This is a genomic window from Brevibacillus nigriterrae, assembly GCF_049846925.1.
Lineage (GTDB): Bacteria > Bacillota > Bacilli > Brevibacillales > Brevibacillaceae > Brevibacillus_H.
Genome location: NZ_JBNCMT010000009.1, coordinates 55,336 through 165,699, shown reverse-complemented (window position 1 = coordinate 165,699; position 110,364 = coordinate 55,336). Strand labels below are relative to the sequence as shown.

Genomic DNA, 110,364 nt, shown 5'->3' with positions numbered 1-110,364 from the left:
CCAGACTGAATGATAACGAGAAAAACATCGAGACGTTTTGCATGTAAAACGGTATACTAGAAGTTATCACTAAAAATTATTTTAACGTTTCAAAATTATCACTCAATTACATAAAGGGGGAGATCCTTATTATACGGAACAAGACTTTTATCCTCTTGATGATAGGAGAAATCATTTCAGGCGCAGGAGCCTGGATTGGTTTAATTGCTAATTTACAATTCATGCAAGAACTGGTCCCCTCTGACTTTTTCAAAAGCTTGATCTTGATGAGTGGACTGTTCGTCAGTGTCTTACTCGCCCCGAAAGCGGGAGTAATCATTGATCGCACCGACAAGAAACATGTCATCTTTTTGGCTAGCCTTTTTCGCTGCATTAGCCCGATTTGCATGTTTCCCGCTATTGCTTACGATTCGATTGCCTGGATGGTTGTCTCGATGATTTTTGTACAAACGGCTGCCGGCTTTTACTTCCCTGCCTTGCAAGCTTCCATTCCTGCGGTGGTACGGCCGGATGAACTTCTGAAAGCGAACGGAATATACTTAAATATCTCCACACTTGCCCGAATCGGCGGTACTGCAGTGGGTGGCGTTTTGCTAACTATGATGAGTTTGACAACCTTGTATAGCCTTACTCTGATCTCTTATGCCATTTTGGCGTGTATTTCGTTAGCGACTAACATTCCGTCCGCCCACCAACAAGGAACCAAGGAACGGCCCAAGATTCGTTTTATGGAGGTTTTCTCCATCATTCGCCAGGAGCCAAGCGTTTTAGTCAGCATGGCGAACATGGGTGTCATTACACTTTTCCTTGGTGGAATCAACCTGTTAATTATGAAGTTCAGCCAAATCCAGCAAGATCCGGGGCTGATGGGGTGGATTTATGCGGTAGAGGGATCAAGTATTCTGATCGCCGGATTACTTGCTAAGCGTTGGATTGGCGGGCGAAATCTGGTAACTTCATCAACTTTGCTCGTACTGGTATTTGCAGTAAGCCTGTACGGTATGTCATATGCAGAAAGCAAACTGATTGTCTTGTCTTCCTTTGGCTTATTTGGCTTTACAGTCGGCTTTTTCTTTCCTATGATCACTACCATCTTCCAAAAAAGATTGGCACCAGATGCCCAAGGCCGTTTCTTTTCCTTTAAGGGGATGATGGATCGGGTGCTGTTCCAGATTGCCCTCTTGATGACAGGTGCTTGTTTGGACTTAATCGGAGCTACCTGGTATATGACAGTGCTTGGATTCATAACGTTAATCACGGGGATTGTCTCTTACTTTTACGTCAGAAAAAAATCGATTGATGTGCGACAATACCAGGAGTCAACTGCTTCTCTTAGCGCCTAATAGGCTCGTCTCAATCGCTCCCTTCTGAAAAATACAACGGTAAATCATGCTGTATGCGATTTATTTCACATTTTCTCACGTCGAATCATGTATAATGATATCGTTACGTTTCAGAGAGACAAGTTCGTTTGTATGCAAGGGGAAAGGAGTAGAAAGCATGTTGGAGTTATTTTCACCTTCTGTGTTGGGGACGATTGCCGGGATATTTATGTTTGTAACAGTGATCATCGTCCGTTTGCGAGCAACCAAAAAACCGGTATCAGCCATGAAAATCATCGCTCCCCCCTTATTCATGTCAACAGGCTTTGCGATGTTTCACTTTCCTGAGGTAGTCACATCGATTTCGTATGACCTCGTTGCATTTTGTATGGGTACCTTATTCTCCATTCCACTGATTCTGACCTCGAAGTTCGAAATCGTGAACAACGAGATTTACTTGCGCCGATCAAAGGCTTTCGTTGGCATCCTGCTCACGCTGTTTGCCATTCGATTGCTCGTTAAAATATATGTTGGTGATGTTTTTACTCCGTTACAGACAGCAGGATTATTCTTCGTTCTCGCTTTCGGTATGATTGTTCCTTGGCGAGTAGCGATGTTTATCACCTATCGTCAAAAGTTGAAATTCAAGCGGTTTTAACGAACATAAAGTCAAAGCTCCCCTTCCTGTCATGGAAAGGGAGCTTTTTATTATCTACTCTTGATAAAAAGTTCGTGGAGATTGACGCCAGGAGGTGAGCAGCCTCTCCTGTTCTGCTGTAATTATTCCTGCTTCGGTTGAAGCTTGTAACAGAGCGCTGTAGTTAGAAATGGTTGTAAATGGAATGCCCGCATCAATAAAGAGTTGTTCGGCATCTGGGAACTGATAGGAGAAGATGGCAACTACTCCCAATACCTCTCCGCCTTCTGCCTGAACGGCTTGTGCGGCTTTCAAAGAGCTGCCTCCAGTCGAGATCAAATCCTCGATCACCACAACCTTTTGCCCTTGCAACAGCTTGCCTTCGATCTGATTTTGACGGCCATGCCCTTTTGCCTTGTCTCTCACATAAATCATCGGCAGGTTCATTCGTTCTGCTACCCATGCTGCATGAGGGATTCCTGCTGTTGCGGTACCTGCAATCACCTCTGCATCTGCAAATTGCTCTTTGATCACTCGCACGAACTGATCGGCAATGAGACTGCGAACTTGCGGATAGGACATGGTGATGCGGTTATCACAATAAATAGGAGACTTGATCCCGGACGTCCATGTGAAAGGCTGATCTGGTCTAAGGTGTACTGCTTCGATTTCCAAAAGCTTTGCGGCGACTTGCTTTGCTGCCTGTGAATTCTCTGTAATGGTCACGTTTTGCTCCCCCTTCATCTACAAATCCGTCTTTACTTTTGATGGCAATGGATTGCCTCGATCATTTGCTGCCAAGCTGTTTGTGGTTCTGGATGTGCAGTAATGGCTCTACCAATCACGATGTAGTCACTTCCCAAAGCAAATGCTTGCTCAGGGGTAGTAATCCGTGTCTGGTCATCCGAAACAGAGCCTTTTGGCCGTATCCCCGGTGTAACCGTGATGAACTCTTCTCCGATCACCTGTTTGACAACGGGAACTTCTATTGGGGATGAGACGATCCCATCCAATCCGGCTTTTTTCGCCAATGACGCATAAGAGAGCACGGTTTCCTGCAAAACTCCCGGTATTCTAATCTGGTCATTCATCATCTGCTCGCTGGTACTTGTCAGCATCGTTACCCCGATCAGGAGAGGGCGAGGAGCACCAGACCGTGCCCCTTGCTCTAGACCTTCTTTTGCTGCTTCCATCATCTTGATTCCACCTGCGACATGCACATTCACCATATCAGCCCCGACCTGAGCCAAACTCCGCATGGCCCCTTTTGCTGTATTCGGAATGTCATGCACTTTGAGATCGACAAAGACCTGGAAGCCTTTTTCTTTCAGTGCTTCAACCACTTTGGGGCCTTCGGCATAAAACAGCTCCATGCCCACTTTTACATATTGTACGTGCCCTGCTAAGTCATCCAGGCAACGGTCTACTTCCTGTTTATTCGCAAAGTCCAGTGCGAGAATAATGCGGTTTTGAACATTCATCGTCTCTACCCTCCGATCGGTTTTAGTAGGCGCTCACCATGACCTGACCAAAGCGTTGCTCAGGCATGGCTTCGGTAGAGAACGTGATAGTCTCCAGAACGTGTAACAGTGCTTTGGCAGTGTCAAGAGAGGTCAGACATACCGCTCCGTTTTCCACCGCTTCCCGGCGAATTCGGAAACCGTCTCTCGCAGGTGTCTTGCCTTTCGTGAGTGTGTTAAGGACGATGTTTACTTTTCCTGTACGAATTTCATCCAAGAGGTTCGGCGTTCCTTCGGCAAGCTTTTGGACGGTACGAACAGGCAGTCCTTCTTTTTCAAGGTAGGATGCTGTTCCTTGTGTCGCCACAACCTTAAATCCGATAGCATAGAATCTGCGTACAATATCCAGTGCCTCTTCCTTGTCCTTGTCCGCTACAGTGACGAGAATCGAGCCGTGTGTCGGAATGTTCATTCCTGCAGCAACCAAGCCTTTGTACAACGCTTTGGCAAGTGTACGCTCACGTCCCATGACTTCACCCGTGGATTTCATTTCTGGACCGAGAGTGATGTCTACACGACGTAATTTGGCGAAGGAGAAGACTGGAACCTTCACCGATACCATCTCTTCTTCCGGGTGCAGCCCCGTCTCGAATCCTTGATCGACAATGCTGTGTCCCAGTATGGCTTTTGTAGCAATATTGGCCATCGGGATACCTGTCACCTTGGAGAGGAATGGAACCGTACGAGAAGAGCGCGGGTTCACCTCGATGACATACGGACGATTTTTGTAAATAACGAACTGGATATTGAGAAGCCCCTTGATTTGCAGTGCTCGGGCTAGCTTGGTGGTCATCTCGATCAGTTCATCTTTGATTTCATCAGATAGTGATTGTGGCGGATAGACAGCGATGGAGTCCCCTGAGTGTACTCCGGCCCGCTCGATATGCTCCATGATCCCTGGGATCAAGACATTTTCACCATCGCAAATCGCATCTACTTCTGCCTCTACCCCTAACATGTAACGGTCAATCAGTACAGGATGCTCTGGATTGACTTTTACCGCTTGCTCCATATAAGAAAGCAATTCTTCCTGGTTGTACACGATCTCCATTGCTCGACCACCCAAGACGTAGGATGGGCGAACCAGCACCGGGAACCCAAGACTGTCAGCCGCTCCTACCGCTTCAGCCACTGATGTAACTGTTTTTCCTGGCGGTTGTGCCAGATCGAGCTTGCGAATCAGTGCTTCGAATTTCTCCCGATTCTCCGCTGCATCAATGTTCTCCAAGCTTGTTCCGAGAATTTTGACGCCACGTGCAGCCAATTTGTCTGCCAGATTAATCGCTGTCTGTCCACCGAATTGAACGATGACGCCCTCTGGCTTTTCCTTATCGATTATGTTCATCACATCTTCAATGTAGAGCGGCTCGAAATAGAGTCGATCCGATGTGTTGAAGTCGGTAGAGACTGTCTCCGGATTGTTGTTGATGATAACCGCTTCGTATCCAGCCTCTTTGATCGCCCATACTGCATGAACGGTTGCATAGTCGAATTCGATCCCTTGACCAATACGGATTGGACCAGAGCCTAACACGATAATCCGTTTCTTGCCCGTCTCAATACGCTCATCTTCCTGCTCATAAGTTGAGTAATAGTATGGCGTTTGCGCTTCGAACTCAGCCGCGCACGTATCAACCATTTTGTAGACCGGAGCAAGGTTGTTGCGCTCTCGCATACTGCGAATCTCTTCTTCTTTGCGCCCTGTCAATTCAGCAATTTTGCGGTCGGTAAAGCCCATTCGCTTGGCTGTGTACACATTTTCGTCTGTTGGGCCAAATTCACTCAACACATTTTCGAACTGTACGATGTTTTCCAATTTGTCGAGGAAGAAGTAGTCAATCTGTGTCAGGGCATGAATGCTCTCTACGCTCATCCCGCGACGCATTGCTTCTGCGATGGTGAATAGACGCTCATCATCGGCTATTTTCAACCGCTCAGGCAAGACATCACTTGGCAATTGGGCTGCTTCTTTTGATTCCAGGTGGTATGTGCCGATTTCTAGCGAGCGCACTGCTTTCAAGATCGATTCCTCGAACGTGCGTCCAATGGCCATGACTTCACCAGTTGCCTTCATTTGCGTACCGAGCCTGCGGTTTGCTGATTCAAATTTATCGAATGGCCAACGTGGAATTTTGCTGACCACATAATCAAGTGTTGGCTCGAAGCAAGCGAAAGTTTGACCAGTTACCGGGTTTTTCAGCTCATCGAGTGTGTAGCCAATCGCAATCTTGGCAGCCATTTTTGCAATCGGATAACCGGTCGCCTTGGATGCAAGTGCAGAAGAACGGCTTACACGTGGATTTACTTCGATTACATAGTATTGGAAGCTGTGTGGGTCAAGCGCATATTGTACGTTGCAGCCACCCTCAATCCCTAAGGCACGGATGATGTTAAGCGCCGACGAGCGGAGCATTTGGTATTCTCTATCGGATAATGTCTGGCTTGGTGCCACAACGATACTGTCTCCTGTGTGGACGCCAACCGGATCGATGTTTTCCATGTTACATACGACGATGCAGTTATCGTTGGCATCACGCATGACTTCATATTCTACTTCTTTCATACCAGCAATGCTTTTTTCAATCAGACATTGAGTGATCGGCGAGTATTTCAGACCACTTGCAACAATTTCACGCAAGCTTTCTTCATCATCACAGATTCCGCCACCCGTTCCGCCTAATGTATAGGCTGGACGAACGATGATTGGATAGCCAATTTGGTTAGCGAAGTCAACTGCCTCTTCCACCGTTGTTACGATCACTGATTCAGGTACTGGTTCACCGAGTTGGTTCATCAGGTCACGAAACAGATCGCGGTCTTCGGCTTGCTTGATCGAGGAAAGTTTCGTTCCCAACAGCTTTACATTTTCCTGTTCCAACACACCTGCTTCTGCAAGCGCAACTGCCATATTCAAACCTGTTTGCCCACCGAGTGTAGGAAGCAATCCATCTGGTTTTTCCTGACGGATCACCTGTGCGACGAATTCCGGGGTGATTGGTTCGATGTATACTTTGTCTGCCATGTTGGTATCGGTCATGATGGTTGCCGGATTGGAGTTGATGAGCACAACTTCCATTCCTTCTTCTTTCAATGCCTGGCATGCCTGTGTTCCTGCGTAGTCAAACTCAGCCGCTTGCCCGATTACGATCGGTCCTGAACCAATTACGAGAATTTTTTTGAGATTATCTAGTTTTGGCATACTGTTTCTCCTCCTTGGCTTGTTCAATCATTTGGATGAACTGATCAAACAGGTAACTTGAATCGTATGGGCCTGGTGCTGCTTCTGGGTGATACTGTACGGAAAAAGCCTGTTTTGCTTGATCTCGCAACCCTTCAATCGTACCGTCATTCAAGGCGATATGCGTGACTTCCAAATTGGTGCCTGCTACAGAATCTTCTGTCACGGCGTAACCATGGTTTTGGGAGGTGATATAGGTGCGATTCGTGTGCAATTCTTTTACTGGATGATTTCCGCCACGATGGCCGAACTTGAGCTTTTCGGTGTCTGCTCCCGATGCGAGGGCAAAGAGCTGATGTCCCAGACAGATACCGAACAGTGGGTATTCTCCCAAGATGTCCTTGATCATTTGGATCGCTTGCGGTACGTCTTTTGGGTCACCTGGTCCGTTGGAGAGCAGGATACCGTCTGGTTGGATACGACGGATTTCAGCAGCCGTTACATTGTAAGGCACGACTACCACGTCACAGCCTTTTTTGGTCAACTCTCGCAGAATACCGTGCTTGGAGCCGAAATCAACCAGAACCACTCGGTGACCAGAGCCAGGGCAACTGAACACGCTTTTGGTTGATACCCGGTCAACCTGATCTCGCATCAGTGAAGATGCTTGCAGGGAAGCGACTAACTCTTCTGTCGGCGTGTTGCTCGTTGTAATTAGGCCACGCAACGTACCGAAGTGACGGATTTTTCTCGTTAACATGCGAGTGTCTACTCCGGCAATCCCCGGAATTTCGTATGCTTTGAGCAGTTGATCCAGTGTCTGGGTATTGCGCCAGTTGCTCGGTTTGTCGCAGTGTTCACGCACAACAAAGCCGTGGATGAACGGTCGGACTGCTTCGAAATCGTCACGATTCACTCCGTAATTGCCAATCAAAGGATAGGTCATCGTTACGATTTGGCCGCAGTAGGATGGATCGGAAAGCACTTCCTGATATCCTGTAAGTCCTGTATTGAAAACCACTTCACCTAATGATTCTGTTGCCGCTCCAAATGAAGTGCCGATGCATTCTGTTCCGTCTTCTAGAATCAATCTTGCTCGCATGTTGTCTCCTCCTCCAGTTTTTTACGCTTCGTGATATACGATTCTTCCATCCACGATGGTAAGGATTGGCCATCCTTTGCAGCCCCAACCAGTGAAAGGAGTGTTTTTTCCTTTGCTTGCAAAAGTGGCAGGATCGATTGGTTTCTCCTCTTCGAGGTCGATCACCACGAGATCCGCATATTCGCCTGCTGCTAATTTTCCGTAAGGCAAGTCAAAAATTTCTGCAGGCTTTACGGTCAGCTTCTCTATCAATTGGGCAAGGGTAAGCTCTTCGGTTAAAACCAAGTGGGTGTACAACAGGGGAAACGCTGTTTCCAGACCGACAATCCCGAATGGTGCACGATCTAAGCCCTTAGCCTTTTCTTCTTCTGTATGCGGTGCATGATCAGTTGCAATAATGTCAATCGTTCCGTCTTTCAATCCGGCAATTAGTGCTGCCCGGTCTTCCTTGGAACGCAGTGGAGGATTCATTTTCCAACTCGTGTCAAGGTTCTCAGGGATATCCTCATCGCACAGGAGCAGGTGATGAGGTGTCACTTCAGCCGTTACGTTCACTCCCGCTCGCTTTCCATCACGAACCAGTCGAACCGATTCTTTGGCGCTGATGTGGCAGACATGGTAGTGAACACCCGTCTGTTCTGCCAGCAAAATGTCTCGGCCAACATGGATCGATTCTGACTCGGACGGAATCCCTGGCAATCCGTGACGCTTGGCTGTTACCCCATCGTGAAGGGCGCTGCCTGCAGGAATCAGTGAATCATCCTCACAGTGAGCAACTACGGAGAGATTCAGTTCTTTTGCTTTTTGCATGGCTTCTTTCATCATTTGGCTCGACTGTACGCCTACACCATCGTCTGTTACGGCTACAATGCCCGCTTCTTTTAACGCAGCAAAGTCTGTCAGCTCCTGACCCAATTCCCGAACCGTGATTGCTCCATACGGAAGGACTCTGGCAAGATGAGCCTGATTGGCCTTGTCGAGTATGTAGTGCACGGTTTCTACACTATCAATGACTGGGCGTGTATTCGGCATGCAGGCAACGGTCGTAAAGCCGCCTTTCACCGCTGCCATTGCGCCTGTTTCAATGGTTTCTTTTCCTTCGAACCCTGGTTCTCTCAAGTGTACATGCATATCGATGAATCCAGCCGAGACAAATTTGTCAGTAATGTCAACGACTTGATGATTGGTTTCATCAATTTCCAGCTTTTCAGCGATTTGTTCAATCCGATGTTTGTCTATGAGTATATCTCGAGTGACGAGTTTTCCTGTTTGATCTAAGAGTTTACCGTTTCTAAGGATGATCCCCATACTGCATTACCTCCGTTCAATACATTTTCTAGTACGGCCATGCGTGCTGCGACTCCATTGGCTACCTGTTTGAAGATAAGCGATCGTTCGCACTCAACCAAATCGGTATGAATCTCAACCCCTCTGTTTACGGGGGCAGGGTGCATGATGACTGCACTTGGTTTCATCGCACGTTCTCTTTCCAGTGTGAGTCCAAATGCCTGATGATACTCTTCCTTTGAAGAAAAGATGTTCTCTTGGTGACGCTCCAGTTGGACACGCAGCATCATCACGACATCGGCTGTGCGTACTGCTTCATCCAATGACTCGATTCGAACACCTGCAGGCAGTTCACTTGGCTGAAGCATCATGGATGGTGGTCCAGCAAAAACCAGTTGTGCTCCCAACTTAGGTAGGGCGTGTAGGTGAGAACCTGCTACTCGGCTGTGGCGAATATCACCCACAATCGCTACTTTCAGTCCGGCGATTGAACCGAAGCGTTGTTTCATCGTAAGCAGGTCAAGCAAGCATTGGGTAGGGTGTTCGTTCGTTCCATCACCTGCATTGATAATCGAGAGCCCCACCTGTCTGGAGAGCTGCTCCAGGAGGTTGTTTTCACTGGTGCGGATGACTGCGGCTTCGACGCCCATTGACTGCAGTGTCATCAAGGTGTCATACATGGATTCACCTTTCGTTGTGGATGAACTCTCTGCACTAAAGTTCAGTACGTGTGCACCCAGGCGTTTCTCCGCTACTTCAAAGGAGAAGCGAGTGCGCGTGCTCGGCTCGAAGAACAGGTTGGCGACAAAGCGTCCCGATAATGCTTGTGACTGAGCTTTCGGATTGGAAGCCCAGAAAGCTGCTCTCTCCAATAATGATTCCAATTGTGATTGGGTCATATTTTTGATTCCTGTTAGATGAACGTTTTTACTCACTGTACCCACCGTCCCGTTTCAAAATACCCACCCGACTGAAGCGATAGCTGACGTCTGGCGAGGGCCCCAACTTCCGAAAAAAAAGCTTCTTACCAAATGATGCCCCAGGAGGCGGCAGGTAAGAAGCTTCAGCATTCATGCGAAGTTTATAAGTACAGCGTGAAATGGCCTGCACTCCTTACCAGCCTCTCTGTGCCGATTTAAAGGATAGCGATTGGTCGTTACGCAATTTGACTTTCTTTATTTGCCTCTCCCATTGCGGACTCTTTGCCAGGAAGAACAGCGTGCAAGATGATTCCGAGGAATGTGGAGAATGCGATATTGTCGATTGTCAGGTTCGTCAAGAAGGATTGCCAGAAGGTTGCGCCCTCGAAGCTGATTTTGTAGCCGCCGATACCAGTTACCAGAATGGCAGCAGCGATAATCATGTTGCGCTTGTTGGAGAAATCCACTTTGTTTTCTACGTACATACGTAAACCTTGAGCAGCGATGATTCCGAACAGGATGATGGACACGCCGCCAAGAACGGCTGTCGGGATTGTCATCAGAAGTGCACTTACTTTACCTACGAAGGAGAAGATAATTGCGAATACTGCGGCAAGACCGATGACAAAGCAGCTATACACACGAGTGATGGCCAGAACCCCGATGTTTTCACCATACGTCGTTGCAGGAGGACCACCCAGGATTGCTCCGAGTGAAGTTGCAACCCCGTCCCCAAGCACACTGCGGTGTAAGCCAGGATCTTTCATCAAGTCACGATCCATTACTTTACCGGTTACAAGCAAGTGACCCAAGTGTTCTGCCAGTGTAACGAATGCTACTGGTGCGATAATCAATGCTGGCAACCAGGCACTAGGATCGGCCATTGCTGCGGAAACTTCATTAAATTTCAGTGCAGGTGCGGAAATCCAAGATGCTGCTGATACTTTCCCTAAGTCAATCAAGTCAGGGTGACGAACCAGTGTGTAGAGATAACCTGTCACAATACCAATCAAGATCGGAATGATCGAGAAGAATCCACGTAGTACTACTGCTGCAATTACCGTTACGATCATGGTGACAAGCGAGATTTCAATGGAAGTGAGAGAGATGACAGATTTTCCTTCTACAGTTGCCTTTGTAGCCATGTCAACCGCTACACCAGCCAAGCTCAAACCGATTACGACAATGACTGATGCGATTACGACTGGAGGCAGTACTTTATTCAGCCAGTTCACTCCGCTGCGGCTGATGATGAACGCTACCAAGATATAGACAAGACCGGAAAGCATACAACCGAGCAGCGCAGTTCCCATTCCGTAGTTCGCTGATACGGTGATGATTGGTCCGATAAAGGCGAAGGATGAACCGAGATAGTTAGGAATTTTCCCTTTAGTGATAAGCAAGAAAAGCAAGGTTCCAATCCCGCTGGAGAGAAGCGCTGCAGATGGCTCCAATCCTGTCAGAATCGGTACAAGCACAGTAGCACCGAACATGGCGAACAAGTGCTGAATGCTTAGTGGTATCCATTTCGTGATTCCTGGAAATTCATAAACGTCGATGAAGTTTTTGTTGTTCATTCTTTTTCCCCTGCTTTCTTCTATTTCACTACTATTTCTCTCTCCCGCTTCAACTGATTCTCTTTTTATGTGGAGCGAGGCATTTTTGGGCATTAAAAAACCTCTTTGTGAGTGGACAAAGAGGCAGGCTCAGGGCCGGGTATGTGTTTGCACGCAGGCAAAACAAGACATACGTCCGCTGAGTTGCACTCCCCTTCCCAATCTCACAGGATTAGTTTTAAAGAGGACTATTCAGTTTCTTCTTTATGGATCGTGACGCAATCATGTCCGTCTACTTCCTGTAATTGGACAGCGACGATTTCACTGCGTGACGTCGGTACATTTTTTCCCACATAATCAGGGCGGATCGGCAGTTCACGATGACCCCGGTCGACCAAAACGGCTAACTGAATCATTTTGGGACGTCCCTGATCGATGATCGCATCAAGTGCCGCTCGAACCGTTCTACCCGTGAACAGCACATCGTCGACCAAAATGATCGTCTTGCCGGTAATCTCTCCTGGAAGCTTTGCCCCCTGGAACACAGCATCTTCGGCCTTGTGCGTGAGATCGTCACGGTAGAAGGTGATATCCAGCTCGCCTACTTGTACCCGCGCGTTTTCGATCTGCTCGATTCGCTGCACGATCTTTTCTGCGAGAAACACACCGCGTGTTTTGATTCCCACGATGATGCAATCCTCAACACCCTTGTTTCGTTCAATGATCTCGTGTGCGATCCGAGTCAGGGCACGGCGTATTGCAGCTTCGTCCATAATGATACTTTTATCAGTCACCGTACAACCTCCTTTGCCGACCACTGAAAAAATAAAAGCTTCTTGTCCACTGACAAGAAGCATGAGATCGTGAGGTATGAGAGGATATACGCATCCCCTACCCGTTCATATAGATCCGATGTCCTTGCCAGCCTCTCTGGACTGGATTTAAAGGTTTCGCATTTGCTATAAGCATTATGCCATGTCGAATCATGGCTGTCAATCTATTGTTGACGTAAATAAGCGATCATATTTTGCATATCTTGCGGCAGCGGTGCTTCGAACTCCAGATGTTCCCCTGTTCGTGGATGATCAAAGCCCAGTGTTTTGGCATGAAGGGCCTGTCCATCCATTTCCAGGGTATCTTTTGGTCCATATTTCGGATCGGAAGCAAGCGGGTACCCGATATACTTCATGTGGACACGGATCTGATGTGTCCGTCCTGTCTCCAGCTTCAGTTCAACAAGCGTATATTCTTTGAAACGCTCCAGAACAAGGAAGTGGGTTATGGCTGGTTTGCTGTTTTCAAATACCACAGCCATCTGCTGGCGGTTTTTCGGGTCACGTCCAATCGGTGCGTCAATCGTGCCCATCTCATGTGGAATGACACCGTGAACAATCGCTACGTACTTCCGGTTAACCGTATGATTTTTCAGTTGTTCGGCCAATCCGACATGTGCCTTGTCGTTCTTGGCTACCATTAATAAACCGGACGTGTCCTTGTCAATCCGGTGCACAATGCCTGGTCGCATCACACCGTTAATGCCTGACAAATCCTTGCAGTGCGCCAAAAGACCGTTTACTAATGTACCGCCATAGTGTCCTGGCGCTGGATGAACAACCAATCCTCGCTGTTTGTTAACGACCACCACGTCTTCGTCTTCGAAGACGATCTCAAGGTCCATCGGCTCGGGTTGAATATTCATTTCCTTCAACGGAGGGATACGCAGGGTGATCTCGTCATCCACTGCTACTTTGTAGTTGTTCTTGCTTGGCTCACCGTTGACTGTGATCCGTCCCTCTTTCACCCAGGCCTGAACCTGTGAACGAGACCATTCCTCATTTTGTACCGTGATAAATTTATCAATTCGTTCGCCTTTATCTCCTGGCTCTACTGTCCAGTCGTATCGTTCAAATACATCGATATCGTTCATGGTTTACTCCTAGTCGTTAATTATCCTACTGTGATTGTGGTCGTAATAGGTGTATATCATACATACTCACTAGCTGTAAATCCTGCATGGAGCTATTCTGCCTTGCGACGAGACTCCAATAGCAAATCGAGAATCAACAGGCCGACACCTACAGTAATCGCTGCGTCTGCTACGTTAAAGATCGGAAAATTAATCAAGGTGAAGTCAAGGAAATCAACGACTTTGCCTGTGCTCACCCGATCAATGAAATTCCCTACTGCTCCCCCCAGAACCAACGACAATGCCAATGACACTCGGGGTTGGCTTGTTCCAATTCGCTTCAAAGAAACAATGATTCCAACAATTACTGCGATTGTGATGACTATAAACAAAACCCGTTGATTTTGTAAGATTCCAAATGCAGCTCCCATATTGCGATGGGATGTAAGATGAAACACATCAGTAATCAATGGTATCGATTGTCCCAGCTCCATTTTGGTGACAACCAGATATTTGGTAAGTTGATCAATGATAACGGCTACTAATGCAATAATGTAGTAGAGCAATGGGGAATCCTCCTCTATGTACGACACACGAAATTGTACCACATGAGCTGTTTCTCAATCAAACAATCGCTTCATTTTGCGGAACAGTCGATACCCTCTCCGAACCGAATCCAACATCCAGAGCGGTACCTTCCACCCGCGTTCTTTAATAAACGGCTGGTAAACTTTGTAGTAGGCTTTACGCAAATCGTGCCACTTCTTATCGTACTCATCCTTGTAATAGTCAGATACGTCGATCAGATAGCCTCTCCCCTGATACATCAAGACGTTTTTCCCATGAACGTCATGCGGAAACAACCCCTTGGCTCTCGCCACACGGAGGGCTTCTTCCACATCCTCAATCACTTGCGGTGGTATTGGAATGCCGTATCTGACACAGTCAAACAAGGAAATACCACGAATCCGCTTCAAGACAAGGTAATTCTCCCCATATTGATAGCAGACAGGAAAATAACGGGTTGTCCCCAGTTTTTTATACACTTCAATTTCCTTTTCGACACCTGGACGACTCGGTGCGTACAGCTTCACTACGTGCTCAGGATAATCCGGATGACCGAACACACCTGCATAGTTCCCTGTCCCCACCAGCTCCCAGGGCCGGGGTGTATGAGTAACAACCACGGGATCATCATCCGATGGACTGTGTAATTTCACTTCTTGTAAAAAAGCTTGCAATACTTGCTGATCCATTTTTTTCACGCTACCATCCGCTCACTTATTCCATTTTCTTGAAAGACCGTCTCTATTGTAACAAATGTACGAGGATTGGGGAAAGTTTCAATCATCTTGTAACATTTTCAGGAAATCTTGCGTCTTGATGGATATATCAGACTCGTGGAGGTTTACACAATGAAAAGATTCCTGTTTGGCGGTTTTATTGCTCTTTTTATAGCCTCTTTCTTTATCGCTCCCTCTGTAGATGTTTCATATGCAGCTGTAAAAAAACCAAGTTATCAGGTCATTTCTACAGATGGCGACTTCACTGTCATTAAGCAGCAAAACAAATACGGCGCTCTCTACAAAAAGAAACCGTGGCTGCCTCTTGTCTACGACAAAATCGTCGTCGGTTGGGAACCAGATAATCAATTTTATATTATCGCCCAAAAAGGGAAGGCAAAGCAGCTGTTTTTCAAACCGAAACAAAACGGTCCCTATAAAGTTACAGAGACAGGAAACGGCAACATCGAGATCGTCAGAGGCATGACCATGAATAGCTATCATCCTTATATTGTCATCAACGATTATGAAAAAAAGAAAGTCACGCTTCTGCAATTATATACAAACAAAACCATGTTTTCCTTGCCCAATTCCAATCTGGTTTTCCAGCCAGGAAACATGAATGAATATGAAGTTTTCACTTTTTACAACTACGCAGTAAAGACGTATTCCGTTAAAAAGACGACCGATTTTGCTTCATTGGCAGAGTCATTGCAATTGCCGTTCATTCCTGCATCTACCCGACTCGTGAAGGCATACAATGACCACGATGGTACAAAATCAGGGAAACGATACCTTGAATTCTCAAACGGCACCAATCGATTGTACTATGATACCGTTCAGAAAAAAATGATCTCGATCCCGGGCACCGTGGAAGATACGACCATTTTTGCGGATGAAGGAAAAGAACGACTCGTTGTCTCTTTTAGAGATAAAAACAAGCAGGGAAAATTATTTGTAGACGGAAGCACAACCCCTTATGACTTATTTCCCGATCGTGGGATGATGGTCAATGCAACTGATTCCCGTTTTTTCGGTACCAATTCAGCTGGCAAATACGGTGCGATCGACATTGCAACGGGTCAGGTTGTCCTGCCTTTTGAATACCAACCCCTCGCTCAGAGCAGCGAAGGGCCGTTTATCAACAGCAGCAAGCAACTGCTATTTGTTCCATTCCCTTATTCTCGCTACATGTTATATGATGAACTTCTCCAAAGCTTGTACGATAACTATGAATATCATTATAAGGTTCGGAACGGCCAGGATTATTGGATCGTCGACAGAGACGGCAAGCAACTTGTGAAGACAAACAAAGAAGCAGCCCTTGTCTCTCCATTGAAAGTGGATGGTTTAGGTCGCTCGACTTCCGCCAGATTCGGTGTGAAGGACGCAGGAAAAGTCACGTATTATTACCATGATATTTATAAAACGAAAACGGTCAGGGTTTACTCCAAGGAAGAACTGCAGTTTAATACATTGAACGTATATCTCACCAATGTGTACCGGGAGTATACACAGTATGACGATTTGTATTACTTCACTGAAAATAACAAACTGTACCTCTCCAACAAGGATAGACAAAAGTTGAATCAACAAGCGTACACTGAGTTTTATCCGGATTATTTTTTTTCATCCGATTATGTCATTGCAATTATTGAGCGAAACAAAACATTTGATCTGTACACAAAGGATGGAAGAAAGATCAATACAGTAGGACCTCTCGAGTATTTTGTCTACCGGGATATCAAATCGGATTATCATTCTCCGTATGATACAAGTCAAATCGAAGCGAAGCGGATCGTCGTTAAATCAGGCGGCAAGCTGTATGAGATCAAAAATGATCAGATGATTCCATTTGTGAAGTAAGGGAAGAAAAGCTTATTCTCAGATGACAAAAAGCCCGACGTTTGAAGTCGGGCTTTCCTGTTATGCTTGAATTACCTCTACACACTAACCTCCGTAAACCAATCCCTTATCGCTTCCTCCAGCTTCTCCAGCGCAGTTGCATTGGTCGCTTCACAATAAATGCGCAGTAGCGGTTCTGTTCCTGAAGGGCGAATGAGTACCCAATGTCCGTCTTCCAACAGTAGCTTTACTCCGTCCAGACGTTGGACATAGCGAACCCGGTATTGTCCGACCTCATGTAGCGGATTGGCGAGCAAGCGTTGGGCAAGACGCTCTTTTCCACCCAACCTGATGTCAATGCGAGTGGCAAAAAACTCACCAAATTCCTGATGCAAATCAGCCAGAATCTGATCGATCGGCTTTCCTTCCCAGGCGCACATTTCAGCGAGCAAGAGGTTAATCAAAATACCGTCCTTTTCAGGGATGTGGTTGAGAATGCTTGCTCCTCCGCTTTCTTCCCCGCCGATCAGTACCGGACTTTCCAGCATCTCAGCACCAATATATTTGAAACCGACTGGCGTCTCCACCAATTCAAGCTCGTAATTAGAAGCAATGCGGTCAAGCAGATGAGTAGTAGCAACGGTGCGAACGACCCGACCAGACAATCCTCGGTTTTTCACCAGATGTCGGGTCAACAAGGCCAGTACCTGATTGGGCGGAATGTACTGACCGAAGCGATCAATTACCCCAAACCGATCAGCATCTCCGTCATTGGCTAGCCCCAGATCAGCTTTTTGTTTCACTACCTCTTCCTTTAGCTCATCTAAATGCTTGTCATTCGGTTCTGGTAACCCACCACCAAAAAGCGGGTCTTCTTCCTCATGGATACTGACAACCTCCAAGCCCGCTTCCTGCAACAACGAGCTCATATATCCCAACCCTGCTCCGTACATGGGATCGGTCACGATTTTTAGCTCGGAAGCCTTCAGCTTGTCGAAGTGAATCATCCTGCGAATATGTGCCTCATAGTGAGGCCGTAAGTAAATGTACTGCATGAGCTTGCGGATGGACGCCTCTTCCAGACTCATTCTGTGAACTTGTCCTGACTGCTGAATACTGTCAATCAGTTGTTCCAGCCGCTGTGTTATCTCTGGTGTCGCTGGCCCCGAGTATTCCGGGATATACTTGATCCCGTTGTATTCGGGAGGGTTGTGACTCGCCGTAATCATCACGGCGCCGCTCGCAGCGAAATGCTTCACGCCAAAGGCAAGCACAGGAGTAGGGGTTGCTTCATTCACAAGCAATACACGGATGCGATTCGCAGTCAGGACACTTACCACTTCCAGGGCAAATGACCGTCCCATAAATCGGGTATCGTGACCGACAATCACTCCCTGTTCCTGCATGTTGTTTTCTATCGTGTAATCAGCGATTGCTTGTGCTACCGTACGCACATTCTCCATTGTGAATTGATCTGCGAGAATCGCACGCCATCCGTCTGTTCCAAAGGCAATTTTGTTCATTTGCTCCCTCCCATTTCGCTCAAAAGGTGCCTGTATTTCTCCATGTATTTCACGACGGTTAGCACCAGTGTGGAATGTGACCAGGTCAGTGGGGCAACCGATACAGGGCCTCCTGTAAACGGATCGATTTGTTCTGATAACACACCGCTTTCCATGGTATACCGCTCGACCCATTCCAGCTTCTCAAGAGGCTCTTCTAGGTCTGCAAGTGACTTGGCCATGGCTATTTCCCACTCAGCCATCCACAAGGTGCAGATAATCCATGGATTTCCTGGAATCTTGGCAATATCCAATGATTTACGAAAATAGGTATCTCCCTGATAACGGGCGAATCCGCCAATCGCCGTCTGAACCTGCAGGCTTTTTTTGACGACTTCCATTGTCCGTACCACACGAGGATCATCTGCTGGAAGCACGTTGAAAGAGAAAAGGCTGAACAGGCTACTTTCCACTGTGTAGTCTTTGCGAATCTGTCCACCTGGTTCGAGATAGATTCCTCGCAAAAAACGGCCCGTTGCTTCATCATACAAATGTTGCAGGATGGCTTCTTTCACTCGATCAGCCGCTTCTTGGTAACGATGGTACCTTGTCTCATCACCAAACAGTTTTGCGAAGTTGGCACTTGCTTGAAGCCCAGCATAGACAGAAGCGGAGGTAAATGTGAATATCCCTCGCCGCTCTTCCCATAAATCGTAGCTGGGTAATGGCAAATGCAGCTGTGGGTGGATATACGTATGCAAAAACTTCGCAGCAGGCCGGATCAAGGAAGCATACAACGATTGGCAGAACTCAATCTGCTTTGATTTCTGATAATGTTCCCACAAGGCAAACAAGACGAGGGCTGTCTCATCCTCCTGAATCGGCAATTGCACCTCACCTGCCTGAATGAACGGGTGCCAACTGGAACCAAGTGATCCGTCTGGATTATATTTATGCAATAAATAGCCTTCACGCCCAATCACCCGACCGCAATACTCATAAAAGTTTGTGACCGATTCACCGTACCCCGCCTGACACATCGCATATGCGATAAGTGCTCCATCCCTAGGCCACATGTAGCTGTAGTGATCTCGATTGTATTGCAAAATATCGGAGTCATTCGCTGCCAGGATCGCTCCATGCTGGTCAATTTGCGTCCGTACGATCAAAAGACTCTTTTTGTATAGCTGAATAATCTTGGGTGGCAAATTTGCATAATCCTGTCCATTTTTGTTTACCCACCCCTGCCAATAGACGTGAACTCTGTTCAACAGCCGATCTGGATCACTGTCCAGTACATAAGAATTCAGTTCTTTTACAGATGAGTAGGAGTCACCTACACACAACCAGTAGTGCAGCGTCTTGGATTGATTGGGTTCCAATTTCAGGCGAAAGGATACGGTACTGTCCACAGAGCCTTGCGCAATCGGGTTTCCTTCCAGTACACCATCCTCTGCATCACGCCAGGTTCCTTCCGCATGATTGAATCGTTTGATCCCTACGCTGTACTGAAAGATCCCTTCTTGATCGGTCTTTCCGTTCGCCATCAAATACACATTGCGTTTATAGTGATAAACCGTGTGAAGAAGGGGATCGTAGGCGGCCGTGTCACCAACCTCCGTTTCATTCAAGCTAACATCCAGATGAAAAAACAGACGAACCTCCCGGGTTTGGGGCAGCAAATTATGTACGACGATTCGCTTTAGATAGATCGTCTCTCGCTGGTGAACCGCATCCGAGATGGCAAGTTTGATCCCCATCTGCGAATGAGTGGCTGTAATGTCCGTTACCAATGATTCATGTTGAAAACCCAGCTTTCGCTCCCAGTGGTTTTCATCCAGCCAACTAAACTGGTTATCTACCCACACACCCAGTTTATTGTAGTGGCCGCCAATATGATTTAACTGACCAACGTAAGGATAGTAGAGATCACGCATGTGCAATTTCTCATCGAAGTTAATCAGCATCTTACCATTCCCGATAACCAAAGGTCTGGGCATTGGTGGCACCCCCTCATCCTACCGGTTTTCCTGCATCTGCTGGTATTCATAGATACGCTTGGCAAAGGAGGTAGCGAGCAATGAAGCATTCTGTTGGCTCGTGCCTTGTGAAATAATCGCTACTTCTGCCTCTTCTGAGTCAGGAAGGATCAAAACCCACCCCTCCTTCTCGTACACTTTGATGCCATCGACTAGTTCTACCTGCTCTCCCTTCACGTCTTCCATCATCCGACGCATGACTTTTCCTTTGAAGTGAAGCGGGCACGAAACTGTTTTTCGTTCCATATAGCACGCTGGCAGCGGCTCGACTAGCTGACTTAAGCATTTCTCTTCTTTTGCCATCCATTCGAGAATCTTGACCAGACTGTAGATCGCATCGAAGAATGGTTGGAACTTGGCATCAATCGCAACCTCCATCATCGCCCGAGGTGACACCTTGGTTCGTACAATCTCTACATTGGAGATTCGGGCAATATGCTCTACCTCTTCAGGCGCACTGACAGGAAGTCCGATGCGAGAGATCGATTTATGTTGAAAGCAGGCAATTAGCTGCAATGCAAGCAATTTTTCGGTTGCCAGTCGTTCTCCTGTCTCAGTGAACAGATAAAAGTGCTCTCCGTTTTTATCAAGTTGAAATCCTAGGTCAGCTTGATGATTGAGAACACCTTCCTGAATCGTACGGAAAGTAACATCAACGCCAATGGACGCAAGAAACGGAGTAAGGAAAGTAACGAGATAACGTTGTTCGGAATCTACCAATACCTTGATTCTGCGTCTCCTGATGACATCCGTATCAATCTCATGGGAAAGCGCCTGCAAATAGGCCACCTCGACACCGTGTTCAATTTGCAGATTGCCTAATTGATCGGTAAGGGAACGAGCGTATGTCTCTTGCCAGTAAGCGGTATTGATCCGCTTCTGAAAGTCCCTGGATACAGGAATTCCGTTATGATCAAAAAATTCGATCAGCATTATTTTTTCATTGGCTTTCTCCTGCATGGAGAGGTGGATTCCCCCGTGGCAGTTGAAGCTTTTTACTCCGTACCTAGTCACAGGTGTGATGGCCACCCCGAAATCAATGGTGTCAACGCCTGAAGAGCACAAGCTGGTCAAGAGGCTGTGTTTTAACAACTGCGAGAACGGGTGTGAGCAGGCCGATACGGCAATTTTGCTGCCTTGCTTGAGCAGATAGGCATACGCTGAGGCTAGTCTGCTGACAAATTCCGGAGTAATGTCCAGATTCGCAACGCCCTTGATTCCCCGATGGCCAAATAAACACTTGGTCAATTTGTTGCCGTAAATCAGTGAGGTGGTAACCGTTGCGCCTTGTTCAATATCTTTTTGCGGCCATATTTTCACTCTTGGTCGCACGTGTGCCTTGGCACCGATTCGGCATTGATCCCCGATCAGTGTTCCATCGCTCACTACTGCGCTCTCGTACACACTCACATTCCGACCGATTGTTGTACCCGTCAGCTCTGCACGATTCGCAATATATACATTTTCCCAAAGAATGGTCTGAGACAGCTTTGCCCCTCCGGATAGCAAACCATTCGTACCGATCACCGAATACGCCCCAATGGAGGCACCCATTTGCAGATAGGTTTTTTCACCGATGTAGGCAGGTCCTTCGATCCGCACAGACGTGTCAATACGTACGCCCTGCTCCAAGTAGATGCGTGGAGCGATTTCCTGTGCCTTGATTTTGACCTGCACCTTGCTATCCAGCATGTCAAACTGGGTCTTGCGATACACTTCCAGTGAGCCGATATCACTCCAGTACCCATTCGCCACTACCCCGTACATCGGTTGCTTCGCTTGCAACAATTGGGGAAAAACGTCTTTGCTAAAATCAAACTCTCTCTCTTGAGGGATATACGAGAGAATTTCAGGTTCGAGTATATAAATTCCCGTGTTCACGGTATCGCTAAATACTTCCGACCAGCTTGGCTTTTCGAGAAAACGATTGATTTTGCCGTCCTCTTCAGTCATCACCATGCCAAACTCAAGCGGATCGTCCACTTTGGTCAATAGTAAGGTGGCAAGTGCTTGTTTCCGCTCATGATAGGCGATCACTTCTGACAAATCAAAGTCGGTAAGCGCATCCCCGCTGATGACAATGAACCGCTCATCCAGAAAGTCACCGCAATTTTTAATACTTCCTGCCGTCCCAAGCGGCGTGGTTTCTTCAAAATACGTAAGTGAAACACCGAAGTCTGATCCATCGCCGAAATAGCTTTTAATCACTTCTGGCAAATACTGTACAGTTACTGCGATCTCAGTTATTCCATGAGCTACCAATAAATCGATGATATATTCCATGCAAGGTCGATTTAACAACGGAACCATCGGCTTGGGTGTGTGAGAGGTCAATGGAAGTAATCGGGTTCCTTTGCCGCCAGCCATGATTACAGCCTTCATTGCATTTCCTCCTTAGGTTGTTGAGAGCGCCGCTGCCTCTGGTAATAAGAGGTGATACGTACCTAGCGTCTCTCTTGCGATGTTTTCCCAGTTGTAAGTCGTGACAACACTTTGATAGGATCGCTCTGCCATTTTTCGTCTTTCCGTGGGGTGGGCTAACAGCCAATTCATCTGTGTAACGAGAGATTGAACATCCCCTGGGTACATTTTGACCCCATTCACTCCATGCGAAATAATTTCAGCAAGTCCTCCTGTGTCGGCAACCAATAAAGGAGTTCTGTAAATGGACGCTTCCAGTGCGACAATCCCGAAAGGCTCATATAAACTGGGAAAAACCGCAGCATCCGCCAGCTGAAAAATGGCGTTCCGGGTGGGATCGTCGATGAAACCTGCAAATAACACTTTTTCTTTTATTCCTGATTGTTCAGCCTGACGCATCAATTCATCCAGCATCGGACCTTTTCCCGCTATAACAAATTTGGCTTCCGGATGCTCTCGCAAAATAAATGGAGCTGCTTCGAGCAAGAGATGCACTCCTTTTTCCCGAACGAGCCTTCCGACGTAAAATATGATTTTTTCCTCTGGCAATGCGATTCTTTGGCGAATGTCTATCAGCGTTTGTTCATCTGTTTCTTCAATGGCGAGGCTGACTCCGTTTGGAATGACAGAGACGTTGTCAGTCTGTACCCCCAAATGCTGAACCATTTGATCTGCCATGTAATGACTGCACGCAATCAGGTGGTCTGAATGACTGGTAAGTGTCTGCTCGATCTGATGAATATTCGCTTGCAGCTCTGTATGAATCCCTGCGTTTCTCCCGTGCTCCATGGCGTGAATCGTGGTGATCAAGGGCTTGTTTAAACTGCTTTTGAGCTCATTTGCAGCAAAGGCAACAAGCCAGTCGTGAGCATGAATAAGATCAATTTCCAAGCCGTTATTCATCAGCCTCTCCACTTCATCGACCATCACCAGATTCAGTTGAAAAACCCAATCCATAAAATCCGATTGGTTGGGGGGACAGTACGTTCGAACACGATACACGGTAACACCATTAATACGCTCACGAGCCGATTCGCCTTCGACATGACTGGTAATGACATGAACCTCCACGTTTTGCTCTGTCAGATGGTTCGACAACTCATAGACAGCACGTGACAGGCCACCTACTGTATTCGGCGGATATTCCCAACTGAGCATCAACACACGCATACGGGGATGGCTTGGATCATTGGCATTGCCTGCTGCTGTCTGATTTTGCGATACGCTCAATCTATGCAAGGACTTAGGCAGATAGTACTGCGGATTCAACTGTTGGAAAATTGGGAAATTTGTTTCCCGATCACGTAGCCAAAACTCATCGATTTCACCTAGCTGCAACTGTTCTGATAACTCCATAAAGCTCACTAGATGGTCATGGGTTCGGCGGATAGCATAGTCAACCATTGATTGGTTATCCATCATAAATGCCCAATCACTGCTCTGGGCAAGCATCAATTCTCTCGCCATTTGTTGGAGTACCCGGTTTTCGAGGTGAGTCGGGGTCTGAAACCTTGTCGTGCATTCAATCATCCTGCGTTCAGCCTGATGAAGGTGGCGATAGATCCAGTCGTTCTTCTCATTGAGCCAAACCTCACTGTAGCCATTGCGCCCCCAACTGCACATCGGCAGCCTCGCATAGTCATTTTGTTTGTACCGAGTCAAATATTCGGATGGGGTAATCATGGTAATGAAGTTGGAATCACATGAAATCTTGCGAATGAGAAAATCAAGAAATTGTGTGCCTTCATACCACCAATGCCCATACAACTCAGCATCATAAGGCGCAACAAATAAGGGAGGACGATCGAGTGTTGATTGGGTACGCTGTACCTGTTTTTCACGTTCTCCTAGAAAATGACCAGCATGAGTGGCTGCTTTTTCGGTAGCAGCATCTGGATTGTACAACTCCTTTGTACCATCCTTGCCAGTTACCCGGTGGTATTTGATCCCTGTCTGGATTCGCACCCCACTTGGGTGGATATAGGGTGTAACGTACTTCTCATCCAAATCAAAACCAATATCCCGATAATACTCACGATAGTCGTAGTCACCCGGGTAGCCAATGCAGGAACTCCACACCTGCTCCGATGATTCCGGATCACGTGCAAATGCAGCAACTCCGTATTCTGTCATCAATGGGGCAAATAAATCTCGCTCTGGCTTCGGTGTGGCATGCCTGACTCCGTGACTGTCGATAAAGAAATACGTAATGCCTGCTTCTCGCAGCAATCTGTCGACACCAGGTGTATACCCGCACTCAGGCAGCCAAATCCCTTTTGGGTGAAAGCCGACAATTTTCTCAAAGGTCTGAATTCCTGTCATGATTTGCGCACGAATCGATTCTTCCGTCTCCATCAGCGGCAAAAAGGCATGAGTTGCCGCACTTGTTATCAATTCAAGCTTTCCTGACTGAACAAACTGCAAAAAAGCCGGTATGAGGTTGTAGTTGTATTTGTTGCAATAGGCGGCGATTTCCCGCAGTCGTTCGATATACATCCTGGCGATTTTGTTTTCGGCCGGGTGATTGGCTGTACGCTTGCCTTCTTTCACTGCTAATTCAAGCCGATTGGCGAGAAACCGCCTGGCTCTCTCCTGAATGAGTGGATCAACGAGCATAGAGAGTAACGTAGGTGAAAGAGAGAATGTCATCCGAAAATCGATGTTATCCTGCATCAATTTCTCCCACACAAGCAGCAATGGAACATAAGACTCTACCATCGCTTCGTATACCCAGCGCTCTTCCAGATAATCATCTCGCTCTGCGTGCCTCACATACGGCAAGTGTGCATGCAAGACGAGACTTAGATAGCCTTGATTCATGTGGCACCTCGCTTATTTGGAGTAAACCGAATAGGTTGAGAAATTCTCAAGCCAGACGGATTGACTGGTATCGGCAGCAGGGGAGACGATCGGGTCACCCCAAGGCGCCATTTCATTACGTGGTGTCGCTATTGGTTCTGAACGCAGAATAGGGCAGAAACGATCTTCATGGAACAAGCCAAAGTCGGCCATATACGTTCTTCCCGGCTTCACATGCTGGATGTACCAGCTCGATACTTCATCATTGACGATGACATCTCGATAGTCATTTGAATTACCACCATTAAAGTAGCGATCAGTTACATCGTACAACCGTATCCCTCTGCGAATGAAACGGTAATCAGTTTGCAGGTAATTGGCTACCATTCTCATGCGCGGCCACGTAATTTCCCAATAGGCTAGCAAGACGGTCGGTCCCTGTGGCATTAATTTGATGACATTCTCACCATAAAAGGAAGGGAGCTTCCATGTTGTATTTCTTCTATTCAACTGCCCCTGTTCAACAGGCAGGGCAACTTCTTCAGTAGAAATCAAATGGGGCTGGCGCTTGCTCTTTTGCAATTGGTACTTCACTTGTCCGATCGTAAGTCCACATTGATCTGCTATTTCCGCAATTGACATCGCTTTTGCTCGAAGTTCTAGAATTCGCTCAATCACAAGTAGCGCTCCTTCCTGCCAACATCCAAAGTTTGGTAATGCCTTGTTTACAAGAAAAAAGTATAACGTAGTGACGAAACGAAGGCTGTCGAACTCTGGGCGCACACTATTTCTTCTTTTGTCGAACCCAGCTTGCTTTATTTTGTTTTTTAGGCAAAAAAAAACAAGCCTTTCAGCTTGTTTTTAAATCGATGGATGAATCCATTACAGCCAGCCCCTCCGCAATTTCCCCATGATTTGATTCTTCCAGATGGTTAGCATTTGAACACCTTAGGTTTAACCCCTCCTCATTCATGCTAACATTCATCCGATTCCTCAAATCAAACAAAAGGTCGATTGTGAAACTGAATCCCTACTAATTCTGAACCCCTAACCGTTCACCTTTTAGGTCCCCACGCAGGGCATTTTCTTTATCACCGAGTGAATCATCTCCACATGGGGATAAATGAAAAGGAGGCTGGTTAATTGAACTAGCTTACCGCATGACCTCCGGAGAGACCGACAGTAATGGCTTCATCCCTGTTTTGTTTTTATTTTCTTTCCTGTCTTTATTATAAACCCTAGGTTCAAAAAATGTGGTGAATAGATTGTGAATAAATGAAAACACGACCGCCCACCTACTCATCTGGGGGCGATCGTCACATTGTCATCATTGATGCTCTTTATGATTCAACACTCAACTCACCCGTATCCGGATTCTTCAAAATCAGACGGGCTTCCGTTGGTGTTCCATCTGGCAGTGTCAGCTTCATTTTGCCTGTCTTGCCCTTCTCAACCAATGCCTTTATTTGCGTATTCGTCAGAATTCTGCCGAAGTTCTCTTTCCAGATGACAAACTTGCAGCCTTCTTTGTAATGCGAACACCCATAACCCTTGCGTCCCATAAAAATGGAACCCCCACATCCAGAGCGTGGGCAGTTGGTGATGATGCTAGGTGTAGAAGAAGCCGTTTCAGTGGTTGCTGCCGTTTGACCGCGTGCCGATTGGACTTGTCCTGCAGATCGGGTCCGTTTCTTGGCAGCTCCTGTCTGGGCGGGTTTCTCACTTTCGAACGATGTCTTGGCCGCTCGAGACTGTACCCGTACTTTGTCAACAATCATCGTGGCGAACTTTTTCACATTTTCCATGAATTGTCCGTCAGAAGCAGTTCCTCGGGAAATTTCATTCAAGCGGCGTTCCCAATGTCCCGTCATTTCCGGTGAGGTGAGCAGCTCTACACCCGCTCCCCGGATCAACTCAATGACGGTACGCCCTTTTTGCGTGATCAGGATTTTCTTGCCCTGCATAATGATGTAGTCCACTTTTTTCAGCCGCTCAATGGTTGCAGCACGTGTTGCTGGAGTGCCAAGTCCCGAGTCTTTCATCGCATCCCGCAGCTCTTCATCTTCAATCTGCTTGCCCGCACTTTCCATCGCTTTTAAAAGTGTGCCTTCAGTAAAATGCTTGGGTGGCTGCGTGTCTTTTTCCTTGATTTTGGCATCCTGGCAAAGCACCTCGATGTCGGGCAGAATCGAGAAAGGTTCATTTACTTCCACTTCTTCTTCCTCGTCCTCTTCCTTCTCTTTGCCTTTGGCCCCTTTGGGCTTGTCCTTCTTCTGATCGGCATAAATAACCTTCCAGCCCAGACTGAGCAGTTCTTTCACCGTCGTTTTGAACATTTCGTTCTCTACTTCCGTCATGACCGTATGCACCTTGTATTCTGCCGCCGGATAAAATTGCGAAAGAAACCGGCGCACGATCAGGTCGTACAGCTTCTGCTCATCAGGAGTCAGCCCTGATGCCTTGCGATTGGTGGGCAGGATGGCATGGTGATCCTCTACCTTGGCGGGATTGCAAATAAACTTATTCCCTTTATGAACCAGGTTGCGATTGGCGCCCTTTACCAAATCATCGTATGATGTCCCTTGCAAGGCAGACAGCGTCCTGTGCATCTCTGGAATGTTTTGCTCCGTTACATAGTTGGAATTGGTTCTGGGGTAGGAAATGACTTTGTGTTTCTCATAGAGAGCCTGCGCTACATCCAGTGTTTTTTTGGCAGAGAAAGCATATTTCCCGTTGGCCTCACGCTGCAACAGCGTCAGATCGTACAGCTTGTTCGGATACTCTTTGGTTTCCTTTACTTCATAAGAAGCGATTCGTGCTGGTTTGCCCTTTACCTTGGCTGCTAACGCCTCTACCTTCGCTACATCAGTGATACGCTCTCCTTGCCACATGCCTTTGTAGGCAACCTCGTTTTGCGTGAAATGGCCTTCCAATTCAAAATACTTCAAAGACGAGAAAGCTTCGATCTGCTTCTGCCGATCATAAATAAGCGCAAGGACCGGTGTCTGTACTCTGCCTACAGAAATGAGTACATTGTGTTTGGTTGTAAACGCCCTGGAGCCGTTCATCCCGATCAGCCAATCCGCTTCACTGCGCGACCTTGCTGCTTTCGTCAAATTCTCGTATTCTGCCCCGTCTTTCAGCTCGGCAAAGCCTTTTCGGATCGTTTCCGGGGTCAAGTCGGAAATCCAAAGTCGTTTGACGGGATGGGGCAATTTCAGATGGCGTTGAATCAGCGAGAAGATGTGTTGTCCTTCTCGCCCGGCATCGCAGGAGTTGACGAGCAGATTGCAGCGTTTGGCCAACTCGGCGATCACTTTCAACTGATCGATGGTCTTTCGATTCGGAACCAGTTTGAATTGCACGGGAATAATCGGAAGATCGTTTATGTTCCACTTCTTGTATTTCTCATCATATGCATCTGGTTCAGCCAGTTCAATTAAATGCCCGATCGCCCAGGTAATAATGTATTGTTCACCTTCCAAATACGTGCGGTGATTTTTGGCTTTGGGATCGATTGCGGCAGCTATGTTTCTTCCCATATCTGGTTTTTCCGCAATAATGAGTGTCTTCAAAAGGGTATCGCTCCTTCATTTACTACGGATACATCGTCGCTAGTCTATTTTACCGATACTTTCGAGAAAAAGGAATCCTTCCTGTTCTGGTACTTTTTTTGGACAAACTGGAGACTCTATTCGTGAGGTGATCCGAGTGGAGTTTGTTTCAACACAATTTATTCTAGCCCTCCTGAGCATTATTGTGATCGATTTGGTCCTGGCCGGAGATAATGCCATTGTGATCGGGATGGCAGCCCGAACGTTGCCGAATCATTTGCAAACCAAGGCGATTGTTTACGGTACAGTTGCTGCCGTTTTGATTCGCATCGGACTTACGTTAACAGTGAGCTGGCTGTTACAAATCCCCTTTCTGCTTGCGATGGGAGGATTGGTGCTCATCTGGATTTCCTATGGTCTTTTGGTCGATCAAGGACAACAGCATGAGGTCAAAACAGGCGAAAACATCGTTGATGCCATCAAAACGATTATTATTGCAGACGTCGTCATGAGTCTTGATAACGTGATAGCAATTGCTGGAGCTGCTCATGGTTCTTTTGTGCTCGTTGTTCTGGGGTTATTGATCAGTGTACCGATTATGGTGTGGGGCAGTACAATCATTCTCGGCCTGATGGAGCGATTCCCTCTGATCATTTACGCAGGAGCAGCCGTTTTGGCATGGACTGCGGCCAGGATGATTACGGAAGAACCATTTTTCGAACGCTTCTTCCAATCCCCAGCCATCCATTATGGTTTTATGGCAGCCGTTGTTATTGGAGTTCTTGCAGTGGGCTTCCTCCGAAACCGATTCTCCACCACCAGACATTCTTGACTGCACGGATCACATTCCAAAAGGAAGGAATTCTTCGCTCTTTATGGAATAATTCTAATATAAGATTGGATAGAAAAAGAAATGGGGAAACACTGTGGAAAAAGTTCAGGTGTTGATTGTCGGCGCTGGTATGGGAGGCGTCTCGGCAGCGATTTGGTGCAAACGTCTGGGACTTCACGCAGTCTTGCTTGAACGAGAGAGTCATATAGGTGGACAACTGAAACAAATACAGAATGAAATCTGGGACTTCCCTCCTTATACGTTTGCCAATGGTATGGAACTGCTCACAGAGTTAGAAAAAAACAGCAGGACAGCAACTTTAGATATCCGATTACAGGAAACTGTCATCAATGTTGATGTGGACAATCATGTTGTGACGACCGACAAACGAGCGTATCAAACTGATTTTTTGATCATCGCTACCGGTATAAAACCAAATACATTGCCTGTACTAGAGAATTCCGCACTGGTCCTGCCGCCCTGGTTTTCGACTACTTCACAAGGAGAGTACCTGCAGGGGAAAAAAGTTCTGATTATCGGTGGCGGAGATCGAGCGGTTGAGAGCGGTTATAACCTGTCTGCCTTTGCCAGCCATGTCTGGTTGGCAGTAAGGGGAAGTCAGCTACGGGCTCGACCTGAATGGGCATTGCGGCTGCAAAACTGTTCGAATGTAACGATTCTTTATCAAACGCAACTGGTTCGAACGGAAGAAAATACAAGTCCTACTGGAGTCTGGCTTGTCACCGGTGATCAGAAAGAACCTTGCTTCATGGAAATTGATTGTATTCTGCCCAGAATTGGCAGTATCGGAAACAACGACCTTCATTTCTTGCGATGTGATTTGGATGGGTTCCTGCGTGTCGATGAAAATCAATTAACCAACGTCGATTGGATATACGGAATTGGCGATGTGACAAATGGTTCCGCATTTGCCAGCCTGGCTTTGGCTGCTGGTCAGGCTATGAAAGCGGCTAAGCATATTTCTTTACGTTTGAAGGAGATTACCTGATGTATCACTTTACCGATTATTCTGGCTTGCCTGTGACGCTTACCTTTGATCCAAAGATCTATATCGAGCGCCTGGCAAGGCATGTGCTCGTTTTTGCTTTTTGGAACGACAAGCTTTTGTTTACGCTCCACACCAAACGGGGAATTGAGCTGCCTGGAGGCAAAGTAGAGGCAGGAGAATCAAGTATTGTTGCTGCGATCAGAGAAACGTACGAGGAGACCGGATGTATTCTTAGCGCTATCGAAAAAGTGGGACAATACACGGTGAATCATACAATCGTCAAAGATATTTTCATCGCCAAAGTGGAGCGTCAGACAAACTATTCACTGGAGGGCACTGTTGGCGGGCTGGTTCTTTTCGACGAACTGCCGCTGGACATCAAGGCAGATGAACGTTTTAGTCCCTTTCTCAAAGACGATGTCTATCCCCTCACACTCCAGCATCTCAGAAGCCATCCATTCTGCCCGATACCTCATTCTCAACAACTGTAATGCAACAAGGCTTGGACGCATTTGCTCCAAGCCTTACGTTTTTTCCTTTTGTCTTCTGCGAAACAAAATAGCAGGTCGAGGCGGATGGTATCCCAACATGCCCTTCTTGTTGTCATTTTCTTTTCGCTCATCTGCAATATTTCGTATTTCTCCCAGCACATTTCCAGCACGCATATCCTCCAGCAACTGTTCAAACGCAGCCATATTTTTCTTTTTCTCATCATCATCTGTTTCATTTTGCTCGTCAGCAGTTGCATTTTCTTTCCCTTTTGCCTCCTGACCCTGTTGATCTTCCTGTGCCTGCTTCTGATTATTAGTCGGTTTGACAAAGAAAAAGGCAATAATCGCAAAAACGAGAGCCAGTCCTGTGATGGAGTAAAACATGACGTCAGTGGAAAACTCCAACAACCACGTGAAAACAGGCGGGCCAATAGCAACCCCAATAAAGCGGACACCATTGTATAAAGAGGTAATCATCCCTCGCTCCGACTTCTTTACCGCACCGATAATCATGCTGTTGAGACATGGTAAGATGAGCCCTGTCCCCACACTGCCGATTACGAGGACTCCAATTAGCCAGTATATGCCTTTGACGAAGCTTGCGATCAAATACGATGTTGAAAGCAGCAGCATCCCTATGACGATAAGGGCACGCATCAACTTTAAATTCTTCTTAATCGCTGCCCCTGTAATATAAGCTGTTGTACTCATGGCCAGAAGCGGAATTGCAAGAAAACCGCCCTTGAGTACGCCATCAATTTTATACTTCTCTTCTAGGAGGTCAGAAAGATAAAAAAGTACGCCGAACAAAGTAAACAGACAGATGCTCCCGATAAAAAAGGCAGGGACAAGCCATTTGCCATTTTTCTTGAACACCATCTTGATTGATTGCACGTATTGCTTTACTGGCATTGGTTCTTTTTTTTGCTTCTTTTCCTTCACCAGGAACAGAAAGATTACCAGTACAACACCGCAAAGGATCGGGAACGCAAGAAAAACCATATACCAGGCAATAATCGCAAGCAATGACCCGATAATGGGACTAAGCACTTTCCCTAAGCCATTGGATGTTTCCAACAACCCTAATGCTCGGCTCTCCGAAGCTCCATTAAACAAATCTCCTACCAAAGCCATGGCAATAGGAGCCGTTCCGGCAGCCCCGATCCCTTGCAGTACTCGTCCAGTAATAATGAGTGTGTATGGATCGTCAAACCACAAGGCAGCAAGTCCTGCAATCAAGCCACCAATACCATACAGACTAAGCGCAATCGTAATAACCACTTTTCGGTTAAATCGATCCGAAAAGTAGCCTGCGAACGGAATCACGATGCCAGCAGCAATTGAAAAGGCAGTTATGAGGAAACTCGTTTGAAAAGCTGTTAAATCCATTTTGTTCTTCATGGTGGTAAGAACAGGAATTAACATAGAATTACCCAGCACCATTACCAGTGGAACACCTGCTAAGCCAATTAGATTTTTCGTGTCTTGAGCCATGTCCACTCCTCGTTCCTTAAATGTATGTGCTCCCATCCCATAAATAATGGTCGATTCGCTCCTGATCCAGTTCCAGCCCTAGTCCAATGCCGGTTGGAACTTTCACATCTCCTTTTTCCGGGCGAATGGACGCAATGCTCGTAAACGGATTATCCATGACATCCCACTCCAGAGGCTCAATATCATCCGATGACATTTTGCTCCACGGTGGCGAACAGGCAAGTGCCAACATCGCATAGATCCGTGACAAGGCACCATCAAACGCATGTGGAGAAGTACGTATCCCAAAATTTCTTCCCAATTGCATCGTATCCCGAAATCCGTCTATGCCATCTTCGTGCATCGTATCTGGTGTGATAATGTCTACTGCTCCCTCCCGTAAAAGAGGCAAAAATTTGCTGGATGAGAGCAGGTTCTCCCCGCCTGCGATAGGGATTGTGGAGAATGATCGCAACTGTTGATAATCGCCTGTACGATCTACTGGCATTGGTTCTTCAAACCACAGAATATTATTCCACTTGCTCAAAAAGTCACACCAAATACGAGAAGTCGCCAAATCATAGCTCTGATTCGCATCTACGGCGATTTTCGCTGTTGAACCCACCAGTTCTTGAATTAATTCGACGTGTTCCTGGTCTTCTTGAATCGAACGGCCGCCAATTTTTATCTTGATCATCTGATAGCCTTCTTGAAGCGTTTTGCCGACATGCGAAAGGGAGTGATTCATTTGCCAATTTTCTTCATCAGCATAGGATTGAAAAGAGGCATACAACGGAATCGTCTGGTGGAAAGCCCCTCCCCATAAATCGCAGATGGAGAGATTGGCCTTTTTTGCTACAATTTCTGTCAAGGCCATACTCACTCCCGTTGCACCCCGTTGATGCCATTTACTGATGACACGTACCAGTTTGTGATGATCGGTCGCTTTCTTATTTAACAGGTAGGGAATAATCCGTTCCTGAAACCCTTTGTGCAGGGTCGGAAGCCAGTCGATACATTCTCCCCATCCGATATAGCCAGAACGTGTTGTAATTTTGATCAGGTAAATGACACGATATTTCTTGAATCCATTTGCATCACCATAAGGCTTTGTGACTTTATAGAGGCAGGGAAACGTCTCTACTCTGTCGATATACATTTAGTCTCTCCTCTCAAAGCTGATCATCACATGATGTCATCACGGCCTTCCCGATCCGCCCGATCTTCCAGGTAATCGTCGTAATCAAGGAAGTTGCCCTTACCTTCTTGCTTTCGCATATATTCTTCGTACGTACCGCTGCGCATGAATTTCACGCTTTCAGGACCGTGATAGCCGTGGATGTCGGTGTAGCCAATCTGTTCTACTTCTTCAACAAACCCTTCGTTTTCATCAGATTCAATATACATTTCCTTGTAATCCGTCTTATCATTGTCCACAAAGGAAAAGGGTGTGCTGGATGTTCCCCATGCCTCAACGATTTGCCATGCATCTTCACCATCAAAGAAATTGGCATCTTCCCGTTCATCCAGTGATGTTCGTCCGAATGGCGGCTTCAAAAATTCTTCTTCAATCGGGCGCTGTTCGCTAACAAACGGTTGCGGTGCTTCTTCTTTAATTGTTGCTGCCCACGGCAATGCCTCCAGTCGCTCCTCTGGTATGGGTTTACCGGTCACTGTGCATATGCCGTATGTACCATTTTCCATTCTCTCCAGCGCCTGATCAATTTCTCTTAGCTGTTCACGATCCAACAGATAAAGGGAAAGATCTTTTTCTCGCTCAAACATCTCGGTTCCCACATCGGCCGGATGGTTGTCGTACATGGAAAATTCATTTATTGATTCAGACATGGAATGCTGTAAATCATACTCGTCATTATGTTGAATTCGTTCTTCTATATCACGTTTTTCTTCCAATAAACGTTCTTTTAGACGGGCGAGCTTCGCATTGTCCACAATAGCACCATCCTTTATGTCAGATTGGTTTTTGTAGTATGCCTCAAATGCAAAAGAAAAGTACAAAAAAGAAAAAATCCGATTATCCTCAAAAAGGGAAATCGAATTTTCGTAAGGTTTAGTTATTGATTTGTTCTTGAATTAGTGCTACATCTGCTTCCAATACTTCAACACGTATGGTTGTCTTGTTTTGACGCTTTTCCAGACGTTCTAATCGAAACAATACCTGTTCTATTGAAGAGAGTCTTTCCTCGATGTTGTCAAATCGTGCATTGGTCTGATAAGAAAATTTATCAACCCTTTCAGACAACGTATCAACTCTGTCAGTTAGAGAAACAACTGTGTTAGCTACCGTATCGACAGTGCTGGTTAACGTATGGACTGTGTTAGCTATCGTATCAACTGTGTCAGACAGCTTCGATACTTTTACATTCGTGGCACCAACAATCCCAATCAAATCCGTCAACATGTTTTGCATTTGATTCAGTTTTTCATCTGACACACGCAGAGCCCCCTTTACCACAGGCAATTCATTACATTCAGTATATCATTTCATAGAGGTGCATGTCATTTGCCTGCCATTGGATTATTGTCCCAGAACCCAAAAAGACACCTTCGCTCCATAGAACGAAAGTGCCTCTTTTCTTGATTATGAATTTAATGCATCAGCATAATGTGTTTCGACGATATCGTGGCAACGCTCACACAGTTGCGGGTGTTCTGGATGGTTTCCAACATCCTGTTTTACCACACGGCAACGTTCGCATTTGACCCCTTCTGCTGGCAGGACAGTTACAGCGATACTTTCGAACTTCATCGCTTTTTCATCAGCAGGTGTACCCGGCTGTTTCACCTCTACTGCTGCAACGATAAACAGGTCTGCCAAGTCTTCCATCGCCGTAAGAGCAGCGTAGCTTTGCTCGTTCGGGAAGAGAACAAGTGCTGCATCCACAGAGTTACCAAACACCTTGTTGCGGCGAGCTTCTTCCATTGCTTTCAACACTTCATCACGTACAGCAAGGAAGCCATCCCACTTGCTTTCGAGCTCGTTGCCTACGTTCAAGTATTGTTCATTAGCATCTGGCATATCAGTAAGCTGTACGCTTAGCTCAGATACGCCTGGAATGAAGCGCCATACCTCATCAGCCGTATGAGAAAGAATTGGCGACAGCAAACGCACAAGATCGAGCAAGGTGTCATACATAACCGTTTGTGCTGCACGGCGTTTCAAGCTGTTTGGCGCCTCTACATACAGACGATCCTTGCAAATATCAAGGTAGAAGGCGGACAAATCGATCGTGCAGAAGTTATGGATGGTATGGAATACCGTATGGAACTGATAGTCGTCATACGCCTTGCGCACTCGGCTAACTACCTGTGCTTCCTTGGCAAGAACATAGCGATCCAGTTCGCTCAATTGTTCATATGCTACACGGTCTTTTGCTGGATCGAAACCATCCAGGTTACCGAGCAAGAAACGGAATGTATTGCGGATTTTGCGATATACTTCTGCAATTTGCGTAAGAATGGCATCGGAAATCCGTACGTCGGACTGATAGTCTACAGAAGCTACCCACAGACGGAGGATATCGGCACCCAGTTTATCGGTAACCTCTTGTGGAACAACGACGTTACCCAAGGATTTAGACATTTTGCGGCCTTCCCCGTCAAGCGCAAATCCGTGACTGAGCACGCCTTTGTACGGTGCAGTACCGTTAACCGCAACTCCTGTAGAGAGTGATGAGTTGAACCAGCCACGATATTGGTCTGATCCTTCCAAATACAAATCAGCAGGCCATGGAAGTCCACGCTCACGCAGCACGGCCTCATGACTGGAACCGGAGTCAAACCATACGTCCATGATGTCTGTTTCTTTGCGGAATTCTTTGGTACCACAAGATGGGCACGTGAGTCCTGCAGGAATGAGCTCATTTGCTTCACGAGCAAACCAGACTTTGGAGCCTTCTTTTCTGAACAGATCCGCTACATGGTCAATTGTTTGGTCGTTGATGATCGGTTCGTTGCACGATTTGCAGTAGAAGATCGGGATTGGCACACCCCATACACGTTGTCGGGAGATACACCAGTCACCACGGTCAGCTACCATGTTAGCCAAACGGGTTTCTCCCCATGCAGGAATCCATTTCACTTCTTTAATGGCATCCAGAAGCTGCTGGCGGAATCCATCGATGGAAGCAAACCATTGCTCTGTCGCACGGTAAATGACCGGTTTTTTGGTACGCCAGTCATGCGGGTAGGAGTGAGTGATGAAGCCGAGTTTTAACAATGCTCCAACCTCTTGCAGTTTTTCCGTCACTACCTTGTTGGCATCTTCATAGAACAAGCCTTCAAAACCAGGCGCTTCGCTCGTCATTTTACCTTCGTGGTCTACTGGGCAGAGCACGCCAATTCCATATTTCATCCCGACGTTAAAGTCATCTTCCCCGTGTCCAGGTGCGGTGTGAACACAACCAGTACCTGCATCGAGAGTTACATGCTCACCCATCAGGATTGGCGATTCACGGTCGTAGATTGGATGCTTCGCTACAACGCCTTCCAAATCGGAGCCCTTGAATGTAGCAACAACCTCAACCTGTTCCCAACCGATCTCTTTGGATGCTGCTTCAACGAGCCCAGAAGCGAGGACGAATTTGCGATCGTTTGCTTTCACTACGCTGTATTCAAGTTCAGGATGGAGACAGATCGCCAAATTCGCAGGAATGGTCCATGGAGTAGTCGTCCAGATGACAACACCCGTATCGGTATCCAGCTTGCCTTTGCCGTCTTTCACTGGGAAAGCAACATAAATGGAAGCAGAACGTTTATCCTTGTACTCGATCTCAGCATCCGCCAATGCAGTCTCAGAAGACGGAGACCAGTACACAGAGCGCAATCCTTTGTAGATGTAGCCCTTTTTCGCCATCTCGCCGAATACCTTGATCTGACGAGCTTCATATTCTGGAAGCAGTGTTACGTAAGGATTCTCCCAATCTCCACGCACACCCAGACGCTTGAATTGCGCACGCTGCTTGTCGATGTACGACCATGCATACTCTTCACAACGTGCTCGGAAATCGTTTACTTCGATACTGCGGCGATCCAATCCCTGTGCATTGATAATCGCTTGCTCAATCGGCAACCCATGCGTATCCCAACCTGGAATGTACGGGGCATCGAATCCAGCCATTGATTTATAACGAACGATCATATCTTTCAGGATTTTGTTCAAAGCATGGCCGATGTGGATATCTCCATTTGCATATGGAGGTCCGTCATGTAAAACAAAAGTAGGACGTCCCTTGGTGCGTTCCTGAACTTTTGCATAGATATCATGCTCTTCCCACCATGCTTGCACCTCCGGCTCCCGGGTCGGCAAGTTTCCACGCATAGGAAATTCTGTTTTTGGTAAATTCAATGATTTGCTGTAATCGACGCTCATCTTGTTCACTCCGCCTTTCATAAAATAAAAAAAGTCTTCAACGTCCCCGAAAAAGGGACGAGAAAGACTTCCCGTGGTACCACCCAATTGAACGATTTTCACGCCTAAAAATCGCCCACTCTTTCATTCGTAACGTGAATGACACGCTCACTTACTGCTAACACAAAACGGTATATGACCGTAAAAAAGTGCGGTTTCCTGTGTCAGGTTCGGTTTATTGAACTCCCGGGTGATTTTCCGTGCAGTGTGCTGACCGGTTCCCACCTTCTCCCGGCTCTCTTGACAGACTGGCTAGCACGTACTCTTCCCGTTCATCGTCTTTTTTTGTATAAGGTAGTTCAAAAAGTCCGGTAAACATAGCGTTCGAATTTCTGCGTTGCGTCGCCCCTCCGCTGCTCACGTAGACTCACCTACGCTCCGCTGCTCGGTTCTTCCGCGCCTTGAACTTCGAGGCTCTGTTTGTGCCCTCTCATCGGGGCATTGAAACATCCTCTCTTTTTGAACAGTTTTGTATAAAAATATTGGATGTTATTATAACTCCATTCTTTACCTATCGTCAACCGTTTATTCGCTCAAATCAGCATGGGATGATACTTTTTCCAAATCTTCCCAGTCACCATTTTCAAGCATTTCCAGTTGCGCTTCAAGCAAGGTGCGGAAACGCATGCGATAAACAGAAGCACGTTTCTTCAGCTCTTCAATCTCAATCGCTACTTTGCGAGATTTGGCTAGTGCTTCGTTCACAATTCGATCCGCATTTTTTTCTGCCTCTTTAATGATCAGTTGTGCTTCTTTACGAGCATTGGATTTGACTTCCTCTGCTGTTTCCTGAGCCACGAGAATGGACTTGCTCAAATTCTCTTCCAAACTCTTGTAATGATCTACCCGTTCATTTTGAAGCGTAAGACGTTCTTCGAGTTCCTTTTTCTCTTTGATTAACAGCTCGAAGTCTTTGATAATTTGGTCAAGAAATTCATTTACCTCATCTACGTTATATCCGCGAAAGCCTGTACTGAATTCCTTATTATGTATGTCCAATGGCGTTAACGGCACGAGAACACCCCACTTTTAGCAAAGAGTCATTTTTCCTTGTATTTCGACAGTATCTTCTGATTTCCTGCAAAAAAGAATGAAAAACTTGGATTACGTCACCAAACCGACAGTTACACGCAATCTTCCACTTCTTGTGGGCCCGCTAGTCTCTAAAATTTTGCAGCGCCCCTGACCTCCAACAGAGATGACATCGCCCGTCTGTACCATATGAGACGGGTCATCTACTACTTTCCAATTCACTTTGGTTTTCCCCGCTCGAATCGGAATCAATGCTTTATTCCTCGACAAATGATAGATTTCGCCGATCACTGCATCCAGCCGAAGCGATGGAACGGTGATTTGCTTTTCGACCAGGTTCTGCTCGGAAAAACGGATCTTGCTCCACTCTACTTCTTCCAGATAAACAGGAATTCGGTGAATTTGGGTAATCTGCAACCGGGCAAAATCAAAAATCTCCCTTGCCAGGATCAGTTGGCACCCCTGTTCGTCGAGAATAATATCGCCAAACTTCTCCCGTTTCACGCCAATCCCCAGCACTGCGCCAAGGATATCGCGATGTTCCAGCTTGATAAAACGCTGATCTCCTTTGATCTCGACCAACACAAGCTGGTAATCTTCCTGAACCGGCTCGATATACGGCGGATGAATCAACACCCTTTTTCGTTCTGCCCCGATATATCCACCGTCAGCATGGATTAACACATCATCTACTTGTGAAGACAAACTCTGCATGATCGATAATTGCCTGGGGTCCATAAAATCAGTCAGGCGCGAGGACATCTTTCGCTCCACCAGCGAAAGCATCTCAAGCGCCCGTTCCACAAAAGGAAGCTCTTCTTTACGAAAATGATCAAATAGGCTCATACCAATCGCCCTATAAAAGCATATCGATTAATGATCGAAGCCCAAGTTCTGCAAAAAACAAGGCAAACAAAGCGACGATTGGGGAAATATCAATGATTCCTAACGACGGGACAAACCGTCTGAATGGAGCCAGATAAGGTTCGACCAACCGCTCCAGCAATGCACCTATTGAAGTTTCACGCATTTGCGGAACCCAAGACATCAAAATGTAAGCGATAATCATATATCGATAAATCGTAAACGCATATTGAATAATTGTATCTATGTAATAGCCCATGCATTCACCTCATGTCTTGTTGGCAGTCAACTACTCTTCTACAACACTCGAAATCGTACCCTGAATGTCAACGTGATCCGGTGTGCAAACAAAGATATGATCACCAACTTTTTGAATATCTCCATTTAAAGCATAAACGGTACCGCTTAAGAAATCGACAATGCGTTTCGCCTGTTCTTTGTCTACACGTTGCAAGTTGATTACAACTGGACGGCGCTGGCGTAAATTGTCGGCAATATCCTGGGCATCGCTATAATGACGAGGCTCAAACAACATCAAACGAATCCCCGATTGTTCCCGAGCAGCATGCAGACTTACCACATTATTCACTTTGGCTGATTGCTTTTTCGGTTGGAAATCATCTTCCTCATGTTGTTCTTCAATCGTTTCCTCGTAATACTCATCGTTATCGTCCAGTCCGAAAAAGCCCATGATCTTATTCATAACTCCCATTTCAACAAACCCCCTTACACCAGACATTTCTCTCATTCCCGGTACCTATTCCGGGCGAACAAGGACGGAACCAAGCCGTACAAACGTAGCTCCTTCTTCTATCGCAACTTCAAAGTCACCAGACATCCCCATAGAAAGCTCTTCGACTGTTACATTTGGCAGTTGAAGCGCTTGCAGACGTTCTTGCCACTCCTTTAACCCGCGAAAAACGGGTCGAGCCTCTTCCGGATTATCGACAGCAGGAGCCATTGTCATTAATCCTGTGATCCTTATATGTTTCATATTACTGGTTTCTTGTACAAAAGCCAAGACATCATTGGGATTAAGTCCAAATTTTGTATCTTCTCCTGAGATGTTGATCTGTAAAAAGCAGTTCACTTGAATCCCCAGTGCTTCTGCCCTTTTATTGATTTCCTGTGCAAGCGAAAGTCTGTCAAGAGAATGGATGTAGGCAAAACGTCCTACCACATCTTTTACCTTATTTGTCTGAAGATGTCCGATAAAATGCCAAACACCTTCTCCGCCGAACACCTCGTATTTGGGAAGGGCATCCTGTACCTTATTCTCACCAATGTGAGTAACGCCCGCTCGCAATATTTCACCGATGGCATCCGTATCTACATACTTGGTGACTGCTACAATTTTAACTTCTTCTGAATTGCGTCCAGCACGCTTACAGGCCGCTTCAATTTTTTGTTGAATTTCCACTAAACGATGTTGAACTACTTGGGTAGTTACCAACCGACTCAAACTACTCCCTCCCCTGACGTTTCCATCCGATAAATGAAGCCATACGTCCAGTATTTCCTGCTTCCTTGCGATGAGAAAAAAACAGGTCTGTACGGCAATTGGTACACCATGACGTTCGAACGATATGTTGCGGCAATATTCCCGCATTCTCCATAATCCTTTGATTACTAGCGGGTAAATCCAGCATATATCGATCGGAATTTTTTGAAGGTACGACACATTCTTCCCATGAAGGAACATTCTCTCGTACCTGTTTCATTACGTGCTCGTCGACCTCATAACAGCAACCCTGAATCGACGGGCCGATGGCAGTTAATATGTCTTCTGCCTTGCTACCAAACTTCGACTCGAATGTATGGATCATTTCCTTGGCAATATTACCTACTGTTCCCTTCCAGCCAGCATGTGCCAAACCGATTACACGATGAATGGGGTCGATAAAAAACAATGGCACACAATCGGCATAAAAGGAGGTCAGTAAAATGTCAGATTGATTGGTAAAAATCCCATCCGTACAAGGTATGGAATCTTCCTGCTTCTCTCTGCCAGCACCACAGTTTTCTCTCGTAATCTGATAAACCTGCTTACCATGCACCTGATCTGCCGACGTCCACACGTCAAACTCAAATCCCAGTCGATTGCTAAGCTGGCGTCTATTTTTAACGACAACATCTGGATCATCACCAACATGCAGCCCCATATTATTCGATGAAAATGGACTACTGCCAAACCCACTTGTCCGAAGAGTGAAACCGACGACAAGATCGGGGTAACGCTCTTCCCATTCACGCAGGTGCAGTGCATCAGTAGTCTCTGAACGAACAAAAGCCTCCACGTTTACCCCTTCTTCCTTCTTATCCCTTGTGTTGCCCAAAATTCACCATTTCCTTACCATCTTAACGGCTTCCCGGTTGAATCGCAACCAAAAGCAAAAAAGAGACACGGCATTAACGTGTCTCCATCCATCATTCATTCTCGTATGGTGGTTTACTTTCTATGCGGATCGGCTCATCCACTCGAACAAGAACCACATCCTTCCCAATTTTCACGATATTGCGCCAGGGGATGACATAATCATTCCCGGCACTCAAAAATCCAAAGAACTTGCCTGGCCCAGGTATGACGATCGCTTCGATCTTACCATGACGAAGGTCAATCTCCAAATCCGTTATTTGACCCAACCGTTTCCCATCCAAAATATTAACAACTTCCTTTGTCTGAAAGTCGGAAATTTTTACCACTATCTTTCACCTACTTTCGCCATTATTTTATTTATATGTGCAAGCTGAGCGAATTTTGAAATGTATTTGCTTATTTAAATTTTTTTTTATAAAATTCAATTATTCAATTTTTTACCATTTGTGATTGATTGGGAATTTTTTGAGGAGGGTTATTCGTGTTTGTGCATGATGTTGACTTGGCACGCTTGGAATTACGAGATACCATACGCAAACACATGGCTCGTAATGGGTTAAACCAATCTGAAACTGCTCAGCGAATCTCGGTTGGGCGTACGGGATTTACCAAAGCCATAAATGGAAACCATTTGTTTACCGTTGAAACCCTAGATAAGCTGATGGAAGTATTGGGCTTGGAAGAAGGGTCGTTATACCCATTATTTTATGGGGAATGTGTTGAACAACGGACAAAGACCTCAAGTACCATTTTCATTATGGACAAGTTCGAAAAATACTTACGTCGATGTCTGGAAACAGGACAAATATCACTAGCCCTCGAGCTGCTAAATATGTTGCTGGAATACGATCCAAAAAAGCTGGATTTTGTGTTTCAAGTAGCGGAATCAATTTTCCAACAGGCAGAAAAAAAATACGGATCACTTCCTACTTATAAAGAAAGTGAGTATCAACAGGCACTTGCCTTGTTTGATTTTTATTCACAAAATGAAACGGATTTCCATTCGGACAAGCTTGCGATCAGTTATTTTCGGATTTATTATATGCAACGCTTTAATCTCTCTGTCTCGTTTGAAAAGTTAAGCATACTGTTGACTGTCATCGATCGCTTGCCCATTCGAGAAAAAATCAAAGCTTATGATCGAGTAATGACCTACTACTATATCTCCAGCGACTGGGTTAAAACAGCCCATTACGCTGTGGAGCTGGAAAAGTTGGCCAAAGGGGTTGACGAAGATACATACGGTTACTGCCTGATGATAAAAAGCTTCGCCAAGAAAGAACTGGGGCATTATGAGGAAGCAATGCAGTTAACCGCTATGTATTCTTCTATCCCCGGTTTTGAGAATCTGGCATATGGGAACGGATTAATGATCCGTATTGAAAAGGGTGATCTGGAGCATGTGGATGCTTACCTCGACTGGCTGGATACGATGACTCATATCGAATCCGGGTTGTCCATTGTGCTCAGAAAACTATTACATAACTCAAATTTTTCAAAAGCAAAATTGGTAGTTGAAAGATTTTATGGTAAAATCAGGTTAGAATATGGCGTTATTCTCTATGATAAATTTGGTATGAGACTTCAATATTCATTTGCCTTGCTTCATATCGGATTACAAGAGTATACAAAAGGCATTGAGTATCTGCTGCTCGCTGCAAAAAAGGCTTTGCATCTCAATCTGTTTCAAGAGATAGGAACCATGCTTTACACCTACGAGCAGGTAAGGCAGTTTGCGACTCCTGAACAACAGAATACCTATCTTGAGATATTAATTAACTGGAAAGAAGGGAAGTAAATGAAGAAGTTTCTGTTAGTCGCATTAATTCTGACGGTACTCTCAATCCCAACTCTTGCATCGGCTGACAACGGTGGTAGGCCAATCGCTCCAGGAAATGGAACAGGCTATACTATATTAGATAACGGTGGTAGGCCATAACTCCTATGTAATCGAATGTGAATTTTTTGTGACACGGGCTTCAATCTCTCAGCCAAACTCCCCAGTTTAGCTAGGATTGAAGCCTTTTCATGCTTCTTTTGACCTATGTGCACAAAAAGTGATGAAATAATCTCTTTTTAAAAAACTGCTCACCATATATTACCATCTATTTAAAATAGTAAAGCTTTGATGAAATGAGTGAAGAACATTGGCTAATGCAAAAGCAAGCACCCCCTTATTTGAAACAATAAATCTGGTAGAACAAATCGAGCAAATACGCAATCAGCTAGTGCGTCTTGCGGGAGAAAAGGGAAGTCTGACCCATCCTAGTGTCGTACTGTTGAGTCAAGAGCTTGATTACTATATTTTGCAAAGCCAATTGGAAAAACAAAAGAAAATGGGGCGATCCCCTTATCGGACCCCCCACTCATAATTTACGTTTGGACATGCTTTTGCATATGCGCAATGGCTGCTTTCTCGAGCCTGGAAACCTGTGCTTGCGATATGCCAATCTCTTCAGCTACCTCCATTTGTGTTTTCCCTTCGTAAAACCTCATCGACAGAATCATTTTTTCACGATCACCGAGTCTTTGCATTCCCTCGCGAAGTGCTATTTCCTCTACCCATAGGGCATCTTTGTTCTTCTCATCGCTTATTTGATCCATTACATAAATCGGATCTCCACCGTCCTGGTAGATTGGCTCGAACAAGGACACAGGGTCTTGAATGGCATCAAGGGCAAAAACAACATCTTCCTTTGGTACATTCAACTCTGATGAAATTTCCACGATGGTCGGTTCTCTCGAATGCTTGTTTGTGAGGTTATCCCGAACCTGCAATGCTTTGTAAGCAATATCCCGCAGTGACCGAGATACACGGATCGGATTGTTGTCCCGCAGATAACGTCGGATTTCACCAATGATCATCGGCACCGCATACGTTGAGAACTTTACGTTTTGACTGAGGTCGAAATTATCGATTGCCTTCATCAAACCGATACAACCAACCTGGAACAAATCATCTACGTATTCTCCACGATTATTAAATCGCTGGATCACGCTCAACACTAGTCTGAGGTTACCGTTCACCAGTTTCTCTCTGGCTGAGTGCTCGCCACTTTGTAATCGTTCGAATAGGTCCCTCATTTCCTTGTTAGTCAACACGGGAAGCTTGGAGGTATCTACTCCACAGATTTCAACTTTGTTGCGTGTCACGCTTGTTCCCTCCTCGGAGCGAAGAAAGTTCCTATCCCGGTGTCGTAAGGACAACCACTTTCTGGAACGGTTAGGAACAGTATCCCCTTGGAAATGGAAATTATGCGTCACACCATTTTGTTAAATTCTTTCCGCAATCGTTTAATAATTCGCTTTTCCAGACGAGAAATATAGGATTGGGAGATTCCCAATAAATCAGCTACATCCTTTTGTGTCTTCTCTTCTTCCCCTGCCAAACCGAAGCGCAGTTCCATAATTGTGCGCTCTCGATCAGACAGTTTATCCAGTGCTTTTTTTAGCAGCTTGCGATCAACCTGATCCTCAATGTTCTTGTAAATCGTATCATTTTCTGTCCCCAATACATCGGAGAGAAGAAGCTCATTACCATCCCAATCGATATTAAGCGGTTCATCAAACGACACTTCCGATCGGATTTTATTGTTACGGCGCAAGTACATGAGTATCTCGTTTTCAATACAGCGTGAAGCGTACGTAGCAAGTTTAATATTTTTATCCGGGTCAAACGTGTTAACTGCTTTGATCAAACCGATTGTGCCAATACTGACCAAATCTTCAATGTTAATCCCCGTGTTTTCGAATTTACGCGCAATGTAAACCACCAGGCGTAAATTGCGTTCAATCAACATGCTGCGGACGGCTCCATCACCAGAAGGAAGGCGTGCAAGCAAAATTTCTTCTTCTTCGCGTGTAAGTGGCGGCGGTAGTGCTTCGCTTCCACCAATGTAGTAGATTTCTTCTGCTCGAGCTCCGATTAACAACAGCAGGCGATACCACAGCAATTGTACATGTAGACGGATTTTTACGAACATGCTAACCCTCCTGTTCTCTTGTAATGGTTTGTTCAACTTGCTGAATCAACGCAGGATGAACAATTGCTTGATATTGTTTTGTGCTTGACAGCGGAAGGGAATTAAGACCAACCAGCACCCGATTTGTCTCAAATCGCTTCCCCTTCTCCTGAACCATGACCTGCTCTGGCTTGAAGGCAACCATGAAATCCATACCTCTGGAAACACTTCGGTAAGGTACCAGACGCAATAAGGTGTGCCATTCATCAGGGAGCGATTGCAGCAGATCATCCAAGCCATCCAGATTACTAGCATCATTCGCTATATGAGCTAGTAACGCAGGAGGCAAGAGGTGGGCTAACAATTGACTCTCCACCACCATGACGGGGATTCTAGTGACAGGTTCGTGCAACTGATTTCCCGTATCAACCAGACCACGACAGATGACACTTTCACCTTTCAGTTTGATCACAACATCAACCAAAAAGGCTTCTACTCTTCGTGGTTCCTGGATTGCTTCGTAACTTTTTTTGCTTAAAAAGCAAATCACAATGAACCCGGCAATAACGACCAAAAAGGTAGGCTTGGTACCAACGCCAAATCCATCATTATGAGTGACCAAGATTCCATTTACAATCTCACTTTGGGAGGAAAGCAGGTACTCTAGCCCGAATACTCCCCCACCAAATACAAAGGCGATGAAATAAAAAATACATAAATGTTGAATGAATGTGAATAAACGGGATACTCCGAAAGCGATGAGCAACATCAGTATGGAAAAAACCAATTTCACTCCCCATTGATAGAGTCCCGCAAAAGAAGGGAAAAAGAAGAAAACAATGTAGGTAGACCCAAAAAAAGAGGCAAGTAGCAATCTCCACCAAACGATACGCTCCTTGCGAAAATACGCAGTGAACCACAACAATAAGGTATCAATCGCAAAATTCAGGAGTAGAATGATATCGAGATACACTACCATACTGAATTCACCCCCGTCTGGCAAAAACAGTATATCTCAATGTTTATTCCAAAGTCTGTCAGTTCTTGACAGCTTTTTTTACTTTTTTTGTAGAAATAATTTTATGCAAAAAGAGCCTTCTTGCGCCAATAATCTGGTAGCATAAGATGGCTCTTTCTATTCCTTTTATCCTAGTATTAATCTCCCGTTTACTTTCTCTCAGTGCCATCTTTTTCGTTCGGTATACATCTCGATAAACCATCTGTGTAATACTGCCATGCTCATCTCTCAGAAATTCAATCGGCGTTTTCTTCCCGTATAATTTGAATCGTTTGCGGGTGTTCCCCCTCTACTACATAGGTTCCTGTGTACAGCTCAAGCTCCTGAGTATTCAGCGTACGCAGTTCAATCTGCTCAATCGGGGCGATCGACTCTCCTAACACAAGGGAAGCGAGATCTGTAGAAATCTGCTCAACTGGTGTAATAGCAAGATTACTTAAAACAATCACAACGAGATCCTCGTCGATATAGCGGACAAAGTTGTTTACAAATCCACGACAATCTCCCAGGTGGCCAATGCGCTTTCTCATTTTGCCTGCAATGCTCACTTCTATGATATGCCAGCCGTACCCCCGTAAATCGGCATATAAGGAGTAAACATACGCTCCAGCCCTTCTTTGCTCACCAACTTGTCTGTATATAAGGCTCGATACCATTTATACAAATCCTCCACCACTTTGATGTACTCACCGAACGGTTGACCGGATAGCTGCTCAATGATATACGACAACAGGATATATCCGGAATTGGTGTAGCTCCATCGCGCTCATCAGGAGAAAAATCCAGCGGTTTATCCTTGAATAAAGCGATCGTCTATTTAATAATATAAAAGCCCTGTATCCCGTGGATACAAGGCTTTTCACATGATATTTTCACTCAGAACTACTTTTTATTTCTGCGACGGTTACGCAAGAATGCAGGAATATCCAGATTGTCCAAGCTGCTCATGGACAGGATTTTTTCCTCTTCTTCTTCACGTTGGCGAGTAGAGCCTGCTTGTGAAGTTGGTTGCGATGGGCGAGTAGTTGCTGCCTGTGGTTGAGGACGACGTGCAGCACTTGCCTGTTGGTTCTGTTCGAATCCGGTAGCAATAACAGTTACGATGATCTCATTTTTCAGTTCTTCGTTAATTACCGCACCGAAGATCATATTCACATCAATATCAGCAGCGGAAGAAACAATGTCTGCCGCTTCATTTACTTCATAAAGGCTCAGGTTGCTTCCACCTGTGATATTCATCAGGACACCACGAGCACCATCAATGGAAGTCTCCAGCAATGGTGAGGAGATTGCACGTCGAGCTGCTTCAGCAGCACGGTTTTCACCGCTGCCGATACCAATACCCATTAACGCAGATCCACGTTCAGTCATAATTGTTTTGACGTCCGCAAAGTCCAAGTTGATCAAACCAGGTACAGCGATCAAATCAGAGATCCCTTGCACACCTTGTCCGAGTACGTTATCCGCTGTGCGGAATGCTTCGAGCATCGGCGTGTTTTTATCAACGATTTCCAACAAACGGTCATTCGGAATCACAATCAATGTATCAACCTTTTCTTTCAAGGCAGCAATACCTGCATCTGCTTGCAGTGAACGCTTGCGTCCCTCGAAAGAAAATGGACGAGTTACCACACCAACGGTCAAAGCTCCCAATTCTTTTGCAATTTCTGCAATTACAGGAGCTGCACCAGTACCCGTACCGCCACCCATACCGGCTGTTACGAATACCATATCAGAACCACGCAATGCATTTTCAATCAGTTCGCGGCTTTCTTCAGCAGCTTTTTTTCCTACATCAGGATTCGCTCCTGCACCAAGACCGCGCGTTAATTTTTCTCCAATTTGCAATTTAATATCTGCTTGTGATAATTGGAGCGCCTGTGCATCGGTATTGACAGTGATGAATTCAACGCCTTTCACACCACCAGCGATCATGCGGTTAACTGCGTTGCTTCCTCCGCCGCCACAACCAATTACTTTTATTTGAGCCAATTGTTCCAAATCTAGGTCAAATTCCAACATACTGAAAGTTCCTCCTCACTGGATCATACGAAAAGCTTCCCCTTGAAGCCGTGTCTTAGTTGTTACCCTTTGAACCGGAAGCTCTGTGGCTGACAAAAGGTCCGACTGAATTTGAGAAGCGAAAAACAAGAATAAAAAATTAGATAAATTCACTAAACCAATTTTTCACTTTTTCAATTAAACCTGAATCTTTCTGTCTACTTGCCCCGGTCTTTTGCAGTGGTCGGCTGCTAGAAACGTTGCGTTCTGCTTTCCGTTCGGAATGGGAGGCAGCATATTGTATTAATCCTACTCCCCCTGTATATGCAGGGTCACGCACTCCGATGTAATCAGGAATAGCGATTCTCACTGGAGTCTGGAATTCTTCCTTGGCCAACTCGAGCATGCCAGGCATGGAAACTGTTCCACCTGTAAGCACATAACCACCTGTAATATCATCCTGATAACCTAATCGATACACTTCATCTTCAACCAAATTGAAGATCTCAGCAGCTCGAGGTTCAATGATATTCGCAAGATCCACTTGAGTGAACTGTTTCTCTACATCACTGCCGATTCTCGAAACTTTGAACTTGTCTTCCTCAGAAGCTTCGTCTATCAATGCGCATCCGTGCTTGATTTTTACCTTTTCAGCCACATCCGTGTGTGTTCGAAGTCCCAGCGTAATGTCGCTTGTAATGTGGTCTCCGCCTACTCCAATTACAGATGTTGCAGCAAGCTGTCCTTGCTGGAAAACTGCAATTGATGTCGATCCGGCACCAATGTCAACGAGCACGACACCAAGATTTTTATCGTCTTTGGACAAAGCGACACGGCTTGCTGCCAATGGCTGCAAGAAAATGCCCGCAATTCGCAAATTAGCCTTTTCTACACAACGAACGATATTATGTATCACGGTTTTCGAACCGGTTACAATCGTTCCTTCCATTTCCAATCTGACGCCAATCATTCCACGTGGGTCCTTAATGCTTCTCAGACCATCTACAACGAATTCTTTCGGGACAACTTCAATGATTTCACGATCTGGAGGAATGGCAACTACCTTCGCTGCTTGAATGACACGACGAATATCTTCTTCTCTAATCTCACGGTCCTCACTGGAAACAGCTACGACCCCCTGAGTTTCATATAGCTCAATGTGATTACCACTTACTCCAACAAAAAGATCTTCAATGGTAACATCAACCATACGCTCGGCATGATCGACAGCTTCCCGGATGGCATGCACGGTTTGGTCTATATCGACGATAGCTCCTTTTTTGATCCCCTCGGAATGGGCTTGTCCCACCCCTATGATGTTAATCGTTCCGCCATTAATTTCACCGATGATTACACGTACTTTTGACGTTCCGATATCTAAGCTGACTATGAGTTCATTATGGTTACTCACCAAACCAGTGACACCTCCTCTACTACGACATAACTATAGCAAACACATCTGCATAATCTATTCCACACAGGATAATCATTCCCTTTTTTTCTAGCATGAAATTTTAACAAAAACTCAAATTATGTTACTTTAGTCATAGCTTTTACTCCGTTTTACTTAACCAACTTGATAAAATTATCCTACGAATCACCGCCAAGTTGTTAAACAACCTTACACCAAAAGCAACAATCGCAGCCAAATACAAGTCGATTCCTAAGAAACCGCCCAAAAAGGCTAGACCCGCAGCTAGCAGCGTATTAAAGAAAAAGCCTGACATAAAGATACGCACGTTAAACATTTTCTCCAGATAAGAGCGGATTCCCCCAAATATCGTATCCAGACCTGCTAATAAGGCAATCGATAAATAATTGCTGTACTCTAACGGGATACGCAATTCGAGAAAAAAACCAACGGACAGACCAATGATTAGTCCTACGACAGGTAACCACATGCCTACGAATCTCCTTTTGCTTTTACAGGTTTCATAAAGTGAATCGTTCGATTGCCAACAAATGCAGAGATCGTCAGCTTGTCCCGTTTCTCCATGATGACAAGTTTATTCGCAAGCTGGAAGTTTTCTTCCACTCCTGCGAGTTTTAAACCAGTGATCAGATTATCTGGTTCGCCCAGCGCTTTGAGCTCATATGGTGGTCGAACCGGTCTCGTGTCAACTTGAATCTCTTCACCTACATTTCGAATCGAACTGGTGGATATCAGGCGTTGCCCATTAATCGAGACGGCTTTGGCGCCATTGGCAAACAGCTCATTAATCAACCAGCGTAAATCCTCATCAACAACCAGATTAGGCTGGTAAGAACCCTCATGGACAGCACCAATTGGCTGAGTCACACCGACTGGGATGGGAGCATCGATGATTCGGATGACGACACCCGTTCCCTCTGCCTGTACCAGGCCAGCCAGCTTTTTGGCTCTCTCCAGTTCGTCCTTCATCACTTCTACCGATTCACCAGCATTGAGAGAGGTCTCATATTCGTATAACAGTTTTTCATTTTTGGACATGTCAGCTAACAGGCTTTTGTGCTTTTCCAGTTCTTTTTGCAAAGTGGCACGCAGTTCAGTAATACTTCTGGTTTCACTAACTTTAGGGTCCTGTTTGCTTTGCAACTGGGTTGCTAACATAACACCTATAATAGCACTTATACCAGTGAGAATAAACGTTATTTTGCGGGTTTGTGTCAACATGTATCCATCCCTGCCTCTGCTATGAAGAGCGATTGTCAGACTTTGTATCGCCGACAAAAGCTGGTAATTCGACCAGATCTTTCTTTACTACCTCGATTTGTACGTACCCTTCCAATAGGTTAATGACTCCCCCAGGAAGCTTGAGAGCATTCTCTAGCGTAACCGGGTCGCCAATCGCAGTAATGACGAACGGGGCCGCAGATTTCACTCCATTAACGATAACGGTAGGACCAACACAGCGAATGGCAGAGTTACTGACGAGGCGCTGATTGTTTATGCTGATCCCTTCTGCTCCTGCCGCATACAGCTCATTGACCACTCGTCTGATGTCCTGTTCATGCACAATGTACTTGGTAATTTCATTCGAGTTGGCAGCATTGGGGTTATCTTGCAGGGTAACCATCAGACCTGGTCCCTCTACCTGAATTGCCCCTGACAGCATACGGGAATTCTCCAACTCATGCAGGATCGATGCTGCGGCCGTTTGGCGCATGGCCATCGCTTCCTCGACTTTACCGACATCCTTTTGAATTTTCAGGAGTTGTGCTTCCAGCTTGCGATTCTGTTCTTTCTCAGCCAGAATTCGCTCATTTAGCTGCGTCTCCTGCTGCCATTTCTGATCCTTTTCTCTTTCCATAGTACGCAGTTTGGTTGACTCGATCGAGATTGCCATCAGAAAGCCAGTCGTGACAGTGACGAACGCTAAAAAAATGTGAAATTTACGTACCTTCATTAGTCGTAGACTCCTTCTTCTCGTCATCTGTTTTTGGAGGCTCTGGCGGTTGGGTGCTTCCGTACTTGCTATACCAGGTGCTCTCCAGCATATAGATTGTTCCCTTTTCACCCTTCGGAATTTCCTTCACGACAGCAGGGTACCAAACAATTTTCTTTGCCAAGAGATGAATCACACTTTGCACCTGATTCCCATCTTTCATGAAGAGAGTGATTCTACTTTTGTCATACTGTGTGGGCGTCAATGAGATATCAGAAATCTCGGTTAAGAGTGCTGTTGGCAACTGGGCAAGCTGCTTTCCTAGTGGTTCGAGCAGTTCCTTTGTACCCCAGTTTCGGATGATAGGCCTGTCCACTACGTTGTTTTGGTAGTTCTTTTCCAGTAGTTGCATGCCATTTTCCAGTAGAGGGTATCTTTTGCCCGATGCATCAAAAACAAGGGCAATTCGTCGGTATTCTTTTATGTGAAGCTGAATGATTCCCGGAAATTCCCGTGTAATAGTTATCTCGTTAATCCCTTTTAAAACAGAGGCATTTTTCTGGACGACGCCTTCAAATACTGCAAAAAACTGCATCCCTTTGGTAACACCTGACGCTGCAATAATTTCATCTGGATTGTAAATGGAATTGCCAGTCACTCTGATTTCACTAACTTTGCTATATGGTGAACGGATAAACAACACCGTCAATATTGTCAAAAAGAAGAAAACCAAGAGGAAAAGAAGTTTGCGGCTCCCTTTCTTTTTCGGTTGAGGTGGGATTTGTTTTACTTGTGGGATGCGTTCGTCATAAACCGCCATTTCCGCCCTCCGAATGGATATTGATAACAGAAAAACCAAAGCATGTATCAAACGAATGAAAGCGGCATAAAATGCTTATGCCGCTTCGCTTGTAATAAAAGATCCTACACTATGTGGTTACACGCTTAACGGTTGCGCCAAGCTGTTGAAGTTGCCATTCCAGACGTTCGTAGCCTCGGTCAATATGATAAATCTTTTCGACCGTGGTCGTACCTTCCGCAGCGAGACCTGCCAATACGAGAGCAGCTCCTGCCCGTAAATCAGTTGCTTCAACAACGGCTCCATTTAATTTGCTCACGCCTCGAATAAAGGCTGTACCCAGATCAACGTAGATGGATGCTCCCAGTCGTGTTAATTCATTGACGTGTTTGAATCTTCCCTCAAAAATTGTCTCCTTGATCACACTCGTGCCTCTCGCCAATACAAGGAAAGTCATCATCTGCGCTTGCAGATCAGTAGGAAATCCAGGATAGGGGGAGGTGATGATCCGATCAATTGCTTTTGGGCGCGACGTACTTTTGACTTCCATTATATCATGGTGGGTTTTGATTTCAACACCACATGTACGTGCCATTTCGATAAGTGCAGTAAGATGACCAGGAATGGTGTTCGTCAATTCCACTTGACCTTGAGCTGCACCCACAGCCAACAGATGAGTGCCTGCTACAATCCGGTCAGGGATAATGCGATAGCTTACTCCACGTAGTTTTGATACGCCATCAATTTCAATTGTATCCGTCCCTGCGCCCCGAATCCTTGCTCCCATGGCGTTGAGAAAGTTTTGGATGTCAACAATTTCCGGTTCTCTTGCGGGGTTGTGGATGCGGGTCGTTCCTTTGGCTAGCACTGCCGCCATCATGATATTCTCCGTTGCACCTACGCTCGGGAACGACAGGAAGATATTCGTACCTTTCAGTTGCTTTGCTTTAAATGTGATATACCCTTCTGAATCTTCGCTCTTGGCACCGAGTGCAGCGAGTCCAGACAAATGTAGATCAATTCTCCGCTCCCCGATATCACAGCCGCCTGGTCTTGAAATGGTAACCTCTCCAAGCCTAGCCAGGAGCGGTCCCATCAAAAAGATAGACGAACGCATCTGCCCCATCAATTCATCAGGAACATGTGAGATCGATAATGATGTCGTATCTAAACTAACACATCCATCGGTATGCCGCACCTTTGCTCCCAAAGCTGACAAAATTCTCAGCATTACTTCTATATCTTTCAAATGTGGCACATCGTAGATATGAAATTGCCCTTCAGCCAATATTGCGGCGGCGAGAATTGGGAGGGCAGCATTCTTTGCTCCTTGTATCCGTAGTGTACCAGACAGAGGTTTTCCACCTTCGATAGTAAAAGCCTCCAAACTTTCACCTCCGAGTTACCCCTCGCCCACCACCAAAACTTCTGGATGCATTTCTACTCCAAATTTTTCTTTGACCGTGGATTGGATATGCTCCATTAAGGTGAGGACGTCGGCAGCCGTGGCGCCTCCCCGATTGACGATAAAATTGGCGTGAATTTCCGAGACCTGTGCTCCACCGATTGAAAACCCTTTGAGACCAGAAGCCTCGATGAGTCGACCTGCATGATCTCCTGGCGGGTTGCGGAATACACTACCGGCACAGGGCTGCTGCAAGGGCTGTGATTGTCTGCGGCGATCCTTAAACTTGGCAAGGGCTGCCGCTATCTCTTTTCGGTCTCCAGTTTTCAATTGAAGGAGGGCTTCCAGCACAATCCCTTTTCTCGATTGCAAAAGAGAGGTACGGTAGCTGAATTGCATCTCTTCGTTGGTTAACACCCTTACTTCACCATCTTCAAAGAGGACTTCGGCTTCTTTAAGAATACGTGAAAGATCAGAACCATGAGCACCTGCATTCATGTAGACAGCTCCACCGATTGAGCCTGGTATACCTCCCGCAAACTCTAAACCCGTCAAGCCCATTTTGCCTGCCTCCACCGCAAGGCGAATCGTCGAATACCCGGCACCAACACGCACCTCTTCACCCCGAAATTCACAGTGACTTAAGCCCTCAGCCACTTTGAACACGGCCCCTCTAATCCCTCCATCCCTCACTAGAAGGTTAGAGCCGCGTCCAATTACTCTCCATGGAATGTTACTGCGATGGATCGTTTGAACAGCCAAAATGAGTGACTCTTTATCCTTTGGCTGAATCAGGAGATCACACGGACCTCCGATACGCCAAGTGGTATGGTTGGCGAGAGGTTCATCAACCCAAACCTTTCCAACACCAGCTTTTATTAACTCATCAGCGATGTATTTCATAGTGAACCTCCTGACACAAATGCTAGGTGGGAACTAATTCTATCACGTGTTTGCTTCATCATATGCTGCTCTATAGTTGGGCGTGACAGACGCCTACTTGCGTTTCATCAGTTCTTCCACCTCATGATAAATTGAGGATGCTGCGTCTTTTTTCCCCATTTTGAGGGATTCTTGCCGCATGCGCTCACGCAGCTCCTGATTCGTTAGAATGGGATCGAGAGCATTCTGTAATGACTCCCCATTCAGTTCTTTTTCCAGAATGACTACTGCCGCTCCGACACGTTCCAGGCCACGAGCGTTCTTCTCTTGATGGTTATTCGTCACATATGGCGATGGAATGAGCACGGCCGGAATTCCCAAAGATGTGATTTCTGCCAGAAATGAGGCTCCTGCCCGATTCACGATCAAGTGAGTGGCGGCCAATAAATCAGGCATCTGATGCACAAAGGGAAGCAGACTCAAGTTTGCCGGCAGATTTCCGTGGTCAGACAATTGAGCAGCAATTTTATCGTAATGAACATCACCTGTTACATACACAAAATGATAGTCCGGATGCTGCTTGATGTAGGGCACAAGCTGCAAGGTCGCTTCGTTAATGGCTCTTGCTCCCCGGCTGCCTCCAACGACGAGAACAATCGGTTTCTCCGGTGAGACTCCTACCATTTCTCGTCCAGCATCTGCATTGCCATGCTGAACTTGTGTTGCTCGTGGGTTTCCGGTATACACGGTTTTTTGTTTAGGAAAATGGGTTAGTGATTCTTCAAAAGAAACTGCAATCCGATCCACAAAACGTGACAAAAACACGTTGGTCAGCCCTGGAACGACATTCTGTTCGTGAATCAGGGTTGGGATGCCCAATCTTGCCGCAGCAAAAACCACAGGCCCGCAGACATAACCACCTGTACCAATCACAATATCCGGTTTCCACTTGCGCAAAATCTCTTTCGATTTGGAAACAGAGCGGATGAACTTCCAGGCTGTACGCACATTTTCCAGAGTCAGTTTGCGCTGAATGCCTGAAATCTCAATTTCCTCAAAAGGCAGCCCTTGCTTGGGTACCAATTTGGATTCCAACCCTTTACTTGTGCCGATATACAAAAATTTGGCCTGCGGTTCGTGGCGAAGGATCTCCTCTGCAACCGCAAGCGCTGGGTAAATATGTCCTCCTGTACCTCCCCCGGTCAAGACGACGCGCATATATATCACCTGTTTTCAAAAGACTTTGTATAAGTTTTGGGCCCCGCCCGACGAAGCACAGGACATACAATTGTCGACGATGCAACATGGATGTTGCGTTTAGTCTACCGCCAGCTATCTTCTTGTGTCGGGTGGGTATTCTTAACGAGAAAACCTCGAAATATTCAACAATATGCCAACACCTGTCAGCATCAGCGTAAGAGATGAACCACCATAGCTTAAAAATGGCAGGGTAATCCCCGTAACCGGAAACATGCCCGTTACGACTCCTACGTTGATTAATACCTGTATCGCTATCATCCCGACGATTCCTAAGGCAAGCAGACTGCCAAACAGATCAGGCGCTGTAATCGCCACTCGCATCCCCCTCCATACCAGGAGCAGGAAAAGCAAGAGGACTAGCGAACCGCCGATAAAGCCTAATTCCTCTGCAACGATTGAGAAGATAAAATCATTGTACGGCTCGGGCAGATAAGAGAACTTCTGGCGACTTTGTCCCAAGCCAAGACCAAGCAAGCCACCGGGTCCAATCGCATACAGTGACTGAATGATCTGGTATCCCTTGCCGAGCGGATCTTCCCACGGATCAAGGAATGCCGTAATGCGGGCAATGCGATAGGGTGCTGAGATGATCAATCCGGCGAAGCCGGCAACCCCTAATAGTCCTAGACCAACAAAGTGACTTATTCGTGCTCCAGCCACAAAAATCATTAAAATTGACATTCCCATTAATACTGTACCTGTGCCAAGGTCTGGCTGCAACATAATTAATGCAAAACATGCTGAAGGAATCGCCAGTGCCGGAGCAAGGCCTTTTTGAAAGAGGACAATTTTTTTCTGATTATCGGAAAGCCACATGGCAAGAAAAGCTGCAACACCAAATTTGGCAAACTCTCCGGGCTGGATACCGAACGAACCAAGACCTAACCAGCTTTTCGCCCCGTTTACTTCTTTTCCGATGATCAAGACGAGAACAAGCAAGGCCAGAGAAACAATAAAGCCTGTTTTGGCCCATTTTTTCCACACCCAGTAATCCACGTTCATCATGACGTACATGGAAGCTATACCCAAGATGGCGAAAATAAATTGCCGCTTGGAAAAATAGTAGGAATCGCCTTCAAATGTATGATAAGCATACACGGCACTTGCGCTGTACACCATGACGATGCCGATCCCAAGTAGAAACAGCGTAGCAAAAATAATAAAGAAGTCAGGGGCAGTTCGTACCTTACTCATCGCAAGCCATCCTTTCCTGCACTGCCCCTGCCTCATCCTACCTGGCAAGGGCTTGTTATCCTAGGCTTGTTCTAAGTTTATGCACGGCTTCCTTAAACATGCTCCCCCTCACCTCGAAGGAAGGGAACATATCCCAACTTGCGCACGCAGGACTCAACAGTATGACGTCACCCGCTTCTGCCAATCTGAAAGATGCCTGAACAGCCTCATCCACAGTATCGACGCGAACTCGGCTCGCAATCCCTGCCTCTTGTGCTCGATCCAAGAGAATTTGGGCTGTTTCACCAAACGTAATGATTGCTTTGACATGATTTTTGAAAAAAGGCACGAGCTCCGTAAAGCTGACTCCCCGATCAAGCCCTCCTGCCAAAAGGACAACTGGTTCCTTGAAGGCAGAAATCGCTTGAATAGCCGCTTGTGAATTGGTTGCCTTGGAGTCGTTGTAAAACTTCACGCCCTGTACAGTAGCTACGTACTCCGTGCGATGCTCCACTCCCTGGAAAGTAGTCAGAACTCGTTGGATTGCCCCCGTATCTGCACCTGCCAATTTACAAATGATAACGGCAGCCAGAATGTTTTCCAAATGATGCTTTCCGAGAAGAGCGATATCTTTTATGTCCATGACTACTTCCTGATCGCCTGATGTACGACAGAAAATGATTCTTTCATCCTCGACATAGGCACCTGCCGGAACTTTTTGCAATCGGCTAAAATAGTACGTCTCTGCCTTGCAGGATTCACCCAGCCTGCGTACGTCTTCCTGCTCGTAGTTAAGTACGGCGTACTCTGTTTCTGTCTGATTGGCGAAGATTTTTGCTTTGGCAGCCAGGTATTCTTCCATCGTATGATGATAGTCCAGATGAGCCGGATAGAGATTCAGGAGAGCCGCAATTTTCGGGCGAAAGGTTGCTGTTCCCATCAATTGAAAGCTGCTTAACTCAGCGACGAGATATTGATCCGCCTGCACCTCTTCTGCAAGCTCGCAAAGAACCGTACCAATATTTCCGCCAACAACCGGGCGCAATTTCGCTTCCTCCAGAATCAGGCCGACCAACGTTGTCGTCGTCGTTTTCCCATTTGAGCCGGTAATCCCGATCAGTGGTGCTTGTGATAACTGATAGGCAATCTCCACCTCTGTGATTACGGGAATTCCTAATTCGATCGCTTTTTGAATGGGTTCTGCCTCGTAAGGGATTCCCGGATTTTTCACCACTAGTGAAACACCTGTATGAATCAGATCTTCCGGGTGATAGCCTGTGATCACCATGATCCCCAGGTCTTCCAATTCCTCGATTCCACTTGCTTCTTCCCTTGCTTTTTTATCGTTAACGATGATTTGCGCACCAAAGCGGTGCAACAGTTTGGCAACCGCTACACCGCTTTTCGCTAAGCCTACAACGACGATTTGTTTGTTGTTGTACAAGTCCATTATTGCACCACCTCTAAGTAAACACCTAGTCCAGCCAACACCATTCCGACCAACCAGAACGTAACAACGACTCTCCACTCGGACCAGCCTGTTAATTCGAAATGATGATGCAGCGGACTCATACGAAAGATTCGTTTTCCTCTTGTTTTGAAGGATATCACTTGCATAATAACAGAGAGTGTCTCTACGACAAATACTCCACCGATAACGGCAAGCAACAGCTCTGTTTTGGTCATGATCGCAATTCCTGCTAGTGCGCCACCTAATGCGAGCGAGCCTGTATCACCCATAAAGACACGGGCAGGATGGGCGTTGAATACCAGGAATCCAAGCACAGAGCCAACCACAGCCGCACTGAAAATAGCTGTGTCAGGGTCGCTGGACAACCAGGCAATAATGGCATAGGCTCCAAACGCAATCGCACCTGTACCAGCCAACAAGCCATCTAGTCCATCCGTGATATTGACTGCATTGGTTGTTCCAACGAGCAGGAATACCAGGAACGGGAAGTAGATCCAGCCAAGTTCAATATTCCAAGGGGTTCCTGGCAGATGGAGTGATGTATCGTGTCCCATTTTTACTAGCAGTGTATAAGCAATGATGGCCAAGATGATTTGGCCTGCAAATTTTTGCTTTGCTGTCAGTCCCAAATTTCTCTTCTTGCTGATTTTAATGAAATCATCTAGGAATCCGATAAGTCCATATCCAAGAGTCAGTAGCAAAAGAAAAACAATTTCAATTGTTGTATTAGCAAATTTCAGTACAGTAAAAACAAGTGCAAGGAGGATGATCGTACCTCCCATTGTTGGGGTTCCTGCTTTTTTCTGGTGGGACTGGGGCCCTTCTTCTCGAATACTCTGCCCAAACTTCAAGCGTCTGAGCACCGGGATGAATAAAGGTCCGACTAGTACAGCTATTAAGAACGAAGCAATTATCGTGATGATGAGGACATTGTCAAAAGGCATGCCCCAACCTCCTTTCCGCAATCGAAGTGACGTTTTTTCTCTTGATTGATCGGTTTATTTGGTTAGTGTAAGAATGGATTCACGGGCAACTTCCCTGTCATCAAAAGCGAGAACCTCTCCCTTGATGATCTGATACGTTTCATGCCCTTTTCCAGCAATCAGAATAATATCGTTTTCACCTGCTTTTGAAACAGCGTACCTGATTGCTTCCCGGCGATCCACAATGGTTACGTATTGTGCGGAATCAACGCCTTGCAAGCCTTCTTCCATGTCATTCAGGATAGCAACCGGATCTTCTGAACGAGGATTATCAGAAGTTAAGACGACGACATCAGCGTAGTTTGTTGCAATTTTGGCCATAATTGGGCGTTTGGTCCTATCTCGATCGCCTCCACAACCGACGACACAAAAAATTCTGCCTTGCGCAAACTCTTTAACCGTCTGTAAGGCATTCTCCAGACTGTCCGGCGTGTGGGAATAGTCAACGATTACCGTGAAGCTCTGTCCTGCGATGACAGGCTCGAAGCGTCCATTGACACCTTTGATCTGTTCAAGGCTTTGTTTGATGTCTGTCAGTTCGAATCCTTCTGCAAGCGCAGTTGCTATCGCTGCCAATGCATTGTACACATTGAATTTGCCGATCAGTTGCAAGTGGAGCTCGGCAGATCCCTTGAATGTATGTAAAGTAAATGTCGTTCCTTTACTTGTAATACGTATATCAGAAGCAGACACATCTGCTTTGCTTTCAATGCCGTAGGTGATGACTCGTGCAGGCGTGACCCGCTTGAATACTTCAGATGCCGGATCGTCAGCATTTAGTACGGCTGTTTTCATTTGGGCGTAATCGTAGCTGTTGCCCAATTGTGAAAACAGAAGTGACTTGGCATTCAAATAATTCTCCATTGTCTTGTGATAGTCAAGATGATCCTGCGTCAAATTCGTAAACACACCGATATGAAAGTTGCAGCCACGGACTCTCCCCATATCGAGAGCATGTGAGGATGCCTCAATTATGGCATATTCCGTTTCGATCTCTCTCATGCGTCGAAAACTTCCCTGAAGATCAATTACATCTGGAGTCGTGTTTTTGATTTCTTCATACACATCACCGATACGCATATGAATTGTCCCGACTAATCCCGTTTTCTTCCTGCGGTCAGTCAAGATTTTATCAATCAAATGAGTAGTTGTTGTTTTGCCATTGGTTCCCGTAACCCCAATCAAGCGCAATTCTTGCGTTGGTGACTGGAAAAACCGATCAGCCACCATTGCCATTGCCCGTCTTGTATCAGGTACAACTGCAACCGCAGCATCTATATCCAGCTCTCTCTCTGCCAAAATGGCAACCGCACCATGTTCAACAGCTTGCATAGCATATTCATGTCCATCAACCGTAAAACCAGTCAAACAGACAAACAAATCTCCCGGTTTTACTTTTCTTGAGTCAACAGATAGTCCAGTAATTTCTATTTCATCGTCTCCTGATACGTTCACAAGCAGCAGAGGAGCGAGTAATTCCTTCAGTTGCATGACATATGGCACCCCATTCTCCACCTTAGTATAGACAAAAGTACATCCTTTTAGAAACAAGGTGATGAGAGAGTCTCTAATCACAAGACCCTCTCCACGAAGAATTATTGTATAGCTAATTAGCCATTTTGTCACCAAGGAAGATACGAATTTTTGACCCTTCTTCCAATTTTACTCCTGGCTCCGGTGTCTGCTTCACAACATGGGTTCCTTTTCCCGATACATCCAGTTGCATAGTATAGAAAGAACTGGTAATTTCCTTCATACTCATTCCTGTCAAATCTGGAACTTCAAAGTATCGTTTGTCTCCATAAATGTATTCACGTTCGAGCTGATTCTGACGTTTTGGCACTTTTAAATATTGCAGAGATTGCTCCATGATGTTTCTCACGATAGGTGCGGCAATTAATCCACCAAATGCTTGTGCCTTCGGATTGTCAACCGCGATGTATACCAGAATTTGCGGGTCGTCTGCTGGGGCAAATCCGATGAATGACACGATGTACTCTCCACTGGAGTATCGTCCATTGCGCACCTTCTGAGCTGTCCCCGTTTTGCCGCCAACCCGGTAGCCCTCAATAAAAGCATTGCGGCCCGTTCCTTTGGCAACTACACTCTCCAGTGCGTAACGAACCTGCTCAGAAGTCTTTTCACTGATGACCTGACGGATCATGGTCGGTTCGGTTTTCCCGATAATGCTGTTGGTAATACTGTCTCGCCATTCTTTTGCAACGAACGGCTTCATAAGCTTACCACCATTTATCGCTGCGGCAACAGCGGCCATTTGCTGAATAGGCGTAACAGAAACCCCTTGACCAAACGAGGTAGTTCCCAACTCTACTGGGCCAACCTGACTCGGTTTAAACATCAGACCGTTCTCTTCACCCAAGAGGTCAATTCCTGTTTTCTTGCCAAAGCCAAATTTGTGTACATATTGAAACAACCGCTCCTTACCGAGCCGCTGACCCATTGTGACAAAGCCAGGGTTGCAGGAGTTCTCCACGACTTCCAGCATCGTCTCTTGTCCGTGTCCCTGCCTTTTCCAGCAACGCAGTCTGGCACCGGCAACCATAATATAGCCAGGATCGTGGAATGACTCTTTCAAATTCACTACTCCTTCGTTCAGGGCAGCAGCTAGTGTAACGATCTTAAAGGTTGACCCCGGCTCGTACGTCTTCCAGATCGGCAAATTGCGATTGTACGTCTCAATGGGGTAATCCCGGTATTTCCCTGGATTAAAAGTCGGTCTGGAGCCCATCCCGAGGATCTCGCCTGTTTTGGGGTCCATAGCGATGGCAAGCACATCATCCGGTTGATAGGCAACCACAGCCTGATCCAGTTCTTTTTCGATAAACGACTGAATTTTTGCGTCAATAGTCAAGTACATGTCCATTCCATTAATAGCGGGAACATATTGCTCAGATAAACCCGGCATACTTCTCCCACCTGCATCGGTAGGAGACGACACATAGCCTCCTGTACCCATCAAGAACTTGTCATACACTTTTTCCAATCCAGTCAGCCCCTGATTCTCAGAGCCAGTAAACCCAAGCAGATGAGCTGCCATCGTTTCGAATGGATAAGAACGCTCCGAATCATCTGCTACTTGTATTCCTGGCAAACCCATCGCTTGAATCTGTTTTGCCTTTTCCGGTGAAATCTTGCGACCACCCGGTATGCGGTCATTGATGGATACTCGCTTGGTAATCGCCTTGTAAATATCCTCTTCCTTTTGCCCAAGAACCACTGCCAATTTTTTTGCAGTTTCATGGGGCTCCTTCACTTGGGCAGGAATCGCCATCACGGTTGGAACACTTTGATTGCCTACGATAACAACACCATTGCGATCTCGGATCTTGCCGCGCTGTGCTTCAAACGGAATATCCCTCGTCCACAGGTCTTGCGCTTTTTCCTGCAGCGTTTGCCCCTGAATGAGCTGGATGTAACCGAGCCGCGTGATTAAGGCCGAGTACATAACAATTCCGATGATAAGAGCGATAAAAATTCTGCGGCGCACGGTAACATTGGACACGCGCACAACAATAACCCCCTTGCGAACAGGTTTGTCTTTCTTAAACCCTATTCGCAAGAGGGACTAGTTAGAACTTCCTTATGGAGTTGGCGGTGACAGTGTCACGTTCAGATTCCCTTTTCCATTCAAAACGGTGCCAGGCGGGATGCTTTGTTCCTGAACGAACCCGTTTCCTGTAAATGTCACATTTAATTGAACCAAGGATGCAAACTCCATGACTTCCCGAAGTGATTTCCCTCTAAAGTCAGGCATTTTGACACCTTTCATCTGGTTCGTAATCAACTCTACCTTGCTTTGCGGATACACTTTTTCCAACGGCGACGGATGTTGACTTACAATCTTGGTTCCTGTTCCGATGACTTGGGCAGCCAGTCCTTCCTGCTTCGCCTTCGTGACAGCCGAGGATGTTGCCATACCCACAAAATTCGGCATTGTATGCTCTACCGTGTTTGTTTTTACTTCTTTGGCCTGTGTGATATCCGGCTTCTGTTGCAGATATTGCAGGCTTCTTTCCATGACGGAGTTAAAGATCGGAGCAACGGTTAAACGGCCTAAAACATTTGACGATTGGTCTGTCTCAGGATCGTCAACAACAACATAGACCAAAAGACGAGGGTTATCCTTTGGAGCAAAACCGATAAATGATACGATGTAGCGTCCTTCAAGAATTTTGCCCGTCTCTTCGCTGTATTTTTGGGCCGTCCCTGTTTTACCTGCTACATGATAGCCTTTCAGATCATAGGCTTTACCGGTACCATTATCACTGGTTACGACCGTTTCCAGAATGTCACGCACTCGTTTGGCCGTTGATTCCTTCACTACGCGTTGAACCACTTCCCGCTGGTTTCTCTTAACAACGGCGCCCGTATGTGGATTGCGCAATTCTTTGACGATTTGCGGCTTTAAGAGCTCACCTCCATTGGCAATAGCACCAATGGCCGCCACCTGTTGAATGGCTGTAACGAGAATTCCTTGACCGAACGTGGTTACGGCAACGTCACGTTGGGAGCGTGGGTTCAAAAAGCTGTCCATATTCGCTACTGCTTCGCCAGGTAATTCAATTCCTGTTTTTTTACTTACACCAAACAGGTCAAAATAGGTTTTCAGCAAGTCCTTCTTCAGGCGTTCATAGCCCAAGATGACAAATGCTACGTTACTGGAGCGCTGCACACCTTCCAGGAAGGTAATTTTACCCCAGCCGTGACCGTTGTTATGGTCATTGATTTTCTTTCCTGGCAGCTTGTTATAGGAACCCGATTGATATTTCTCGGTGTCACTATACAATCCTCGTTCAATTGCAGCAGCAAGCGTGATAATTTTAAAGGTTGAGCCTGGTTCAAACAAACTGCTAATAGCGACATTTTTGTGACTGCGATAATCAGGAATGTCCCAATATTTGTTTGGATTAAACTGGGGACGATTGGCTAGTGCAAGAATTTCCCCTGAATTCGGGTCCGTTACGATAACGGTCATTTTCTTTGGCTTATATTCCTTCTCGATAATGTCCATTGCCTGTTCGACGTATCCTTGGATCTGACTGTCAATGGTAAGAACGACGTTCAGCCCATCTTTGGCAGGCATGAATTTTTGCTCGCCATCCGGCAGCATATAGCCGGCGCCGTCCTTGATCACTTGCAACTCTCCCGGCTCACCCTTCAATTCCTTGTCAAACTGCTTCTCAATTCCCATCTCCGCAACATCTTCATATGTCATGTACCCAATGACGTGAGAGAGAAAAGAGTTGTTCGGATAGTATCTTCGAGTAGTCTCTGTTAGGAAAATACCCGGCAATTCATTCACGATGACTTCTTTCCCTTTGGCATCGACCGTTTTCTTATGATAAGCCATGATTTGATTCTTTTGTTCTTCGGTTATTTTTTTGCCATATCTGCCAAACTCCACATTGAGTGATCCTTGTTTTGACAAAATATTGGTAATCTTCTCCACAGGCATGTTTAAGATGGGTGCGAGCTTTCTTGCTGTATCGAATGGATCTTTCACATAGTCTTCGCCAACCTTCTTCTGTTCCACCTCATTTCGGGGACGAAGCGTGGCGTTCACCGTATAGGCTTTTCCTTCGTAGGCAAGAACCTCGTTATTCCGATCAAAAATGGAACCCCTGGTAGGACGAATATTTTTGTCCCGCTCCCACTGTTTTTTTGCTTCTTCCACAATCCATGCGGCATCAACGGTTTGAATCCACCACACTCGTACAAGAAGTCCCATAAACAACAGAACCAGTCCAGCACCAAACCACAGCGTCCGCCAGTTTATGCGACGTTTCGTATCCACACATTCTTCACCTCTAGAAAAGAGTATCGACAGAAAACTAATCAGCCTTTAGTAAGTTAGAAGTATTCAAGCCATTTCGAATCTAAAAAAGAAAAAGTACCCCCGCCGTGGGCGAGAGTAGCATTTTCATCTAGTTTGCTTTCGCAACTGATTTCTGGGGAGCAGCACCTTCCGGAGTGATTACTCGGACAGCACCAGGAGACAAAACCATCCCCATGCTTTCAGCCATCGGCACAACTCGATCTCTTGAACTCATCTGCTCCACTTTTAACTGAAGTGCAGCATTTTGCTCATGCAAAGTAGCAATATCTCTTTTTGCTTTTTGAATTTGATAATTATACTCGGAAATCTGGACATAACGGTACCCGACAAAACCAACCGCAGTTACGATCATACAAACAAAAAATAAGTATAATAGCTTTTCCATCATCGGGATGGAAGATTTGATAATAACCGTTCGTTTTTTCTTTGCGGTGGTCTTCTCTTGCTGCCGATCTAATTCAACCGCCAAATTTCCTCGATAATAATAGCTCACGGTGATCCCCCTTTTTCCGTTGCCATTCTAGTCGGCAATTTTCTCAGCGATTCGAAGTTTGGCTGATCTGGCTCGCGGATTGGCCGACAATTCCGCTTCGCTCGGAAGTAATGGCTTTCTTGTAATGATTTTGACGATTGGTTGGTTTCCACACACACATTGAGGAAATCCTGGAGGGCACGTACATCCTTGGGCAAACGATTGGAAGGCTTGTTTGCAAATCCGATCTTCCAAGGAGTGGAACGTGATGACACTTACCCGGCCATGCGGATTCAGGATATCTACTGAATCATGAATCGCATCACGGAATGCTCCCAATTCATCATTTACGGCAATACGAATAGCTTGAAATGTGCGTTTGGCTGGATGTGGCCCTGTTCTTCTGGCAGGGGCAGGAATCGCTTCCTTGATAATCTCAACCAACTGTCCTGTCGTTTCGATCGGCGCTTGCTCCCGATGCGTAATGATTTGCCGGGCAATTCGTCTGGAGAATTTCTCTTCCCCGTATTCCCAAATCACCTTGGCGATTTCTTGTTCATCCCAGTCATTTACCAGATCGTATGCAGACAGGAGTGCATCACGATCCATTCTCATATCAAGTGGTGCGTCTGCGTTATAGCTGAATCCTCGTTCGCCTTCGTCCAATTGCGGTGATGATACACCCAGGTCAAACAGAATACCGTCTACACCCTCAAACCCTTGTTCTTTCACCACTTGCTTTATCTCTCGAAAGTTGCTTTTCACAAGTGTTACTCTGTCCATGTAAGGAGCCATTACATTTCTGGCGTTCTCTAGTGCAACGTCATCCTGGTCAATCGAAATCAATCGACCTCGCTCACTCAACATAGATGCAATCAAGCTGCTGTGACCTGCCCCACCGAGGGTGCAATCCACATAGATTCCATCCGGCTTAATCGCTAAACCGGCAACTGCCTCTTCCTTTAACACAGTAATATGATGAAACATTTTGTCACCCCATTGATGAATTACAAATTAAAGTCGACGAGCTTTTCCGCAATTTCGCTAAAGGAACCTTCAGAGTCGCTAAAGTAGTTCTCCCACGAATCCTTGCTCCAAATCTCCACGCGGTTGGATACACCAATTACCACACACTCTTTCGTCAACTGAGCGTGCTCACGTAAATTGGCCGGTATTGTTACCCTTCCCTGCTTGTCCCACTCGCATTCTGTAGCCCCAGAAAAGAAGAAACGGGTAAATGCCCTTGCATCCGCTTTCGTAAACGGAAGTGATTTCAGCTTCTCCTCCAGTGCCTTCCATTCATCCATCGGGTAGACAAACAAACATTGATCAAGACCACGGGTAATTACGAAAGAGAAACCTAGACCCTCACGGAGTTTGGCAGGGATGATCAGGCGGCCTTTATCGTCTATGGAATGCTGGTATTCGCCCATGAACATGCCCTATCCCCCACTTTCCTCCCCGGAGGCACCACTTTCCCCCACTTTTCCCCACTTGGTACCTATTTGCTATTATAAAAAAAAATCCTGCTTTTGTAAGCAGGATTTTTTCATCATGTTTTGATTTGTTTTTCTGTGTGGTTCCGAGGTGTTTCTCTGTCTATTCGACCCAGCTCTCGAGATATGCTTTCTGCTCGGCTGTAAGCTTGTCGATGCTGATGCCAAGTGCCTCCAATTTGTACCGGGCAACCATTTCATCCAGCTCATAAGGAACATTCAGGACTTTTTTCCCAATTTCTTTGTACTGTTTGTTCACAAATTCGAGACCTACTGCCTGCAAGGCAAACGTCATATCCATAATTTCTGCCGGGTGACCGTCACCTGCAGCCAAATTGACCAAACGACCTTCAGCAAGCAGGTACAATTTACGACCGTCAGCCATGACAAATTCTTCAATATCTTTGCGCACGACACGTTTGGATGTCGAGAGTGCTTCCAGTTCCACTTTGTTCACTTCGACATCAAAGTGACCAGCGTTAGACAGAATAGCGCCATCTTTCATCACTTCAAAGTGTTCTTTGCGAATCACATCACGGTTACCAGTTACCGTTACGAAATAATCGCCATGTTTGGCAGCTTCGTTCATCGACATTACTTCGAAGCCATCCATGTAAGCTTCAACTGCTTTGATGGAGTCGATTTCAGTTACGATTACTTTTGCACCGAGGCCTTTGGCACGCATAGCCACACCTTTGCCGCACCAGCCGTAACCGACAACAACAACTGTTTTACCAGCTACAACGAGGTTCGTCGTGCGATTGATTCCATCCCACACAGATTGTCCTGTACCATAGCGGTTGTCAAACAAATATTTGCAGAAGGCATCGTTTACTGCAACCATCGGGAACTCAAGTTTGCCTTCATTCGCCAATGCTTTGAGGCGAAGGATACCTGTTGTTGTCTCTTCCGCACCGCCACGAACTTGGGTCAGCAAATCACGGCGTTCGCTGTGAAGAATAGTCACCAGATCGCCACCGTCATCGATGATGAGATCAGGGCGTGTTTCCAACGTTTTGATCAGATGGCTCTTGTATTCTTCCGGGCTTGGATTGTATTTGGCAAACACACGAATTCCGTCTTCAACCAATGCAGCACAAACATCATCTTGTGTCGAAAGCGGATTAGAGCCCGTAATGGTTACTTCTGCTCCACCTGCTTGAATCACTTTTGCAAGATATGCTGTTTTTGCTTCCAAGTGGAGAGAAATGGCCACTTTCAAGCCAGCAAAAGGCTTCTCTTGTTCAAAACGAGCACGGATACGGTTCAATACCGGCATATGCTCACTTACCCAATCAATCTTCAAATGGCCGTTTGGTGCCAATGCCATATCTTTTACGACGCTTTCAGAAACTGTGTTCATGTGTATATGAATCCTCCTTCGCTTAGATACATCTTTTGTTAGTTACTAATCATTCACTATCTTACCATACTCGCCCATATGGTACATCTATTTTGTGACAATCGACTGTTGTTCTCGATCATTCAACAACAAATCAAAAAACTTGCGAATAGAATGCGAAAGCCACTTTTTCTTGTGATAGACAAGCTGTTTGCTAACTCGCACATCTGGATGGGAGAACGGCAAAATCACCAGTTTTCCTTTGTCCACTTCTTCCTGTACAGCAATTCGTGGCAAGAGGGCAAGCCCAAGGCCATAGGCCACACATTGCTTGATGGCCTCCAAACTGCCGAATTCAAGCGAGGTCTCCGGTCTGGTCCCTGATTCTCTCAGCACCGTCTCCAGCATCAGCCGGTAACTGCAGCCAGATTCTGTAACAATCAGGGTTTCGCCTGCAAAATCCTCAGGCATGACGATCTCTTTCTGATTGAATCGATGATCAGGTGCGGCAATCATGACAAGTTCTTCTTCTTTTAGTAGAATACTTTCCAAGTCGGGATGTGTTTGTGGATAATCAAGCACAATGGCAAAATCATATTTTCCATCCCTCACCCCTTGACGCAAGTCGTGGCATACACCAGGGGTCAACAGCATTTTCATTCGTGGATGCGTCTGGCGAAAAGCTTGAAGAATGGGTGGCAAATAAAAGGCAGCAAGTGATTCAACTGTCCCGATGTTGAGTGTACCCTCCATGGACGTTTCTTCTGCCAAACTTTCTTTCGCTTCATCCAGTAAGGAAAGCACCTGATCGACATAACGAAGCAACAGCTCTCCCGATTGAGTCAGACGAATTTTGCGTCCCCACCGTTCAAACAGAACCGAACCGAATTCCATTTCTAGGTTCTGGATTTGCGTGGTGACACTGGATTGCGCATACCCTAACACTTCTGCAGCACGTGTAAAGCTTTGCCATTTGGCTACTTCCCGAAACGTTTGGAGATACCGAGTATCCATCTTTTGTAGATTCCCCCAATCTGTTCATTTACACCCGCTGCGTACAGCAACCATGTAATCATCAATAAAATCGATACTAGTTATCGATTATTATAGATAATTCTGATCTTACAGTCTATGTTACAATAATCGCACAAATAAGAATAACTCCATTCGTAGAAGGGTGATTTCGATGAGTAAAGCTTCTGTGAAAGCAGATGAGTTTCACCAGACCTTGTCATTTCCGCAAATCGTTGCTCTGTACATCGGTGCCGTGATCGGTTCAGGGATATTGCTCATTCCTGGATTAGCTGCTGAAATCGCTGGTCCGGCTTCGATCATTGCCTGGCTGGTGATGTCCATTCTGGTTGTACCGATGGCGATTACCATGGGGCTTCTGGCAGCACGTTATCCTCATTCAGGCGGTGTCTCCCATTTTGTGCGGCTGTCATACGGTGATCGCATGGGAAATATGGTGGGATGGTTTTTTCTTTCGTCCGTTCCCATTGGCGCTCCCATCCTGGCTATCACCGGTTCGAAATACATTGCCGTTCTGTTTAACTGGAGCGACTTGCAGGTATTTGCCTTAGCAGGATTGATTTTGGTCAGTGTCCTCATGATGAATATCTTCGGCCTGCAAATAGCGGGAAAAGTACAGACCATTGTCGTATCTCTCATTCTCGCTATCCTGCTGCTGGCGATTGCAACATCGATTCCACACGCTTCTCAAGCCAACTTCACACCGTTCGTCCCCCACGGCTGGCAAAGCGTGGTGCAAGCGGCCGGACTTCTGTTCTGGTGTTTTATCGGCTGGGAAGCAGTCACTCATTTATCTGCTGAATTCGTTGATCCACAAAAAAATGCCATCCGTGGTGTCTTGTGGAGCTCAGGGATCGTAGCACTGCTCTATTTTGGCGTAGCGTTCATGACCGTTGCCACACACAGTTATGGTGACGGAATATCTGAAGCATCCTTAAGTATCATGGTGCAATCATCACTTGGAAAAACTGGTGGCTGGATTGTAGCGGTCACGGCATTATTCATCTGTATTGCAACTGCCAACGCTTATGTCAGTGCTGCTACTCGCACGGCTTATGCATTGGCAAAAGAAGAGATTGCTCCCAAGTGGTTTGGCAAGCTTCACTCCACTTATCACACACCCATCGGTGGTCTTGGATTCCTAAGTATTTGTTTCATCATCGTTTTTAGCGTTTTGTACAGCGGAATCATCGACCTGGCTCAATTAATCGAGCTTCCCAACGCTACTTTTTTCGCCACTTATATTGGCGGTTGCTTTGCTGGGGTTCGCTTGCTTCGTGATCATCGGTTCGGACGGATGGCTGCCTGGATTTCGTTAATCGTTACTGGCGGACTATACCCATTCCTCGGTTGGTCAGCCCTTTATCCACTTGTTATCGTTGGCATTCTCTTTATGTTCGAGCGGATGAAAGAAAAAAAACGGGCCAGGTAATCCCTGGCCTCATTTCTTTATTTTCGTAATGTAAGCTGTTGGTCTTCTATTACGTACACACGATTTGCTACACGCTCAATAAACTTCCGATCATGCGATACCAAAAGAACTGTTCCTTTATATCCATCCAGAAATTTCTCTAATGCTTCGATGGAATGTACATCTAAAAAGTTCGTTGGCTCATCTAGCACCAGCACATTGTACCTTCCCAAAAAAAGCTGACACAGGATCAGTCGAATCGCTTCCCCTCCACTTAACTCACGGACATCTTTTCTTAGATCATTCCCTGTAAAGTTCATGGCATGAAGGACGGCACGCAGCTTGCTTTCTTCATAATCACTTCGATTCTTCATATAAGAGATGACGCTTTCGGATTTCTCAAAATGATATTCCATCTGTTCGTACGCTCCAAAAACCACTTTCGGAGAAAGAATAATACCTTCGCCCTGTTTTACAATGTGCTTTAGAAGTGTTGATTTACCTGATCCATTATTTCCTGTAATCGCAATGGTTTCTCCTAAAGCAAATTGAAAACTGGCTTCTTTCAAAAGGGTTTTATCACCGACCCCAAGCGTCAAACGATCAGCCATAATCGGAAACTTGTTATGCAATTGAAGAGAGGCTGGTTGGTGGAAATGAAGAGATTTTTCTTGTTCAGGAGCTTCCACCGCATGAAGCTGTTCAACTCGCTGTACCATTGCTTTTGCCGCTCGCTGCATAGATTTTTGGCTGGTATCCTTTGATTTTGTCATAAACGTTTTATTTGTCTTTGCTTTTGTGTCTTTCTTGGACATTTTTTTATTTGCTTGGGTTACCTTTTCAGCCTTTTTCATCTTCTCCTCGGCTGCCTTTAACAGTCGATCCTTCTCTTTGACATACTTTTCATGTTGTTCTTGTTGCTGTTTCTTCTCTAAACTTTTCTGCTCAACATAATCGGAATAATTCCCTGTATACTCAGTCACTTTCCCATTTTCTACTTCCCATATCTTTGTCACCAGTTGATCTAACACATAGCGATCATGACTGACGAGAACCAGAACCCCATAATAATACTTCAGTTCCTCGATGACAAAATCTACGCCAGAAGCATCCAGGTGAGTTGTCGGCTCATCGATAAATAACCCTTCATAATTTGTTGAGAATAACTGAGCTAACTTCACCCTTGTTTGCTCTCCACCACTTAAGCTCTCAATATTGGTTTGAGGGACAGAGAGCTTTCTCAGCAACTTCAAATCAACTTCCTTCTCAACAGGCTTTGCGGTCTGCTCAAAATATCCAAAATCAACAAGTCGATTTACGAGCCCTTTATTGGGGGTGATAGTTCCATTCATCAATTTCAATAATGTACTTTTTCCTTCGCCGTTCTTTCCTACAAGCCCAATTCGATCAAACTGATGAACTGACAATTTAGGGATGTCTAACACCAACTGATCTTGAAATGATACCTCTATATTCACTAGTTCCAAGCATAATTTTTCCATGGTTTGCTACCTCCCGTTTTATTGATAAAAAGAAAAAATCACAGGCAATCTACCTGTGATCCAGAGTAAACGGAAGGGAACATCGACAAATAAACCTCCTACTTTTGTCCAAACCAAAAAGTAGAGGAATTTTTAAACACAAAAAAGAAAGGAAGAATGATCTGCCTTTCTACAAGTAACCTTTGATTCTGTTACATGAAGATTATTAAAAAATGGACAGACTGATCCCGTTTACTCTGCATACACAAGCAGAGCCTTTGAACGTATTTAATTACTAGTTCAAAGTTGGGAAACGAAATCTGATCGAATGCATTTTTTAATAATCCTCCTTTTTTAAAAAATTACAAACAATTATATAGCGATACCTTAAAAAAGTCAAAAAGTGAAACTAGGTGCAGTAATTAAAAAGCAGAAAACACATTAGTTATGTCCAATGTGTTTTCTCCCTTTTGTTTCATTGAAATCTTTTATTTACGTTGAAATTACTTTATGGGAAGGATCAAACGGGTAATCTACGGCTACCATTCGATCGATCAGTTCACAGCCGTGAACGTTGAGATAAGCAAATATATTATGGACTCTTTCCTGTAAATTCCCCTCAGGACGCAATGCTTTTTCTATCCGGTCTATGCGTTGTAAATAAACCTCGTGTTTCTGCCATTGTGATTCCTTGCTTTTCTTCTCCAAAAACAATAGCTCATTTTCAATTCGCTTTAGATTCTTGTTTGCCAGTGCCTGCAATCCTTTATCCATTTCACTTACTTGTTCAACCAATGGACGGTATAAGGCAAGCATCTTCTCTCTTGTCTCTTCAAACAGCACCTTCAACTCCGCTTCAAGCAGACCTTCCATGTGCTGCTCTTTCCAGACAGAGAAATCAGACAAAACGGTTGCTATTTCAAGACCGACCTGCTCCATACATCGATGGATGGAACCTTCCACCAGCGTAATCGAAGTTCGCGGCAAAACAACAGGCAACTGATAACCCATTTCGGCAAAGTAGTTTTTGAAATAGGCCCAGTAGGCGATTTCGCCCGGCCCACCGACGAATGCGAGAGTCGGAAAAATATGTTCCTGTGCGAGCGGACGAGAGACGACATTGGCACTGAAATCAGCCGGACATCGCTCAATTCGCTCAAGCAACTCCTGACGAGTCAGGACTACCTCCCGATATTTCGTATAAAACTCGTCACCCTGATGATAGAGCAGGTGGCGCTCCCCGTCTTTATAAATGAACAAGTGTGCTTGATCATCATCTAATTGAAGCTGCTCGCTGTAGCCGTTTTGCTTCAGTTGCAAAGAAGCTTCTGAGAGATAGGAATGAATGTCTTCTGCCTGTGCAATCATTCGAGTAAACACCGGTTTTTCTAGCTGTCTGACAAATTCAAGACTGGATTCAACCAATATCAACCCGTGTTTCCCGAACAATTCAGCCATGATTCGTCCAAACCAATCGACCAGATTATTGGACTGGGAAGCTGAATCTTTGAGCATTCGCTTTAGTGATTGAGTTTCCATCGTATCCAACTGTCTGTCAAAAAACTGATCAACAAGCCGAATCATCTGCTCACTATCTACGGAGAGATGACTGGCAGATTGTTTCCCCGGTCTCTTTATGTCCAGCTTGATCTTATGTAATTCTCCTCCTGTGGACAAAGAATACACATGATTGATCTCATCATAATCGTGGTCTTCACCGGCGATCCAGAACACAGGAATCACTTCAACGCCCAACTGTTGTTGCAAATATCTGGCTGAGTGTATCAGACTGATTGCCTTGTGGATGCTGTATAGCGGCCCAGTCAACACACCTGCTTGCTGACCTCCGACTACAACGTACACATCGTCCTTGCGCAGTTTCTCGATTTGATCCAATGCAACAGGATGATTTCCCACTTGGCGGTTGTAGGCAAGAAGTCCATCCACCAGTTGTTGCCGATGTGTGAAAGGTTGTCTATTCAGCCACTCCAGACGCTGGCGGTACGAAGACAACTCATATGGTGCGTATGCAAAGAACTGGTTGGCCGATTCTTTGCCTTCTATATAATCTTTAATCAATTCATTACTTTGAGAAAGTAAGATACTAACTATATTCACACCTCTTCCTTCTTTCTATTGTCTTCAAAAGCATTATAGCATGGAAAAAGCTGAACACGAAACCACTGCAAAACAAAACAAGGCAACCAAATGGGCTGCCTTGTACGATGGTTGATCTTATAGTTGAGGTGGTGTGACTGACCAGATGAGCACTGCCATTTCTTTGCCTGTATTCGTGATTACGTGAGACTGGGCATTGTCGAAATAGACGCTGTCCCCTTCGTTCAACTCGAACGTTTCTTCCCCCATTTTCACTTGGACGCCTCCACTGATAACAACCAAACATTCTTCTCCTTCTGATTGCACCAATTGGTCCCGAGTCTCTTCACCCGGCTGAAGTTTGACTTCCAGCATCCCAATGCGTGCATTTCTTCCTGTAGAAAGCAAAGAATAGGTCCCTGTGGAATCAGGCAATACTAGCTGGCGACGTTTTTCCTTCCGGACGATATGCACGTAGTTATGATCAATTTCTTCAAAAAAGTAGGAAAAATTAGATTCTAGCGCCTTGGAAATGCGCCACAGAGACTCCAGTGAGGGCTGCGAAATACCTCGTTCTACCTGGCTCAACAGTCCTTTACTTAAGCCTGTCCGAGTTGCGAGCACCTCCAGCGTAAATCCTTTTTCCTTGCGAACTGTGCGAATTTTTTGACCTACCATCTCAATCGGAAGCCGCACCATTTACACCTTCTTTCTAATCTCCCATAAAGTTCTATCTCTAGCTCACTTGCATCAATTTCCAAATGCCTGTTCCGAACAATGCCATATAAGCAATGCTAAACAATAGGAAAGAGATACGCCATGTTGAAAAACCAATTTTTCCCCAAAAGACTTGTCCTCTTTTTAGCCTCTGCAGCCACCCTAAAAATCCGGCGATCACCAAGATCATCAGAAAGAACCAAATCCATATGGAAATTCCATCCGGCCAAATTTCAGCATACAGTACGGCAACCGAGTTTATGAGCAAGATATTTGTAATATTTACTGACCATTGGAATGCCAACTTTCGGTTCTTGGTTTTCGCCTTTGTAATGAGATAAACGAGGAAAAACGCCAAAAACGGTACGGTTGTAAACACGCCCCAAATACTAGCAAGTACTTGCATCAAGGGTCTCTCCCTTTGATCATCGCAAACTTGATTTCATGGTAACAGCCCGATACAAGCTTTCATTCATTGGTGTTTTTATATGGTAGGTATGGGCCTTGTCAACAATATAACCAGTGATTGCATCAATCTCTGTCTGTTTGCCATGCAACAAGTCCTGCAACATCGAAGAATAATTTTGTGAAGTATTTCGGCAGATCAACAGAATATCCTGCCAGTCAATTTCAGCTATTTTATGTCCATATTGAGAAGCAACAAAAGCTGCTTCATCAAATACTTGACGCATGATGTCGAGTAACTCAGTTGACTCGAGCAGTTGACCATTCGCTACTTCAAAAAGTGCAGTAACAGGATTGATTACTGCATTGGCTATCAACTTTTTCCAAAGAAATGGTTGAATGCCATTTTCATAGGTGAAGGGAATACCGCAGGAATTGGCTAACTGAATAAATGAAGTGATCACTTCATCTCGCATTTCCTGAGTCTCCCAGGGGCCAAAGCGAATGACTCCATTTCCCGTGTGCCTCACTTGTGTCTGGGACATCCTTCGATACCCTTCCGTGTTCATCGCAAGGAACAGTCGATTTTGGCTGACGACCTCTTGTAACAACTCGTAATGCCCCATCCCGTTTTGCAGGGCAACTACTCTTGCACCTGCAGGCAGTTGGCTGATTGCAGAAAGCAAATCCGGAAGCTGAGTTTGTTTGACGGCAAGTAAATACACATCTGCATTAGGCCACTTGTCTTGATAAGAGGTTGCTGTAACGGGAGCCTTGACAATGTGGTTGTCCAATGTCTGCATGACAATTGCCTGCTTGTTGAGAAGAGATGCTTGTTCTTCACTTCGAGTGACAAGCTTGACCAGACACCCACCCAGATGAAGTCTCGCTGCCATCAACAACCCGACAGATCCACCGCCAACAACAACTACTTGCATACCTTGCCTCCACCTATCTTGCATCACATTATATATTTCAAGCATAACAGAAAGCAGATGAGATAGAAAACAGAAATGTTCATGCTCACTAACATTTTTTAGTATATTTTATGACAAGAAAAACGTTGTCCACCTCAGGTCTCCCTGACAGGCTGCTCTGCCAAAGTCGCTTGAATAGGACAAGCGTTTTTCTGAATTGGCTCACGCAAATGGAAAACAGCCCGACTCACATAGGAGCAGGCTGTTGCTTTTAATGACATTTTGGATGGTTACACAGGATAAACCGGATGTTTGCGATCCGTGAAAATTTGACGCTTGCTGCTGTAAACCTCAAAGCGGGAAATCAGTTCCCGACGCAAATCACCTGGCGCCACAATTCCGTCCACGATCAAATTGGACGCAAGCAAGTAAATATCAATATCTTCCTGATATTCTTTACGTTTCTCCATAATGAAGGCTTGGCGTTCCTGTGGATCTTCAATCGCTTGAATTTTATTGCTGTACACAGCATTCACAGCAGCCTCAGGACCCATAACCGCAATCTGAGCCCCTGGCAAAGCGAGAACGCAGTCTGGTTCGAAAGCGGAACTCGCCATTGCGTATAAACCTGCACCGTACGCTTTGCGCACGATAATCGAGATTTTCGGCACAGTTGCTTCCGCCATGGCAGAGATCATCTTTGCACCGTGTCGAATAATTCCCGCACGCTCAACGGCAGTTCCAATCATAAAGCCTGGGACATCTGCCAGGAACAAGAGAGGGATGTGGAATGCATCGCACAGGTTAATAAAGCGCGCTGCCTTATCAGCGGAATCCACAAACAGCACCCCGCCTTTGACACGAGGCTGGTTAGCAACGATCCCTACTGGTTTGCCATTCAATCTAGCCAAACCGGTCACGATTTCTTGCGCAAACAGTTTTTTGATCTCAAAGAAAGAGCCCTCATCCACCAAAGAATCAATGAAGTCGTGCATGTTGAACGGCGAATTCTGATTTTCCGGTACGATGGTAGCAATATCTTTTGCATTCGGATTCGGTGCTTTCGCTTCCACTACTGGCGTGTGCTCTGTGTAGTTCGCTGGGAAGAATGACAGGTAGCGGCGAGCAGAGAAAATCGCTTCTTCCTCATTGGCTGCGAGTACATCACCCACACCGCTGACAGAACAATGCATACGAGCTCCGCCCAAATCTTCCAGTGAGACCTTCTCTCCGATGACCATTTCTGCCATCCGTGGAGAACCCAGGTACATGCTTGCATTCTTGTCTACCATGATGACAATATCGCAGAACGCAGGAATGTAGGCGCCCCCAGCAGCAGATGGTCCAAACAATACGCAAATTTGCGGAACCTTTCCAGAGAGCTTCACCTGATTATAGAAGATTCGGCCCGCACCACGACGTCCAGGGAACATTTCCAACTGGTCGGTAATTCTCGCTCCAGCAGAGTCAACCAGATAGATCAGCGGCACTCGCATTTTTTCGGCTGTTTCCTGAATGCGAATGATTTTCTCTACTGTACGGGATCCCCAGGAGCCTGCTTTGACAGTCGAATCGTTTGCCATTACACAAACGGTCTGTCCATTTACTTTTCCGATAGCGGTGACTACCCCGTCTGCAGGCAAATCGCCCGCATTGAAGTTGGCGAACAGTCCGTCTTCAATCATGAATTCATCGTCGAACAAGAGCTCTAGTCTATCACGCACAAAAAGCTTGTTTTGTTCCTTCAGCTTTTCATGGTATTTGGCTTCCCCGCCTTGTTTCACCTGGGCTATCCGCTCCAACAATATATCGTCCATGTGTTTGCTCATGTTTGCCTCCTATCTGTTACTCTCCCCTATATTTAGGTTTTCGTTTTTCCTTGAAAGCTTCCAACCCTTCCAAACGATCCTTGGTCGGGATAATGACTTGATACGCATTGCTTTCAATAGCAAGCCCTGTCTGCAGGTCGGTTTCCATCCCGAAGTCGATAGCGTGTTTCGCTTGGGCCAACGCAATCGGAGCATTCTGGGCAATTTCATTTGCTAACTCCAGTGCTGTAGTCAATACCTGATCAGCAGGAACAACACGATTGACCAGTCCAATGTCAAGCGCCTCACCAGACGAGATTCGGCGAGCCGTAAAAATCAGTTCTTTAGCCTTCGCTTTCCCAACAATCCGGGGAAGCCGTTGAGTACCACCTGCACCCGGTATGATGCCTAGCGAAGTTTCCGTGAGTCCCATCAAGGCTGTTTCACTTACCACTCGCAGGTCGCAGGACAGAGCCAATTCTGTTCCTCCGCCAAATGCGGCACCATTGATGGCAGCGATAACTGGCTTGTTCAGACGCTCGAGCTCAGTAAAGGTATCACGAATCGTGCGGATGAACTCTTGTACCTGAGACTCCGTCATCGTTCTCCGCTCCTTGAGATCTGCCCCTGCGCAAAACGCCTTCTCCCCTGCACCTGTCACGATGACAACACGGGTTTCTTTATCCAATTGCAAGGCTGCTATATGCTCTCTCATGGTGCGGAGTGTTTCAAGATTCAAACAATTGTGCACATCAGGACGCTCAATTGTCAGAATTCCCACCTGATCTACATGACGCAAACTTACACTCACTCTTTATTCCCCCTGAATCGCCGCACAATGGGCTTTTAACATTTTGGCTGGCAATTCCCGTCCAAGTTGCTGCTGGATAAACGAACCTGCCTCGAGTAAGCGGGCCAAGTCAACTCCTGTCTGATAACCCATGCCTTCCAACAGATATACAAGGTCTTCTGTTGCCACATTGCCTGCTGCTCCCGGAGCATACGGACAACCCCCGAGACCTCCGATGGAGCTGTCAAAAATGCGAATGCCGTGGTCCAGGGCAGCGACCACATTCGCCAACCCGGTCCCTCGAGTATCGTGGAAATGAGCAGCCAGCCGCTCACTCCCGAAATGATCAACCAATTCAGCAAATTTCTCGTGCACTTGTTTGGGTGTGGCTACACCAATCGTGTCACCTATCGATACCTCGTACACTCCCATTGCAAACAGCTCTTCAACGACACGGAGTGTGTTCTCAACGGGCACATCCCCTTCATACGGACAGCCAAATACAGTGGACACATACCCTCTGACCCGAAGACCTGAACCAGTCGCCTCTTCTATAACTTCTCGAAGAACCGGGAACGTATCCTGGATGGTTTTATTGATGTTCTTGAGATTATGGGTCTCGCTCGCTGACATGAAGACAGCAATCTCCTTGAGATTCGTTTCTTTTACCCGCTCCATTCCCTTTTTGTTTGGAACGAGTGCGCTATAGGTTACTCCCTGCTTTTGTTGTATACCGCAAAGGACTTCTACAGCATCGGACAACTGAGGGATCCATTTGGGATTCACAAATGAGCTTGCCTCGATATTACGTAATCCTGCATCAGCCAATCGATTGATCAATTCAATCTTTACTTGTGTCGGAATGATCTTGGTTTCATTCTGCAATCCATCACGAGGACCTACTTCAACGATACGAATATCCATTTGGTGCCTCCTCTCTCAAACCAAGCGAGCGCTCAGTTAGTTTGCAAAAATGAAGAAGAAATGGCTATTCCAATACGAGAATAACGTCTCCCTCGTTTACAAAATCCCCGATATTCGCCTTGATTTCAGCTACTGTTCCGCTGCTTTCTGCTTGCAGAGGCACTTCCATTTTCATTGATTCGAGTACCACCACATCTTGCCCTTCTGTTACTTGATCTCCTGCTTGAACCAACAGGTTGATTACGGTTCCTGCCATGTTTGCAATTACTTGTTTCATTTTCCTCGCTCCTTTAGCTACGTTTCTTCTGAATAAATTGTGTATCGTATTTGCCTTTTTGGAAATCGTCATCTGCAAGTACTTCCATTAAAAACGGAATATTCGTTTTGATTCCGCTTATTTCAAAATCCTCAAGTGCCTTTTGTGCCAGCACAACTGCCTGTTCACGTGTCTCACCAGTCACGATTACTTTGGCAATCATCGGATCATAAAAAGGCGTAACCTGTGTACCCGCTTCAACAGCATCATCAATACGAACATTAGCAAGTACCGGCGGTTTGTATTCCTGAATGGTTCCAGGTGAAGGTAAGAAAGTTTTCGGATCTTCGGCATAAACACGCAATTCGATTGCATGTTTTTTGGCAGTGATATCCGATTGGGTTAGAGAAATCGAGTGGTTCTTGGCAATTTCAAGCTGTAAAGCTACCAAATCCAAACCAGTCATCTCTTCGGTTACAGGATGCTCTACTTGCAAGCGAGTATTCATTTCAAGGAAATAAAAGTTTTTGGCGTCGTCCATGATGAATTCAACCGTGCCTACTCCTGTGTAAGAAACAGCTCTCGCAGCTTCCAGAGCGGCCTCGCAAATCTTTTCTCTCGTCTCATGATCGAGAAATGGCGATGGACTCTCTTCAATTACTTTTTGATGGCGACGTTGGATGGAGCATTCTCTCTCCAGCGCGTGCAGATAGTTGCCATGATGATCGGCTATTACCTGTACTTCAATATGGTGTGGATTCTGGACGAATTTCTCCAGGAACATGGTGTCGTTACCAAAGTATGCTTTAGCTCTGCCCTTTGCAGACTGAAATGCTTGTCGCAGTTCATCGTCACTGTGGCATACCTGCATGCCAATTCCGCCACCGCCTGCACTCGCTTTGAGCATAACCGGATACCCGATTTGTCCTGCATGGTGAATCGCTTCTTCAGGAGTATCCATCTGTGCTTCAATTCCTGGAACAATCGGTACACCTGCTTCACGCATAATCCTGCGGGCAGTCACCTTGTCACCCATTTTGGAGATCACTTCCGGTGTTGGACCGATGAAGGTAATTCCTTCTTCTACACAGCGACGGGCAAATGCAGGATTCTCAGACAAGAGACCATACCCGGGATGAATCGCATCAGCACCTGTTGATTTGCAAGCACTGATTATTGCTTCCATGTTTAAATAACTCTGGGGAACTGGCGGAGGACCAATCAATACGGACTCGTCAGCCTCTCGAACGAACGGCATCGCTTTATCTGCTTCCGAATGCACCGCTACCGTCGCGATCCCTACCTGTTTGCAGGTACGAATGATGCGACGAGCGATCTCTCCACGGTTGGCTATCAACACTTTGTGCATGACTACTCTCCCTTCTTTCAATTCCTATCATCTATTTTGCCATTCTTTCGTGTATTGTTCTAGCAGGAATTTTCAAAATCCTCACATGAAAGCGAAAACATTCCTTTTGTGATAATTTACTTTAGTTTGCATGTTATTGTAGAGAATTTGTAACATAGTTTGTGTATAATAGAAATGAAACGAAGATGCTATATCTGTCGTGAGGGGGAGTGTTACAGATATGTACGAAGTAAAACGCTTACGAATCAACTATAAGACATTAGAGGAATTCCAGAAGTTCCGTGAGTTTGGTTTGGAAGAGTTGTCGATGAAAGATGACTTACAGGCAAACATGGTAGAAAATGATTCAGAGTCACCTTTTTATGGTGTTTACGATGGTGATCGTTTGATTGCCCGAATGAGTTTATATAAGATCGACGGCAAGTATGATCGCTATTTCGAACCTGCACAAGACTATTACGAGCTATGGAAGCTGGAAGTGTTGCCTGATTTCCGTGGCAAGGATGTCGGAACAGCGCTCGTTAACCACGCGAAGAGCTTTGGCTCACCGATCAAAACAAACTCTCGCTGCCGTGCCGATGATTTCTGGGTAAAAATGGGTTTTTCTCCAGTGAAGTACAACTTTATGCGTGACCGTGGAGAGAATCCGTATGTATGGTTGCCAGAAGGTGTAGGTATGCAAGAGTAAAAACGATACCCACCCGACACAAGCTATCGCTGGCGTCGGGCGGGGCCCCAAACTTAAATACAAGTAAAAAATCGCCAGCGTGCTTGTGACGTTGGCGATTTTTTGACGCACAGGACGTGCTAATATCGACGTTGTAACAGGACGTTACGCTTTTAGTCGATGATTTTACTCCACTCGCTCCAGATTCCCGTTTGCATCCATCTTGAAAACCGGTTTGGATGGCTCCTCTTCTTTTAGAAAAGCAAGCTTGCGAGCACGATCCATAATTTGCAAGAGAGCCTTATAGTCATCATTGACTCCTTGTACGCTATCGAGCTGCTTTTTCATTTTCCCGTTAGCTTCCTGCAACTCTTTTAGTTCTGCTTCTTTTTGTTCTAATTCTCTTTCCAACTGTTTGATTCTTTTCACAACATCTTTTTGTTTTGTCAAAACACGAATGGCCTGATCGATCTGCTGTTCTTCCGTCACCAGTGTTTGGGGTGTTGTCAAGGTTGCGACTGGAGCTGGTATGGCAGCAGTTGGTACCGGTGCAGACTGTTTCGGGCTTTTTGGCAAAACCTCATCATCGGCAAATTCAGTAATTACCGACAATCTTCCTGATTTTTTCATTTGCTGACGCTGACTCTTGGCAATGGCGATTGCCGCTTCGTATCGTTTGCGCACCGTACTGTTCCAGCGAAATCCACACGCAGCTGCTGTTCTACCCAGCCGTTGTCCGACTTCTTCAAACGCAGCCAGTTGTGTTCCTCCTTCGCGAATATGGCGCAAAGTTACTTCTGCCAATACTAAATCATCATCATCTGTCCATGCATCTTGTCTTGAAGCTACCATATGTGAGGTCCCTCCCGTGTACTTATGAAGGTAAATGTAGTTCATTCTATGCTTTATCCTATTCTCGTAGAATCTCTTTCTAGCAAGAATCTTATGATTTCCTAAAATTCCAGGAATCCGAAGAAGTAAAATAGAAAGTACCTAGGAAAAGTATCTCCAACGCATAGATGATTTAAACGGGAGGGAATCTATTTCGTCTAACCGATTACCGCTTATGTAAGAATCGTTGAACCACTGCCGTATGCTCATCACTGCCCCAAAGCGATGCGCATTGCTCAATTTCTCTGTTGACCCGCTCGTCCTTACTCATCCCGGATCTCTTCCATTCCAACAGTCGCATGTACGACTCGATTCCTACCAGAGGCTGCTCTGCAATGCGACTGGCGAAAGAATGGACGGCTTCCTTCAATTGTTCCTTGGGATAAACCTCCTGAACAAATCCGAGTCGCATGGCTTCCGCTGCGTCGATCCGCTTCCCGGTTAATAGAAGAGTGAGCGCATCTGTCTCATTCAGTTTATCCAAAAGTCGGCTCCCGCCTCCCCAGCCTGTAGTAATATGCATGGAGATTTGAACAAACCCCATGATTGCCGTATCTGCAGCGAAGCGAAAATGGCACGAGATCGCCAGCTCACATCCTCCACCGATGGCAGCTCCGTTGATCATGGCAATCGTCGGCTTGGGATAGCGGTCTATTTTCTCTAGGACCTCTCCAATCTTTGAAAGTAGCAAAAAGGCCTCTTCCTTTCCTTTTGCCCTCATTAATTGGTCCAGGTCTCCACCAGAAACAAAGACATTGTTAGCCCCTGTAAAGACAATCACTTTTACCTGAGCATCCTGTTTGTACTGATCCAGAAGGTGAGTCAGTTCTTCTACCATTTCCAAGCTGACCGCATTTCTCACTTCCGGTCGATCAAATGTAATCCAGGCTATTTCCTCTTCAACTTCCGTTCGAATCGTATTCAATGAAGTGACCCCTTTCTCTTTCATTCTCCCCCTATTGTACCGAACGAAAGAAAAATGAAAAGGGAGCGATATGAAATCACTCCCCAGGCACAAACTATTTAGGCTAATAAACTTTTCATCGCTGATTGATTATAGCCGATGACAACATTCTCTCCATCAGTCAAGATCGGACGCTTCAGAAGTCGTGGATCTTCACTTAACATCTCCAACAATTCCTTGACAGTCATATCGTCGATGTCAACATCCAGGTTCTTGAATTTTTGGCTACGGGTAGACAAGATTTCATCCAGTCCGTTGTGCGTCATTTTTATAATATCCAGCAATTCTCTTGCTGAAGGCGGGTTTTTGAAGAGGTGTCTTTCAACATAGGTAACGCCATTCTCTGTTAACCATGCCTTCGCTTTCCTGCAGGAAGTACAGCTTGGATATGTATAGAATGTGATTTGTTGTGCTTGAGTAGCAGTCGCCATGACAAACCCTCCATTCCTTTTTTTCTTATGTTCACTGAGGAAATCTCCCCAGCAAATGTCAATATTTCTGTATAAAATTATACGTTCACTGAAAACACTATGTCAATAGTATTTAATATAATAAATCTAAACTTTAAGATATTATTGTGAAATGTATAGTTACAAGCTTAACAATCACACCAAAATCGGATACACTATATTTCGACAATATTTGTTTGAAAGGGGGTACGCGTATGGAAAACGATGCCCAGAAATTAACGAATGCTCTTGCTGACCCCACCCGTTTTTCAATTTACCAGTATATTGCTGCCAGTCGACAAGCAGTAACTGTACAAGAGGTGGCCGATCACTTTTCGATTCACCCGAATGTAGCACGCCTACACTTAAGTAAGTTGGAAGATGTTGACCTGCTTCAGTCTATTTCTGATAAAAGTGGGAAGGGTGGACGTCCTAGCAGACTTTACTCCTTATCAAATCAGGTGGTTAGTTTGCAATTCCCGCCTCGTGACTATCAGACATTAGCAGACATCGCGATAGAAACCCTCATGTCGTTAGGTGAGCAAGCTGAATCTGCTCTGATTAACATGGGTCGTCGGATGGGTTTAGAGGCTGCGAAAAGAGCGATGGTGGAAACCTCACTTGATCCTGCAAACATTCCTTTTCAAAAGGCACTTGACAGCATTACCCGTGTAATAATCGCCCAGGGATTAAATCCTGAGATCAATGTTTCGGAAGACGGCACGATACGTTTTCGCGTATTTAACTGCACGTTTTCTGATGCTGCCAAAAGATATCCGCAAAGCGTATGCAAGATGCATAACGCTCTTTTAGCCGGAATATTTGAAGCGTATTTTGGAAAGATTGATTTACAGGAAGAAGAATCAATGATGAGAGGCTGTCAGTCTTGTAATTACTCTGTCGTTCGTTTGCAGTAATCACAAGAATGACATAAAAACGTCATAGCTTCTCGTTTACACGCATGGCCATCTCCTTTATAATGGAATGGACATATTTCTAATGGAATTTTTGCCAAAAGGGGGGAATACGGATGGATCGCATGTATCGTGTACTTGGTTTTTGGACATTAATGATCGCTCTTATGGCTCTTTGGGCCTCCTTAACAAAAATGGCCTTATTGTTCTTTGCTTTGACTGGTGTATTTGTAGCTCTAAGCTACATGCAATTATCCGAAAAGACCTACATAAAAATCTTTTTCGGTTTTATGTTCTGTTCTTTCGTGGGATTCACTTACTACACATTCTTCGTAATGCCACTCGGCGGCGGAGAACACTCTTTCCTTCCATTGATGATGTAATGAAAAAAGATGCTCTTTCGAGAGCATCTTTTTTATTTGTTTACAAAACAGTTATGAGCGTCAAAAGTGAAAAACGTCTCGACGTTTTTCATAAAAGTTAAATATTCTTATTACAGAAAATGGTCATAACCGTTTCTGTAATAAGATCCTAAATACCCCGCCCATCCCTGATGGCATGATCAACTGCTGGATGGCCCGATTTCGTTTCATCGCCTGACTGGTGAACGGGTCCCGGTCGTTGTGGCTCTCTGCTTTATGGAGGATTCCATGCTGGATCAAAAACTCATCCTGGCGTTGGAAGCTTACCGTCTCCACTCCCGCTTCTTCTCCCCATTTCATCAAGGATGAAAAATTCACATGAGCTGTAATATCTTGCTCGCCTACATGGATAAACGGATTCTCATGTGCCTGATGCTTGTAATAGCACATCAGTGTTCCTCGGTTTCGATTTGGGTGATACAGGTCTTTTTGCAAATCCCCGTAATCAATTGTGAGGATATGTCCTTTTCTCAGTATTTTCGCCATACTTGCTACGGCTTGCTTCATTCCCAAATTGACTTCAATCCTCATTTTCCCACGAACTTGTACATCGGCTTCCTGCAAAAATGCTTCTACTTCGGGAGTAACCCGTTGCAGATGTTTTTCGACAAAATGATCGCCATCTACTGCTACACCGATTTCGTACCATCCGTTTTTATCCCGTTCCACGATATGTACCGGAAATGCGTCAAAATATTCATTTGATACAATGACTCCCTCGATTTCTTCGTTCTGCGCAGCTTCTTCGATCGATGAGTACCAGGTTTTGCTGCCCGCAAAGTCCAAGATGGCCTCTGCCTGCAATTCACGGTGATAAGGGCTTGCTTCCACCAATATAATACGAAGCTTCTCGTACCAATCCGGCCGGCTCGCTCGAATCTGTGCCACCATATGCTTGATCATGTAACCCGTACCGCCGCCTACTTCGACCAGCGTGGGCACTTGTGGCCTGCACTCATCCCAGTACTGGCAGATAGCATCAGCCAGCGTCTCAGAAAAAACCGGATGGACCGTTGCACTGGTATAAAAGTCCCCTTCTTTTCCTACTTTATGCTTTTCCTTTGTATAGTACCCGTACGTCGGATGGTACAGGGCAAGCTCCATAAATCGAGCAAACGGGATGGCCCGCTCATCAGTTTGTTCAATATCATCACAAATGATTGCTGAAAGCTGGTCTCGCATAATAGAAACTCCAATCTGTAGTCAGTAAACAACATTTTTTGCCATTCTTCACACAAACAGGGAATGAACCGTTATAATAGAGAGGTATTGCCATTTTTAAATTGGAGAGGAGCTTTTCGAAACATGCAGAAATACAGATTTTTAACACTGCTACTTATCTTCTCAGTCATTGGATTATTGCTAGCTGGCTGTGGAGACAAGCGAGCGGCAAAAGATGTGATGGTGGACGCATTCAAAAAACAAGCAACACTCAACTCGTACAGCTTCCAGGGAACTATGAAGTTCCAAGTAGATGCTGATCAGGCTTTACTTGATTCTGATCCCAATGCGGCTGCTTTTATTGATGCGTTGAAAAAATCACAGCTCACTTATCACGGATCGACTTCTGTCGAGCCATTTCAAACAGAACTAGTTCTTGATGCAAAAGTAGAGTTCCAAGGCATGTCCATGAATTTTAACATGCCGATACTGTTCAATCAAGATAAGCTCTGGGTGAAGGTTCCAGCGATTGACTTATTCCCAGAATTGGCTCAATTGAAAGGTAAATTCGTAGAAGTCGACTTCAAGCAATTAAGCGAAATGAGCGGGCAGCCTGTCACATTCTCGCAAAACATGAAAGCGCAACGTGAGGTTGGGCAAAAAGCAGTTGATATCTTCTTTAAACATGTAGGAAATGAATATTTTGCGGATGTTGCGAAAGATGCTTTTCCTCTTCCAGAAGGAATTACAGAGGGCCGTGTCGTAAAATTCCAAATGACTAATGATAATTTTGCCCCATTGGTGAAAAAATTGCTCGGTTCTGTCATTCCAGAAGTATTGGATGTTATCGCTACTTCTGAATTGGGGAAAGATATGAAAAAAGAAGATCTTGACCAGACAAAAGCTGATGTACAAGAAGCATTAAAAGAATTCGAAGCTTCAGGGGATGAATGGAAGAAGTCCGTGAATATCAAAAAAGGTGATATCATATTTATTATCGATAAGGAAAACAACGTTCCTTACCAAATGTTTGATGTTTCCTTGCAAATCACTCCTCCTGAGGAAAAAGGCTCCTTTACTCTTGGCGTAACATTCGATCAAAAACTGACAAACATTGGGCAAACTCCGAAATGGGAGATCACAACTCCTAAGCCGGAAGAGATTGTGCCATTGTCTGACTTGATGGGTGGCGCCAACTTCTAGTGGTGAACCTATGCTCAAATTTCTGATCATTTTCTGTGAAAAACGTCTCGACGTTTTTCATAAAAGTGGATATGACCGCTTGCGGGCAAACAAAACGGTCATGATCGTTTTGTTCGTTCTCATCTTTTCTACTCCTCCGTCTGTTCTGCAAGCGGAGGAGATTTTGCCAATTGAACAACTCATCTTACAACAACACTTTACACAGATGGAACTGGAACGAAATTTAACGCTGGTGAAAGCGGAAGAAGCAACTCTTTTTCGGGAAATTGAAAAGCTTGATCAACAACTCATTTCCAAAGAACAGCACATGCGCCAAATGCGCAAACATGCGGGTGACGTTGCCAGAGCCTATTACATGGGTGAACGGGATTCTCTGCTCTCGCTCTTGTTTGAAACGAAAAATTTCAATGATCTGCTCTTGTTGCTTGATTTCCTCGAGTACCTGTTTGAACGGGATATGAGCAAGTTGGAAACCTTTCAGGCAGAAAGACAGCAGGCTATCGAACTGCAGGCAAGCAAACAGGTTCGACTGAACAAAGTACAACAGCTTCGCACTCACTTCGAGCAGCAGTTGGCAGAAATCAAGCGAATTCAGGCTGAGAAGGAAAAGAACCTGCAGACCCTCAAGGATCCCACTTCAGTCCAAACGTTGATGGACCATATCATCACCGACTGGCGCAATCGTGGTCTGCCTGCCTTCCGAACCTATTTTGCTGCATTATCTACTGTCATGCTGGAGTTGCAAGAGCTTGCCACACCTGAACATATTCAATCAAACGGACTATTCTCTCATCGGCTGACGATTGGCGAAGCAGAATTCAATCAATTTCTCGCTTCGAAAAATGAGTTGTTTAAAGAGTCAAAATTTCAATTCACCAATAATCAATTAATCGTAGATGGCAGCTATCAGCAAATGAATTTGAAAATCGTTGGGAATTACGAACTGGTCTCTCCCACGGAATTAAAATTTCATATGAAGCAATTACTGTTTGATGGTTTCCTATTGCCGGATACGACGATTAAGGAACTGGAAAAAGAATACAATCTCGGCTTCTACCCCACTTTGATCTCACCCAATATCAAGGTCGAAGGAATGACACTGGCTGATCAGAAATTGGAGCTAGATATCAAGTTCGAACTCGGATTTGGATTTTAAAACTACCCACCAAACAATAAACCAGCAATCGAAAAAAGCGTCGATGTAGAAATTCTACACAGACGCTTTTCGTATTATCAGGTCATATTGTTTACTTGGACGCCAACTTCTTTGTTTGAATGAGTTTATTGACATGGACAATCATTTCTTTATGATACCGCTCCAAAAGGCGATACACTTGCAAGGTTAACTGTGGATCATTTTGCTTGCCTCTAGCTTGCAGGGTTTGAGCTATTGGGTAAATCACGTAATTCCGCTTGCCTGCTTGACGGTAGTAATGTACATATGTAGGGATGATTTCTGCATTTTCAACGAGTGCTGTGCCATTCTTATCTTTTAGCAAGGTGATCTTGGCAATGGCCCCAATATCCTTGTAATCATTTCGCTGTGCCGAGATAAAATTGCCAAGCGAGTACATGATAAGCCCTTTTTTTACTTTGCCATCAGGAAGGGTGACGGTACGCCATTCATACGGCTGAACGACATGCGGATGATGGCCGATAATCAAATCAGCTCCATCGACAAGACATTGATTGGCTGTTTTTTTCTGAAAATCGCTTGGCATCCGCTGATACTCATTGCCAAAGTGCAGGGCTACGGCTACGATATCAGCTCCTGCTAATTTTGCCCTTGCTATATCTTGCTTGATCAGTGCAGGTTGAATCAGATTAACCAGATACGGTTTGCCTTTTGGAAGAGGTATGCCGTTCGTGCCGTAACTATAAGCGAGTACAGCCAACTTCACCCCATTTTTCTCCAGGATCATTGGTTGCATCCGTTCTTCTGCTGTACGGAAGGTTCCCGTAGAAGGCAGATCTGCACGCTTCAGGGCATCCAGTGTCCGTATAACCCCTTTTTCTCTTCGATCCAGTGAATGATTGTTTGCGGTCGTCAGGGCAGTGAATCCCACTTGCTTTAATGTGGTCGCCAGTGAATCAGGAGAATTAAATTCGGGATAGCCGGAATAACGAAGATCTGCTCCCGCAAGAGTCGTCTCCAGATTGCCAATGACGATATCCCCCTGTTTTAAAATCGGCTGTACCTTAGCAAAAAAAGGCTGGAACTGATACGACTTGCTTTTGGTGTCCCATGCTGCCTCCAACTGTTCATCGTGAACCATGATATCGCCGACAGTCATCAAAGTTACACGTTGATCTACTGCAACTGGCTCAGGGGGCGGTGGACTTACAGGTTGATTGGTTGATGTCGGAGATGGGGCTGCCGAGTTGCTGCTTACTTCTTTCGCTTCCTGTTTCGTCGTGTTATCAACAGAATTTGAAAAAGCAGGAATGGAACACCCTGTAACTAACAGCAAGCTAACTGCTGTCACAAGGCTAAAAAAACGTTTCATCTCTGTGTACTCCTATCCATTCGATAAAATTTCTTTTCTACAATATTCTTCCTTTGTTCCACATATACCTACAGAAATCCTGCTTTTTCTCATCCTTCCGAAAAACCATAAGGACAATTGTCACAAAAAAAGAAGGAGCATCCTGGCCCCTTCTTTGGTCTTTCATCAAAAAGCGATTATGATTTTTGGAAGTTCCGTTTAATCTCATCGAATTCTTCTTCATCGTTCAGCATGGCATATTTTGCTTCTTCCACGTTGTTAAACTGTCCATCCTTCTTCGCCCAATACCAAACCATCAGGGCAGAAATGGAAAATGAGATCATGACAATCAAGAGTAAGATACCGCTCGTTGACAATCGAAACACCTCCTATATGGTTCATGATGCTTGGAGAAACTATATATACTATTATATCTCTACTAGTTTAACAATCATTCTTCCACTTTGCTAGTGAATAAAATCTTGAAGGTTGAACGTTCTGTGACTATTGTCACAAGGGTTGCCCTAGCGCAGTAAACCGGTTACAAACGGATTGAAGGTTTTTTCTGACTCAATCGTCGTTCTCGGGCCATGTCCCGGATAGATAATCGTGTCATCCTCCAGTTCAAAAAGCTTATCCTGAATACTCTCCATCAGAACCTCGTAATTCCCGCCAGGTAGATCGGTTCTGCCGATGGATTGGGCGAAGAGAACGTCACCGCTAAAGCAATGTTGCCCCATGACGAACGAACAACTGCCGGGAGAATGCCCAGGTGTATGAAGAACCTGAAATGTGATTCCAGCAAGTTGCAGTTCCTGATTGTCTGCCAACTCATGTTCCGCAGGATCACAAACGATTGGCTCAGGCAACCCAAAGCGACTGGAGCCGTTTAAATTAGGGTCCGTCAGCCACTCCTGCTCATTCGGATGGATGTAGACAGGCGCCTTGGTCACCTTTCGTACCTGCTCTAGCCCACCAATGTGGTCAAGATGAGCATGTGTGAGCAGGATGGCTACGACTTTGGTATTTCGTACGGCATCAACGAGCGCTCCAGGCTCCATTCCCGGATCAATAACGATTGATTCCTGGGTGTCGGTATTTGTGATGAGGTATGCATTTGTCTGAAACGGACCTAAACTAAACGAACGAATGGTTATGTTCATACTGCTCCCCTTCCTTGTTTTCCTGATTAGCTGTCATTATTATCTTCTTTATAGTACCAAAGTTGAAAGAGGTGTCACAATGATACAACAGATGATTGTCGTTGAATTGGAAATGCCCAAAAATAAATTGCCCGGATTTTATGCGCAAATCGTTCATAAAATTGGCGACCAGGTTAAAATATTCGACCGTTATCTTGTCCTGTTTGTGGTCGAGGATCATACACAAGCAGCCAAACTGCACCAAATTTTCGATAAATATCAGGTGAATTGGGACGATTACAAGGCATGGGTACTGCCCCCGGATACAAATATCCCCTTGATCGATCAGTTTGGCTTTACCGGAATCCTGGGAAACAAGTTCTTGTTCACCCATCAGGCAACACCATTCCAATTACAAGGGGATGCAGGCAATTCCCATTTGGCTGTCACCGAGCAATTGCAAGATCACATGATTGCACAAGTGCCAAGTCCAACAGGAACCATTTATTTTATTGACTCATCATACCTCGATGTAGCCATTCAGCTAGCACAGCGTTACCAAATAGGTATCGCTGTTATAAACGGAACTTCTCAATAAGATGCTGAAGTTCATGCGCTTTTTGACTCAACGATAATGATGATGCGGAGATTTCTTCAATTGCGATCAACTGTTCCTTGGACAGAGCATTCACTCGATCAGCATTGTATGCCGAGTCCTTGGCGATTCGTGCCATGTCGTCTACCGATGCTGCGACTTCTTCTGAACCGGCAGACATTTGTTGGGAAGTGGCAGAAATCTCTCTGATCTGGTCTGCAACATTTTGGGATGACTCATAAATATGTTTGAACGCTTCACCTGCTTCAACGACTACAGTCAGCCCTTCTTTGACCTCTTTTACCACCGTATCCATGGAAATGACGGCTCGTCCCGTATCAGTCTGGATTTCCTGAATAAGGGAAGTAATCTGACTGGCAGATGCATTCGACTGTTCTGCGAGTTTACGCACTTCATCAGCAACGACCGCAAATCCTCTGCCGTGTTCACCTGCACGGGCAGCTTCAATTGCCGCATTGAGCGCAAGCAGGTTGGTTTGTGCAGCAATCGCTGAGATCACCTCAACAATTTGTCCGATCTCCTGTGAGCGTTCACCCAGCTTTTGAACGATAGATGCGGAACCTTGAACCGATTCGTTGATCATGCCCATTTTTGATACAGTATGCTGGATGGACTGATTCCCTTGACTTGCTTCGCTTGTTGTTTCGTTGGCTGCATCAGACACCTGTGAAGAAGACTCCGCAATTCGCTGAATGCCAACTGCCATCTCTTCCATCGCTTTGGCGCTTTCTTCTGCTCCCTGTACCTGATTATGGGCACCTGCCGATACTTCGTCGATTGCCCTGCTCACATGTTGTGTTGCTTTGCTGGTCTGTTCTGCGTTGGCAGACAGTTGCTCAGCCAGAGACGCTACTTGTTCTGTTGTATCCGACAACTGGTGCAATACACCACGTAATGAATCACTCATCTTGTTAAAGCTGATGCTTAATTGACCCAGTTCATCATTGGTATCAACAGTAATATGCTGTGTGAGATCACCCTCACTAACCTTCTGCGATGCGTCCACCAATCGATGAAGTGGTTTGATAATCGAGCGATTGATGAAATACGTTTGGACCAATCCGAGTAAAATGGCCAGCAGAATAACAATTGCTGTTGTTACGAATATTGGCTGTGCCGCATTGGAAACCTCAGTTGATTGCATCGAGCCTGCAATTTTCCACCCAGTAAGCTTGTTGGTCAAGTAAGTTGCTTTCTCCAGCCCGTTTGCCGTTTGAATATCCAGCATACCTGTTTCATTGCTACCAAACATCTCACCTACATAGACTTCCTTGTTTTCTTCACCTATGGTGCCTGTCGGATGAACTAGATACTTTTTGTTCTTATCCAAGATAAACACATATCCATTCTGACCAATTTTGGCTTTCTTGGTCAGCTCTTTTAGGTAATTTAGACTGATGTCAAGAGCGATAACACCGCTACCGTCGGATGTGCTGCGGGACGCACTTACAACGATCTCACCAGTTGCAGCATCTACATAGGGATCAGTCAATACGACCTGATCTTTTTTGTTCATGGCATCCTGGTACCATGGGCGTATGCGAGGATCATAATCCTTTGGTAATTCTGTCTTTGGTGAAATAATCATTACCCCTGAACTTGTCCCCACATAAGTGTTTTTAATCTCGGGGTGAATTTTCTGATAGCGGTCAACAATTTCCTGTGCCATGGGAGAACCCGTCCCGGCATAATGCTCGGATTTGATGGTATTTCCCAACAATTCAACATCCTGAATTTTTGTCTGAAGAAATTGTGTAATACTGTCGTCCAACATGCGGATGCTCTCTCCAGAAGACATGCTGAGTTGATCTTCCAATTTGTTTTTAGCACTATTGTAAGCAGAGATGCCAATGATGAGACTCGGGACCAAAAGAAGTATAAGTGACGAAAATAACAACCGCTTTCTAATAGAGATACTGGAAAATTTCATACCTTTCTCTGTCTCCTTCAATGGACTGATTGTATCGAACTGTGTCGAATGCCATACATAAATATACCCTCATCAACTGGAAAAAGAAACATGATTTTCAAAAGAAAAATTTAAAAATATAAACCAGCAAAAAAGGCGCTATTCTTTCCAATTAGGAAGGAATGCGCCTGATATTTATCAACTTTATTTTACCAAGTCAAAACGGTACCCGAGTACTTTTCCGTTGTGTATGCTAAACAGCATTTGATAGGTCGAGCCCTTGAAAATCAGCTCTTTATCCCCCTGTGTTTCACCATAAGCCTGTTTTACTTTGTCAACCCCATCATAGACGGCTACCCCACGATTGGTTTTGATGGTTTTCCCCTCTTCTTCTGACATGCCTCCAGTCATGAGGCTCTCGACGACACCGTTTCTTACTTTCATGATAATTTGGGCTTTGCCAATCATGATCATTCCAGTGGATACGGTCCCTTCGCCACGAGCCAGTTGCTCGACAGTCAGGCTCTCTCTGGAAACAGCATCCATAAATTCATACTGTGTCGGTTTTAATTGATCCATGGCTTCCTTGATTCCTTGACCAAGATAAACGCCCATCATTCCGTACTCCAACTTGTTCTCTGGATCAAACTTTTCTGTGATCTGAGGTGCGGGATTGGGCGGTGTTGTTGTTTGTGTGCAACCTGTAATCAGTAAGCATACTGCGATAAGACACTTTGCCAGTAATCGGAAACTTGCCATATGGTAAGATCTACTCCTTTTTCCATGCTAACCATTGTGTTAAATGGTTTCATATCCCATATGTTTTCTATCTTATACCAGCAAATTTCATGGGGCAAGTTGTGTTTGACTAAGGATCGATTAATTAGCACCTATGACTTTTTGATTTTTTGTTTCGGTTTCGCAGAGCCATTATTCACGTTTTGTTTCAAACCTTCTAATATTTTCAAAAGGGAGTGGAAGAATGGAGAGCCGAAAACAGCAACGATCCCCCATATCCACAATACTTCCGCCCACGGGTCATTCACATAGACTTGCTCTTCACCAACTAAAATTTTACCGGGATCAATGCCGATTAGAGCAAAAATAATGCCTGCAGCGATTGTTGATATGGTCAGGTTCATAAATCTTTTGTAGTTGGAGAGCCGTGCTGCCAAATTGTGATTATCGATATCATCGTCATCCGCTTCATAATCAGTACCAAGGAATGGAATAATTGACTTGCATGCCTCTGTTACACCCGCCGCTGCGCTAGATACCGCAGTGATATAAATAAGAAATGAAATGGATGTATCCAAATCGACCATTGTCCCTCTCCCCCTTTTGTATTAGCGTATGGGGAAGGTCCTAGGAAATAGTACCAAAAAAAGCTTCTGTCTCATCGACAGAAGCTTCCTTTTATTTTATCTATTACAGGTGGTTTGCTACAGGATATCAGCAGATAACTGCGCCAGTATGCTTCGTTCCCCTTTCTCAAGCTTGACGTGTCCTGCTAATTTCTGATCTTTGAACATCTCAACAACATAGGTTAAGCCGTTATTGCTTTCATCCAGATACGGATGGTCAATTTGTTCGGGATCGCCCATTAACACAATCTTGGAGCCTTCTCCTACCCGAGTGAGGATGGTCTTTACTTCGTGTTTGGTCAAATTTTGTGCTTCATCGATTATGATAAATTGTCCTGGAATCGATCTGCCCCGAATATAGGTTAAGGCTTCAACTTGAATACTGCCCATACCCGCCAGGATTTTATCCAAATCTCCTGGCCTTTTTGTATTAAATAAATATTCGAGATTATCATAAATCGGTTGCATCCAGGGTCGAAGCTTTTCTTCCTTTTCTCCTGGCAAGTAACCGATATCTTTACCAAGTGGAACAATCGGTCTTGCTACAAGCAGCTTTTTGTATTTTTGCATGTCTTCAATTTGTAATAGTCCAGCAGCAAGAGCCAATAACGTTTTTCCTGTACCAGCTTTTCCGGTCATTGTAACGAGCGGAATGTCATCTCGCATCAACAGTTCAATGGCCATTCTCTGCTGGACATTTCGTGCCTTAATCCCCCAGATGGCATCGTCTTCACTGACCAGCATCTCCATTGTTTTTCCTTCTCCATCAACCTTGCCGATTGCGGAGATCGAAGGGTTTAACTCGTCTTTGAGAATCAGAAACTGATGAGGATGGAACAAGAGGTTAGGAAACGTACTTTGTAGTGACAGTTTGCGGTTCGCATAATAGCTCTTGATCGTTTCGGAATTAACCATCATTTTATAGTATCCAGGAAAAATACTGGAGTACTCTCTCACTACACGATCGGATAAAAAGTCCTCTGCGTTCAGCCCCAATGCATCTGCCTTAACCCTCATCAACGCATCTTTACTTACGAGTATGACTGGCCTCGGATCTGTAGAAACATTCTCTTCTTCTTGCAAATTAATAGCAACGGCCAAGATGCGATTGTCGTTTGTGATTTCGTGGAATTGCTTGTTTAACTTGTGCAGAGAAGAATGATTCAGTTCTACTCGTAACAAGCCCCCGGTCTCCAAAGTAACTCCCTGATGCAGATGACCACTTTTGCGAAAGCTGTCCAACAATCGTGATACATGCCTTGCATTTCGGCCAATCTCATCTGTGTAACGCTTTTTGGAGTCTACTTCTTCGAGCACTACGGCAGGGATGACGATCTCGTTATCCTGAAACGAGAAAATCGCCAGTGGATCTTGCAGGAGTACGTTTGTGTCTAGTACGTAGATTTTTCTCAAGATCTCGCCTCCTAATACCCTTCTCATATACTTTATGCAAATGGTGCAATGATGGTCTGATTCTTGATGGGCGATTGTATTTAAAGTGTATGTGCGTCTTACCTTTGTTAGACGAATTGGGAGGAATGAATCATCCTCTTTACGCAAACAATAAGCAGGCGAACTGGTGCGAATGTGAATGAGAGGATGATTTATGTGAAACAGATGATTCTCGTTGCAGTTATGACCCTCTTACTGACAGCTTGTAATACTGTAAATCAACCACCTGCCAACCAGGCGGCGCCTGCCCCAAATCAACAGCCCAAAGAAACGCAACGGGTACAACAGACAGCCCCGACACCCCAATACAATCAATCTTCGCAGGCTAAGGCCGAGCGATTGGTTCAGCTTGCTACAAGGGTCAAAAATGTGAATGATGCAACAGCGATTGTATTGGGTCGCTATGCAGTAGTGGGAATAGATGTGAAAGCAACACTTGATCGACCAGAAGTAGGTGTCATCAAGTATACGGTTGCCGAAGCTCTCAAAGAGGATCCTCAAGGTGCCAATGCAATTGTTACTGCAGACCCAGACATTGTTCAACGCCTGCGTGAGATGCAAGCCGATATCAGACACGGGCGGCCCATTGCAGGAATTATGGAAGAATTGTCTGACATCATTGGTCGTCTGATCCCGCAACTGCCACGAGATGTGGAACGCCGGGAACAACCGAATACCAAGCAAAACCAGCAAAGGATCAACAACAACACAGATTCTGAAACAAAAGGCAATACGAAAATTCCATTGCAAAAGTAAGTGATCACTTCCAAAGAAAAGAGACCAATCCGTTTTTTTATTGGACTGGTCTTTTTTGCTGACGCATTCACAAAGCTGTAAGATTTGTCACAGTAATTTGCAATGTAAACCTAATGACAATCGTGGTAAGATGTATGTATGACAAATATCACACTATCAAGAGCCTGTTCAAAAAGGAGAGAGCCACTTTTTGAACATCCTCTAAGTAAGGAGCGAATTTACATAATGAAATATAGAACATTACCAGGTACAAATTTAAGTGTTTCCGAAGTAGGATTTGGTGTTTGGTCCGTTGCTACCAAGTGGTGGGGCGTAACCGACGAGAATTTCGGTAAAAAATTGCTTCGCAGTGCGTACGAAGATTACGGCATCACCTTTTTTGATACGGCTGACGTGTATGGAAACGGTCTAGGTGAAACCATCCTGGCTGATACGTTCAAAGATATTCGTGACAAGGTAGTACTCGCTACAAAATTTGGTTACGATATTTACAATCTTCCAGGCGAGCGCAAAGGCCACTCGGAGCTTCCACAAAACTGGAGCAAGGAACACATCCGTTATGCTTGCGAACAAAGCTTGAAACGCATGGGAACGGATTACATCGATTTTTATCAGTTACATAATCCTCGCATGGAGTCAGTACTCAGCGATGACATCCATGAGACATTGGAACGCCTCAAAGAAGAAGGAAAAATTCGTGAGTACGGTGCAGCAATGGGACCAGATATCGGTTGGAAAGACGAGTCAATCGCTGCATTGAAGCGCCCTGGCTACGCTGCTATCCAAATCATCAACAACATCGTTGAGCAAGATCCGGCTCGTGATGTCATTCCTGTTGCTGAAGAACAAAAACGCGCCCTCATCGTTCGTGTACCGCATGGCTCAGGCTTGCTTGATGGCACGTACGATCCGGAGAAACACTTCGATAAGAGTGACCATCGCAATCACCGTCCACTTCACTGGATGCAAGCTGGTGTAGAAGTAGTGAATGAAATGAAAGAAAAAGGTTTGTTTGATGGCAAAGACAAAACAATTGGTCAGTTAGCAATCCAGTTCTCACTGTATAACCCTTCCATCGTTTCTGTACTACCTAACTTCACTAGTGAAGAAAACCTTCGTGAATTCGCTATGGCTTCCGAAGTAGCTCCGATCAAAAAAGAAGAGATGGAATTAATCGAATCCTTGTGGGTTGGCGGCTATGATGAGCGACTCCAGCAACCAATGTCCAACACGACCACCAAACCTACCCCTGTTCTACAGGCCTAAAAGGTATCATATAAAATTCTGATCGACTAAAAAATTCCTAGGATTAATCTCCTAGGAATTTTTTGCAACTAATTCATTTTTCAAGAGCTTTCTACCTATTTTAGTGCTATTTATATGCTTTCTGTAAGTATTCATAGTATAATAGGTTCTAGTTACAGTTTTCATAGAGGGTGAACCTAGAGATGACACAGGTTGGAAAACGACTGAGGGAATTTCGCAAAAGTTTGCAAATGACGCAAGAGGAACTCGCTTCCGATATTTGTAATCGCAGCTATGTAAGCCAAATTGAAAAAGGTCAGGTTATTCCCTCTCCAGAAATATTGGAACAATTGGCTAATCGCTTGAACCGAGATTTGAGTGACTTATGGCAAGAAGCTGGCAATCCTTCATTTACCCAGGTTGAGGTTCAAAATGCACTGAGACATATCATCAATCGAATCGAAGAAAATGAATGGGACATTGCTCGCAAATGGCTTACCAAACTATTACATACCACTCTATCTCCAACGGATCAGTGCAGGTTCAGTTGGGCCAAGGCACAAATTGCGGAGCATGACGATCCGTTCAGCGATATCGAATCCTTGTACCTGGAAAGCATAGAATTGGCACATGACCAGCAGGATATCCCCTCCTTAGTACGTTCCCTTGATTCGTTAGCACTCTACTATTGCCGGAACCAACATGCAGAAAAGGCGATTCCTCTGCTGATGGAGTGCTTCCAATTGATGCATCAGTTTTTTATATCTTATCGATCGAGAATTTCTGTTCACCTGCATCTTGGTCTTATGTCAGAAATGTTGGGTGAGTACCGTTCTGCTATTGCCCATCTTTGCCGAGCCGAGCAAATGAGCATCGCAGCGGATACGATGTACAAAACAGGAGACATTTACTTCATTCTTGGAAAATGTTATATGGGTCTCAAAGAGTATGCATTCGCCCAGCAATATTTCCTTCGAGCCATCAACTCTATTTCTCCTAATTCTGCTCAATTTTTGCTTATTTATCGAAATTTGGCAAAGTTGCATCGGATTACTTCCCGATTCGATCAAGCCAAGGACTATATAAATAAAGCATTCGAATATCTTGATGACCGTTGTCTCGTCCAAGATCGAGATGACCTTTATCTTGAATCGGCTCATATTCATAAGGAATGTCGAGAGTTTGAGAAAGCAAGGGAAATACTCCAATCCTTATTGGAAAGTGGTTCACCGAAAATGGCAGCTGAGGTTCATTTGCATTTGGCTGATATTTGTCAATTGGAAGGCGAGATCGAAAAAGCTCTCTCTTATCTCCAGCACGAAGCCCTGTCTGAAGTCAATGAAGTGCATTATTATTTAGGGCAGATTCATACGAAGAATGGTAATTTTGAAACGGCTTGTAAGCATTTTGAACGTTATTTCTATTTGCAAAATACGAGCAATATACGACAAGAAGAATAAAACGAGGAAACGGCCCTATCCGTTCCTCGTTTTTTCCTGTCCAATCGATATTCACTTGCGCAAAGCTGTCATAACCTGGTTATCCAATTTGGCAGCAGCGTTTTTATCGTATGTTTTTTCATATTGCGGCTCCACTGAAATCCGAGAACCATAGAACATGACATCGCGAACAGATTCAATCTGAACTTCTATCATCGCTAACTTCAACGGTACTTCCTCAAGTCGCTCAATCGCTAATGTGGCATTGCCGTTGATCGCGTATGTAGATCCTGCGCCGATTAGATTTAGAACTACTTTTGGTTCTTTTTGAATATTAGTGATGATGCGGGAGCGACTGTCTACGGCAAACCGGATGGTCTGGGGATTTGGAGAAAAAACCCAAGAGATGGAGCTTAGTGAAGGAGCACCTGTCTCATGATCAATGGTTCCTAACTGAACAAAACGCTCTTGTTGTAATAGTCGAAACAGCTCTTCCGAAAGTGAATTTGCAACAGTCTCAGCCATACCTTTTTCCTCCTTTTAACATTCGTATGATTATTGTACCTAGGGATACCCGATTAGGCAAATAGCGAACTTGCTGTTTGGTTTGCGTAGATCCTGAAGGGGACGGGTAAAATTATGAAGAGGAGGTTATGAATATGACTCAACCGCCATCATCAACCAAAGAACTCATGGAAAAACTGGATGTGCTCATTACTCGCCTGGATGAAATCGAGCAGTTCACCCACAGGATTGATCGTCTCTCCTTGTTTATCAAAAAGACAGAAATTGCTGATATCCTGTTAAATTACACAAAACCGCGAAGGCTATTCTTCACCAATTTCTTGGCTGGATTAGCTCGCGGTCTCGGATTGACGTTAGGAACAGCGATTGTCCTTGTCTTACTCGGCTCGGTAATTAAGCAGTTTATTTCTGTGCCGATTATTGGTGACTACATTGCCCAAATTGTTGATTATGTGAACAGTTACTACGTTCGGTAACTTATTTTTGGGAGAGTCCAGATTTTTTCGCTTTTCCATTAGGAAGTTTTAGTGTTTTTTTTTATCTTTTCCTTTGCCTTTCCCTTCTCCATCGTGATCATCATCATGATCGTCGTCATATTCTACTTCCCATTCACCATGTTTCGGTTTTTTCACTTCTACCTTTACCTTTTTGGCAGGTACTTGTGGTTGAGGCTTAACCGGCGTTGGAAGGATATTGACAGGCGTTCCATGTGCGATCAATGCTTGAGCTACGATTTTTTCACCATCGACAACCAAGATCGTTACTCCCTTGGAGCTGTACGAACGGTTTTTAAATGGCAAGCTTGCTTCAAATTGGTTCTTGTCTTTCCATTGGATCAGGTGCTTTCCACCATCTGGGGCGATAGCGTACAGCTTGTAATTGGAAGTGTCAACGGTTCCAGAAGCTTCGATTGTACCTTTCACTGTGACTGTTTTATTTTTTGGACTGATCGACGCTGTACCTTTAATGGCAAAGGTTGTTGGAGTCACTACATCAGGTACATCGATATTTGTCACTTCTTCTTTCTCAGAATCAATTTTTACTCCATTTTCATACGCTTCAATCAAGACTTCCTTGTAAGTTGGATTCTCCACATCAAAAGTTACTGAGAATGCCTCCGTTCCGTCCCACACTTTATCGAGAGAAGCTTCTTTTCTCACACTGTTATAGGTTACATATACCTGATCTGTCTTGGAGTCTACAATCCCAAGCACTTTCAAGTCTTTGCTGTTAGTACGATAGGTAGCAGTTGCATGAACAATGACATCATCTTCTTCAACCGTTCCTGTATTGACGCGAAGTTTTTCTGTCTCCAGCAGTTTGTCGTCATCATAGGCTTTTAATTCAACATACTGAGGTGTCGTACTGACTACTGCAGGAATGGTAACAGTGAACTTGTTGTCAACAAAATCAAACACCTCAATCTTCCCATTATTCGGAGTAGTAAGAACAACCTTGGTAACATCATTTGCCACCTTGCCCGTGATGTATACCATGTCATTTTTCACTTCTTGGTCCAATGTGATAAATCCTACTTCTTCATCAATACGAACTTCCAAATAAATATCTGTATAATGCTCCTTGTAGATTTTTTCCCACTCTTCTGGATGTTCTTCCATGTAGGTTGACAATTTTTCATTCAGTTTCAATTCATCCACAACTAGGTACAGATAGTCTGCTTGTGTTTTAAGCAAAAGATTTAATGTAGAAGGATCATTCTCAACCAGGTCTTTCAAACGGTAGCGAGTGTTCTCCTGATCTGCATTTGACATGACCACCTTGCTGGTTGTGTCAGAGGAAGTGGACGAGCTTGCCCAAACTGGTGTAAGTCCGCCCGCAATCGTCGCTACGGCTAAAACAGCAATTACTGGTTTGGTAAAATATTTCTTCATGTTGTTATTTCCCCTTTCGTATTGCTTTCATCCTCCAGACGCAGGGTGTTCTAAAAAGGTTGCAAAAAAGATTACACTTTTTTTCCTGCCCATTGATTGACACTCGATGAGATTTCATTTAGTATTTGATCTAACAAATCTATGTGTTCGATGGTGATCGAATGAATAAAATGTATTCTATTTGCACCGAATACTCTCCTGTGTATGAGTGCATTACCAGTTTCTATACGTTTATCCATTACAAGCATGTAAAATCCGTTCGTATGGGGCAGGATTGGTATGAACGAACCAAACAACAGCTCCCACCCTCCTTTGCCGCTGAATTGGAGGATGAACGTTGGGAGGTCTTGCACCGAGTTGTTTTACTGATTCCACAGTGTCCTGCAAAGAATACTGTGGAGGATTTTTTGCATTGGCTTGCACAGCTGCCAGCAGGTCAACTCTATGAGTTGCTTGCTCCCTGGGTAACGACCATGCCTCTTAACCTGAGTGAGGTTCGCGATAAAAGTGTCTCCTTGTTGAGAAATTGGAACCGGTACTACTTCCAGCACTTTGACCCCGCCATCCTTTCACAATTGGAAAAGGAAGCAAACCAACTGACACGACAATCCGAGCAGATGAGTCCAATTGACCTCATCGAAGAGAAAACAAACGGGATTGTCATTGAACCGAGTGATCATCTGCGGCAAGTGATTTTGATTCCCCAATACCACTCCTATCCGAGCTCGGTGCTTGATTTCTACGGGAATGCTGCAACCTGCCTGTATCCGACACGCTGCCCCGGTGATGAAGAAGTACAGCGGGTGGAGCATATTCTCCAGATGTCACAATGCCTCTCCGATGAGAAACGGCTTCGCATTTTGATGTACATCGCCGAAGGACCACGGACACTGCGAGAGATTCACCAGCACTCCAAATTAGCGAAAAGCACCGTCCATCACCACGTGACGGCTCTTCGGAAGGTTGGCTTTATCCGTGTACACTATGTAGACAATACGACACATTGTATTCCAGCTTATTATTCTTTGCGCAAAGGACAGTGGAATGAGTTGGCATCAGAACTACAAGCCCTCCTTGGTGACAGAAGGGAGTCGCAATGAATAAAATACAGGCTTACTTGCGTGAATACCATCCAATCGTTCATATTCTCATGGCGGGAACTGTTTTTATCACGTTGACCAGCTCCATGAGTATGCCTTTTTTAGCAATTTATTTGCGCCAGACTACCCCGCTGGATTATGCAACCATCGGCATGATCATCGGTGCAGGTCCATTGGCTGGTGCAATGGGCGGATTCGTAGGAGGCATGCTCTCAGATTTCCTGGGGAGAACTCGACTAATGGTTCTATCCTTGCTCACGCTTGCCTTGGTCTTCTTCGGTTTAGTCCTTACAACAAACCCGATCCTCTTGACCATCCTCAGTATTTTCCGGGGATTGGCGGGCTCTTTTTTCGGTACGATTTCCAAAGCGTTAATGGGGGATTTGACCCCCGAAGATAAACGTTTTCGCATGTTTGCCAATCGCTATCTGGCAGTCAATCTAGGGTTTTCAATCGGTCCGATGGTTGGCGCACTGTTAGGAATTGGGGGCAGCTCACTCACCTTTGTCATCGCCAGTGGAATGTATGTGATTTTTGCCCTCTCGCTTGTTGTTCTTTTTCGACACATGCGAGTGGAGTCAAACAACGCTCCTTCCGAACAACCACTATCCGTTATCGATGTTTTGAACGTCTTGCGGAAAGATCGGATTCTCTTTTTGTTTCTAGTTGGCGGTACTTTTCTTTTTACTGTCCATGGTCAAATGTCAGTTACACTCTCGCAATACCTGGAAGCGTCCTTTGAAGATGGCGTTGCCTTGTTTGGAACGCTCATGAGCATCAACGGTATCAGCGTGTTGCTGTTGCAGGTACCATTAACGAGATGGTCTGAAAAGTTCAGCTTGTTTCAGCGAATCGTTCTGGGGAGTATGGGGTTTGCCTTAGGAGAAATCGGGTTTGCTTTTTCCAACGGATGGGCATGGTTCATCCTGTCGATGATCGTGTTCACTGTCGGTGAGATTCTGGTAGTGCCTGCTGAGTATGCACAAATTGATCAGATCACCCCGCAAGGCATGAGAGGCACATACTATGGGGCACAAAGCTTCTGTGATCTGGGCGGGTTCATCGGCCCATGGGTCGGCGGGATGGTGCTTGCTTCCTATGGGGGGCCGAGCATGTTCTTGCTGATGGCCGCCATTTCGCTAGCCAGTCTCATTTTCTTTGCCAAAGGACGGCAATTGTTTCTGGCAAAAACCACTCCGCACGCACCAGATCTGGCACAGCCGATTGCAAAGTAGGAAATTCCCTTCCTTTTTATCCACATAAAAAAAATCGCCCTCGCAACATGACGAAGGCGATTTTTTCCTTATTCGTACACAGGAGTAAGCCAGTGATGGAAAGCTTGGTTATGACCTCGTACGGCATCAAAGTACAGCTTTTGCAGTGTGAGCGTCGTCTCTCCCGGATTTCCGTTACCGACTGGGCGATGGTCAACTTTTGTTACAGGTGCAAGCTGAACTCCGGTTCCGCACAAGAACAGCTCATCTGCAATATACAATTCCGTTCTGTCAATCGAACGAATTTCAATCTTTAGACCAGCCTGCTCTGCCAGTTCCAGCAGAGTATAGCGGGTAATTCCTTCCAGAATCGCATCAGATACAGGGGAGGTAATGAGCTTGTCGCCACGCACCATGAACAGGTTCGAGGCGGTTCCTTCTGCTACGTGGCCGTCTGGAGTCAACATGATCCCGTCATCGAAGCCGCTGGCGATCAGATCGTCTACAGCCAAGGCAGCATTGATATAGCTCCCCGTTGCTTTTGCTCTTGTCGGGATAGCATTGTCGTCAAGGCGTCTCCATGGAGAAATACCGATATGTAAACCTTTGCTTACATCGAGATAGTCACCCAATGGCACAGTGAAAATACAGAAGTCATCCCGGATCCCACTCAGTTTCACTTTAATGACAGGATCTGCTTTATAAGCAAGTGGACGAATGTATACATCTTCACGATATCCGGATTTGTTCAAAATTTCTTTTGTAGCCGCCATCATTTCGTTGACCGTTTCATTGATTTGAATTTTCAAAATCCTGCATGATTGAAGCATCCGCACATAGTGTTCAGGACCTTTGAGAATGTACAATTGCTCATGCTCTTTGTTCCAATACGCACGAATCCCCTCAAATACACCTGTTCCGTAGTTAAGGGCATGAGTAGCAATACTAACCTTGGCATCTTCGAATGGAACAATTTTTCCCTGGAAGTAAGCATAGCCGAATGATGATAATGATTGGTCAGACATGGTTTTCATCCTTTCTCCTGAATTGCCTAAGTTTTTTTAATTATCCTACCACTTTTTCTGAAAGAATAAAAAGGTTTTCTACGAATTTACTGAAAAAGGATAACAGTGGATGACATTCATGAAATACCCTTGACTCCTGGTAAATTCACTGGACAAACTATCATCGGAGGTGATTCGGAATGAAAAAAGGAATCGTTCCAATTGTACTGGGGTCTGCCGTAACCGCAACAGGTCTTGGGCTACTCCGCAGCAAGCACAATCGTTTTCGTGCAGACAATCCTTTTGCCTGGGGCATTGCAGGCTTCGGACTTGCTCATATCGTCTTGGGTGCTATTGATGCTGCAAAAGCTGATTTTTAGCCAGAAACGATAAGCCGAGGATACTATCCTTTGTATCCCCGGCTTTTTGTTTTTTTATTCCATATTAAATTTCGGTTCTTGCTTGATTGCTTCGAGCAGTTGGTCAATTCGATCAATATCATATATCTGCATTTTTCGTTCATTGTCTACAGTATAATGCAGGGTATACATCGTTTCCTCTTTGTTGAAAACAATGTCACTTACTTTATGATCATCACGCAGGATTTGATCAAAAAATTCAAAGGTGTCGACCGCAGAACGATCATCAGGACGAGCATCTGCAACGACCTTGATTTGCAGCCAGTTAAACAGCACGTCTTCCAGTTTCACAACATTTCCCCTCCTACGATTCTTCCTGGATGTCTTTTCTCCGCAATCGTGCCAGGAGCATAACTAGCAATGCAACAAAAAGTGCAGCTCTCACTGGTAATCCCATAACATCCAGTATGGTAAACAAAATGGCTCCGACAAACAAGGCAATCCACAACAAGACCGTCTTGAGAATTGGCATGCGCATCCGGGTAGCAAATCCGGCATAATACACCATGATTAGCAAGGCAAAAATAACAAACAGCCGCATATCATCGAACCATATACGCAACTGATCATAGCTACTGGGCGGATTGTTCGTCGATACATAATTAGAAACCATTTCAACCCATTCCATCTTCTGTTTCTACTCCCCTTGCATTATACTTGCACTCCAGCTTGTCTTTGAAAATAGGACTACGTTTAACTTTATCAGTTGTCCCACTAACCTGTCAAAAAAACCGACCTGAGCTTCGTCGGGCGGGGACCCAAACTAAAAAAACCGCCTTGAACAGATTCTGCCCAAAGCGGTAATTTGACCACCCTAAGGTAGTTTAGTTTTGTGGTTGAGCTTCCCAACGTTTTTGTTTTGCATAACGTTCACGGTCTGATTTATTCAGATGCTTCTTGCGCAAACGTACGGACTGTGGAGTAACTTCACACAACTCATCGTCATTCAGATATTCAAGAGCTTCTTCCAGTGACAAAAGACGTGGTGTCTTCATTTTCACTGTCTCTTCTTTATTTGCAGAGCGCACGTTAGTTGCATGCTTCTCTTTGCACACGTTTACGATGATGTCATTATCTCGGTTGTGTTCGCCCACGATCATGCCTTCATATACTTCTGTGCCTGGTTGAATAAACATGATTCCACGATCTTCAACTGACATCATTCCATAGGAAGTTGCTGTCCCTGTTTCACTTGAAATCAGTACACCAGCATGACGTCCGCCTACTTCTCCCTGGAACAATGGACGATAATCCTCAAAGGAATGGTTCAGGATACCATAACCGCGTGTAATGGTTAAGAACTCAGTACGATAGCCAATCAATCCACGAGAAGGAATGATGAACTCAAGGCGTACTTGACCAAATCCGTTGTTGATCATATTCGTCATTTCCGCTTTACGCATACCGAGTGTCTCCATAACAGAACCCGTATACTCCTCTGGAACGTCAATAATCAGACGCTCAGCAGGCTCCATTTTCTTGCCGTCAATTTCACGGATGATTACTTCTGGTTTGGATACACCAAGCTCGTAACCCTCACGGCGCATGTTTTCTACTAAGATAGAAAGATGAAGCTCACCACGGCCAGATACGATAAAGGCGTCCGGTGAATCCGTCTCATCCACTCGCAGCGACACATCCGTTTCCAACTCGGACAACAGACGCTCACGCAATTTACGTGATGTTACGTGTTTGCCTTCTCGTCCAGCGAATGGACTGTTGTTTACAAGGAAAGTCATCTGGAGCGTAGGCTCATCAATTTTAAGGAGTGGCAAAGCGTCGAGATGATCTGGATCACAAACCGTCTCACCCACGTTAATATCTTCCAATCCTGAAATGCAGACGATATCTCCGGCTTTTGCTGTCTTCTGTTCTACACGGTTCAGACCAGAGAAACCGAAAAGCTTCTGGATACGCATGCGTTTCACGGACCCGTCACGCTTCATCAATGCTACCGTATCGTTCACATTCACTGTACCGCGATAAATGCGACCAATACCGATACGGCCCAAGAAGTCATTATAATCAAGCATAGTCACTTGCAATTGAAGTGGACC

At 45.4% G+C, this 110,364-nt stretch carries 102 protein-coding genes and 1 other annotated feature (1 of these 103 only partly in view); of the genes, 22 read left to right on the top strand and 80 right to left on the bottom strand.

All coding sequences use genetic code 11. From position 1 onward, the window contains the following. Positions 1 to 65: 65 nt before the first annotated feature. Together ACPW7N_RS09335 and ACPW7N_RS09330 are read left to right on the top strand one after the other, a co-directional pair. A complete protein-coding gene (locus ACPW7N_RS09335; RefSeq protein ID WP_425650793.1) occupies positions 66 to 1,343 on the top strand; it encodes an MFS transporter in 1,278 nt (425 codons plus the stop codon). 157 nt (positions 1,344 to 1,500) lie between these two features. Then, entirely contained in the window at positions 1,501 to 1,980 is a 480-nt protein-coding gene (locus ACPW7N_RS09330) for a CcdC family protein (RefSeq protein WP_425650786.1), read from the top strand. A 54-nt stretch (positions 1,981 to 2,034) separates the two neighbouring features. On the opposite strand, the gene pyrE is transcribed toward ACPW7N_RS09330, so the two are convergent. The 11 genes from pyrE to ACPW7N_RS09275 form a co-directional block, all read right to left on the bottom strand. Further along, complete coding sequence (pyrE, locus tag ACPW7N_RS09325; RefSeq protein ID WP_425650792.1) at positions 2,035 to 2,679, bottom strand: orotate phosphoribosyltransferase; 645 nt, start codon at positions 2,677 to 2,679, stop codon at positions 2,035 to 2,037. 38 nt (positions 2,680 to 2,717) lie between these two features. Then, complete coding sequence (gene pyrF, locus ACPW7N_RS09320; RefSeq protein ID WP_425650785.1) at positions 2,718 to 3,440, bottom strand: orotidine-5'-phosphate decarboxylase; 723 nt, start codon at positions 3,438 to 3,440, stop codon at positions 2,718 to 2,720. A gap of 22 nt (positions 3,441 to 3,462) precedes the next feature. After that, on the bottom strand, positions 3,463 to 6,678 hold the full coding sequence (gene carB / locus ACPW7N_RS09315) for a carbamoyl-phosphate synthase large subunit (RefSeq protein ID WP_425650784.1): 3,216 nt from the start codon (positions 6,676 to 6,678) through the stop codon (positions 3,463 to 3,465). After that, positions 6,662 to 7,759, bottom strand: coding sequence for a glutamine-hydrolyzing carbamoyl-phosphate synthase small subunit (gene carA, locus ACPW7N_RS09310; protein WP_425650783.1), 1,098 nt, complete (start codon positions 7,757 to 7,759; stop codon positions 6,662 to 6,664). Before carA ends, carB begins: the two co-directional genes overlap by 17 nt. Before the next feature lie 21 nt (positions 7,760 to 7,780). Further along, on the bottom strand, positions 7,781 to 9,067 hold the full coding sequence (locus ACPW7N_RS09305) for a dihydroorotase (protein WP_425650782.1): 1,287 nt from the start codon (positions 9,065 to 9,067) through the stop codon (positions 7,781 to 7,783). Continuing rightward, complete coding sequence (locus tag ACPW7N_RS09300) at positions 9,034 to 9,981, bottom strand: aspartate carbamoyltransferase catalytic subunit (RefSeq protein WP_425650781.1); 948 nt, start codon at positions 9,979 to 9,981, stop codon at positions 9,034 to 9,036. The genes ACPW7N_RS09305 and ACPW7N_RS09300 overlap by 34 nt, the downstream gene beginning before the upstream one ends. A 221-nt stretch (positions 9,982 to 10,202) precedes the next feature. Further along, a complete protein-coding gene (locus ACPW7N_RS09295) occupies positions 10,203 to 11,543 on the bottom strand; it encodes a solute carrier family 23 protein (protein ID WP_425650791.1) in 1,341 nt (446 codons plus the stop codon). A 227-nt stretch (positions 11,544 to 11,770) separates the two neighbouring features. Next, a complete protein-coding gene (gene pyrR / locus ACPW7N_RS09290; protein ID WP_425650780.1) occupies positions 11,771 to 12,316 on the bottom strand; it encodes a bifunctional pyr operon transcriptional regulator/uracil phosphoribosyltransferase PyrR in 546 nt (181 codons plus the stop codon). Between the two features lie 203 nt (positions 12,317 to 12,519). Continuing rightward, positions 12,520 to 13,449: an RluA family pseudouridine synthase gene (locus ACPW7N_RS09285; RefSeq protein ID WP_425650779.1), complete on the bottom strand. Its 930-nt coding sequence runs from the start codon at positions 13,447 to 13,449 to the stop codon at positions 12,520 to 12,522. A 92-nt stretch (positions 13,450 to 13,541) separates the two neighbouring features. Beyond that, a complete protein-coding gene (gene lspA / locus ACPW7N_RS09280; protein WP_425650778.1) occupies positions 13,542 to 13,994 on the bottom strand; it encodes a signal peptidase II in 453 nt (150 codons plus the stop codon). Between the two features lie 54 nt (positions 13,995 to 14,048). Further along, a complete protein-coding gene (locus ACPW7N_RS09275; protein ID WP_425650790.1) occupies positions 14,049 to 14,684 on the bottom strand; it encodes a serine/threonine protein kinase in 636 nt (211 codons plus the stop codon). Between the two features lie 159 nt (positions 14,685 to 14,843). Between ACPW7N_RS09275 and ACPW7N_RS09270 the strand changes: the two genes are divergently transcribed. Continuing rightward, positions 14,844 to 16,577, top strand: coding sequence for a hypothetical protein (locus ACPW7N_RS09270; RefSeq protein ID WP_425650777.1), 1,734 nt, complete (start codon positions 14,844 to 14,846; stop codon positions 16,575 to 16,577). 77 nt (positions 16,578 to 16,654) lie between these two features. Here ACPW7N_RS09270 and ACPW7N_RS09265 read toward each other — a convergent pair whose 3' ends face one another. From ACPW7N_RS09265 to ACPW7N_RS09240, 6 genes are all read right to left on the bottom strand, one after another. Further along, positions 16,655 to 18,079 carry a phosphoglucomutase/phosphomannomutase family protein gene (locus ACPW7N_RS09265; RefSeq protein WP_425650776.1) on the bottom strand — a complete coding sequence of 475 codons (1,425 nt, stop codon included), beginning with the start codon at positions 18,077 to 18,079 and terminating at the stop codon, positions 16,655 to 16,657. Next, positions 18,076 to 20,058, bottom strand: coding sequence for a glycoside hydrolase family 15 protein (locus ACPW7N_RS09260; RefSeq protein ID WP_425650775.1), 1,983 nt, complete (start codon positions 20,056 to 20,058; stop codon positions 18,076 to 18,078). Before ACPW7N_RS09260 ends, ACPW7N_RS09265 begins: the two co-directional genes overlap by 4 nt. A gap of 18 nt (positions 20,059 to 20,076) precedes the next feature. Beyond that, entirely contained in the window at positions 20,077 to 22,479 is a 2,403-nt protein-coding gene (locus ACPW7N_RS09255) for a sugar phosphate nucleotidyltransferase (protein ID WP_425650774.1), read from the bottom strand. A gap of 12 nt (positions 22,480 to 22,491) precedes the next feature. After that, positions 22,492 to 25,338 carry a 1,4-alpha-glucan branching protein domain-containing protein gene (locus ACPW7N_RS09250; RefSeq protein ID WP_425650773.1) on the bottom strand — a complete coding sequence of 949 codons (2,847 nt, stop codon included), beginning with the start codon at positions 25,336 to 25,338 and terminating at the stop codon, positions 22,492 to 22,494. Positions 25,339 to 25,350: 12 nt separating this feature from the next. Next, entirely contained in the window at positions 25,351 to 25,995 is a 645-nt protein-coding gene (locus tag ACPW7N_RS09245) for a DUF4912 domain-containing protein (protein ID WP_425650772.1), read from the bottom strand. A 662-nt stretch (positions 25,996 to 26,657) separates the two neighbouring features. Further along, positions 26,658 to 28,892, bottom strand: coding sequence for a type IA DNA topoisomerase (locus ACPW7N_RS09240; RefSeq protein ID WP_425650771.1), 2,235 nt, complete (start codon positions 28,890 to 28,892; stop codon positions 26,658 to 26,660). Positions 28,893 to 29,028: 136 nt separating this feature from the next. Between ACPW7N_RS09240 and ACPW7N_RS09235 the strand changes: the two genes are divergently transcribed. The 3 genes from ACPW7N_RS09235 to ACPW7N_RS09225 all read left to right on the top strand — a co-directional run bounded on the left by ACPW7N_RS09235 (position 29,029) and on the right by ACPW7N_RS09225 (position 31,203). Continuing rightward, the gene (locus ACPW7N_RS09235) at positions 29,029 to 29,703 is read left to right on the top strand and encodes a TerC family protein (protein ID WP_425650770.1); all 675 of its coding nucleotides are present in this window, start codon (positions 29,029 to 29,031) and stop codon (positions 29,701 to 29,703) included. Positions 29,704 to 29,797: 94 nt separating this feature from the next. Next, the gene (locus tag ACPW7N_RS09230) at positions 29,798 to 30,712 is read left to right on the top strand and encodes an NAD(P)/FAD-dependent oxidoreductase (protein ID WP_425650769.1); all 915 of its coding nucleotides are present in this window, start codon (positions 29,798 to 29,800) and stop codon (positions 30,710 to 30,712) included. Beyond that, positions 30,712 to 31,203, top strand: coding sequence for an NUDIX domain-containing protein (locus tag ACPW7N_RS09225; protein WP_425650768.1), 492 nt, complete (start codon positions 30,712 to 30,714; stop codon positions 31,201 to 31,203). The genes ACPW7N_RS09230 and ACPW7N_RS09225 overlap by 1 nt, the downstream gene beginning before the upstream one ends. Before the next feature lie 33 nt (positions 31,204 to 31,236). Here the strand turns inward: ACPW7N_RS09225 and ACPW7N_RS09220 are convergent, their stop codons facing one another. The 12 genes from ACPW7N_RS09220 to ACPW7N_RS09165 form a co-directional block, all read right to left on the bottom strand. Next, positions 31,237 to 32,697 carry an MFS transporter gene (locus tag ACPW7N_RS09220; protein WP_425650767.1) on the bottom strand — a complete coding sequence of 487 codons (1,461 nt, stop codon included), beginning with the start codon at positions 32,695 to 32,697 and terminating at the stop codon, positions 31,237 to 31,239. A gap of 16 nt (positions 32,698 to 32,713) precedes the next feature. Continuing rightward, the gene (locus tag ACPW7N_RS09215; RefSeq protein ID WP_425650766.1) at positions 32,714 to 33,835 is read right to left on the bottom strand and encodes a mandelate racemase/muconate lactonizing enzyme family protein; all 1,122 of its coding nucleotides are present in this window, start codon (positions 33,833 to 33,835) and stop codon (positions 32,714 to 32,716) included. 26 nt (positions 33,836 to 33,861) lie between these two features. Further along, the gene (locus tag ACPW7N_RS09210) at positions 33,862 to 34,629 is read right to left on the bottom strand and encodes a TraR/DksA C4-type zinc finger protein (RefSeq protein WP_425650765.1); all 768 of its coding nucleotides are present in this window, start codon (positions 34,627 to 34,629) and stop codon (positions 33,862 to 33,864) included. Between the two features lie 118 nt (positions 34,630 to 34,747). Next, entirely contained in the window at positions 34,748 to 35,131 is a 384-nt protein-coding gene (locus ACPW7N_RS09205; protein ID WP_425650764.1) for a hypothetical protein, read from the bottom strand. A 147-nt stretch (positions 35,132 to 35,278) separates the two neighbouring features. After that, positions 35,279 to 38,068: an isoleucine--tRNA ligase gene (gene ileS / locus ACPW7N_RS09200; RefSeq protein WP_425650763.1), complete on the bottom strand. Its 2,790-nt coding sequence runs from the start codon at positions 38,066 to 38,068 to the stop codon at positions 35,279 to 35,281. 50 nt (positions 38,069 to 38,118) lie between these two features. Continuing rightward, positions 38,119 to 38,392 (bottom strand) — a binding site (T-box leader). A 240-nt stretch (positions 38,393 to 38,632) separates the two neighbouring features. Continuing rightward, complete coding sequence (locus ACPW7N_RS09195) at positions 38,633 to 39,121, bottom strand: DivIVA domain-containing protein (protein ID WP_425650762.1); 489 nt, start codon at positions 39,119 to 39,121, stop codon at positions 38,633 to 38,635. 90 nt (positions 39,122 to 39,211) lie between these two features. Further along, positions 39,212 to 39,985 carry a YlmH family RNA-binding protein gene (locus ACPW7N_RS09190; protein WP_425650761.1) on the bottom strand — a complete coding sequence of 258 codons (774 nt, stop codon included), beginning with the start codon at positions 39,983 to 39,985 and terminating at the stop codon, positions 39,212 to 39,214. A 10-nt stretch (positions 39,986 to 39,995) separates the two neighbouring features. Next, positions 39,996 to 40,262 carry a YggT family protein gene (locus tag ACPW7N_RS09185; protein ID WP_425650760.1) on the bottom strand — a complete coding sequence of 89 codons (267 nt, stop codon included), beginning with the start codon at positions 40,260 to 40,262 and terminating at the stop codon, positions 39,996 to 39,998. A 30-nt stretch (positions 40,263 to 40,292) separates the two neighbouring features. Continuing rightward, positions 40,293 to 40,715 carry a cell division protein SepF gene (locus tag ACPW7N_RS09180; protein WP_425650759.1) on the bottom strand — a complete coding sequence of 141 codons (423 nt, stop codon included), beginning with the start codon at positions 40,713 to 40,715 and terminating at the stop codon, positions 40,293 to 40,295. Positions 40,716 to 40,760: 45 nt separating this feature from the next. Further along, positions 40,761 to 41,465 carry a YggS family pyridoxal phosphate-dependent enzyme gene (locus ACPW7N_RS09175; RefSeq protein WP_425650758.1) on the bottom strand — a complete coding sequence of 235 codons (705 nt, stop codon included), beginning with the start codon at positions 41,463 to 41,465 and terminating at the stop codon, positions 40,761 to 40,763. A gap of 1 nt (position 41,466) precedes the next feature. Beyond that, entirely contained in the window at positions 41,467 to 42,300 is an 834-nt protein-coding gene (gene pgeF / locus ACPW7N_RS09170; RefSeq protein WP_425650757.1) for a peptidoglycan editing factor PgeF, read from the bottom strand. A gap of 130 nt (positions 42,301 to 42,430) precedes the next feature. Continuing rightward, positions 42,431 to 42,706, bottom strand: coding sequence for a YlmC/YmxH family sporulation protein (locus ACPW7N_RS09165; protein WP_425650756.1), 276 nt, complete (start codon positions 42,704 to 42,706; stop codon positions 42,431 to 42,433). A gap of 155 nt (positions 42,707 to 42,861) precedes the next feature. Between ACPW7N_RS09165 and ACPW7N_RS09160 the strand changes: the two genes are divergently transcribed. Both ACPW7N_RS09160 and ACPW7N_RS09155 read left to right on the top strand, forming a co-directional pair. Continuing rightward, complete coding sequence (locus ACPW7N_RS09160) at positions 42,862 to 44,178, top strand: helix-turn-helix domain-containing protein (protein WP_425650755.1); 1,317 nt, start codon at positions 42,862 to 42,864, stop codon at positions 44,176 to 44,178. A 349-nt stretch (positions 44,179 to 44,527) separates the two neighbouring features. After that, positions 44,528 to 44,752 (top strand): Spo0E family sporulation regulatory protein-aspartic acid phosphatase, encoded by a 225-nt coding sequence (locus tag ACPW7N_RS09155; protein ID WP_425650754.1) that lies wholly within the window; start codon positions 44,528 to 44,530, stop codon positions 44,750 to 44,752. A 1-nt stretch (position 44,753) separates the two neighbouring features. On the opposite strand, the gene sigG is transcribed toward ACPW7N_RS09155, so the two are convergent. The 24 genes from sigG to ACPW7N_RS09035 form a co-directional block, all read right to left on the bottom strand. Continuing rightward, positions 44,754 to 45,533, bottom strand: a complete 780-nt coding sequence (gene sigG, locus ACPW7N_RS09150) for an RNA polymerase sporulation sigma factor SigG (protein WP_425650753.1) — start codon at positions 45,531 to 45,533, stop codon at positions 44,754 to 44,756. A gap of 107 nt (positions 45,534 to 45,640) precedes the next feature. Next, positions 45,641 to 46,363: an RNA polymerase sporulation sigma factor SigE gene (gene sigE / locus ACPW7N_RS09145; protein ID WP_425650752.1), complete on the bottom strand. Its 723-nt coding sequence runs from the start codon at positions 46,361 to 46,363 to the stop codon at positions 45,641 to 45,643. Between the two features lies 1 nt (position 46,364). Then, positions 46,365 to 47,321: a sigma-E processing peptidase SpoIIGA gene (gene spoIIGA / locus ACPW7N_RS09140; protein ID WP_425650751.1), complete on the bottom strand. Its 957-nt coding sequence runs from the start codon at positions 47,319 to 47,321 to the stop codon at positions 46,365 to 46,367. A gap of 275 nt (positions 47,322 to 47,596) precedes the next feature. Then, positions 47,597 to 48,016, bottom strand: coding sequence for a hypothetical protein (locus tag ACPW7N_RS09135; protein ID WP_425650750.1), 420 nt, complete (start codon positions 48,014 to 48,016; stop codon positions 47,597 to 47,599). Between the two features lie 226 nt (positions 48,017 to 48,242). Further along, entirely contained in the window at positions 48,243 to 49,382 is a 1,140-nt protein-coding gene (gene ftsZ, locus ACPW7N_RS09130) for a cell division protein FtsZ (protein ID WP_425650749.1), read from the bottom strand. 139 nt (positions 49,383 to 49,521) lie between these two features. After that, positions 49,522 to 50,775: a cell division protein FtsA gene (gene ftsA, locus ACPW7N_RS09125; protein ID WP_425650748.1), complete on the bottom strand. Its 1,254-nt coding sequence runs from the start codon at positions 50,773 to 50,775 to the stop codon at positions 49,522 to 49,524. 139 nt (positions 50,776 to 50,914) lie between these two features. Then, positions 50,915 to 51,262: a small basic family protein gene (locus ACPW7N_RS09120; protein WP_425650747.1), complete on the bottom strand. Its 348-nt coding sequence runs from the start codon at positions 51,260 to 51,262 to the stop codon at positions 50,915 to 50,917. 2 nt (positions 51,263 to 51,264) lie between these two features. Then, complete coding sequence (locus ACPW7N_RS09115) at positions 51,265 to 52,014, bottom strand: DUF881 domain-containing protein (protein WP_425650746.1); 750 nt, start codon at positions 52,012 to 52,014, stop codon at positions 51,265 to 51,267. Positions 52,015 to 52,033: 19 nt separating this feature from the next. After that, positions 52,034 to 52,747 (bottom strand): DUF881 domain-containing protein, encoded by a 714-nt coding sequence (locus tag ACPW7N_RS09110; RefSeq protein WP_425650745.1) that lies wholly within the window; start codon positions 52,745 to 52,747, stop codon positions 52,034 to 52,036. Continuing rightward, positions 52,734 to 53,546, bottom strand: a complete 813-nt coding sequence (locus ACPW7N_RS09105) for a cell division protein FtsQ/DivIB (RefSeq protein WP_425650744.1) — start codon at positions 53,544 to 53,546, stop codon at positions 52,734 to 52,736. Before ACPW7N_RS09105 ends, ACPW7N_RS09110 begins: the two co-directional genes overlap by 14 nt. A gap of 109 nt (positions 53,547 to 53,655) precedes the next feature. After that, positions 53,656 to 54,912 (bottom strand): UDP-N-acetylglucosamine 1-carboxyvinyltransferase, encoded by a 1,257-nt coding sequence (gene murA / locus ACPW7N_RS09100; RefSeq protein ID WP_425650743.1) that lies wholly within the window; start codon positions 54,910 to 54,912, stop codon positions 53,656 to 53,658. Between the two features lie 15 nt (positions 54,913 to 54,927). Beyond that, positions 54,928 to 55,833 carry a UDP-N-acetylmuramate dehydrogenase gene (gene murB, locus ACPW7N_RS09095; RefSeq protein WP_425650742.1) on the bottom strand — a complete coding sequence of 302 codons (906 nt, stop codon included), beginning with the start codon at positions 55,831 to 55,833 and terminating at the stop codon, positions 54,928 to 54,930. Positions 55,834 to 55,926: 93 nt separating this feature from the next. After that, on the bottom strand, positions 55,927 to 57,030 hold the full coding sequence (gene murG, locus ACPW7N_RS09090) for an undecaprenyldiphospho-muramoylpentapeptide beta-N-acetylglucosaminyltransferase (protein WP_425650741.1): 1,104 nt from the start codon (positions 57,028 to 57,030) through the stop codon (positions 55,927 to 55,929). A 141-nt stretch (positions 57,031 to 57,171) separates the two neighbouring features. After that, a complete protein-coding gene (spoVE, locus tag ACPW7N_RS09085; protein WP_425650740.1) occupies positions 57,172 to 58,266 on the bottom strand; it encodes a stage V sporulation protein E in 1,095 nt (364 codons plus the stop codon). A gap of 55 nt (positions 58,267 to 58,321) precedes the next feature. Beyond that, complete coding sequence (murD, locus tag ACPW7N_RS09080) at positions 58,322 to 59,695, bottom strand: UDP-N-acetylmuramoyl-L-alanine--D-glutamate ligase (RefSeq protein WP_425650739.1); 1,374 nt, start codon at positions 59,693 to 59,695, stop codon at positions 58,322 to 58,324. Then, entirely contained in the window at positions 59,695 to 60,660 is a 966-nt protein-coding gene (gene mraY, locus ACPW7N_RS09075) for a phospho-N-acetylmuramoyl-pentapeptide-transferase (RefSeq protein WP_425650738.1), read from the bottom strand. Before mraY ends, murD begins: the two co-directional genes overlap by 1 nt. 54 nt (positions 60,661 to 60,714) lie before the next feature. After that, positions 60,715 to 62,190 carry a UDP-N-acetylmuramoyl-L-alanyl-D-glutamate--2,6-diaminopimelate ligase gene (locus tag ACPW7N_RS09070; RefSeq protein WP_425650789.1) on the bottom strand — a complete coding sequence of 492 codons (1,476 nt, stop codon included), beginning with the start codon at positions 62,188 to 62,190 and terminating at the stop codon, positions 60,715 to 60,717. 115 nt (positions 62,191 to 62,305) lie between these two features. Beyond that, entirely contained in the window at positions 62,306 to 64,228 is a 1,923-nt protein-coding gene (locus ACPW7N_RS09065) for a stage V sporulation protein D (RefSeq protein WP_425650737.1), read from the bottom strand. A gap of 72 nt (positions 64,229 to 64,300) precedes the next feature. After that, entirely contained in the window at positions 64,301 to 66,514 is a 2,214-nt protein-coding gene (locus ACPW7N_RS09060; RefSeq protein WP_425650736.1) for a penicillin-binding protein, read from the bottom strand. Positions 66,515 to 66,644: 130 nt separating this feature from the next. Next, a complete protein-coding gene (ftsL2, locus tag ACPW7N_RS09055) occupies positions 66,645 to 67,049 on the bottom strand; it encodes a cell division protein FtsL (RefSeq protein WP_425650735.1) in 405 nt (134 codons plus the stop codon). 27 nt (positions 67,050 to 67,076) lie between these two features. After that, positions 67,077 to 68,015 carry a 16S rRNA (cytosine(1402)-N(4))-methyltransferase RsmH gene (gene rsmH, locus ACPW7N_RS09050; RefSeq protein ID WP_425650734.1) on the bottom strand — a complete coding sequence of 313 codons (939 nt, stop codon included), beginning with the start codon at positions 68,013 to 68,015 and terminating at the stop codon, positions 67,077 to 67,079. Between the two features lie 20 nt (positions 68,016 to 68,035). Beyond that, positions 68,036 to 68,467 carry a division/cell wall cluster transcriptional repressor MraZ gene (gene mraZ / locus ACPW7N_RS09045; protein ID WP_425650733.1) on the bottom strand — a complete coding sequence of 144 codons (432 nt, stop codon included), beginning with the start codon at positions 68,465 to 68,467 and terminating at the stop codon, positions 68,036 to 68,038. Between the two features lie 160 nt (positions 68,468 to 68,627). Further along, positions 68,628 to 69,887, bottom strand: a complete 1,260-nt coding sequence (locus tag ACPW7N_RS09040; RefSeq protein ID WP_425650732.1) for an adenosylhomocysteinase — start codon at positions 69,885 to 69,887, stop codon at positions 68,628 to 68,630. Positions 69,888 to 69,974: 87 nt separating this feature from the next. Next, complete coding sequence (locus ACPW7N_RS09035; RefSeq protein WP_425650731.1) at positions 69,975 to 70,880, bottom strand: LysR family transcriptional regulator; 906 nt, start codon at positions 70,878 to 70,880, stop codon at positions 69,975 to 69,977. A 172-nt stretch (positions 70,881 to 71,052) separates the two neighbouring features. Between ACPW7N_RS09035 and ACPW7N_RS09030 the strand changes: the two genes are divergently transcribed. Continuing rightward, positions 71,053 to 72,330, top strand: a complete 1,278-nt coding sequence (locus tag ACPW7N_RS09030) for an APC family permease (protein WP_425650730.1) — start codon at positions 71,053 to 71,055, stop codon at positions 72,328 to 72,330. 17 nt (positions 72,331 to 72,347) lie between these two features. On the opposite strand, the gene ACPW7N_RS09025 is transcribed toward ACPW7N_RS09030, so the two are convergent. The 10 genes from ACPW7N_RS09025 to ACPW7N_RS08980 form a co-directional block, all read right to left on the bottom strand. After that, on the bottom strand, positions 72,348 to 73,811 hold the full coding sequence (locus ACPW7N_RS09025) for an Msr family ABC-F type ribosomal protection protein (RefSeq protein ID WP_425650729.1): 1,464 nt from the start codon (positions 73,809 to 73,811) through the stop codon (positions 72,348 to 72,350). A gap of 471 nt (positions 73,812 to 74,282) precedes the next feature. After that, a complete protein-coding gene (gene bshC / locus ACPW7N_RS09020) occupies positions 74,283 to 75,908 on the bottom strand; it encodes a bacillithiol biosynthesis cysteine-adding enzyme BshC (RefSeq protein ID WP_425650728.1) in 1,626 nt (541 codons plus the stop codon). A gap of 117 nt (positions 75,909 to 76,025) precedes the next feature. Beyond that, positions 76,026 to 76,586, bottom strand: a complete 561-nt coding sequence (locus tag ACPW7N_RS09015; protein WP_425650727.1) for a helix-turn-helix domain-containing protein — start codon at positions 76,584 to 76,586, stop codon at positions 76,026 to 76,028. A gap of 37 nt (positions 76,587 to 76,623) precedes the next feature. After that, positions 76,624 to 77,010 carry a DUF3397 domain-containing protein gene (locus tag ACPW7N_RS09010; protein ID WP_425650726.1) on the bottom strand — a complete coding sequence of 129 codons (387 nt, stop codon included), beginning with the start codon at positions 77,008 to 77,010 and terminating at the stop codon, positions 76,624 to 76,626. A 19-nt stretch (positions 77,011 to 77,029) separates the two neighbouring features. Further along, a complete protein-coding gene (locus ACPW7N_RS09005; protein WP_425650725.1) occupies positions 77,030 to 77,947 on the bottom strand; it encodes a ketopantoate reductase family protein in 918 nt (305 codons plus the stop codon). A 269-nt stretch (positions 77,948 to 78,216) separates the two neighbouring features. Further along, positions 78,217 to 79,755, bottom strand: a complete 1,539-nt coding sequence (locus ACPW7N_RS09000) for an acyl-CoA carboxylase subunit beta (protein WP_425650724.1) — start codon at positions 79,753 to 79,755, stop codon at positions 78,217 to 78,219. Between the two features lie 16 nt (positions 79,756 to 79,771). After that, positions 79,772 to 80,545: an enoyl-CoA hydratase-related protein gene (locus tag ACPW7N_RS08995; protein ID WP_425650723.1), complete on the bottom strand. Its 774-nt coding sequence runs from the start codon at positions 80,543 to 80,545 to the stop codon at positions 79,772 to 79,774. Between the two features lie 3 nt (positions 80,546 to 80,548). Then, positions 80,549 to 81,448, bottom strand: coding sequence for a hydroxymethylglutaryl-CoA lyase (locus ACPW7N_RS08990; protein WP_425650722.1), 900 nt, complete (start codon positions 81,446 to 81,448; stop codon positions 80,549 to 80,551). A gap of 64 nt (positions 81,449 to 81,512) precedes the next feature. Then, complete coding sequence (locus ACPW7N_RS08985) at positions 81,513 to 81,725, bottom strand: acetyl-CoA carboxylase biotin carboxyl carrier protein subunit (RefSeq protein WP_425650721.1); 213 nt, start codon at positions 81,723 to 81,725, stop codon at positions 81,513 to 81,515. Positions 81,726 to 81,738: 13 nt separating this feature from the next. Then, positions 81,739 to 83,073, bottom strand: a complete 1,335-nt coding sequence (locus ACPW7N_RS08980; RefSeq protein WP_425650720.1) for an acetyl-CoA carboxylase biotin carboxylase subunit — start codon at positions 83,071 to 83,073, stop codon at positions 81,739 to 81,741. A gap of 220 nt (positions 83,074 to 83,293) precedes the next feature. Between ACPW7N_RS08980 and ACPW7N_RS08975 the strand changes: the two genes are divergently transcribed. Next, positions 83,294 to 83,761 carry an N-acetyltransferase gene (locus ACPW7N_RS08975; RefSeq protein WP_425650719.1) on the top strand — a complete coding sequence of 156 codons (468 nt, stop codon included), beginning with the start codon at positions 83,294 to 83,296 and terminating at the stop codon, positions 83,759 to 83,761. Positions 83,762 to 83,926: 165 nt separating this feature from the next. Here ACPW7N_RS08975 and ACPW7N_RS08970 read toward each other — a convergent pair whose 3' ends face one another. The 3 genes from ACPW7N_RS08970 to ACPW7N_RS08960 all read right to left on the bottom strand — a co-directional run bounded on the left by ACPW7N_RS08970 (position 83,927) and on the right by ACPW7N_RS08960 (position 86,026). Beyond that, the gene (locus tag ACPW7N_RS08970) at positions 83,927 to 84,592 is read right to left on the bottom strand and encodes an RsfA family transcriptional regulator (protein WP_425650718.1); all 666 of its coding nucleotides are present in this window, start codon (positions 84,590 to 84,592) and stop codon (positions 83,927 to 83,929) included. A 205-nt stretch (positions 84,593 to 84,797) separates the two neighbouring features. Beyond that, on the bottom strand, positions 84,798 to 85,556 hold the full coding sequence (locus ACPW7N_RS08965; protein WP_425650717.1) for an enoyl-CoA hydratase/isomerase family protein: 759 nt from the start codon (positions 85,554 to 85,556) through the stop codon (positions 84,798 to 84,800). 98 nt (positions 85,557 to 85,654) lie between these two features. Further along, positions 85,655 to 86,026 carry a Spx/MgsR family RNA polymerase-binding regulatory protein gene (locus ACPW7N_RS08960; protein WP_425650716.1) on the bottom strand — a complete coding sequence of 124 codons (372 nt, stop codon included), beginning with the start codon at positions 86,024 to 86,026 and terminating at the stop codon, positions 85,655 to 85,657. Between the two features lie 233 nt (positions 86,027 to 86,259). On the opposite strand from ACPW7N_RS08960, the gene ACPW7N_RS08955 reads away from it, so the two are divergent. Next, positions 86,260 to 86,961, top strand: coding sequence for a helix-turn-helix transcriptional regulator (locus ACPW7N_RS08955; RefSeq protein WP_425650715.1), 702 nt, complete (start codon positions 86,260 to 86,262; stop codon positions 86,959 to 86,961). 113 nt (positions 86,962 to 87,074) lie between these two features. Continuing rightward, entirely contained in the window at positions 87,075 to 87,341 is a 267-nt protein-coding gene (locus ACPW7N_RS08950; RefSeq protein ID WP_425650714.1) for a DUF2626 family protein, read from the top strand. A 123-nt stretch (positions 87,342 to 87,464) separates the two neighbouring features. Here the strand turns inward: ACPW7N_RS08950 and ACPW7N_RS08945 are convergent, their stop codons facing one another. Further along, entirely contained in the window at positions 87,465 to 88,562 is a 1,098-nt protein-coding gene (locus tag ACPW7N_RS08945; protein ID WP_425650713.1) for a class I SAM-dependent methyltransferase, read from the bottom strand. Between the two features lie 123 nt (positions 88,563 to 88,685). On the opposite strand from ACPW7N_RS08945, the gene ACPW7N_RS08940 reads away from it, so the two are divergent. Together ACPW7N_RS08940 and ACPW7N_RS08935 are read left to right on the top strand one after the other, a co-directional pair. Next, positions 88,686 to 89,744, top strand: coding sequence for a hypothetical protein (locus tag ACPW7N_RS08940; RefSeq protein ID WP_425650712.1), 1,059 nt, complete (start codon positions 88,686 to 88,688; stop codon positions 89,742 to 89,744). A 10-nt stretch (positions 89,745 to 89,754) separates the two neighbouring features. Next, positions 89,755 to 90,900: a coiled-coil domain-containing protein gene (locus ACPW7N_RS08935; RefSeq protein ID WP_425650711.1), complete on the top strand. Its 1,146-nt coding sequence runs from the start codon at positions 89,755 to 89,757 to the stop codon at positions 90,898 to 90,900. Between the two features lie 91 nt (positions 90,901 to 90,991). Here the strand turns inward: ACPW7N_RS08935 and ACPW7N_RS08930 are convergent, their stop codons facing one another. From ACPW7N_RS08930 to ACPW7N_RS08920, 3 genes are all read right to left on the bottom strand, one after another. After that, entirely contained in the window at positions 90,992 to 92,251 is a 1,260-nt protein-coding gene (locus ACPW7N_RS08930; RefSeq protein WP_425650710.1) for a CapA family protein, read from the bottom strand. 176 nt (positions 92,252 to 92,427) lie between these two features. Further along, the gene (locus ACPW7N_RS08925) at positions 92,428 to 92,607 is read right to left on the bottom strand and encodes a cbb3-type cytochrome oxidase assembly protein (protein ID WP_425650709.1); all 180 of its coding nucleotides are present in this window, start codon (positions 92,605 to 92,607) and stop codon (positions 92,428 to 92,430) included. A 147-nt stretch (positions 92,608 to 92,754) separates the two neighbouring features. Continuing rightward, the gene (locus ACPW7N_RS08920; protein WP_425650708.1) at positions 92,755 to 93,393 is read right to left on the bottom strand and encodes an MBL fold metallo-hydrolase; all 639 of its coding nucleotides are present in this window, start codon (positions 93,391 to 93,393) and stop codon (positions 92,755 to 92,757) included. Positions 93,394 to 93,472: 79 nt separating this feature from the next. On the opposite strand from ACPW7N_RS08920, the gene ACPW7N_RS08915 reads away from it, so the two are divergent. Then, positions 93,473 to 93,970 (top strand): hypothetical protein, encoded by a 498-nt coding sequence (locus ACPW7N_RS08915; protein ID WP_425650707.1) that lies wholly within the window; start codon positions 93,473 to 93,475, stop codon positions 93,968 to 93,970. On the opposite strand, the gene ACPW7N_RS08910 is transcribed toward ACPW7N_RS08915, so the two are convergent. The 4 genes from ACPW7N_RS08910 to ACPW7N_RS08895 all read right to left on the bottom strand — a co-directional run bounded on the left by ACPW7N_RS08910 (position 93,948) and on the right by ACPW7N_RS08895 (position 98,674). Next, positions 93,948 to 95,918, bottom strand: a complete 1,971-nt coding sequence (locus ACPW7N_RS08910) for a methyl-accepting chemotaxis protein (RefSeq protein WP_425650706.1) — start codon at positions 95,916 to 95,918, stop codon at positions 93,948 to 93,950. The two genes, ACPW7N_RS08915 and ACPW7N_RS08910, sit on opposite strands and share 23 nt — an antisense overlap. 183 nt (positions 95,919 to 96,101) lie before the next feature. Then, the gene (locus ACPW7N_RS08905; RefSeq protein ID WP_425650705.1) at positions 96,102 to 96,656 is read right to left on the bottom strand and encodes a C40 family peptidase; all 555 of its coding nucleotides are present in this window, start codon (positions 96,654 to 96,656) and stop codon (positions 96,102 to 96,104) included. Positions 96,657 to 96,787: 131 nt separating this feature from the next. Beyond that, positions 96,788 to 97,222, bottom strand: coding sequence for a hypothetical protein (locus ACPW7N_RS08900; RefSeq protein WP_425650704.1), 435 nt, complete (start codon positions 97,220 to 97,222; stop codon positions 96,788 to 96,790). Between the two features lie 117 nt (positions 97,223 to 97,339). Further along, positions 97,340 to 98,674, bottom strand: a complete 1,335-nt coding sequence (locus ACPW7N_RS08895; protein ID WP_425650703.1) for a PhoH family protein — start codon at positions 98,672 to 98,674, stop codon at positions 97,340 to 97,342. A gap of 186 nt (positions 98,675 to 98,860) precedes the next feature. Between ACPW7N_RS08895 and ACPW7N_RS08890 the strand changes: the two genes are divergently transcribed. From ACPW7N_RS08890 to ACPW7N_RS08880, 3 genes are all read left to right on the top strand, one after another. Beyond that, complete coding sequence (locus tag ACPW7N_RS08890) at positions 98,861 to 99,469, top strand: YhcN/YlaJ family sporulation lipoprotein (RefSeq protein WP_425650702.1); 609 nt, start codon at positions 98,861 to 98,863, stop codon at positions 99,467 to 99,469. A gap of 225 nt (positions 99,470 to 99,694) precedes the next feature. Then, a complete protein-coding gene (locus tag ACPW7N_RS08885; RefSeq protein ID WP_425650701.1) occupies positions 99,695 to 100,735 on the top strand; it encodes an aldo/keto reductase in 1,041 nt (346 codons plus the stop codon). 182 nt (positions 100,736 to 100,917) lie between these two features. Next, positions 100,918 to 102,174: a helix-turn-helix domain-containing protein gene (locus tag ACPW7N_RS08880; protein ID WP_425650700.1), complete on the top strand. Its 1,257-nt coding sequence runs from the start codon at positions 100,918 to 100,920 to the stop codon at positions 102,172 to 102,174. A gap of 51 nt (positions 102,175 to 102,225) precedes the next feature. Here the strand turns inward: ACPW7N_RS08880 and ACPW7N_RS08875 are convergent, their stop codons facing one another. Further along, positions 102,226 to 102,678: a pyridoxamine 5'-phosphate oxidase family protein gene (locus tag ACPW7N_RS08875; protein WP_425650699.1), complete on the bottom strand. Its 453-nt coding sequence runs from the start codon at positions 102,676 to 102,678 to the stop codon at positions 102,226 to 102,228. Positions 102,679 to 102,812: 134 nt separating this feature from the next. On the opposite strand from ACPW7N_RS08875, the gene ACPW7N_RS08870 reads away from it, so the two are divergent. Then, positions 102,813 to 103,154 (top strand): DUF5665 domain-containing protein, encoded by a 342-nt coding sequence (locus ACPW7N_RS08870; RefSeq protein ID WP_425650698.1) that lies wholly within the window; start codon positions 102,813 to 102,815, stop codon positions 103,152 to 103,154. Between the two features lie 48 nt (positions 103,155 to 103,202). Here the strand turns inward: ACPW7N_RS08870 and ACPW7N_RS08865 are convergent, their stop codons facing one another. Next, positions 103,203 to 104,570, bottom strand: coding sequence for a hypothetical protein (locus tag ACPW7N_RS08865; RefSeq protein ID WP_425650697.1), 1,368 nt, complete (start codon positions 104,568 to 104,570; stop codon positions 103,203 to 103,205). 161 nt (positions 104,571 to 104,731) lie between these two features. Between ACPW7N_RS08865 and ACPW7N_RS08860 the strand changes: the two genes are divergently transcribed. Together ACPW7N_RS08860 and ACPW7N_RS08855 are read left to right on the top strand one after the other, a co-directional pair. Beyond that, positions 104,732 to 105,670, top strand: a complete 939-nt coding sequence (locus tag ACPW7N_RS08860) for an ArsR/SmtB family transcription factor (protein ID WP_425650696.1) — start codon at positions 104,732 to 104,734, stop codon at positions 105,668 to 105,670. Further along, positions 105,667 to 106,905: an MDR family MFS transporter gene (locus tag ACPW7N_RS08855; protein WP_425650695.1), complete on the top strand. Its 1,239-nt coding sequence runs from the start codon at positions 105,667 to 105,669 to the stop codon at positions 106,903 to 106,905. Before ACPW7N_RS08860 ends, ACPW7N_RS08855 begins: the two co-directional genes overlap by 4 nt. Before the next feature lie 68 nt (positions 106,906 to 106,973). Here ACPW7N_RS08855 and ACPW7N_RS08850 read toward each other — a convergent pair whose 3' ends face one another. Continuing rightward, positions 106,974 to 107,909, bottom strand: a complete 936-nt coding sequence (locus ACPW7N_RS08850; RefSeq protein ID WP_425650694.1) for a branched-chain amino acid transaminase — start codon at positions 107,907 to 107,909, stop codon at positions 106,974 to 106,976. Between the two features lie 179 nt (positions 107,910 to 108,088). On the opposite strand from ACPW7N_RS08850, the gene ACPW7N_RS08845 reads away from it, so the two are divergent. Then, the gene (locus ACPW7N_RS08845) at positions 108,089 to 108,268 is read left to right on the top strand and encodes a hypothetical protein (RefSeq protein WP_425650693.1); all 180 of its coding nucleotides are present in this window, start codon (positions 108,089 to 108,091) and stop codon (positions 108,266 to 108,268) included. A gap of 54 nt (positions 108,269 to 108,322) precedes the next feature. Here the strand turns inward: ACPW7N_RS08845 and ACPW7N_RS08840 are convergent, their stop codons facing one another. The 3 genes from ACPW7N_RS08840 to typA all read right to left on the bottom strand — a co-directional run. Further along, positions 108,323 to 108,598, bottom strand: coding sequence for a hypothetical protein (locus ACPW7N_RS08840; RefSeq protein WP_425650692.1), 276 nt, complete (start codon positions 108,596 to 108,598; stop codon positions 108,323 to 108,325). A gap of 13 nt (positions 108,599 to 108,611) precedes the next feature. Further along, entirely contained in the window at positions 108,612 to 108,935 is a 324-nt protein-coding gene (locus ACPW7N_RS08835; protein ID WP_425650691.1) for a YlaH-like family protein, read from the bottom strand. A 196-nt stretch (positions 108,936 to 109,131) separates the two neighbouring features. Beyond that, positions 109,132 to 110,364, bottom strand: partial view of a translational GTPase TypA gene (typA, locus tag ACPW7N_RS08830; protein ID WP_425650690.1) — the 3' portion only. Its footprint extends 609 nt past the window's final position; the window shows 1,233 of its 1,842 coding nt (coding positions 610-1,842); the start codon falls outside the window, past its right edge — the gene reads right to left on this strand; it ends in the stop codon at positions 109,132 to 109,134.

Bases quoted from the DNA above. Each gene is read 5' to 3' on its own strand.
- sigE (WP_425650752.1), bottom strand. From the start codon at position 46,363: ATGTTCGTAAAAATCCGTCTACATGTACAATTGCTGTGGTATCGCCTG.
- ACPW7N_RS08860 (WP_425650696.1), top strand. From the start codon at position 104,732: ATGAATAAAATGTATTCTATTTGCACCGAATACTCTCCTGTGTATGAG.
- ACPW7N_RS09220 (WP_425650767.1), bottom strand. From the start codon at position 32,697: ATGGCTCAAGACACGAAAAATCTAATTGGCTTAGCAGGTGTTCCACTG.
- ACPW7N_RS09270 (WP_425650777.1), top strand. From the start codon at position 14,844: ATGAAAAGATTCCTGTTTGGCGGTTTTATTGCTCTTTTTATAGCCTCT.
- ACPW7N_RS08910 (WP_425650706.1), bottom strand. From the start codon at position 95,918: ATGAAATTTTCCAGTATCTCTATTAGAAAGCGGTTGTTATTTTCGTCA.
- ACPW7N_RS08940 (WP_425650712.1), top strand. From the start codon at position 88,686: ATGCAGAAATACAGATTTTTAACACTGCTACTTATCTTCTCAGTCATT.
- rsmH (WP_425650734.1), bottom strand. From the start codon at position 68,015: ATGTTTCATCATATTACTGTGTTAAAGGAAGAGGCAGTTGCCGGTTTA.
- ACPW7N_RS09005 (WP_425650725.1), bottom strand. From the start codon at position 77,947: ATGCAAGTAGTTGTTGTTGGCGGTGGATCTGTCGGGTTGTTGATGGCA.
- ACPW7N_RS09015 (WP_425650727.1), bottom strand. From the start codon at position 76,586: ATGGTGCGGCTTCCGATTGAGATGGTAGGTCAAAAAATTCGCACAGTT.
- ACPW7N_RS08960 (WP_425650716.1), bottom strand. From the start codon at position 86,026: ATGGCGACTGCTACTCAAGCACAACAAATCACATTCTATACATATCCA.
- ACPW7N_RS09190 (WP_425650761.1), bottom strand. From the start codon at position 39,985: ATGAGCCTATTTGATCATTTTCGTAAAGAAGAGCTTCCTTTTGTGGAA.
- mraY (WP_425650738.1), bottom strand. From the start codon at position 60,660: ATGCCTTTTGACAATGTCCTCATCATCACGATAATTGCTTCGTTCTTA.
- carB (WP_425650784.1), bottom strand. From the start codon at position 6,678: ATGCCAAAACTAGATAATCTCAAAAAAATTCTCGTAATTGGTTCAGGA.
- spoIIGA (WP_425650751.1), bottom strand. From the start codon at position 47,321: ATGGTAGTGTATCTCGATATCATTCTACTCCTGAATTTTGCGATTGAT.
- ACPW7N_RS08915 (WP_425650707.1), top strand. From the start codon at position 93,473: ATGATACAACAGATGATTGTCGTTGAATTGGAAATGCCCAAAAATAAA.
- ACPW7N_RS08930 (WP_425650710.1), bottom strand. From the start codon at position 92,251: ATGAAACGTTTTTTTAGCCTTGTGACAGCAGTTAGCTTGCTGTTAGTT.
- ACPW7N_RS08945 (WP_425650713.1), bottom strand. From the start codon at position 88,562: ATGCGAGACCAGCTTTCAGCAATCATTTGTGATGATATTGAACAAACT.
- ACPW7N_RS08990 (WP_425650722.1), bottom strand. From the start codon at position 81,448: ATGGATATTCGTATCGTTGAAGTAGGTCCTCGTGATGGATTGCAGAAT.
- ACPW7N_RS09035 (WP_425650731.1), bottom strand. From the start codon at position 70,880: ATGGATACTCGGTATCTCCAAACGTTTCGGGAAGTAGCCAAATGGCAA.
- ACPW7N_RS09120 (WP_425650747.1), bottom strand. From the start codon at position 51,262: ATGTGGTTACCTGTCGTAGGACTAATCATTGGTCTGTCCGTTGGTTTT.
- ACPW7N_RS09105 (WP_425650744.1), bottom strand. From the start codon at position 53,546: ATGGCGGTTTATGACGAACGCATCCCACAAGTAAAACAAATCCCACCT.
- ftsZ (WP_425650749.1), bottom strand. From the start codon at position 49,382: ATGTTGGAATTTGACCTAGATTTGGAACAATTGGCTCAAATAAAAGTA.
- ACPW7N_RS09030 (WP_425650730.1), top strand. From the start codon at position 71,053: ATGAGTAAAGCTTCTGTGAAAGCAGATGAGTTTCACCAGACCTTGTCA.
- ACPW7N_RS09250 (WP_425650773.1), bottom strand. From the start codon at position 25,338: ATGAATCAAGGCTATCTAAGTCTCGTCTTGCATGCACACTTGCCGTAT.
- carA (WP_425650783.1), bottom strand. From the start codon at position 7,759: ATGCGAGCAAGATTGATTCTAGAAGACGGAACAGAATGCATCGGCACT.
- ACPW7N_RS09185 (WP_425650760.1), bottom strand. From the start codon at position 40,262: ATGGGCTATTACATAGATACAATTATTCAATATGCGTTTACGATTTAT.
- ACPW7N_RS09330 (WP_425650786.1), top strand. From the start codon at position 1,501: ATGTTGGAGTTATTTTCACCTTCTGTGTTGGGGACGATTGCCGGGATA.
- ACPW7N_RS09260 (WP_425650775.1), bottom strand. From the start codon at position 20,058: ATGCCCAGACCTTTGGTTATCGGGAATGGTAAGATGCTGATTAACTTC.
- ACPW7N_RS08980 (WP_425650720.1), bottom strand. From the start codon at position 83,073: ATGCACAAAGTGTTGATAGCCAACCGTGGAGAGATCGCTCGTCGCATC.
- ACPW7N_RS09180 (WP_425650759.1), bottom strand. From the start codon at position 40,715: ATGGGAGTTATGAATAAGATCATGGGCTTTTTCGGACTGGACGATAAC.
- ACPW7N_RS09040 (WP_425650732.1), bottom strand. From the start codon at position 69,887: ATGAACACAGTTTCTGAAAGCGTCGTAAAAGATATGGCATTGGCACCA.
- murB (WP_425650742.1), bottom strand. From the start codon at position 55,833: ATGAAATACATCGCTGATGAGTTAATAAAAGCTGGTGTTGGAAAGGTT.
- ACPW7N_RS08975 (WP_425650719.1), top strand. From the start codon at position 83,294: ATGTACGAAGTAAAACGCTTACGAATCAACTATAAGACATTAGAGGAA.
- ACPW7N_RS08880 (WP_425650700.1), top strand. From the start codon at position 100,918: ATGACACAGGTTGGAAAACGACTGAGGGAATTTCGCAAAAGTTTGCAA.
- ACPW7N_RS08920 (WP_425650708.1), bottom strand. From the start codon at position 93,393: ATGAACATAACCATTCGTTCGTTTAGTTTAGGTCCGTTTCAGACAAAT.
- ACPW7N_RS09010 (WP_425650726.1), bottom strand. From the start codon at position 77,010: ATGCAAGTACTTGCTAGTATTTGGGGCGTGTTTACAACCGTACCGTTT.
- ACPW7N_RS09275 (WP_425650790.1), bottom strand. From the start codon at position 14,684: ATGGATCAGCAAGTATTGCAAGCTTTTTTACAAGAAGTGAAATTACAC.
- ACPW7N_RS08935 (WP_425650711.1), top strand. From the start codon at position 89,755: ATGCTCAAATTTCTGATCATTTTCTGTGAAAAACGTCTCGACGTTTTT.
- ACPW7N_RS09110 (WP_425650745.1), bottom strand. From the start codon at position 52,747: ATGAAGGTACGTAAATTTCACATTTTTTTAGCGTTCGTCACTGTCACG.
- ileS (WP_425650763.1), bottom strand. From the start codon at position 38,068: ATGAGCGTCGATTACAGCAAATCATTGAATTTACCAAAAACAGAATTT.
- ACPW7N_RS09215 (WP_425650766.1), bottom strand. From the start codon at position 33,835: ATGTATATCGACAGAGTAGAGACGTTTCCCTGCCTCTATAAAGTCACA.
- ACPW7N_RS09285 (WP_425650779.1), bottom strand. From the start codon at position 13,449: ATGAACGATATCGATGTATTTGAACGATACGACTGGACAGTAGAGCCA.
- ACPW7N_RS09115 (WP_425650746.1), bottom strand. From the start codon at position 52,014: ATGTTGACACAAACCCGCAAAATAACGTTTATTCTCACTGGTATAAGT.
- ACPW7N_RS09255 (WP_425650774.1), bottom strand. From the start codon at position 22,479: ATGAAGGCTGTAATCATGGCTGGCGGCAAAGGAACCCGATTACTTCCA.
- ACPW7N_RS08870 (WP_425650698.1), top strand. From the start codon at position 102,813: ATGACTCAACCGCCATCATCAACCAAAGAACTCATGGAAAAACTGGAT.
- ACPW7N_RS09025 (WP_425650729.1), bottom strand. From the start codon at position 73,811: ATGGAAAAATTATGCTTGGAACTAGTGAATATAGAGGTATCATTTCAA.
- mraZ (WP_425650733.1), bottom strand. From the start codon at position 68,467: ATGTTCATGGGCGAATACCAGCATTCCATAGACGATAAAGGCCGCCTG.
- ACPW7N_RS08950 (WP_425650714.1), top strand. From the start codon at position 87,075: ATGGATCGCATGTATCGTGTACTTGGTTTTTGGACATTAATGATCGCT.
- ACPW7N_RS08850 (WP_425650694.1), bottom strand. From the start codon at position 107,909: ATGTCTGACCAATCATTATCATCATTCGGCTATGCTTACTTCCAGGGA.
- ACPW7N_RS09000 (WP_425650724.1), bottom strand. From the start codon at position 79,755: ATGAGCAAACACATGGACGATATATTGTTGGAGCGGATAGCCCAGGTG.
- ACPW7N_RS09225 (WP_425650768.1), top strand. From the start codon at position 30,712: ATGTATCACTTTACCGATTATTCTGGCTTGCCTGTGACGCTTACCTTT.
- ACPW7N_RS09265 (WP_425650776.1), bottom strand. From the start codon at position 18,079: ATGAACAAAATTGCCTTTGGAACAGACGGATGGCGTGCGATTCTCGCA.
- ACPW7N_RS08900 (WP_425650704.1), bottom strand. From the start codon at position 97,222: ATGGTCGATTTGGATACATCCATTTCATTTCTTATTTATATCACTGCG.
- ACPW7N_RS09295 (WP_425650791.1), bottom strand. From the start codon at position 11,543: ATGAACAACAAAAACTTCATCGACGTTTATGAATTTCCAGGAATCACG.
- ACPW7N_RS09305 (WP_425650782.1), bottom strand. From the start codon at position 9,067: ATGGGGATCATCCTTAGAAACGGTAAACTCTTAGATCAAACAGGAAAA.
- ACPW7N_RS08885 (WP_425650701.1), top strand. From the start codon at position 99,695: ATGAAATATAGAACATTACCAGGTACAAATTTAAGTGTTTCCGAAGTA.
- ACPW7N_RS08955 (WP_425650715.1), top strand. From the start codon at position 86,260: ATGGAAAACGATGCCCAGAAATTAACGAATGCTCTTGCTGACCCCACC.
- ACPW7N_RS08970 (WP_425650718.1), bottom strand. From the start codon at position 84,592: ATGGTAGCTTCAAGACAAGATGCATGGACAGATGATGATGATTTAGTA.
- murD (WP_425650739.1), bottom strand. From the start codon at position 59,695: ATGGACTTGTACAACAACAAACAAATCGTCGTTGTAGGCTTAGCGAAA.
- ACPW7N_RS08890 (WP_425650702.1), top strand. From the start codon at position 98,861: ATGATTTATGTGAAACAGATGATTCTCGTTGCAGTTATGACCCTCTTA.
- ACPW7N_RS08835 (WP_425650691.1), bottom strand. From the start codon at position 108,935: ATGGAATGGGTTGAAATGGTTTCTAATTATGTATCGACGAACAATCCG.
- spoVE (WP_425650740.1), bottom strand. From the start codon at position 58,266: ATGAGTAAGGTACGAACTGCCCCTGACTTCTTTATTATTTTTGCTACG.
- pyrF (WP_425650785.1), bottom strand. From the start codon at position 3,440: ATGAATGTTCAAAACCGCATTATTCTCGCACTGGACTTTGCGAATAAA.
- ACPW7N_RS08855 (WP_425650695.1), top strand. From the start codon at position 105,667: ATGAATAAAATACAGGCTTACTTGCGTGAATACCATCCAATCGTTCAT.
- murG (WP_425650741.1), bottom strand. From the start codon at position 57,030: ATGCGCGTCGTCTTGACCGGGGGAGGTACAGGAGGACATATTTACCCA.
- ACPW7N_RS09135 (WP_425650750.1), bottom strand. From the start codon at position 48,016: ATGGTATCGAGCCTTATATACAGACAAGTTGGTGAGCAAAGAAGGGCT.
- ACPW7N_RS08865 (WP_425650697.1), bottom strand. From the start codon at position 104,570: ATGAAGAAATATTTTACCAAACCAGTAATTGCTGTTTTAGCCGTAGCG.
- ACPW7N_RS08985 (WP_425650721.1), bottom strand. From the start codon at position 81,725: ATGAAACAAGTAATTGCAAACATGGCAGGAACCGTAATCAACCTGTTG.
- ACPW7N_RS09070 (WP_425650789.1), bottom strand. From the start codon at position 62,190: ATGCAACTGAAGGAATTACTCGCTCCTCTGCTGCTTGTGAACGTATCA.
- ACPW7N_RS08875 (WP_425650699.1), bottom strand. From the start codon at position 102,678: ATGGCTGAGACTGTTGCAAATTCACTTTCGGAAGAGCTGTTTCGACTA.
- ACPW7N_RS08845 (WP_425650693.1), top strand. From the start codon at position 108,089: ATGAAAAAAGGAATCGTTCCAATTGTACTGGGGTCTGCCGTAACCGCA.
- ACPW7N_RS08905 (WP_425650705.1), bottom strand. From the start codon at position 96,656: ATGGCAAGTTTCCGATTACTGGCAAAGTGTCTTATCGCAGTATGCTTA.